This window comes from Amycolatopsis sp. NPDC021455, from assembly GCF_040640995.1.
Lineage (GTDB): Bacteria > Actinomycetota > Actinomycetes > Mycobacteriales > Pseudonocardiaceae > Amycolatopsis.
The window spans coordinates 1-108560 of record NZ_JBFACT010000001.1 but is presented as its reverse complement, the minus strand read 5'-3'; the positions used below and the strand labels follow the sequence as shown (position 1 = coordinate 108560).

Annotated in this window: 120 protein-coding genes and 4 tRNA genes (1 of these 124 running past the window's edge); 74 read left to right on the top strand and 50 right to left on the bottom strand. The window is 70.4% G+C overall.

The features are described from left to right. On the bottom strand, positions 1 to 1259 hold the beginning of the coding sequence (lanKC, locus tag AB0G28_RS00620) for a class III lanthionine synthetase LanKC (RefSeq protein ID WP_361081540.1). The gene continues 1306 nt to the left of window position 1, outside the view; the window shows 1259 of its 2565 coding nt (coding positions 1-1259); the start codon lies at positions 1257 to 1259; its stop codon lies off the left edge, out of view. A 412-nt stretch (positions 1260 to 1671) separates the two neighbouring features. On the opposite strand from lanKC, the gene AB0G28_RS00615 reads away from it, so the two are divergent. From AB0G28_RS00615 to AB0G28_RS00605, 3 genes are all read left to right on the top strand, one after another. Then, positions 1672 to 2037 carry a hypothetical protein gene (locus AB0G28_RS00615; protein WP_361081537.1) on the top strand — a complete coding sequence of 122 codons (366 nt, stop codon included), beginning with the start codon at positions 1672 to 1674 and terminating at the stop codon, positions 2035 to 2037. Between the two features lie 22 nt (positions 2038 to 2059). After that, positions 2060 to 2431, top strand: coding sequence for a hypothetical protein (locus tag AB0G28_RS00610; RefSeq protein ID WP_361082331.1), 372 nt, complete (start codon positions 2060 to 2062; stop codon positions 2429 to 2431). A gap of 181 nt (positions 2432 to 2612) precedes the next feature. Continuing rightward, positions 2613 to 3323, top strand: coding sequence for a trypsin-like serine protease (locus AB0G28_RS00605; RefSeq protein ID WP_361081534.1), 711 nt, complete (start codon positions 2613 to 2615; stop codon positions 3321 to 3323). 49 nt (positions 3324 to 3372) lie between these two features. Here the strand turns inward: AB0G28_RS00605 and AB0G28_RS00600 are convergent, their stop codons facing one another. The 3 genes from AB0G28_RS00600 to AB0G28_RS00590 form a co-directional block, all read right to left on the bottom strand. Then, positions 3373 to 4674 carry an alginate lyase family protein gene (locus AB0G28_RS00600; protein WP_361081531.1) on the bottom strand — a complete coding sequence of 434 codons (1302 nt, stop codon included), beginning with the start codon at positions 4672 to 4674 and terminating at the stop codon, positions 3373 to 3375. 109 nt (positions 4675 to 4783) lie between these two features. Further along, positions 4784 to 5287, bottom strand: coding sequence for a histidine phosphatase family protein (locus AB0G28_RS00595; protein ID WP_361081529.1), 504 nt, complete (start codon positions 5285 to 5287; stop codon positions 4784 to 4786). Between the two features lie 74 nt (positions 5288 to 5361). Continuing rightward, positions 5362 to 9018, bottom strand: a complete 3657-nt coding sequence (locus tag AB0G28_RS00590; RefSeq protein ID WP_361081526.1) for a hypothetical protein — start codon at positions 9016 to 9018, stop codon at positions 5362 to 5364. Between the two features lie 630 nt (positions 9019 to 9648). Here AB0G28_RS00590 and AB0G28_RS00585 point away from each other — a divergent pair. The 13 genes from AB0G28_RS00585 to AB0G28_RS00525 all read left to right on the top strand — a co-directional run bounded on the left by AB0G28_RS00585 (position 9649) and on the right by AB0G28_RS00525 (position 19798). After that, entirely contained in the window at positions 9649 to 11025 is a 1377-nt protein-coding gene (locus AB0G28_RS00585) for a glycosyltransferase family 2 protein (protein WP_361081523.1), read from the top strand. Between the two features lie 132 nt (positions 11026 to 11157). After that, positions 11158 to 12006, top strand: coding sequence for an AfsR/SARP family transcriptional regulator (locus AB0G28_RS00580; protein WP_361081521.1), 849 nt, complete (start codon positions 11158 to 11160; stop codon positions 12004 to 12006). 69 nt (positions 12007 to 12075) lie between these two features. Beyond that, positions 12076 to 12609, top strand: coding sequence for an RNA polymerase sigma factor (locus AB0G28_RS00575; RefSeq protein ID WP_361081518.1), 534 nt, complete (start codon positions 12076 to 12078; stop codon positions 12607 to 12609). Then, complete coding sequence (locus tag AB0G28_RS00570) at positions 12606 to 13190, top strand: hypothetical protein (protein WP_361081515.1); 585 nt, start codon at positions 12606 to 12608, stop codon at positions 13188 to 13190. The genes AB0G28_RS00575 and AB0G28_RS00570 overlap by 4 nt, the downstream gene beginning before the upstream one ends. 221 nt (positions 13191 to 13411) lie before the next feature. Next, positions 13412 to 13720 (top strand): hypothetical protein, encoded by a 309-nt coding sequence (locus AB0G28_RS00565; protein ID WP_361081512.1) that lies wholly within the window; start codon positions 13412 to 13414, stop codon positions 13718 to 13720. Between the two features lie 90 nt (positions 13721 to 13810). Then, complete coding sequence (locus AB0G28_RS00560) at positions 13811 to 14464, top strand: hypothetical protein (RefSeq protein ID WP_361081508.1); 654 nt, start codon at positions 13811 to 13813, stop codon at positions 14462 to 14464. A 5-nt stretch (positions 14465 to 14469) separates the two neighbouring features. Then, on the top strand, positions 14470 to 15495 hold the full coding sequence (locus AB0G28_RS00555) for a peptidoglycan-binding domain-containing protein (protein ID WP_361081505.1): 1026 nt from the start codon (positions 14470 to 14472) through the stop codon (positions 15493 to 15495). After that, on the top strand, positions 15492 to 16118 hold the full coding sequence (locus tag AB0G28_RS00550) for an ATP-binding cassette domain-containing protein (RefSeq protein ID WP_361081502.1): 627 nt from the start codon (positions 15492 to 15494) through the stop codon (positions 16116 to 16118). The genes AB0G28_RS00555 and AB0G28_RS00550 overlap by 4 nt, the downstream gene beginning before the upstream one ends. Further along, positions 16115 to 17182, top strand: a complete 1068-nt coding sequence (locus AB0G28_RS00545) for a hypothetical protein (protein WP_361081499.1) — start codon at positions 16115 to 16117, stop codon at positions 17180 to 17182. The genes AB0G28_RS00550 and AB0G28_RS00545 overlap by 4 nt, the downstream gene beginning before the upstream one ends. Positions 17183 to 17321: 139 nt before the next feature. Continuing rightward, positions 17322 to 17840 carry a hypothetical protein gene (locus AB0G28_RS00540; protein WP_361081496.1) on the top strand — a complete coding sequence of 173 codons (519 nt, stop codon included), beginning with the start codon at positions 17322 to 17324 and terminating at the stop codon, positions 17838 to 17840. Beyond that, entirely contained in the window at positions 17837 to 18160 is a 324-nt protein-coding gene (locus AB0G28_RS00535) for a hypothetical protein (RefSeq protein ID WP_361081493.1), read from the top strand. Before AB0G28_RS00540 ends, AB0G28_RS00535 begins: the two co-directional genes overlap by 4 nt. Beyond that, positions 18160 to 19377: a putative T7SS-secreted protein gene (locus tag AB0G28_RS00530; RefSeq protein WP_361081490.1), complete on the top strand. Its 1218-nt coding sequence runs from the start codon at positions 18160 to 18162 to the stop codon at positions 19375 to 19377. The genes AB0G28_RS00535 and AB0G28_RS00530 overlap by 1 nt, the downstream gene beginning before the upstream one ends. Positions 19378 to 19381: 4 nt before the next feature. Continuing rightward, on the top strand, positions 19382 to 19798 hold the full coding sequence (locus AB0G28_RS00525; protein WP_361081487.1) for a hypothetical protein: 417 nt from the start codon (positions 19382 to 19384) through the stop codon (positions 19796 to 19798). A gap of 1228 nt (positions 19799 to 21026) precedes the next feature. Here AB0G28_RS00525 and AB0G28_RS00520 read toward each other — a convergent pair. Both AB0G28_RS00520 and AB0G28_RS00515 read right to left on the bottom strand, forming a co-directional pair. Then, positions 21027 to 21413, bottom strand: a complete 387-nt coding sequence (locus AB0G28_RS00520; RefSeq protein ID WP_361081484.1) for an SCO5389 family protein — start codon at positions 21411 to 21413, stop codon at positions 21027 to 21029. A 116-nt stretch (positions 21414 to 21529) separates the two neighbouring features. Further along, a complete protein-coding gene (locus AB0G28_RS00515; RefSeq protein ID WP_361081481.1) occupies positions 21530 to 22312 on the bottom strand; it encodes a GntR family transcriptional regulator in 783 nt (260 codons plus the stop codon). A 115-nt stretch (positions 22313 to 22427) separates the two neighbouring features. Between AB0G28_RS00515 and AB0G28_RS00510 the strand changes: the two genes are divergently transcribed. The 15 genes from AB0G28_RS00510 to AB0G28_RS00440 all read left to right on the top strand — a co-directional run bounded on the left by AB0G28_RS00510 (position 22428) and on the right by AB0G28_RS00440 (position 31224). After that, entirely contained in the window at positions 22428 to 22766 is a 339-nt protein-coding gene (locus AB0G28_RS00510) for a hypothetical protein (protein WP_361081478.1), read from the top strand. Positions 22767 to 23239: 473 nt separating this feature from the next. Then, complete coding sequence (locus AB0G28_RS00505; RefSeq protein ID WP_361081475.1) at positions 23240 to 23380, top strand: hypothetical protein; 141 nt, start codon at positions 23240 to 23242, stop codon at positions 23378 to 23380. A 228-nt stretch (positions 23381 to 23608) separates the two neighbouring features. Next, positions 23609 to 24001 carry a hypothetical protein gene (locus AB0G28_RS00500; RefSeq protein WP_361081472.1) on the top strand — a complete coding sequence of 131 codons (393 nt, stop codon included), beginning with the start codon at positions 23609 to 23611 and terminating at the stop codon, positions 23999 to 24001. Beyond that, entirely contained in the window at positions 24001 to 24276 is a 276-nt protein-coding gene (locus tag AB0G28_RS00495; RefSeq protein WP_361081470.1) for a hypothetical protein, read from the top strand. The genes AB0G28_RS00500 and AB0G28_RS00495 overlap by 1 nt, the downstream gene beginning before the upstream one ends. 31 nt (positions 24277 to 24307) lie before the next feature. Next, positions 24308 to 24523, top strand: coding sequence for a hypothetical protein (locus AB0G28_RS00490; RefSeq protein ID WP_361081467.1), 216 nt, complete (start codon positions 24308 to 24310; stop codon positions 24521 to 24523). Between the two features lie 134 nt (positions 24524 to 24657). Continuing rightward, positions 24658 to 26100: a cell division protein FtsK gene (locus AB0G28_RS00485; protein WP_361081464.1), complete on the top strand. Its 1443-nt coding sequence runs from the start codon at positions 24658 to 24660 to the stop codon at positions 26098 to 26100. Positions 26101 to 26123: 23 nt separating this feature from the next. Continuing rightward, the gene (locus tag AB0G28_RS00480) at positions 26124 to 26543 is read left to right on the top strand and encodes a hypothetical protein (protein WP_361081461.1); all 420 of its coding nucleotides are present in this window, start codon (positions 26124 to 26126) and stop codon (positions 26541 to 26543) included. Next, on the top strand, positions 26540 to 26773 hold the full coding sequence (locus AB0G28_RS00475; RefSeq protein ID WP_361081458.1) for a hypothetical protein: 234 nt from the start codon (positions 26540 to 26542) through the stop codon (positions 26771 to 26773). The genes AB0G28_RS00480 and AB0G28_RS00475 overlap by 4 nt, the downstream gene beginning before the upstream one ends. Before the next feature lie 5 nt (positions 26774 to 26778). Beyond that, complete coding sequence (locus AB0G28_RS00470) at positions 26779 to 27090, top strand: hypothetical protein (protein ID WP_361081455.1); 312 nt, start codon at positions 26779 to 26781, stop codon at positions 27088 to 27090. Beyond that, positions 27090 to 27308, top strand: coding sequence for a hypothetical protein (locus AB0G28_RS00465; protein ID WP_361081452.1), 219 nt, complete (start codon positions 27090 to 27092; stop codon positions 27306 to 27308). The genes AB0G28_RS00470 and AB0G28_RS00465 overlap by 1 nt, the downstream gene beginning before the upstream one ends. A gap of 193 nt (positions 27309 to 27501) precedes the next feature. Next, a complete protein-coding gene (locus AB0G28_RS00460) occupies positions 27502 to 27720 on the top strand; it encodes a hypothetical protein (protein WP_361081449.1) in 219 nt (72 codons plus the stop codon). A gap of 22 nt (positions 27721 to 27742) precedes the next feature. Continuing rightward, positions 27743 to 28408 (top strand): DUF2637 domain-containing protein, encoded by a 666-nt coding sequence (locus tag AB0G28_RS00455; RefSeq protein WP_361081446.1) that lies wholly within the window; start codon positions 27743 to 27745, stop codon positions 28406 to 28408. Between the two features lie 97 nt (positions 28409 to 28505). Further along, on the top strand, positions 28506 to 29861 hold the full coding sequence (locus AB0G28_RS00450) for a replication initiator (protein ID WP_361081443.1): 1356 nt from the start codon (positions 28506 to 28508) through the stop codon (positions 29859 to 29861). Then, on the top strand, positions 29858 to 30034 hold the full coding sequence (locus AB0G28_RS00445; RefSeq protein ID WP_361081440.1) for a helix-turn-helix domain-containing protein: 177 nt from the start codon (positions 29858 to 29860) through the stop codon (positions 30032 to 30034). Before AB0G28_RS00450 ends, AB0G28_RS00445 begins: the two co-directional genes overlap by 4 nt. Beyond that, positions 30034 to 31224, top strand: coding sequence for a site-specific integrase (locus AB0G28_RS00440; RefSeq protein WP_361081437.1), 1191 nt, complete (start codon positions 30034 to 30036; stop codon positions 31222 to 31224). The genes AB0G28_RS00445 and AB0G28_RS00440 overlap by 1 nt, the downstream gene beginning before the upstream one ends. A 63-nt stretch (positions 31225 to 31287) precedes the next feature. On the opposite strand, the gene AB0G28_RS00435 is transcribed toward AB0G28_RS00440, so the two are convergent. Both AB0G28_RS00435 and AB0G28_RS00430 read right to left on the bottom strand, forming a co-directional pair. Beyond that, a tRNA-Lys gene (locus tag AB0G28_RS00435) sits at positions 31288 to 31363 on the bottom strand. Between the two features lie 387 nt (positions 31364 to 31750). Then, a complete protein-coding gene (locus tag AB0G28_RS00430) occupies positions 31751 to 32569 on the bottom strand; it encodes a DUF11 domain-containing protein (protein WP_361082329.1) in 819 nt (272 codons plus the stop codon). A gap of 231 nt (positions 32570 to 32800) precedes the next feature. On the opposite strand from AB0G28_RS00430, the gene AB0G28_RS00425 reads away from it, so the two are divergent. Further along, the gene (locus tag AB0G28_RS00425) at positions 32801 to 33343 is read left to right on the top strand and encodes a DinB family protein (protein ID WP_361081434.1); all 543 of its coding nucleotides are present in this window, start codon (positions 32801 to 32803) and stop codon (positions 33341 to 33343) included. 4 nt (positions 33344 to 33347) lie between these two features. On the opposite strand, the gene AB0G28_RS00420 is transcribed toward AB0G28_RS00425, so the two are convergent. Next, positions 33348 to 33989 carry a TMEM175 family protein gene (locus AB0G28_RS00420; protein ID WP_361081431.1) on the bottom strand — a complete coding sequence of 214 codons (642 nt, stop codon included), beginning with the start codon at positions 33987 to 33989 and terminating at the stop codon, positions 33348 to 33350. A gap of 68 nt (positions 33990 to 34057) precedes the next feature. On the opposite strand from AB0G28_RS00420, the gene pcaB reads away from it, so the two are divergent. Both pcaB and AB0G28_RS00410 read left to right on the top strand, forming a co-directional pair. Beyond that, positions 34058 to 35596, top strand: a complete 1539-nt coding sequence (pcaB, locus tag AB0G28_RS00415) for a 3-carboxy-cis,cis-muconate cycloisomerase (protein ID WP_361081428.1) — start codon at positions 34058 to 34060, stop codon at positions 35594 to 35596. 207 nt (positions 35597 to 35803) lie between these two features. After that, positions 35804 to 36811 (top strand): SCO0930 family lipoprotein, encoded by a 1008-nt coding sequence (locus tag AB0G28_RS00410; RefSeq protein WP_361081425.1) that lies wholly within the window; start codon positions 35804 to 35806, stop codon positions 36809 to 36811. 20 nt (positions 36812 to 36831) lie between these two features. Here AB0G28_RS00410 and AB0G28_RS00405 read toward each other — a convergent pair whose 3' ends face one another. Continuing rightward, positions 36832 to 37452 (bottom strand): DUF4383 domain-containing protein, encoded by a 621-nt coding sequence (locus AB0G28_RS00405; RefSeq protein WP_361081422.1) that lies wholly within the window; start codon positions 37450 to 37452, stop codon positions 36832 to 36834. 190 nt (positions 37453 to 37642) lie between these two features. Between AB0G28_RS00405 and AB0G28_RS00400 the strand changes: the two genes are divergently transcribed. Next, positions 37643 to 38524, top strand: coding sequence for a hypothetical protein (locus AB0G28_RS00400; RefSeq protein WP_361081419.1), 882 nt, complete (start codon positions 37643 to 37645; stop codon positions 38522 to 38524). 4 nt (positions 38525 to 38528) lie between these two features. Here AB0G28_RS00400 and AB0G28_RS00395 read toward each other — a convergent pair whose 3' ends face one another. Together AB0G28_RS00395 and AB0G28_RS00390 are read right to left on the bottom strand one after the other, a co-directional pair. Continuing rightward, positions 38529 to 39737 (bottom strand): alpha/beta hydrolase-fold protein, encoded by a 1209-nt coding sequence (locus AB0G28_RS00395; RefSeq protein WP_361081416.1) that lies wholly within the window; start codon positions 39735 to 39737, stop codon positions 38529 to 38531. A 144-nt stretch (positions 39738 to 39881) separates the two neighbouring features. Then, positions 39882 to 40844: an alpha/beta hydrolase gene (locus tag AB0G28_RS00390; RefSeq protein ID WP_361081413.1), complete on the bottom strand. Its 963-nt coding sequence runs from the start codon at positions 40842 to 40844 to the stop codon at positions 39882 to 39884. A 152-nt stretch (positions 40845 to 40996) separates the two neighbouring features. On the opposite strand from AB0G28_RS00390, the gene AB0G28_RS00385 reads away from it, so the two are divergent. From AB0G28_RS00385 to AB0G28_RS00375, 3 genes are all read left to right on the top strand, one after another. Then, a complete protein-coding gene (locus AB0G28_RS00385) occupies positions 40997 to 41455 on the top strand; it encodes a MarR family transcriptional regulator (protein WP_361081410.1) in 459 nt (152 codons plus the stop codon). 36 nt (positions 41456 to 41491) lie between these two features. Continuing rightward, entirely contained in the window at positions 41492 to 42334 is an 843-nt protein-coding gene (locus AB0G28_RS00380; protein WP_361081407.1) for an SAM-dependent methyltransferase, read from the top strand. Positions 42335 to 42423: 89 nt separating this feature from the next. Beyond that, positions 42424 to 42891, top strand: a complete 468-nt coding sequence (locus AB0G28_RS00375) for a hypothetical protein (protein ID WP_361081405.1) — start codon at positions 42424 to 42426, stop codon at positions 42889 to 42891. On the opposite strand, the gene AB0G28_RS00370 is transcribed toward AB0G28_RS00375, so the two are convergent. After that, a complete protein-coding gene (locus tag AB0G28_RS00370) occupies positions 42874 to 43821 on the bottom strand; it encodes a patatin family protein (protein WP_361081402.1) in 948 nt (315 codons plus the stop codon). The genes AB0G28_RS00375 and AB0G28_RS00370 overlap by 18 nt on opposite strands. A gap of 95 nt (positions 43822 to 43916) precedes the next feature. Between AB0G28_RS00370 and AB0G28_RS00365 the strand changes: the two genes are divergently transcribed. From AB0G28_RS00365 to AB0G28_RS00355, 3 genes are read left to right on the top strand one after another with little or no spacing between them, the layout of a single operon-like run. Beyond that, the gene (locus tag AB0G28_RS00365; RefSeq protein WP_361081399.1) at positions 43917 to 44459 is read left to right on the top strand and encodes a PadR family transcriptional regulator; all 543 of its coding nucleotides are present in this window, start codon (positions 43917 to 43919) and stop codon (positions 44457 to 44459) included. Further along, positions 44456 to 46468, top strand: coding sequence for an NADPH-dependent 2,4-dienoyl-CoA reductase (locus tag AB0G28_RS00360; RefSeq protein WP_361081396.1), 2013 nt, complete (start codon positions 44456 to 44458; stop codon positions 46466 to 46468). The genes AB0G28_RS00365 and AB0G28_RS00360 overlap by 4 nt, the downstream gene beginning before the upstream one ends. Before the next feature lie 26 nt (positions 46469 to 46494). Further along, a complete protein-coding gene (locus tag AB0G28_RS00355) occupies positions 46495 to 47472 on the top strand; it encodes a prephenate dehydrogenase (protein ID WP_361081393.1) in 978 nt (325 codons plus the stop codon). A 67-nt stretch (positions 47473 to 47539) separates the two neighbouring features. Here AB0G28_RS00355 and AB0G28_RS00350 read toward each other — a convergent pair whose 3' ends face one another. Then, positions 47540 to 47743 (bottom strand): antitoxin, encoded by a 204-nt coding sequence (locus tag AB0G28_RS00350; protein WP_361081390.1) that lies wholly within the window; start codon positions 47741 to 47743, stop codon positions 47540 to 47542. Positions 47744 to 47766: 23 nt separating this feature from the next. Further along, a complete protein-coding gene (locus AB0G28_RS00345; protein WP_361081388.1) occupies positions 47767 to 49734 on the bottom strand; it encodes an FUSC family protein in 1968 nt (655 codons plus the stop codon). Positions 49735 to 49803: 69 nt separating this feature from the next. On the opposite strand from AB0G28_RS00345, the gene AB0G28_RS00340 reads away from it, so the two are divergent. Together AB0G28_RS00340 and AB0G28_RS00335 are read left to right on the top strand one after the other, a co-directional pair. Further along, positions 49804 to 50253 (top strand): SRPBCC family protein, encoded by a 450-nt coding sequence (locus AB0G28_RS00340; protein ID WP_361081385.1) that lies wholly within the window; start codon positions 49804 to 49806, stop codon positions 50251 to 50253. Positions 50254 to 50365: 112 nt separating this feature from the next. Beyond that, the gene (locus AB0G28_RS00335; RefSeq protein ID WP_361081382.1) at positions 50366 to 51136 is read left to right on the top strand and encodes a polysaccharide deacetylase family protein; all 771 of its coding nucleotides are present in this window, start codon (positions 50366 to 50368) and stop codon (positions 51134 to 51136) included. On the opposite strand, the gene AB0G28_RS00330 is transcribed toward AB0G28_RS00335, so the two are convergent. The 4 genes from AB0G28_RS00330 to AB0G28_RS00315 form a co-directional block, all read right to left on the bottom strand. Then, positions 51133 to 51606, bottom strand: a complete 474-nt coding sequence (locus AB0G28_RS00330; RefSeq protein WP_361081379.1) for a carboxypeptidase regulatory-like domain-containing protein — start codon at positions 51604 to 51606, stop codon at positions 51133 to 51135. The two genes, AB0G28_RS00335 and AB0G28_RS00330, sit on opposite strands and share 4 nt — an antisense overlap. Continuing rightward, the gene (locus tag AB0G28_RS00325; protein ID WP_361081376.1) at positions 51603 to 52208 is read right to left on the bottom strand and encodes a sigma-70 family RNA polymerase sigma factor; all 606 of its coding nucleotides are present in this window, start codon (positions 52206 to 52208) and stop codon (positions 51603 to 51605) included. Before AB0G28_RS00325 ends, AB0G28_RS00330 begins: the two co-directional genes overlap by 4 nt. Before the next feature lie 422 nt (positions 52209 to 52630). Continuing rightward, positions 52631 to 53296, bottom strand: coding sequence for an SGNH/GDSL hydrolase family protein (locus AB0G28_RS00320; RefSeq protein WP_361081373.1), 666 nt, complete (start codon positions 53294 to 53296; stop codon positions 52631 to 52633). 9 nt (positions 53297 to 53305) lie between these two features. Beyond that, positions 53306 to 53914, bottom strand: coding sequence for an NAD(P)-binding oxidoreductase (locus AB0G28_RS00315; protein ID WP_361081370.1), 609 nt, complete (start codon positions 53912 to 53914; stop codon positions 53306 to 53308). An 84-nt stretch (positions 53915 to 53998) separates the two neighbouring features. Here AB0G28_RS00315 and AB0G28_RS00310 point away from each other — a divergent pair, with 84 nt between their 5' ends. Next, complete coding sequence (locus AB0G28_RS00310; RefSeq protein WP_361081367.1) at positions 53999 to 54562, top strand: helix-turn-helix domain-containing protein; 564 nt, start codon at positions 53999 to 54001, stop codon at positions 54560 to 54562. Between the two features lie 83 nt (positions 54563 to 54645). Here the strand turns inward: AB0G28_RS00310 and AB0G28_RS00305 are convergent, their stop codons facing one another. Then, positions 54646 to 55134: a MarR family transcriptional regulator gene (locus AB0G28_RS00305; protein ID WP_361081364.1), complete on the bottom strand. Its 489-nt coding sequence runs from the start codon at positions 55132 to 55134 to the stop codon at positions 54646 to 54648. Between the two features lie 93 nt (positions 55135 to 55227). Between AB0G28_RS00305 and AB0G28_RS00300 the strand changes: the two genes are divergently transcribed. After that, entirely contained in the window at positions 55228 to 56133 is a 906-nt protein-coding gene (locus AB0G28_RS00300) for an ABC transporter ATP-binding protein (protein ID WP_361081361.1), read from the top strand. Then, positions 56130 to 57767, top strand: coding sequence for an ABC transporter permease (locus AB0G28_RS00295; RefSeq protein WP_361081358.1), 1638 nt, complete (start codon positions 56130 to 56132; stop codon positions 57765 to 57767). Before AB0G28_RS00300 ends, AB0G28_RS00295 begins: the two co-directional genes overlap by 4 nt. On the opposite strand, the gene AB0G28_RS00290 is transcribed toward AB0G28_RS00295, so the two are convergent. The 3 genes from AB0G28_RS00290 to AB0G28_RS00280 all read right to left on the bottom strand — a co-directional run bounded on the left by AB0G28_RS00290 (position 57764) and on the right by AB0G28_RS00280 (position 59293). Continuing rightward, entirely contained in the window at positions 57764 to 58240 is a 477-nt protein-coding gene (locus AB0G28_RS00290) for a hypothetical protein (RefSeq protein WP_361081354.1), read from the bottom strand. The two genes, AB0G28_RS00295 and AB0G28_RS00290, sit on opposite strands and share 4 nt — an antisense overlap. Before the next feature lie 39 nt (positions 58241 to 58279). Beyond that, positions 58280 to 58618: a hypothetical protein gene (locus AB0G28_RS00285; protein ID WP_361081350.1), complete on the bottom strand. Its 339-nt coding sequence runs from the start codon at positions 58616 to 58618 to the stop codon at positions 58280 to 58282. Between the two features lie 96 nt (positions 58619 to 58714). Further along, positions 58715 to 59293 (bottom strand): TetR/AcrR family transcriptional regulator, encoded by a 579-nt coding sequence (locus tag AB0G28_RS00280; protein WP_361081347.1) that lies wholly within the window; start codon positions 59291 to 59293, stop codon positions 58715 to 58717. Between the two features lie 95 nt (positions 59294 to 59388). Between AB0G28_RS00280 and AB0G28_RS00275 the strand changes: the two genes are divergently transcribed. Continuing rightward, positions 59389 to 60162: a nuclear transport factor 2 family protein gene (locus AB0G28_RS00275; protein ID WP_361081344.1), complete on the top strand. Its 774-nt coding sequence runs from the start codon at positions 59389 to 59391 to the stop codon at positions 60160 to 60162. Here AB0G28_RS00275 and AB0G28_RS00270 read toward each other — a convergent pair. The 3 genes from AB0G28_RS00270 to AB0G28_RS00260 form a co-directional block, all read right to left on the bottom strand. Further along, the gene (locus AB0G28_RS00270; RefSeq protein ID WP_361081342.1) at positions 60125 to 60913 is read right to left on the bottom strand and encodes a metal-dependent hydrolase; all 789 of its coding nucleotides are present in this window, start codon (positions 60911 to 60913) and stop codon (positions 60125 to 60127) included. The genes AB0G28_RS00275 and AB0G28_RS00270 overlap by 38 nt on opposite strands. A gap of 58 nt (positions 60914 to 60971) precedes the next feature. Then, a complete protein-coding gene (locus AB0G28_RS00265) occupies positions 60972 to 61325 on the bottom strand; it encodes an STAS domain-containing protein (RefSeq protein WP_086862300.1) in 354 nt (117 codons plus the stop codon). Between the two features lie 218 nt (positions 61326 to 61543). Continuing rightward, positions 61544 to 61852: a WhiB family transcriptional regulator gene (locus tag AB0G28_RS00260; protein WP_091305403.1), complete on the bottom strand. Its 309-nt coding sequence runs from the start codon at positions 61850 to 61852 to the stop codon at positions 61544 to 61546. 164 nt (positions 61853 to 62016) lie between these two features. Here AB0G28_RS00260 and AB0G28_RS00255 point away from each other — a divergent pair, with 164 nt between their 5' ends. From AB0G28_RS00255 to AB0G28_RS00245, 3 genes are all read left to right on the top strand, one after another. Continuing rightward, the gene (locus tag AB0G28_RS00255; protein ID WP_013222240.1) at positions 62017 to 62433 is read left to right on the top strand and encodes an anti-sigma factor; all 417 of its coding nucleotides are present in this window, start codon (positions 62017 to 62019) and stop codon (positions 62431 to 62433) included. Next, entirely contained in the window at positions 62430 to 63209 is a 780-nt protein-coding gene (locus AB0G28_RS00250) for a SigB/SigF/SigG family RNA polymerase sigma factor (protein WP_361081337.1), read from the top strand. The genes AB0G28_RS00255 and AB0G28_RS00250 overlap by 4 nt, the downstream gene beginning before the upstream one ends. Positions 63210 to 63271: 62 nt before the next feature. Next, positions 63272 to 63691 carry an ATP-binding protein gene (locus AB0G28_RS00245; protein WP_361081334.1) on the top strand — a complete coding sequence of 140 codons (420 nt, stop codon included), beginning with the start codon at positions 63272 to 63274 and terminating at the stop codon, positions 63689 to 63691. On the opposite strand, the gene AB0G28_RS00240 is transcribed toward AB0G28_RS00245, so the two are convergent. Next, the gene (locus AB0G28_RS00240) at positions 63692 to 64177 is read right to left on the bottom strand and encodes a helix-turn-helix domain-containing protein (protein ID WP_361081332.1); all 486 of its coding nucleotides are present in this window, start codon (positions 64175 to 64177) and stop codon (positions 63692 to 63694) included. Positions 64178 to 64219: 42 nt separating this feature from the next. Here AB0G28_RS00240 and AB0G28_RS00235 point away from each other — a divergent pair, with 42 nt between their 5' ends. Together AB0G28_RS00235 and AB0G28_RS00230 are read left to right on the top strand one after the other, a co-directional pair. Beyond that, on the top strand, positions 64220 to 65197 hold the full coding sequence (locus AB0G28_RS00235; RefSeq protein WP_361081329.1) for an aldo/keto reductase: 978 nt from the start codon (positions 64220 to 64222) through the stop codon (positions 65195 to 65197). 18 nt (positions 65198 to 65215) lie between these two features. Further along, positions 65216 to 65854 (top strand): nitroreductase family protein, encoded by a 639-nt coding sequence (locus AB0G28_RS00230; RefSeq protein ID WP_361081326.1) that lies wholly within the window; start codon positions 65216 to 65218, stop codon positions 65852 to 65854. A 49-nt stretch (positions 65855 to 65903) separates the two neighbouring features. On the opposite strand, the gene AB0G28_RS00225 is transcribed toward AB0G28_RS00230, so the two are convergent. Together AB0G28_RS00225 and AB0G28_RS00220 are read right to left on the bottom strand one after the other, a co-directional pair. Beyond that, positions 65904 to 66545: an alpha/beta hydrolase family protein gene (locus AB0G28_RS00225; protein WP_361081323.1), complete on the bottom strand. Its 642-nt coding sequence runs from the start codon at positions 66543 to 66545 to the stop codon at positions 65904 to 65906. Between the two features lie 10 nt (positions 66546 to 66555). After that, entirely contained in the window at positions 66556 to 67230 is a 675-nt protein-coding gene (locus AB0G28_RS00220) for an HNH endonuclease family protein (RefSeq protein ID WP_361081320.1), read from the bottom strand. A gap of 173 nt (positions 67231 to 67403) precedes the next feature. Here AB0G28_RS00220 and AB0G28_RS00215 point away from each other — a divergent pair, with 173 nt between their 5' ends. The 3 genes from AB0G28_RS00215 to AB0G28_RS00205 are packed head-to-tail and all read left to right on the top strand — an operon-like array spanning position 67404 to position 70278. Further along, on the top strand, positions 67404 to 68447 hold the full coding sequence (locus tag AB0G28_RS00215; RefSeq protein ID WP_361081317.1) for a tetratricopeptide repeat protein: 1044 nt from the start codon (positions 67404 to 67406) through the stop codon (positions 68445 to 68447). A gap of 39 nt (positions 68448 to 68486) precedes the next feature. Next, positions 68487 to 68954, top strand: coding sequence for a hydrogenase maturation protease (locus tag AB0G28_RS00210; RefSeq protein ID WP_361081314.1), 468 nt, complete (start codon positions 68487 to 68489; stop codon positions 68952 to 68954). Positions 68955 to 68976: 22 nt separating this feature from the next. After that, positions 68977 to 70278 carry an aspartate aminotransferase family protein gene (locus tag AB0G28_RS00205; protein ID WP_361081311.1) on the top strand — a complete coding sequence of 434 codons (1302 nt, stop codon included), beginning with the start codon at positions 68977 to 68979 and terminating at the stop codon, positions 70276 to 70278. A gap of 58 nt (positions 70279 to 70336) precedes the next feature. On the opposite strand, the gene AB0G28_RS00200 is transcribed toward AB0G28_RS00205, so the two are convergent. From AB0G28_RS00200 to AB0G28_RS00165, 8 genes are all read right to left on the bottom strand, one after another. Continuing rightward, positions 70337 to 71683 carry a cellulose binding domain-containing protein gene (locus AB0G28_RS00200; protein WP_361081308.1) on the bottom strand — a complete coding sequence of 449 codons (1347 nt, stop codon included), beginning with the start codon at positions 71681 to 71683 and terminating at the stop codon, positions 70337 to 70339. Beyond that, the gene (locus AB0G28_RS00195) at positions 71680 to 73305 is read right to left on the bottom strand and encodes a glycosyl hydrolase family 18 protein (RefSeq protein ID WP_361081304.1); all 1626 of its coding nucleotides are present in this window, start codon (positions 73303 to 73305) and stop codon (positions 71680 to 71682) included. Before AB0G28_RS00195 ends, AB0G28_RS00200 begins: the two co-directional genes overlap by 4 nt. Before the next feature lie 209 nt (positions 73306 to 73514). Continuing rightward, positions 73515 to 73793, bottom strand: a complete 279-nt coding sequence (locus tag AB0G28_RS00190) for a hypothetical protein (protein WP_361081301.1) — start codon at positions 73791 to 73793, stop codon at positions 73515 to 73517. Between the two features lie 302 nt (positions 73794 to 74095). Next, positions 74096 to 74169 (bottom strand) — tRNA-Arg (locus AB0G28_RS00185). Positions 74170 to 74210: 41 nt separating this feature from the next. Next, a tRNA-Ser gene (locus AB0G28_RS00180) sits at positions 74211 to 74300 on the bottom strand. Positions 74301 to 74365: 65 nt separating this feature from the next. Then, positions 74366 to 76081 (bottom strand): phosphatidylglycerol lysyltransferase domain-containing protein, encoded by a 1716-nt coding sequence (locus AB0G28_RS00175; RefSeq protein ID WP_361081299.1) that lies wholly within the window; start codon positions 76079 to 76081, stop codon positions 74366 to 74368. Between the two features lie 37 nt (positions 76082 to 76118). Next, positions 76119 to 78098 carry an acetoacetate--CoA ligase gene (locus tag AB0G28_RS00170; RefSeq protein WP_361081296.1) on the bottom strand — a complete coding sequence of 660 codons (1980 nt, stop codon included), beginning with the start codon at positions 78096 to 78098 and terminating at the stop codon, positions 76119 to 76121. 85 nt (positions 78099 to 78183) lie between these two features. Then, complete coding sequence (locus AB0G28_RS00165) at positions 78184 to 78813, bottom strand: dienelactone hydrolase family protein (RefSeq protein ID WP_361081293.1); 630 nt, start codon at positions 78811 to 78813, stop codon at positions 78184 to 78186. Between the two features lie 146 nt (positions 78814 to 78959). Between AB0G28_RS00165 and hisC the strand changes: the two genes are divergently transcribed. Beyond that, positions 78960 to 80027: a histidinol-phosphate transaminase gene (hisC, locus tag AB0G28_RS00160; protein ID WP_361081290.1), complete on the top strand. Its 1068-nt coding sequence runs from the start codon at positions 78960 to 78962 to the stop codon at positions 80025 to 80027. On the opposite strand, the gene AB0G28_RS00155 is transcribed toward hisC, so the two are convergent. Beyond that, entirely contained in the window at positions 80008 to 80781 is a 774-nt protein-coding gene (locus AB0G28_RS00155) for a sulfite exporter TauE/SafE family protein (RefSeq protein WP_361081287.1), read from the bottom strand. The two genes, hisC and AB0G28_RS00155, sit on opposite strands and share 20 nt — an antisense overlap. Positions 80782 to 80913: 132 nt before the next feature. On the opposite strand from AB0G28_RS00155, the gene AB0G28_RS00150 reads away from it, so the two are divergent. The 5 genes from AB0G28_RS00150 to AB0G28_RS00130 are packed head-to-tail and all read left to right on the top strand — an operon-like array spanning position 80914 to position 85295. Next, complete coding sequence (locus tag AB0G28_RS00150) at positions 80914 to 81438, top strand: SigE family RNA polymerase sigma factor (protein ID WP_361081284.1); 525 nt, start codon at positions 80914 to 80916, stop codon at positions 81436 to 81438. Beyond that, positions 81438 to 82244: a hypothetical protein gene (locus AB0G28_RS00145; RefSeq protein ID WP_361081281.1), complete on the top strand. Its 807-nt coding sequence runs from the start codon at positions 81438 to 81440 to the stop codon at positions 82242 to 82244. The genes AB0G28_RS00150 and AB0G28_RS00145 overlap by 1 nt, the downstream gene beginning before the upstream one ends. Before the next feature lie 20 nt (positions 82245 to 82264). Further along, positions 82265 to 82948 carry a FadR/GntR family transcriptional regulator gene (locus AB0G28_RS00140; protein WP_361081277.1) on the top strand — a complete coding sequence of 228 codons (684 nt, stop codon included), beginning with the start codon at positions 82265 to 82267 and terminating at the stop codon, positions 82946 to 82948. Then, positions 82949 to 83761, top strand: a complete 813-nt coding sequence (locus tag AB0G28_RS00135) for a class I SAM-dependent methyltransferase (RefSeq protein ID WP_361081274.1) — start codon at positions 82949 to 82951, stop codon at positions 83759 to 83761. It begins immediately after the preceding gene. Between the two features lie 40 nt (positions 83762 to 83801). Further along, on the top strand, positions 83802 to 85295 hold the full coding sequence (locus AB0G28_RS00130; RefSeq protein ID WP_361081271.1) for an adenylate/guanylate cyclase domain-containing protein: 1494 nt from the start codon (positions 83802 to 83804) through the stop codon (positions 85293 to 85295). Here AB0G28_RS00130 and AB0G28_RS00125 read toward each other — a convergent pair. Continuing rightward, positions 85283 to 86272 carry a beta-ketoacyl-ACP synthase III gene (locus AB0G28_RS00125; RefSeq protein WP_361081268.1) on the bottom strand — a complete coding sequence of 330 codons (990 nt, stop codon included), beginning with the start codon at positions 86270 to 86272 and terminating at the stop codon, positions 85283 to 85285. The genes AB0G28_RS00130 and AB0G28_RS00125 overlap by 13 nt on opposite strands. 212 nt (positions 86273 to 86484) lie before the next feature. On the opposite strand from AB0G28_RS00125, the gene AB0G28_RS00120 reads away from it, so the two are divergent. From AB0G28_RS00120 to AB0G28_RS00110, 3 genes are all read left to right on the top strand, one after another. Further along, positions 86485 to 86958, top strand: coding sequence for an Lrp/AsnC family transcriptional regulator (locus AB0G28_RS00120; protein ID WP_361081265.1), 474 nt, complete (start codon positions 86485 to 86487; stop codon positions 86956 to 86958). 30 nt (positions 86959 to 86988) lie between these two features. Then, a complete protein-coding gene (locus tag AB0G28_RS00115; RefSeq protein WP_361081262.1) occupies positions 86989 to 88215 on the top strand; it encodes an MFS transporter in 1227 nt (408 codons plus the stop codon). A 154-nt stretch (positions 88216 to 88369) separates the two neighbouring features. Beyond that, positions 88370 to 88774 carry an SsgA family sporulation/cell division regulator gene (locus AB0G28_RS00110; RefSeq protein ID WP_361081259.1) on the top strand — a complete coding sequence of 135 codons (405 nt, stop codon included), beginning with the start codon at positions 88370 to 88372 and terminating at the stop codon, positions 88772 to 88774. Positions 88775 to 88870: 96 nt separating this feature from the next. On the opposite strand, the gene AB0G28_RS00105 is transcribed toward AB0G28_RS00110, so the two are convergent. Next, positions 88871 to 89974, bottom strand: coding sequence for a S1 family peptidase (locus AB0G28_RS00105; RefSeq protein ID WP_361081256.1), 1104 nt, complete (start codon positions 89972 to 89974; stop codon positions 88871 to 88873). A gap of 446 nt (positions 89975 to 90420) precedes the next feature. Between AB0G28_RS00105 and AB0G28_RS00100 the strand changes: the two genes are divergently transcribed. Then, the gene (locus AB0G28_RS00100) at positions 90421 to 93315 is read left to right on the top strand and encodes an AAA family ATPase (protein WP_361081254.1); all 2895 of its coding nucleotides are present in this window, start codon (positions 90421 to 90423) and stop codon (positions 93313 to 93315) included. A 374-nt stretch (positions 93316 to 93689) separates the two neighbouring features. Beyond that, a complete protein-coding gene (locus AB0G28_RS00095) occupies positions 93690 to 94298 on the top strand; it encodes a hypothetical protein (RefSeq protein WP_361082327.1) in 609 nt (202 codons plus the stop codon). Position 94299: 1 nt separating this feature from the next. On the opposite strand, the gene AB0G28_RS00090 is transcribed toward AB0G28_RS00095, so the two are convergent. The 4 genes from AB0G28_RS00090 to AB0G28_RS00075 all read right to left on the bottom strand — a co-directional run bounded on the left by AB0G28_RS00090 (position 94300) and on the right by AB0G28_RS00075 (position 97974). Continuing rightward, positions 94300 to 95010, bottom strand: a complete 711-nt coding sequence (locus tag AB0G28_RS00090; protein ID WP_361081251.1) for a G1 family glutamic endopeptidase — start codon at positions 95008 to 95010, stop codon at positions 94300 to 94302. Positions 95011 to 95230: 220 nt separating this feature from the next. Further along, complete coding sequence (locus tag AB0G28_RS00085) at positions 95231 to 96280, bottom strand: ABC transporter substrate-binding protein (RefSeq protein ID WP_361081248.1); 1050 nt, start codon at positions 96278 to 96280, stop codon at positions 95231 to 95233. Between the two features lie 13 nt (positions 96281 to 96293). Next, positions 96294 to 97178: an ABC transporter permease gene (locus AB0G28_RS00080; RefSeq protein WP_361081245.1), complete on the bottom strand. Its 885-nt coding sequence runs from the start codon at positions 97176 to 97178 to the stop codon at positions 96294 to 96296. Then, positions 97168 to 97974 (bottom strand): ABC transporter ATP-binding protein, encoded by an 807-nt coding sequence (locus tag AB0G28_RS00075; protein WP_361081242.1) that lies wholly within the window; start codon positions 97972 to 97974, stop codon positions 97168 to 97170. Before AB0G28_RS00075 ends, AB0G28_RS00080 begins: the two co-directional genes overlap by 11 nt. 193 nt (positions 97975 to 98167) lie before the next feature. On the opposite strand from AB0G28_RS00075, the gene AB0G28_RS00070 reads away from it, so the two are divergent. Further along, positions 98168 to 99751 (top strand): sensor histidine kinase, encoded by a 1584-nt coding sequence (locus AB0G28_RS00070; RefSeq protein ID WP_361082326.1) that lies wholly within the window; start codon positions 98168 to 98170, stop codon positions 99749 to 99751. Beyond that, complete coding sequence (locus tag AB0G28_RS00065; RefSeq protein ID WP_361081239.1) at positions 99748 to 100407, top strand: response regulator; 660 nt, start codon at positions 99748 to 99750, stop codon at positions 100405 to 100407. Before AB0G28_RS00070 ends, AB0G28_RS00065 begins: the two co-directional genes overlap by 4 nt. Position 100408: 1 nt before the next feature. On the opposite strand, the gene AB0G28_RS00060 is transcribed toward AB0G28_RS00065, so the two are convergent. Both AB0G28_RS00060 and AB0G28_RS00055 read right to left on the bottom strand, forming a co-directional pair. Then, on the bottom strand, positions 100409 to 101026 hold the full coding sequence (locus AB0G28_RS00060) for a hypothetical protein (protein ID WP_361081236.1): 618 nt from the start codon (positions 101024 to 101026) through the stop codon (positions 100409 to 100411). Between the two features lie 96 nt (positions 101027 to 101122). Beyond that, the gene (locus AB0G28_RS00055) at positions 101123 to 101935 is read right to left on the bottom strand and encodes an SDR family NAD(P)-dependent oxidoreductase (protein WP_361081233.1); all 813 of its coding nucleotides are present in this window, start codon (positions 101933 to 101935) and stop codon (positions 101123 to 101125) included. 148 nt (positions 101936 to 102083) lie between these two features. Here AB0G28_RS00055 and AB0G28_RS00050 point away from each other — a divergent pair, with 148 nt between their 5' ends. Continuing rightward, positions 102084 to 102878, top strand: coding sequence for a trypsin-like peptidase domain-containing protein (locus tag AB0G28_RS00050; protein WP_361081230.1), 795 nt, complete (start codon positions 102084 to 102086; stop codon positions 102876 to 102878). A 17-nt stretch (positions 102879 to 102895) separates the two neighbouring features. Further along, on the top strand, positions 102896 to 103120 hold the full coding sequence (locus AB0G28_RS00045) for an RNA-binding S4 domain-containing protein (protein ID WP_361081227.1): 225 nt from the start codon (positions 102896 to 102898) through the stop codon (positions 103118 to 103120). Positions 103121 to 103260: 140 nt separating this feature from the next. On the opposite strand, the gene AB0G28_RS00040 is transcribed toward AB0G28_RS00045, so the two are convergent. Then, positions 103261 to 104202: an Ldh family oxidoreductase gene (locus tag AB0G28_RS00040; protein WP_361081224.1), complete on the bottom strand. Its 942-nt coding sequence runs from the start codon at positions 104200 to 104202 to the stop codon at positions 103261 to 103263. A gap of 101 nt (positions 104203 to 104303) precedes the next feature. On the opposite strand from AB0G28_RS00040, the gene AB0G28_RS00035 reads away from it, so the two are divergent. After that, complete coding sequence (locus AB0G28_RS00035; RefSeq protein ID WP_361081221.1) at positions 104304 to 104585, top strand: DUF2277 domain-containing protein; 282 nt, start codon at positions 104304 to 104306, stop codon at positions 104583 to 104585. Between the two features lies 1 nt (position 104586). Here AB0G28_RS00035 and AB0G28_RS00030 read toward each other — a convergent pair whose 3' ends face one another. Beyond that, complete coding sequence (locus AB0G28_RS00030) at positions 104587 to 105021, bottom strand: VOC family protein (RefSeq protein WP_361081217.1); 435 nt, start codon at positions 105019 to 105021, stop codon at positions 104587 to 104589. A gap of 71 nt (positions 105022 to 105092) precedes the next feature. Between AB0G28_RS00030 and AB0G28_RS00025 the strand changes: the two genes are divergently transcribed. Next, positions 105093 to 105932: a patatin-like phospholipase family protein gene (locus AB0G28_RS00025; RefSeq protein WP_361081214.1), complete on the top strand. Its 840-nt coding sequence runs from the start codon at positions 105093 to 105095 to the stop codon at positions 105930 to 105932. Here the strand turns inward: AB0G28_RS00025 and AB0G28_RS00020 are convergent. Next, positions 105913 to 106389, bottom strand: a complete 477-nt coding sequence (locus AB0G28_RS00020) for a DUF3592 domain-containing protein (protein WP_361081211.1) — start codon at positions 106387 to 106389, stop codon at positions 105913 to 105915. The genes AB0G28_RS00025 and AB0G28_RS00020 overlap by 20 nt on opposite strands. Before the next feature lie 64 nt (positions 106390 to 106453). On the opposite strand from AB0G28_RS00020, the gene AB0G28_RS00015 reads away from it, so the two are divergent. Then, positions 106454 to 106540: transfer RNA gene (locus AB0G28_RS00015), tRNA-Ser, on the top strand. Here the strand turns inward: AB0G28_RS00015 and AB0G28_RS00010 are convergent. After that, on the bottom strand, positions 106535 to 107047 hold the full coding sequence (locus AB0G28_RS00010) for a MarR family transcriptional regulator (protein WP_361081208.1): 513 nt from the start codon (positions 107045 to 107047) through the stop codon (positions 106535 to 106537). The two genes, AB0G28_RS00015 and AB0G28_RS00010, sit on opposite strands and share 6 nt — an antisense overlap. Positions 107048 to 107554: 507 nt before the next feature. Here AB0G28_RS00010 and AB0G28_RS00005 point away from each other — a divergent pair. Next, a complete protein-coding gene (locus AB0G28_RS00005) occupies positions 107555 to 108484 on the top strand; it encodes a neutral zinc metallopeptidase (RefSeq protein WP_361081205.1) in 930 nt (309 codons plus the stop codon). Positions 108485 to 108560: the final 76 nt, after the last annotated feature.

The window sequence follows — 108560 nt, the reverse complement described above, 5'->3', positions numbered from 1 at the left end:
ACCGCGTGCTCGTCGATCTCGAAACCGGTGCGGTCGGCCGGGGCGCGGAAGCCCGGGGCGCCCAGTGCCGGGCGGTCGCCCGACTCCGCGTCGAACGCCATCTCGAAGTCGATCAGGGAGATCCGGCCGTCCTGGTCCTCGTCGATCAGGATGTTCAACGGGTGGAGGTCGCCGAAGACGACGCCACGGGCGTGGATCGCCTCGATCGTCCGCTCGACGCCGGCGACGATGTCCAGCGCGCGGCGGGTGTAGGCGGCGAGGTCGGCGTCCGTCATGCCACGCCGGGTCAGCGGGTAGTTGCGGGCCAGCCAGTTGCCCAGCGAGTGGCCCGGCATGTACTCCATGGCCAGGTAGTGGTGCTCCCAGACGGTGAACCGCTCGATGGCGCGCGGCACGCCGGGAACACCGGCCAGCCGCTCGAGTACCTCGTGTTCGCGGCGCAGCCGTTCGACGGCGTCGACGCCCGCCCTGTCGAGACCGGCGTACGGGCGGGCCTCCTTGAGAACGACCTGGGCACCGCCTGCCTTGGGGTCGGCCAGGTACACGCCGCCACCGTTCGAGAAGTGCAGGGAACTCGTCACCCGATAGGGGAACTGAGCCGGGTCACCACCTTTGCGCGCGGCGATGCTGCTCCGCAAACAAGCCGGAATCTTCACCCAATCGGGCACGGAGAACTTCGGTTCGCGCTTGTCGGGCACCAGCCTTCCGTCCGGCTTGCGGATCGCCAGGACGCGGTTGCCGTCGTGTTCGACCCACTGCTCGGCGAATCCGCCGTATCGGACGTAGAGTGGTCCGTCGCCGTATCGCAGGTCGCTCAGGATATACGCGCCGTGCTCGCCTTCGAGACGCGTCGACAGGTCTTCGAGAACCCGCTCGAGTTCGGCGTCGTCAGGCGGATAAATGGTGACCAGCTTGGCACTGCCGTCGCGGGGGGCGTATTTCGAATTCCGCGCGAGCAGGGTCAGCACCGAGCGGAGGTGCTTGTAGGGAATCCGGTGTTCGACGCAGTACTCGTGCACCTGCGCCAGCACCCGCCGGGCGTTGTCCAGGCTTGCGGAAACGTGGATCTTCCAGCCCTGACCAGGCAGAACGCGGCCCTCCGGGTGGAGCATCCGCCAGATCCCGCGATCGGCGGTGACCCAGCCCGCACCCGGTGGCGGCAGCTCTGCGGCGAAGTCGTCGACCGGCGCGCCGATTTCTTGTTGTTCGTCGTAGAACAACGGGTCGGCGAAGCAGAATGCTTCGTAGCGCAGGTCCATCCGGGATACCCCTCCGTGCGATCCCCCGGTGCGCCGCGGCCCCGGGACGAGGAATATTCCCCCACGCCGAACCGCCCCGGGCCAATCCGCCAACCCGGGGGTTCAACTGGGCTATCCGAGGTAGTCGAAAAGGCCGCTTACCACTCAGTAGCCGAACGCAGGGTGATTTTTCCGGAGCAGGCATCCACTCGGTCGTGGTGTAACACGAAGCTTTTTCCATCAATCCCCAGGTCCACACCGGGATCGCACAAGAATAAACCATCGAATTGGCAGAATGCCATCAAGACCGATCGTGATCGATTTTCCCGATGGACGGGGAACATGTGAAGACCGCCACGTCCCGCCCCTCGGGCGGCGGACCCACCGGTACCACGGAGTAAGTTGACGCCCGGCGGACCGGAAGGAGGAACGGGTGGTCTTCGGATTCGCCGTGACGGTCGCCGTGGCTGCCACGCTCGTCGCGCTCTGGGCCTTCATCCAGTCGGCTCGCAACCGGTTGCCGGACAACCCGCTCCTGATCGCGCTCGGCGGCGTCGAGCTGCTGCTGGTCGTCCAGCTGGTGATCGGGATCGTGCTGCTCGCCGGCGGCGACCGCCCGGGCAGCCTGGCCACCTACCTGGCCTACCTGATCGGCTGCCTGGTCGTGCTGCCCGTCGGCGCCGCCTGGGCGCTGGCCGAGCGGAGCCGGTCGAGCACGGTCGTGCTCGGCATCGCCTGCCTGGCCATCCCGGTGATGGTGCTGCGACTGAACGAGGTGTGGAGTGGAGCAACAGCGTAGGACGGCCAGCGGCCCGGGGCGCGTGCTCGTCGCCGTGTACGCGATCTTCGCGCTGGCTGCGACGTCGCGGGCGGGCGTCCAGATCAGCACGAAGTTCCACGAAGCCCCGCTCGCCTACCTGCTCTCGGCGTTCGCCGCGGTCGTCTACATCGTCGCGACGATCGCGCTGGCCCGCCGCGGTGACGGCTGGTGGCGTGTCGCCCTCACGGCCTGTTCGATCGAACTGCTGGGCGTGCTGACCATCGGCACGCTGAGCCTCGTCGACGCCGCCGCTTTCCGGCACCCGACCGTCTGGTCGGTCTACGGCGAGGGTTACCTGTTCATCCCGCTCGTCCTGCCGGTGATCGGGCTGTACTGGCTGCGGAAGACGGCCCCCGCGAAGGTCGCGGCCTGAGCGTCGCCGCCAGAGCGCCGGAACAGTACGGGAAACTGCACGTACCCCTCCTGCGGAAATAAATACGGATTCGACCGGCGACTTTCGTCGGTTCCGGACATTCGCCGAAAACTCGGACACTCTTCTCGTTCGGTCCCCACCGGTCTTTCCCGTGCGGGCTCTCCGCACCGAAGGAGCAAGCGTGAAATTCGGCAAATTCGTCCTGCTGGCCGCGAGCACCGCAGTGGCCGTCGTCGGTCTCGCCGGCCCCGCGGCCGCCGACAGCACGGCCCAGCCGTCGATCATCGGCGGCAGCACCGCCACGAGCGGCCCCTGGGCGGCCCGGCTGTTCGTGAACGGCCAGCAGAACTGCACCGCGACGATCATCGCGCCGCAGTACATCCTCACCGCCAAGCACTGCGTCAGCAGCTCCGGGACCTACACGTTCCGGATCGGCAGCCTGGACCAGACCAGCGGCGGCACAGTGGCCACCGGCTCCACCATCACGCGCTACCCGGGCTCCGCCGACCTGGCGATCGTCCGGCTCACCACCTCGGTGAGCGCCACCTACTCCCCGCTCGGCAGCGTCGGTGACGTCTCGGTCGGCCAGAACGTCTCGGTCTACGGCTGGGGCGCGACCAGCCAGTGCGGCTCCGAGATCAACTGCCAGTCGCGGTACCTCAAGGTCGCGACGGTGCGGGTGAACTCGATCGGCTGCAGCGACTACACCGGCGGCGTCGCGGTGTGCGCGAACCGCGTCAACGGCATCACCGCCGGCGGCGACTCCGGCGGCCCGATGTTCGCCTCCGGGCGCCAGGTCGGCGTCGCGTCGACCAGCGACCGGTCGAACAACACCGCCTACACGAACATCACGCGTTATCGCAGCTGGATTTCGCAGGTGGCGGGCGTCTGATTCCGCCCAAGAAAGGGCCCGGCCGCGAATGGCCGGGCCCTTTCCCCAGTCAGGACGTGGAAATGTCGTCGAGCTGTTCCGCCGCCGGCCGGACCGGATAGAGGTCTCCACCGGGCTCCACCGGCACCCGCGGCAAGGCCGCCCGCGCGACGCGATCACCCGCGTCGGCCGCCGCGTGCAGGACGTCCAGTGCCGCGTACGGCCGGAAGTCCAGCTCCGGGTACGGCCACACGGCCTGCCCCTGCGTGGCGCCCGGGATCAGGAAGTCGGCGGCGGCGAACAGCGTGGCGCCGCTGGGTGCGGTGTAGTGCCACAGGTCGACGCCGACGTGCCTGCCGATCTGGGCGAGCCGGGTCAGCGCGACCAGGTTGAAGTTGGAGTAGTGCCAGCTGCGGGTCCGGCTCGCCTCCGCCGGCTGGAAGCCGTCGGCCTGGATCTGCGGCGCGATCCGCTTCGGGCCGGCGTCCCGCGCGATGGCCGCGGCCAGGTCACGCTGCCCGGTGCCGAGGGCGAGCGCGGCGACGAGCATGTCGTAGAAGCTGCCGTGGTTGTTCTGGGCCTTGGCCTCGTCGGTGCCGTTCTTGCTGGTCCGCAGCCAGTCCAGGAACTGCGTGTACCAGCCGGTCATGCCGGCCTGGTCGGTCTTCGTCCAGCCGGGCGCGCCGGTGGCGAGGATCGCGGTCGCGTCGACGACCTGGGTGAGCGTGTACGAGAACTCGATGATGCCGATGCCGCGGCCGTCGACCTTGCACGGGATGCCCTGGGCGAAGTTCATGTTCGGGTTCATCTTCGTGGCCGCGTCGAGGAACCACGTGCGCAGGTCGAGCGCCGCGCGCCGGGCGTACCGCGCGTCGCCGGTGTAGTACCAGGCCAGCGCGAGCCGGTAGATCGCGGCGAACGCCTCGCCGCGGTAGGCGTGGTCGGTGATCTCGTCGACGATCGGGTTGCGCTGGCCGTCGCGTTGCACGAACGGGCAGCCCCACGGGTTTTCCGCGGTCGGCTGCGTGGTCGGCCACCAGTAGGGCGCGAGGCTGAGGTAGTCGTGCTTGTCGCCGCTGGGTGGGACCTGCTTCTTCGAGGTGACGCTCCACGGTCCCGCGGTGAGGTCGGTCTTCGCCGCGGTGAGCAGGTTGTTCAGCGCTGTGCGTGCCGTCTTTTCGCCGACGAGCGCGGCGAACTTCGTCCGCAGCAGCTGCTTGCCGTCGAGGACGGCGGTTTCGGGCGCGCACACCGGCCCGAGGACCGGGACGGCGCAGCCCGCGAGTCGCGGCGCGGCCTCCGCGGGCGCGGCGAACGAGGTGACAAGGCCGAGCGCGGCAAGCGCGGCCACGACGGTGTGGCGGAAAACCATGTCCGCTCCATTCACAAATATGAACATCAGACCTGTGAGTGAATGGAGAGTACGCATGTGAATCGCCTGCGGGCAAGGTCCAGACCTCTGCCGGCGAGGCCGCGGAAGGTCAGACGTCTCGCGGCCGGAAGAAGGCGACGAGCCGGGCGGTCGTCAACGCGTCCCACGGATCGGTGGTGGCGAGCACGGCCGCCGCGCCAGTGGGGAACTTGGTCTGGACCTCACGCGTGTCGTCGCCGAACCCGGCGAGGTGCAGCGTCAGATCGCTGACACCGGGCTCGTGCCCGACGAGCGCGAGCGTGGTGACGTCGGGAGCCGTCCGGCCGGCGGCGGCCAGGAACTCGCCGACGTCGGCGCCGTAGAGGTCTTCGTCGTACTCGACGGGCGGCTTCGCGGGGAGTTCGCCGCTGACGCGCTGCCAGGTTTCCCTGGTCCGGCGGGCCGTGGAACAGACGACCAGCTCGGGAACGTGCCCGGTTTCGACGAGCCACCGGCCGAGCTTGGGTGCGGCACGGATGCCGCGCGGCGCGAGGGGACGCTCGTGGTCCGGGAGGTCGTCCGACCAGTCCGACTTGGCGTGCCGGAGAACGATGAGCCATCTGGTCGCGTCCATGCCGTCACCCTAACGGCGAAGGGGCCCTGGAGCGGTTCGCTCCAGGGCCCCTTCCGTTCAGCCGAAGCCGATCACTACCGAAGCGGCAGGCCCAGCGCCGAGATGCGCGGCTCCTTCACCGGCGACAGCAGGGCGCTGCCCGCCGCGCCCGACACCAGCGGAACCACCGGCAGGTCCGCCCGCGACTCGCTGGGCACACCCGGCACGCCGACGTGCGGCGGCTTGACCTGCGGCAGCAGGCCGCCACCGGTCAGGCCCGACACCGCGGGGAGCGACGGCAGCGACGGCGTGGGCAGCGAGGGCACCGACGGGCTGTCGCTGCGCGACTCGTGCCCGGTGGCACTGGCCACGGTGGCCGGCAGCGTGCCGAGCTTGCCCGTCGCCGAACCCAGGCCCTCGGCGACCTGACCGGCAGCGCCGCCGGTCCCCTTGCCGAGCAGCTCCATCCCGCCGCCGAGGCCGTCGGAGCCGAGACCCGGCGTGTCGGCCCGGGACATGTCGTCACGCGCCAGCGGCGACACGCCACCGAGCGCGCCGGACAGGTCGAGCTCCACCGGGATCTGCGCGGCCTCGGTCCGCCCGACCATGACGTCGGTCGTGTCGGTGCCCGTGTTGAGCACCTCGGCCAGGACCGGGATCGTCACGTTCTTCACCTGCGGCACCAGGCCCACCGGGATCTGCACCGCCGGCTTCGCCGTCGGCGTGCCGCTGACGTGGCTGTCCACCGTGCTGTCGACGTGGTTGTTCACGTGCGACAGCACGCCGACGCCCCAGCGGAACACCTCGGGGTCGGCCGCGACCGGGACGTCGAGCAGCGCACCGCTGAGGGCACCGGTGCCCATCGTGGTCTCGTCGCCGCCGTCGGTCGCGGTCAGGTCGTTGTGGACGTCGTTGGTCGCGGACCCGATGGCGGAGATGCCCAGGCCGTAGACCTGCGGCATGGCCTGCGGGTCCGCCGAGACGATGTCGCCCGCGAGCGCGCCACCGGTGCCGTCGGTCGTGATCGGGCCACCGGACACGAGGTCGTCGGTGTTCTCGGTGTGGTTGACCGTGTTGGCCATCAGCGAGATCGACTGACCGGTGGCCTGGACGAACGGCTGGATCGGCGCCGCGACCGCGTCGCCCGCGATCTCGCCGCCCTTGCCGGAGGTGAACGTCGGGCCACCCGCGTGCGAGGTGACGTCGTTGTCCGCGTCGGCGACCGCGCCACCGATCCAGGACGCCGCCCAGCTGCTGACCTGGCCCGCGCCACCGATCGGCGCCTCGACGTCGTTGCCGGTGATCGCACCGAGGTCACCGTTGGCGTAGTTCGGGCCGCCGGAGTGGAACTCGGTGTCGTTGGTGCCGATCGCCTCGGCCTGGCCGCCCCACGTGGCACCGATCGTGTTGACCTGCACCGGCAGCGAGCTGGCCTGGTCGACGATGTTGCCGGCGACCGCGCCGCCCTTGCCGGTCGCGGAGTCGGCACCGCCCGCGTGGACGTGGGTGATGAAGTCGCCGTGGCTGGTCGGGTTGCCGCCCCACGCACCGGCGATGTTCATCACCTGGGCGCCGATGGCTTCCGGCGCGGTGACGATGTTGCTGGAGACCACACCGCCGTCGTCGTCGGTGTTGTTGTCCCCGCCCGAGGTGAGGCACTTGTGCTCGGTCATCGTCGAGGTCGGGATGCCGCCCCACGCGTAGGCGCCGTTGAGCACCTCGACCGGCGTCGCCAGCGGCGCGTCGACGAGGTTGCCCGCCGCGACGGCGTTGTTGCCCGAGGTGCCCTGGAAGCCACCCGCGACCACGTTCTCGGCGTTGGAGCACGACGAGGTCGGGATGCCGCCCCACGCACCGGCGTTGCAGATGACGTCGGCGTCGCCGGCCAGCGACGGGCCGACGATGTTGCCGCCGCCCACGGAGTTGTCGCCGTGGTCGTAGGTGTTGCCGCCCACCACCGAGTCGACGGTGGTGTAGCACTCGGCGGTGGAGATGCCGCCCCAGTCGCCCGCGGTGCCGCAGACCTGGGCCGGGAGCGTGGCGGGCACGTCCGCGACGGTGCCGCCGACGATCGAGGCGTCGCCGTTGGTCACGTTGCCGCCACCGGCGTGCGCGGTGTCCTCGTGCGTGCAGTGCGTGGAGGTGATGCCGCCCCAGGCGCCGGTGTTGCAGGACGCCACGACGGGCTCGGCCACCTGCGGGTGCGCGATCGTGCCGCCGGCGACCGAGCCGTTGCCGCCGGTGTAGACGTCACCGCCCGCCGTCGAGTCGATGAAGCTGGTGCCGGTCGCGTCGGCGAGACCGCCCCACGCGGCGGAGTTGTGGTTGCCGGTCGCCGGCAGCGCGACCGGGGCGTCGGCGACGGTGCCGCTGCCGACCGAGTGGTCGCCGCTGGTCTTGTCGCCGCCACCCGCCTTCGCGCTGAAGTCGTTGGCGCAGTCGGTGCCGGTGATGCCGCCCCACGGGCCGGTGGTGCAGTCGACCTCGACCGGGCCGGCCACCTGCGGGTGGACGACGCTGCCGGCGCCGAGCGCGTCGGCACCGTTGGTGACGACCTCGCCACCGGCGACCGAGCCGACGTTGTTCTCGGAGGTCGCGAAAGCCTCGCCGCCCCACGCGCCCGCGGTGCCGAGCACGGTCACCGGGAGGGCCACCGGGGCCTCGGCGGCCGTGCCGCCGGCGACGGACTTGACGCCGTCGGTGACGATGCCACCGCCGGTATTCGCGTTGAGGTTGTTCACGGAGTCGGCGTGGGTGAGGCCGCCCCAGGGACCCGAGGTGCCGTTCACCGCGACCGGGCCCGCCACCTCCGGGGTGAGCGCGGTGCCACTGGCCAGCGAGCCGTCGCCGAACGTCGTCGCGTACGGCTGCTGCTCGGGGACGCCCCGCAGGTCGGATTCGGTCGTGCCGGCCTCCGCGAGAACCGTGTTGACCGTGTTCGCGGTGGCCTTGCCACCCCAGGCGGCGGCGGTGCCGTCGACCTGCGGGGCCACCGCGACCGGAACACCGGCGACGGTGCCGGAGGCGACGCCGTCCTTGCCGCTGGTGGTCAGCTGACCGGGCGAGTGGGCGCCCTGGGTCGTGGTGGTGTTGACCGTTCCGGTGCCGCCCCAGCCGGCGGCGGTGTTGTTGACCCCGATCGGCAGCGCACCCTGGACCGCCGCGATGGTGCCGGAGACGACGCCGTTGTCGCCGTTGGTGGTGACCGGGCCGCCGACCGTGCTGTCCTGGTTGGCGAAGCCGTCCACCGTCGCGTTGGACAGCGTGCCGAACGCGAGGTTGTTGACCCCGATCGGGGCCGTCACCGGCGCGGTGACGACGTTGCCGGCGAGCGGCTTGCCCTCACCCGTGGTGGTGATCGGGCCGCCCTGCTTGTGGACCTGCTCCGAGTCGTTCACCACGTGCGAGTCGCCGCCCGCGCCGAGCGCCCAGCCCGTGATCTGGACCGGAGCCGACACGTCGGGCTTGACGACGTTGTTCAGCAGCAGGCCACCGAGCGGCTTGCTCGAGTCGTGCAGCACCGTACCGGTGCTGACCTCGTTGTCGACGTCGAGCGGCAGCGGCGACTCCCCGGCCGGGGTGCCGAGGTTGATCTTGCGGATCTGGATCGGCACGCTGGCGCCACCGTCCAACGGCGACGGAGCCAGGTCGGGGTTGACCTGCTCCTCGGCGGACGCGATGCCGGTGCCCAGCATCATCAGACCGCCGGCCAACATCGCGGACTGGAGCCCGCGCTTGGCCCAAGGGTGCATTGCCTGTTTCTCCTTTGTATTCTCCCGGCTTCTACCGGGAACGGGGGTCGGAAAGCAGCTGTGAGCGCGTCGTCCACAGTGGACTCGCGCGGGGAGTCGCGGTTCGGGCGGCGACAGGTCAGGCGTTGCCGCTCCGCCGGCGGCGCTGGGTGACCCGCACGAGAACCACGCCGACGACGAGGCTGACGACGCCGAAGACGATCCACCACGTCAAGTTCGCTCCGGTCGACGCGAGAATCCCGCTGCCCCCGACGACGCCACCGATTCCAGGCCGATACACGTTTCGTTCTCCGTTTTTGGCAAGACCGCGTGGCGCGCGTCGACATACCCGACGCACGCTGCACCGCAGAACCCGAATGAATCGATCGAGACACTATCCGCAGCGCGAGAAATAGAGCAAACGGCGCGCCAAAACAACACCTGATCGTGGGGTTTGAGTCGTCCGACAGGGTTTCCCGACCCTCGCTGATCACGGAGTTCGCGAACGGCACCCCGAACAACGGACCCCTGAACGAGTGATCAACCCCGCCCAGGGCGCCGAAGAGCGACGGCATTATTCTGCGGCGGACACACCTCATCAAAGGGCTGCTTCCCCGACGCGGCTCGGTTCCCCACCCACGGAGCGACGCAATGAGTCTGTCATTCTTGCTGAGCTGCGCTCAGGCGTTCGCGATTGTGATGAGCGCGGCGTTCGTCCTCTACGTCTGCGGGATCATCGTGCCGTACCTGCGGCACCGTCCCACCTGGCCGGGTGATCCGACGCTTTTCCAATGGCATTTCTTCGTGCCGTGCCGGGACGAAGAACTCGTCATCGGCGACACGATCCGTTACCTGCGGACCCGGTTCGCGGCCGCGCACGTGTGGGTGATCGACGACCATTCCGACGACCGCACCCTCGAAGTCGTGCGGCGGATGCAGGGCCCACCGCACCGGCGGGACCCCCGGCTGCACGTCGTGGAACGACGTCGTCCGCACGCACGCACCGGAAAAAGCGACGCGCTCAACGCCGCCTACCGCGCCCTGCGCGCGTGGGCCGGACGTCACGCCGACGCCGGAAACACGATCGTCGTCGTGGTCGACGCCGACGGCCGCCCGGCCGGGAACTGCATGTACGTGTGCACGGCCGCTCACCTCTTCGGCGACCCCTCCGTCGGCGCGGTGCAGATCGACGTCCGGATGGGCAACCGCGGCACGGCGCCCCGCAGCGACAACAAGGTCCGCCGCAAGTTCGGCCGGGCCCTGGTGCGCATGCAGGACCTCGAGTTCCGCACCGCGATCGCGGCGATCCAGATGTCCCGCGGGCACACCGGAACGATCGCCATGGGCGGCAACGGCCAGTTCACCCGGCTGTCCGCATTGGACTCGATAGCCGGGCCGCAACGCCGTCCGTGGCGCGGCTCGCTGCTCGAGGACTTCGAACTCGGCGTCCACCTGCTGACGGCGGGCTGGAAGACGGGGTTCACCATCGACACGCACGTCGACCAGGAGGGGCTGTACAGCATGCGGCGGTTCCTCGCCCAGCGCACCCGCTGGAGCCAGGGCACCATGCAGTGCGCCCGGTACGCCCGCCGGATCTGGCGGTCGCCGAACCTGTCGACCTTCGGTGCCGCCGAGATGCTCTACTACCTCGCGCAGCCGTGGATGCAGTTGCTGGGCAGCCTGGTCTACCCGATCCCGTTCGTGCTGCTGGCCCTGCAGACGGTGGAAGATCCGGCGGCGGTCTGGGCCTGGTTCACCGGCGGCGCGTGGAAGTACCTCCTGGCGTACGGCATCGCCGGGCTGCTGCCGTTCCTCATCTGGGGACCGGTGTACCGCAAGCACTGCGAACCCCGTTCCGGTCCGCTGCGCGGGATCGTCTACGGCCTCGGCTACGCGTGCTACATCTACACGTTCTACATCACGGTGTGGCGAGCGGCGTTCCGGTTGGTCCGGCGCCGCAACGGCTGGGCCAAGACCCGGCGCAACACCGAGCGGCCGAACTCGAAGGTCGTCGCCTTGGACCGCTGAGGCCGATCCGCCGGACGCAGTAACGGTGATCCGAAATTCGATAACCCGATCGGACCCGGGATCGAAACTGAGGGACATCCTCGTCTCCTCTTCCCCGAGGTGCCGCCGGTTTGCGTATCCTCGACAAGGGGGATGCGCACGATTCCGATCTTCGAGCTGCGCGATTCAAGGGGGAATGGCATGAGAAATGCCATCAAGATCCGTTTGCTGGGTCCGATCGCCGTCGAGACGCCAATGGGGTGGCGGCGCGGTCTGTCGGCTCAGTTGCGAAAAGTTCTCGCTTTGCTGGCCGTGACGCGCGAGGTTCCCCTGTCCGCCGACCAGCTCGTCAAGCGCATGTGGAGCGAAGAGCCGCCGGAGAGCGCCGGCCAGATGATCCGCAACCACATCAGGACGTTGCGCGGGGTGCTCGGCGGGCGAGCCATCGAGAACGCCCAGGGCGGCTACCGGCTCGTGGCCGACGACATCCAGATCGACACCGAACAGTTCGAGGCCCTGCTGCAGGTCGCCAGGGGCTTCCGCGTCGCGGGCCGTCCGCAGGACAGCGTGCGCACCCTGGAAACCGCGCTGGGCCTGTGGCACGGGCACGAGGCGCTGCCCGGCGTGCGGGACGTCCTCGACCTGCAGGTCGCCGCCGTCGGCCTGGAAGAGCTCCGGTTCCAGGCCGAAGAGCTGCTGGTCGACACCTACCTCACGCTGGGCCGTCCGGAGGAGGCCCTGCCGATCGTGCGCGGGCTGACCCTGCTGCACCCGACGCGGGAGCTGCCGTGGGCCCAGCTGATGGCCGCGCAGACGTTGATCGGCAGGCGGGTCGAGGCGTCCGGCGAGACCTATCGCCAGGCCCACCGTCACCTGATCGAGGAGACCGGCCTCGACGCGCCGCTGCTCGAGCAGGTCCACCGGGGCGTGCTGAGCGGCGTCAGCGCGCGCGAGCTGATCGCGCTCTTCTCGGGATCCCGGGCGAAATCTTCGCTGCCCTGAAATGCGGCGGCCCGGCCGGACATGAAGTAGGTGACGCACCGGCCGAGCACACCGGAAGGAGGCAACGGCGTGGACGAACGGACGGCGGCCTTCGAGGCCGTGTACACCGCCACGTTCGACCGCCTGCTCGGCTACGCGCTGCGCCGCAGTGACTGCCCCGAAGACGCCGCCGACGTGGTGGCGGAGACGTTCACCATCGCCTGGCGCCGGTTCGACGACATCCCTCCCGGCGACCAGGCACGGCTCTGGCTCTACCGCGTCGCGCACAACGTCCTCGCCAACCAGCGCCGCGGCGCCGTGCGGCGGCAGCACCTTTCGGACGCCCTGGCGGCCGAAGCCGTCGCGCGGTACCGGCCGGCCGCGGACGCGGCCGCCGAAAGCGACGTCAGCCGGGTGTTCCGGACCCTGCCGGACGACGAGCGGGAACTGCTCTCGCTCGTCGCCTGGGAGGGCCTGGACCACGGTGAGCTGGCCACGCTGCTGGGGTGCTCACGAAACGCCGTCCGGATCCGCCTGCACCGGGCGCGCAAGCGGCTCGCGCAGGCACTCGCGGCGGCCGGCCTGAAGACGGGGCCGCCCGCGATGTCGGGGAGGTCCGGATGAGTGACGAACGCCCGGCGGTGCCGGCCGTCGTACGGGACGAACAGCTCCGCGGCGCGGTGGGCGGCCCGGCAGCCCGCGCGCTGCTCGCGTCGATCGTGGCCGAGGACGTGGTACCGCTCAAGCGGTCCGTGGTGCCGAGGATCCTTTCGACGGCGGCCACCGTGGTCGTGCTGACCGCGGCCGGCGTGGTCGGCACGAGCCTGCTCCAGCCGGGGCCGGGGTCGACCTCGTACGCCAACTCGGCGATCTCGGTGGCCCTGCACGGCGACGTCTACGTCGCGGAGATCAAGGACCCGCTCGCCGAAAGCGCCGAGTACGCGGAAGCGTTCCAGGCCGTCGGCAAGGACGTGCGCATCGAGCTGGTGCCGGTTTCCCCGCGGTTCGTCGGCCAGCTCCTGGAGGCCGGCTTCCAGGGCAGGGGCCGCGGGTGGACCGACCTCACCGGCCCGGACTGCGACCGGAATCCCGCGGGCTGCACGACGGTGCTCAGCGTGTCCGCGGACACCACCGGGCAGGTCCGGTACCGGATCGGCCGGGCCGCATTACCCGGGGAAAAACCGCAGGATCCGGCGCACGGCTGAATTCCGGGAACAGTTCGGCATCGGTGGCTGAAACACGCCCATATCCGATTACAGATCGTGAGCGAAATGTCCACTGATGGCAGCTTATACGGCGATTACGCCGCTGGTTATCCGCATCCACGAGGCTTCTTGCGGAGCGGGGACGGCCCGAGGCGAAGTCGGGCCATCCCCCTCTTCAGGGTAACGGCGCCGCGTCAGGCGCCCTCCGAGAGGAGCAAGGGATGTCGACAACCTTCAAGCAGCGTCTCGCCACCAGGGCGGGCGTCGGGCTGGCCACGGCCGGCCTGGTGGCCGCGGGGCTCATGGTCGCCGGCGGCACCGCGTCCGCGGCCTGCAAGTCCGGTTACGTCCACGCCGGTTCCGACTACTCGTACGCCGAGGCGCACACCGAGGACTGCTCGTGGGAGAGCCGTTCCTACGCGCAGCACGGCAACGTGTACGCCGACTCGGGCTGGTGGACCGGTTACTCGTGGGCGCGTGCCGACGCCGGCACCTCGTCCAGCTTCTACGCGGCCAACTACTTCCGGTGAGCCGATGACGGTGGGCCGTGGCCGCCGGGTCACGGCCCACTCGTCTGTCCGGAATGGACAGTGCGTTGACAAGGGGAATCGGGGGCAGGGATGAAGGGTCTCAAGTTCTGGGCCGCCGCGGCGGCCGTCACGCTCGCCACCGTCGCCGGGTGTTCCGCCGGGGCGGAGCACAAGCCCGCCCAGGCGCGGCGACCCGGTGAGAAGATGCTCCCGCTGGTGGAGCAGTTCAAGGAGGCGCGCGGACGGGCGAAGTCGGACTTCGAACGGGCGGCGCTGGACAAGGCGATCGAGGCGGGCAAGATCGACCCCGCCGACTACGAAGAGGCCTTCAACCGCTACCGCCGCTGCGCACAGGACGCGGGCGTCAAGGAGGGCTACCAGAAGCAGCCCAACGGCATCTACAAGGTCCTGCCCACGGACATCCCGGCCGACCAGAAGTCCGTCGACGCCTACCTGAAGACCACCACGGACTGCGCCGACAACGCGGGACTCATCCGGATCGAAGCGCTCTTCCGCACCCAGGTGGACAACCCGGACCTGCTCGCCGACCCCCGCGAGGTCGCGGTGCGGTGCCTGGTCAAGGCCGGTCTCGTCCCGGCCGACTACACCGTCGAGAAGCTGATGACCTACCTCCGCGGCGACATGACGAAGGTGACCGACTTCGACCCGGCGAACCCCGAGGCGAAGAAGTGCCTCAACGCGGGCGGGTTGGCCGTCGAGGTCGGCAAGAACGGAGGCAGCTGATCTTGGTGAAGAGCCGATCCGTGGGCACCGCGGTGCTCGCCGCGGCGACGCTGCTCGGCGCGGGTGCGAGCGCCGGGACGCTGCTCCGGCCCGCTGGTGTGCCGTACGAGCTCCAAGCCGCGAAGGAGGTCACGTCCGTGCCGGTCGGGCACGAGGACGTCACCGACGAGCGCACGGTGAAGATCTCGCTGGTCACCTCGCCCGCCCCGCCGCTCATCCTCGGGCTGGGCGGGCGGGTGACGTCGACCGCGTGCGCACCGGGAACCCCGCTGAAGTCGGGCCAGGTGGTGGCGCGGCTCAACGAAACCCCGGTGATCGCACTCGCCACTTCCGCGCCGCTGTACCGGGATCTCGCCGAGAACACCGAAGGCGACGACGTCGAGTCGTTGCAGCGGGAGCTGGCCCGGCTCGGGCACAAGATCGAGGCGGACGGCAAGTACGGTCCGAAAACCGTGGCCGCGGTGAAGAAACTGCAGAAGGCGGCGGGAATCGCCAAGCCGGACGGCGTCCTCGTGGCCGGCCAGGTGCTGTGGCTGTCCGCGCCCTCAGTGGCGCCCGAAACGTGCGAACTGGTGCAGGGCGCGTTCGTCACGCCCGGGCAGACGTTCGCGAAGGTGCCCGCACGGCTCACCGCCGTCGCCGTGCAGGCCAAGCCGAAGAACATGACCCCGGGTGAGCGGATCATCGACGTCTTCGGCGTGCAGGGCCCGCTCGGCGCGGACGGGAACGCCACGGACGGCGAGTTCCTCCGCGAAGTCGTCGCCAAGCCGGAGTTCCGCGCACTCGGGGACGCCGAGAAACCGGCCGACCTGACCGCCACGCTGATTCTCAAGAAACCCGTGCCGGCACTGAAGGTCCCGCCGGGGGCGTTGTTCGCCGTGGACGGTGACTCGGCCTGCGTCCAGTCGGGCCGGACTGTCCACAAAGTACAGATCGTCGGTTCCCGGCTCGGCGCCACGCTGGTGAAAGCGGCCGAGCCGATCACCACGGTCGAGCTCGGCTCGGCCATCACGTCGGCGTCGTGCGGGTGAGCACCGTGAAACTGGTGCGGGGAACCGGCCTCGGGCACCGCTTCGACGGCACGGCGCAACTGTTCAGCGGGCTCGACCTCGACCTGCGGCCCGGCCGGATCACCGGCCTGTGCGGACCGTCCGGATCGGGGAAGTCGACGCTCCTGTCGATCCTCGCGGGCTGGGTGAAGCCGGCCGAGGGCACGCTCGAGATGACGGGCGTCGACCGGACCGGCTGGGTTTTCCAGAACCCGTACGGGGTGCCGGGGCGCACGGTGGTCGACCACGTGTGCCTGCCGTTGCTCGCCCGCGGCCTGCCCCGGCGGACGGCGGAGCCCAGGGCGATGGCGGTGCTCGCGAGCTTCCACCTGGCGGACTCGGCGAAGAAGCCGTTCCGCGCGCTCTCCGGCGGCGAGGCGCAACGGCTCATGCTCGCCAGAGCGGTCTGTTCCGCGCCCGACCTGCTGCTCGTCGACGAGCCGACGGCCCAGCTCGACATCACCACGGCCGCCACGGTCAACGAGACCCTGGGCGCGATCGCCCAGGACGGGACGATCGTCGTGATCGCCACCCACGATCCCCAGACGCGGGCCGCCTGTACCCACGTCGTCGACCTTTCGGCCCTGCACGAGGGGGTCCGGTGAAACTCCGCTCGATCTGCTCGGAGGCGTTCCGGAACATCGCGTGCGGCACCACCCGCGCCTTCCTGCTCGGCATCCTGCTCGCCGCGATCACCGGCGGGCTCGCCATCTCCGACGCACGGTCGGTGATCGGCATCGAGCACGACGCCGCGGACTTCGTCACCTCCGGGGCGTCGGTGCGCGTCCTGGTCGCCCAGCGGACCACCGACGGCGCGGCCTGCGAACGGCTCTCCGGAGTGTCCGGAGTCCGGGCGGCGGGAGCGCTGAAGGAGACCGACGCGGTCGTGCTCCGGGCGATGCTCGCGAACCCGATTCCGGCCTACACGGTCACTCCGGGGCTCATCGAGCTGCTCGGCGGGACCGCCGCGGCACCGGCCGGGGCGTGGATCCCGGCGGGGCTGGCCCGGACCCTCGGGGTACGACCGGGACAGCAGCTGCCGACCACCGCCGGCCCCGTCACCATCGCGGGGGTCTACGACTTCCCGGACGACGGCCGCGACAGCAGGCTGAACTACGCCGCGCTGTTCCCGCAGGCCGCGACGGGCACCTACGACGAATGCTGGGCCGACGTCTGGCCGCTGTCGGAAACCCGGGACCAGCTCCTGTATTCCGCGATCACGGTGGACAAGAGCACGGCCGACCCGGTGAGCGTCGGCCGCCTCAACGCGAGCAGGGGAACGAGGTTCGACGGCGTGGCGCTGTTCGAGCAGCGGCCGACCCGCTACGCACTGCCCGGCTGCGTGCTGGCCGGGCTGCTCCTCGGGTTCCTCGCGATCCGCCTGCGGCGCCTGGAGATAGCGGGAGCGCTCCACATCGGCGAAACGCGGCGGGCCGTGCTGGCCACGGTGCTGCTCGAGACCGCGGCCTGGGCGGCAGGCGCATTGCTGCTGGCGGCCTGCGCGCTGGTCTTCGGGGTGCTCACGGGTGCCCCGGCGGACCCGCTCGGCGTCTACTTGATCGACGTCCGCGGTCCCGCGGCGGCCGCGTGCGCGGCGCCGGCCGGAGCCGTGCTCGCGACGTTCACGATCCGCGAGAAGCACCTCTTCCGGTACTTCAAGAACCGCTGAACCTGAGTGTCCTCTCAACCCCGGCGTCTTGTAACGGTGTTACGAAGTCCATCGCCCATGGGGCTCGCCACCACCCTGCCGCCGGGATGCAGAGCTGTTCAGCAATGGCGACGGCACAAGACAGACCCGTGCAGAGGTCGTGGCGGCGCCCGACTCACCGCTCACCACGATGTCACTGTTCGCAGCAGGCAGTACACTCATAGCCACGAAAGGGGGTGGCGCGGAAGCAAAAAGTGAACCCGTTGTGGCCAGATGCGCACAGGATGTGGTGGCTGGTCGGCGGGGTCTTCACGAGTTCGATCCGGTGTTCGCTCGGGCGACGGTCTACGGGCGAAGACCTGCTCGCCCCGGTGTCGAGACAGTCGACGTCGTCGGCCGTGGCCGGTGGACGTTCGTGTTCTCCACACCGCAGCGGCTCGCCGCGCACTTCGGAGATTGCGACTTCTATGCGACCACCGGCGCCGATCTTCTCGACCAGCTACCGATCGGTATCGGTGTGATGCTCGATCCGGATGACGAGCATCGGCTCCCGATCCCGGACCGGATGGTGCCGCCGAAGACGCTCACCGCGATACGGCGCCGAGCCGAGCAGAAACGCACCGGGCACGACGTGTCCATCGACGAGGTCAGCGTCACGCGCGAGGAGGGCGCCGGGTGAGTGTGGCCGGACCAGGGTTCCACGTCGACGTCGACGTACTGGACAACGCGGGCAAAGGAATTACTCAGAGTGTCCATGACCAAGAGACGTTCGAGCTGCGCGGCCTGTGCGGCGACGCCGAACTCTACGGTCATGCTGGGGTCCACAACGCGCTGGCGGACTTCTGCGCGCGGTGGAGCGCGGGGCTGGACACGCTGACCGAGGATGCCGGCGTGATCGGCGATTGCCTCACGCATGCCGCTGACGCTTACCGGGGGATTGACGAGGCGGCCGCACGGCAGCTGCCCGCGGATCCCGGCACCGCGGCGATCGGTGACTGATGGCCGAACTCGGTGAGACCGCCGATCCGCGCGCCCTGGTCCCCGGCGACCCGGCCGCGATCGAGGAGAACGCCCGGGTCCTGCACGGCAGGTCCCGGGGGACCGGGCAGGCGGGTGACAGCCTCCGCCGGATCGACACGGGCTCATGGGCCGGTCCGGCCGCGGCCAAGTTCCATGACAAGTTCAGCTACGAACCTGCCAAATGGCTGGCCGCCTCCGACTCGTTCGACGCGGTCGCCGAAGCACTCGACGGGTACGCGCAGACACTGCGCTGGGCGCAAGGTCAGGCCGGCGACGCCATCCGGCTGTGGAACCGAGGCCAAGCCGCAACGGCGGACGCGAAGGCCCGCTATGACCGCGACGTCACCAACGCCGACGCCCAGAACCAGCAGCACACAGCCAATGGCGATCCCACGCGGGTGACGGTCGCGCCGTTCTCCGATCCCGGCAAGGCCGACCGGCAGGCGGCGCTGGACATGCTCAACCGCGCCCGCCAGCAGCTCGCCGAGGCCGGGGACCGGACTGCGGAGACCATTTCCGACGAGGCCGGCGGCGCACCCACAGCCTCAGACTGGCTCGACGACGTCGGCGGCTTCTTCGCCGACTTCGGTGAAGGCGCCTGGAACGCGTTCAAGGGGTTCGGCGAAGGCGTGTGGAACCTCGTCTACGCCATCGGAGACCCGGGCAACCCCGACCACGAGGGGCTGACCGACATCGCCTCGGCGGCGTGGAACAACGTCACTCACCCCGTGGACTTCGGCAAGAACCTCATCGCCTGGGACGACTGGGCCGACCACCCGGGCCGAGCCACCGGCCAAATCGTGGGCGGCCTGCTCATCGGCGGCGCAGCCGGCAAGCTGCTCAAAGGCACCCGCGCAGGAGAGAAACCCGACCCGGCCGCGCCGAAACTACCGCCGGTGAAGGCTGCCCTGCACGAGTACTTCGACCAGGGCACACCGCCGAAGGCATCCGATCTGGCCCGCTACGCCGAGTCCAAGGGCTGGACGAAACAGCAGACGCCGAACGGCCCGCCGAAGTACGTCGACGACAACGGCATCATCCGGATGACGCTCAAGGAAGGCAGCGGCCGCGCCCCGGGCAGCGAGAATCCCCATGTCGAGCTGCGCAATGAGGACGGGGTCCGCATCGACCCGCAAGGCAACCCGGTCACCAGGAAGAGCCTGGGAAACCACACACCGATCACCTGGGACCAGTGAGCACATGACGAACTACACCGACTTCCCCGACCTCGCCAACGTCTACCTCGAAGACAGCTTCGTCCTCGCCATCGACGAGACACCCACCGCGCTGTCGTTCAGGCTGGAAGCCGTACTGACCCCGGCCCACCCGCGCTACCACGCCCCGCGACCGGACGAAGCGCACTGCTACGCCGACGCCGTGCTGACCATCACCGACGCCACGAAGATCGAATGGATCATTAGGTCGTCCCAACCCTCCCGGGACGCCACCGGCGAAGAAGACCTCGGCAACATCGACAGCCTCCAGCACCACGCCGATCACTACGAGATCGCCGGCGACTGGGGCCACGTCCGGGTCTACTCGAGCGCGGCACCGCGCTTCACCCTTACCTCCGAAGCCACGAACCCATCGAACCCGCACGGCAACACGACCGCTTGATCGAGCTACCGGCTCTCCAGCTGGTTTCGCGTGTTCGCTTGGCAGGACGACCAGCACCGAGCGAACACGGCACGCAGCGCCGACCGTGCGGCTCCTGCGAGCCCCCCGGGAAGGCACCCGCAGGGATGAGGAGCACGCGCTCAAGCCGCGGCTGCACAGCCTCAGCGACGATCTGGCCCGCATCGACCGCCACCGCACCGAGATCGTGGTCCGGCTGCGCGGCATGGTGGAGATCGCGCTCAAGACGTTACGCGCGCCGTACCGAACCGCTCCACCACCCACGGACACACCACGCCCGACGAACACAGACGCGGAACCATACCCAGAGGGCGCCGACCGCCCATCGTCACGACGACGATTTCCCCGCAGCAGCAACAAAAACGACCGCCGCCGCCAGATCGAACCTCCGGTGCCGACGTGCACTCACAGGCCAACCCGTTCACCGGAGCCGACGGCCGCGGACACACAACGGGCCACACAGATCCACCTGACCTGCAGAAAGATCACCAAATCGGACATTTCCGCAGGTCAGAAGCATGATAGTAGTGGGCCGCCTGGGGCTCGAACCCAGAACCTACGGTTCAGTCATCGGTCAGTTTCGTCCCCTGTGGACACTGACCGTTATTGGTCTTCATCTGCAAGTTTAGCAAATGCAAACGAGTGTCGCTAGTGGACATTTGCCGTTGATGATCACTGAATTCCGGGAGTAAACCGGCCGAATGATCTTGGTCTCTACCTACAAGTGGGGGCCTCTTCGTCCATCCCATCAGCCTGGCGCCAGCCCGATCAAGCCGGTCAAGGGGGCACCGACCCCGCGCCGGCGAGCGTACCGCCAAACTGCCCCCTTGACCGGCTTGATAGCCCTTCGGGAGGTTGATGGGATGGACGACAGGCACACACGAACGCGACTTTCGCGCTCGACTCGGCCATCCCGGAGGCCCTGCCCGTCCGGCGAGGACATCTCTTGTTCGTCGTGACGTTTGCGGCCCCTCCGGCGGGTGGTCGCTGGGCTGCTTTTCCGCGGGCGACCGCCGGGGACCGGGCGCCAGCCCGCACGCCCCGGCGGGGCTTGCCCGCGGGTCAAACACCGTGCTCAGCGGCCCCGGAGGGGCCGCCTTGAACAAGTAAGGAAACTCTGAACACCAGGGCCCCGCCAGGGCAAAGGGGAACGCGCCGTCGCCGCGAGTTTGGCCCTGCTCAACGACAACGGTGCGTTCCGGTCTCGACGCTAGCAGTCGACGAGTTCCGGCCTCTGATTGAGGACCTGAGCCCGCATCGAAGTGAATTCGTCGTACGCGGCAGTGGCGTCCGGCGCGAAAGCCGCCACCTTGCAACAGTTCTGGAAGGCTAGCCTCACGCCGAACTTTCGTTCGATCGCGGCTCGGATCGAGTCGCTCGCCATCATGCGGAAGAGTTGGCCCCACTCCTTGTCGTTCTGCGGAACATCGTCGTTGATCTCGACTGTTCCACCGTTGGCGTTTAGCTTCTCCGCGGTCCCCGCGACCACCGACCAGGCATAGGGCAGCGACGTCCGGACGCACGCAAGGAAGTCCTCTTCGCTGATCGCCCCCTGCTGTGCCTGTTCGAGTAGTGCCGGTGGAACCGTCAACGACATGGCGACCTCCCGTAGTGAAGCTGATTGTCATCTCCATTCATCCACAGCCCGCCACACGAGGGAAGGCCCCCATCTAGCTGACGAGGGCCTTCACGTTGGGTGACATGTCGGACTGGCTATACCTCGTTCCCCGCTTCCCCAGCGAGCGGAGCCACCTTGGTGACGTATTCCAGCTTGTACTGGTGTGCAGCCAGCAAGAGGTCCGCGGTCTCGATCGGCGTTTCGCCGGCGTACGAAGTCCGAACAATCACGATCACAGGGATGCCCGGCTTGAGCCTGAGGGCTTCGACCTCAGATGGCCGCGGCATACGCGAGTGAAGACGTTCAACTACGGCAGTCGGCCGCAGGCCGATCGAAGTGAACCGATCGACTATGCCGGCCCCCATCAGGGGACCTTCCTCCGGCTTCTCGATCGGCGTTCCACGAGTGATCGCCAGAGGCTCGTAAGAGGTCACCAACATCATCGGTTCGTCGTTCGCATACGACACATAGTCAGTTCGCATGACGTCGTCGCCAACGCCGATCTTGAGCCGGTGGGCCGTTTCGAGGCCAGCGCGGTCAGGGCGCGTCTCGTGGCTGTAGCGAGGCACTCGCTCAGTGGCGATTGCTTCGTCGGCGAACGGCGCGCCGGGGTCGGACTTGTAGTGCTGCTCCGCCCGCCGAATCAGGGGGTCGTACAGGCGCACGGAGGGGGCAGCACCGCGCCCTCGGTTGATCAGCCCCTCCGACTCCAAGAGGTCAAGAGCCTGGCGCACGGTGGTTTCGGAGGTCTCGAAGGTGGCAGCCAACTCTTCACGAGTAGGCAGACGGGCACCCGGCGCCAGAGTTCGAGCCAAGATCTGGTCCCGCAAGGCCGCGGCAATCCGCTCGTACATGTGCCCGGAGGCCTGGTCAGCCATGGTTTGCACCCTCTCTTCCGGAAGTTGGTGCGCCAACCACTTGCGTCCCTTGCCGCCTCGTGTCATAGTTGGTGCACCAACTCAGTTGGTACACCAACTCTAGCAGGAGGTCGACATGAAGAACATCCCGGTGAACCTGTCGGGCTACCGGCTCACCGTCTCGGAAAACCCGGAGATGAAGACGCGCAAGGAGAACGGCGTCGACACTGTGGTGACCGACCGGGACGGCGTCACCAAGTACACGGTGGCGCTGATGGTGAAGGCCAAGGGCCAGAAGGGCGAGGAGATCCGCGTGACGCTGGACTCCGACCCGGGCGAGGGCTTCTCCGAGGACGAGATGACCCGGGTGGAGCTGATCGACCCGCGGGTGACGCCGTACTCGTTCAAGAACGAGCGGGGCGAGACCGTCTCGGGTGTCGCCTGGGGCGCGGCCGGCATGAAGCCGCTCCTCTGATCACCACCCGCTAGCACCACCGCTTCCGCCCGTTCGGGCACGCAATTCCCTGTTGATTGACAAATACATAGTGAGCCCAACCATGCCCAAATCACACCTGCCACGGCTACGCGACGGTGATTTCCGGCCTCATTTCGCCGGAAGTCGCCGGGCATATCCGTCGCAGACGAATCGGAGCACACCCATGGACGAGGACGAGTTCTACGCGGCCCAGCTCAGCGCCTGGCCGTGGCTGCACCTGTCCGAGTGACCTGCACGAACACCCTCTCCAGCGGGCGCGACCCGCCCTGTTCGAAGGAGTAACGAGCATGAACGCTTTCCGGATCGACGGTCTTTCCTCGTACGACCCGCATGGCCCGAAGCGGAGGAAGTAATGGGCAACCACGTTTGCTCCGCGGATTTCTGGCTGTCCCCCACTCGCATCGCGACCTGCCGGGTCTGCGGCGCTCAGTGGCAAATGTGAGGAGACTCGAATGTCGAATGTTGCGAACCTGACGTTTTACCCGCTGTGGCTGGCCCTGGTCGGTTGTCTCGCCGTGGCCGCGCCCGCCGCCGCGGTTGTGGCGCTGTTGATCGGCCTGGTCGCCGTTCTCCGGACCCGGGCTGCGCGATGAGTAGCCGGGAGTCGTTGAGCGGAATCGAGCATGAGCGGCTTCTGATGGACTACTTCGACGCCGGGGAGTACATGAGTTGCGTGATCAAATGCCTCGATCGCGCTGCTGTCACGGTGCCGCGAGCTGGGGATGACGTCAGCGGGCGAGCACGTCGAATAGCTGCAGATGCTCAGGCACTCCGTAAGGAGCTGAGCACGATCTACGACCTGGTGTGGGACGTGAGTCCCAATGAGTGAGCCCCTGGACCTGTTCGGCAACGAGCTGACCGCCACCGTTCCGGTGGAGACGGGTCGGCCGCCGGTGAACGACATGGACTTGATCGAAAAGGTGCTCGCCGTTGCCGAAAACACCGGATACGTGCTGGTCGGCTCGGCGGAGCGGGTCTACCGGCTGGTCGCCAACAAGACGATCGAGACCGCCCCCATGGTCGAGGCGGACGCGGTCCACCAACTGCTCGACTCGAAGTGGCTGACGAAGGGAGGCACCCACATCTACACCTGCCACGGGCACTCCGGCCCCGGCAACTCGGTCCTCGTGCCGAAGGCCACCAGGCTGAAGGCCCGGAAGTGGCGGTCCCTCGCGGCCCGTCCGACCACCCCGAACCAGCGAAAGGTGAGCTGATGCCGAACCAGGCGATCAACAACCACAACCAGGCGAAGTACACCGAGTTCGAGTTCGCGCTCGACCAGGTCCGCGTGATCTTCGACGAGGTCGGCAGGCTCGTGCGTGCCCTGAACGAGGGCAAGGTGACCGGCGAGCGGTTCGAGGGCTGGCAGGTCCCGAGCAGGGCCGAAGTCAAGTCGGCCACCACCGCGGCGTCCACGGCGCTGGACGTGTTGCGCACCGCCGCGACCAAGCGCAAGACCGAGCTGATCGCCCGTAGCTGGCGCCCCTGACCCCGTACGCGATCGTCCGAAGGAGACACACGTGAGCACCCACCAGATCGACGCCAAGCTCACCGAGCTGGGCAAGGCCATGCGGAAGATGCGCGAGGCCATGACGGCCCTGCCCAACCGGCTCGGCGGGTTCAGCAAGGAGCACACCGAAGCGGCCCGCAAGGTCGCCGCCATGGTCACCACGGTGGAGGCGGCCCGCCCGCTGTTCGACACCGACCGCCGCAAGCCGAAGGCCCGCCGCCGCTAACCCCGGCAGGACCACCACCACTACCTGAACACCAAGTGACACCGCACATGGACGTCGTTGGGCCGTGGCCCCACCGTCCAGACGCGTGCTGAGGGCCACGGCCCCGGGCGTCCCCGAACCACGGAGACCACCCCATGGCACGCACCAAGACCACCACCCGCCCGGGTGCCCACAAGACCCGACCCGAAGCCAAGATCGCGCTGTGGCTGGCCCGCCACCCCGGCGCCCTGGCCACCCCCGCCGCCATCAGCACCAGCCTGATCGAGCTGGGACCGCTCACCACCGGCACCATCGCCGGCGGACTGCTCGCCACCGGGGCCGGCTGGTACCGCGCCCACCCCGACAGCTTCACCCGAATCGCCTCGCCGCGGATCCGAGCGTTCCGCCGCCGCTGGACCCGCTACATCGGTCACTCCTGGCGTGATGCACTGGACCACTGCGGACTGACCGTCCAGCACCGCCGCACCGGCGAACTGCTCGTCCCGCGGCTAGCCAAGGTCGAATCCCCCACCCCGTCGATCGACATCCTGCGCGTGGTGATCCGCAAAGGCCAGTCCCTGACCACCTTCCGCAACGCCCAGGAAGAACTCGCGTCCGCGCTCGGGGCCGACGTGATCGCGATCGAGAAGACCAAGCCCCGCGTCCTGACGATCACGCTGGTGCACGGCAACCCGTTCGACGACGTCGTGGCGCCCGCGGAGATCCCCGGCGATGCCGACGAGGTCGACCTCACCGCGATCGAACTGGGGGACACCGAGTACGGGCAGGTCTGGACCGAACCCCTGCTCGGGCAGCACTGGCTCATCGCCGGCGGCACCGGCTCGGGCAAGGGATCACTGCTGTGGAACCCGCTGCGGGCCATGGGACCGGCCATCCGGGACGGGATCGTGCGGGTGTCGGCGATCGACCCCAAGGGCGGGATGGAGACCGAACGCGGCCGCCCGCTGTTCTACCGCTACGCCACGTCCGCCGACGAGGACGTCGAATACGACCCGGACGGCGACGGCCCCGAGGACATCGACGCCACCCTCGGGCTGCTCTACGCGTTCCGCGACGCGATGAAGGAACGGCAGGAACTGCTGCGCAGCGAAGGCAAGCGCAAGTTCACCCCGTCGACCGAAACCCCGTTCGAAGTCCTCATGATCGACGAACTCGCCATGCTCACCGCCCTCGGCGGCCGCCGCGCCACCATCATGGCCGTCAACAAGGTCCTCGCCGAAATCCTCACCCAAGGCCGGGCCTGCGGCTTCGCCGTCATCGCCTACGTCCAGGAACCCACCAAGGACATCGTCCCCGTCCGGGACCTGTTCACCCGCCGAATCTGCCTGCGCATCGGCTCCAGTAACTACGTCGACGCGGTGCTCGGAGAAGGGGCCCGCGAACGCGGCGGGCTGGCCGACGAGATCCCCGAAACCGGGTGCGAGGGCATCGGCTATCGCACGTCGGAGAAGTCCCGCCAGCCGATCCGGGTCCGCGCCGGCTACAGCGACGACGAGGACATCGACGAACTCGTGGCCCTGTGCACCCCGCACCACCCCGACGAGGACGGCCCCGCCCTCTACGCCGTCCCTGCCTGACCTAGTCCGGAAAGGACCTGATCATGACTGCTGCGCTCGTTCCCCTGACCGGGATCGCCAAGCTCGCCACGGTCGCCGTCACTTACGTCGGCGACACCCCCGCCCCCGAACCCTGCTACCTCTCCCTCAACCCGAGCTCTCACACGGTCGAGATCCAGCCGGACGTCCGTCGCGCCGCACCGGTCGCCGTCCTCGGGGCACTGCTGGTGTGGACCCACCGGCTGACCGGTGTCACCGGTGACTGGTGGCACACCCCCGGCGGAGACCTGCGCATCACCCTCACCGGCCGCGGCCCGTGCGGAGTCCGCTTCCTCGTCTACAGCTCCATCACCTACGGCACCGCCCGCCGGCACGTCGCACTGGCCAAGAACGCCCGCGAATCCGTCACCCCGGACGAGCTGTACCGGCTCGCCCTCGAACTCCGCAAAGGACAGACCAAATGATCACGCTCAAGTTTCTCGGCACCTGGCTCAAGATCACCGGCCTGGCCGTGCTCGCTGTCATCGCGCAAGCGGTGTTCCTGACCGGTCCGCTGTGGCACACCATCGCCACCGTCATCATCGCCGTGGCCTACTTCGGGCTCTCCAGCGCGCTGTGGCGGGAGTGGGCGGCCATCCGCCGCGGTGACGGGGCCTACTCCTACCAGTACATCCACTTCACCCGCGACGAGTGACCACCATGGACACTCCCACACCGATCCCGCCGCCGGATGCCGACGTCTGGCACTCCGCAGTGTCCACACTCGAAGACGGTCTCGGGATCTACCCCCTCGGCTCGCTGGACGGCGTCCGGTTCTGCCGGGCCACCGTGGACAACACCGCGGTATCCGGCACCGCCACCGACGTCCTGCTGCGCGTCACCCGCGCCATCCCCGGCCGCGGCCTCCAGTCCTGGGAGATCTCCATGCCGCCGGCCTTCGCCCGCTACCTGGCGGCCGCCCTGGACGCCCACGCCCGCTACATCCAAACCGCCCCCGAAGGAACACACTGATGAAGGTTGCCACTGTCAACCTGACCAGGCTCGCTCGACTTCAGGAAGAGGTTGACGCGCTAGCCGCGAAAGTGTTCAACCCGGACGGCACACGCAATCGTCAAGTCCTGCTCCAGCTCTCCGACGTGGCCTACCAGATGGTCCACATCTACGAAGAGGCGTCAGCGGAAATGTGCCGGATGGCCAACGCGGCTCACGACCTGGCCATGACGAAGTAGCCCCCTTCCGGCATGCGTGGAGTCCTCGTGACGCTCCGCCGGCCGAGATCTCCGCCGTGCCACACGCGCCCGCGTGTCCCAACCCCGCTCGATCCGGAAAGGAGGTACCGCCACATCGGCACCGTCCTGCTCGCCCACCTCGCCACCGCCATGGCCATCCCGGCCGCGGCCTGACCATCCGGAAAGGACCGTCATGAAGGATCACGACTTCGAGGCAGCCACCAAGAACGTCCGCCCGCTGATGAACGAGTTCTTCGACCTCCACAAGCGCGAACGCGCCAAGCGCGACGGCGAATGGTGGTTCGTCCACCCCGAACTCGCCCACCTCGCCGACGAGATCGCCAAGTGGTTCGAGGCCTACATGTGGACCTACCGCCGCACCGCCGAACGCTTCCGCACCGGCCACAACTGACCACCAGAAAGGACGCCCCGTCATGTCCATCGACAAGCTGACCGCGGCCCTGCGCGTGCTGATCACCGTGGCACTCGGTGGCATCGGCGGGGCCGCCGGCTTCACCCACACCCACGACTGGGCCATCCACCACGGACAACACGGCTGGCTCGCCTGGGCCGACGCCGTGGTCATCGAATGCCTCGCCATCGTCGCCGGCTTCGAAGTCGCCCGCGACCACCACCGCGGCACCACCCGCCGCATCACCTTCCCCCTCGTCGTCCTCGTCGCGGCCCTCGGAGTCCAGATGGCCGCCCAGGTCGCCCTCGCCGAACCAAGCCCCGCCGGCTGGCTCGTGGCCGCCATGCCCGCCCTCGGGTTCCTCGTGGTCGTCAAGCTCCTCATGCGCCGCACCCTCGAACCTGCCACCACACCCGCGCCCGCGCCCGCCACGGTGCCGGAACCGGCGCCCGCCGCCCTTGAACCGGCCGCTCAGGCTCGAACGAGTCCAGTCCGGGGGAAGGTGCTCGGGAAGCTCCCCGCCGGCATCCGCGACACCGTCACCGCCACCACCGCCGACGTCCACGCGACCGGTCGCCAGGTCACCGCGGACGACCTGTCCGCCCGGGTCGCCCTGCCGGAGGCGATGCTCACCGCCCTCGTGGACGAGCTGAACGCCACCGTCAACCACCACCCGGTCACCGCCTGACCGAACCCCGCACGACACCGCACCTTCACCGGGCCACCCCTACCGAGCTACACCGGGGTGGCCCGGTCTCGTGGTGCCGGCACGAATAGAGGCCAGCATGATCACCGAGCACGACGGGTCCTCACTGGCTACCCGCATCACCACCCACCTCGCCCGCCCCGACATCCGCGCCATCCGCGCCCGCGCCGAAGCCACCGGCGGATGCCTCCAACCGGTCCACCTGACCGGACATCGCACCATCACCGACCGGGCCACCGGCCGGATCGTCGACCGCACCGCCGGCGTCGTCTACGCCCCGTGCGGCAACCGCCGCGAAACCGTCTGCCCCGCCTGCTCCGACCGCTACGCCGCCGACGCCTTCCACCTCATCCGAGCCGGCACGACCGGCGGCAAGTCGATCCCCGAGACCGTCGCCGACAAGCCCCGGCTGTTCGTCACGTTGACCGCCCCGAGCTTCGGCCCCGTCCACTCCCGCCGCACCACCCGCACCGGCCGCCGCGTCCCCTGCGCCTGCGGGGAATACCACCACGATGCCGACCCCCGCGTCGGGACCGCCTTGAATCCGGAGAGCTACGACTACCGCGGGGCGGTGCTGTGGCAGGGCCACGCCGGGGACCTCTGGCACGCCTTCACCGTCCGCCTGCGCCGCGAGATCGCCACCGCCGCCGGCTACCGCGCCAAGGACTTCCCAGACCTGGCCCGCCTGTCGTATGCGAAGGTCGCCGAATACCAGCGCCGCGGCCTCATCCACTTCCACGCCGTCATCCGCCTCGACGGCCCCGAAGGCCCCCACGACCCCGCCCCCGCCTGGGCCGACAACCGGCTCTTGGAGCGCGCCGTCCGGGCCGCCGCCACGCACACCCGCCTCACCCGCCACTACCTGATCAACAAAGTGATCGGGCAGCACACCTTCACCTGGGGCGAACAGGTCGACGTCCGACCGATCCGCCCCGCCCACACTGCCGCCTTCGAAGACGACGGCGAGATCTCCGACCGGGCCCTCGCCGGCTACATCGCCAAGTACGCCACCAAAGGCACGTCCACCAGCGAAGTCCCGGACCGGCCCGTTCGCTCCGAACGCGCCATCGCCGCACTCGACGTCCACCCCCACCACCGCCGAATGATCACCACCGCGTGGGACCTCGGGGGCAACGGTGACCTCGCGTTCCTGCGGAAATGGGCGCACATGCTCGGGTTCCGCGGCCACTTCCTCACCAAATCCCAGCGCTACTCCATCACCTTCACCACCCTGCGCGACCACCGCCGCACCCACCAGCACCTCGCCACCCTCGAAGCCGCCGGCACCCACCCCGACGCCGTCGTGGTGGTCAACCACTGGACCTACACCGGCAACGGCTACCGCCACCACGAAGAACGCGAGATCGCCGAAGCCATCTACGAAGGAAAACGCCAGCAACGCAAAGAAAAACTCACCACGGAGGTACAGCAATGAACAACCGCCTGATGTCCATAGAGGACCTGTCCGACCACCTCGGAGTCCCCGTCAACACCCTGTACAAGTGGCGCACCAAAGGCTACGGCCCCACCGGCCGCCGCGTCGGCAAGTACGTCCGCTACCGCCCCGAGGACGTCGACGCCTGGATCGAAGCCCAAGGCACGGCCTGATGGGCCGCCCGCCATTGCCGATCGGCACGCACGGGAAGATCCGGACGACCGAGGAATCGCCCGGGAAGTTCCGTGCGCGATGCCTGTACCGCGACTTCGACGGCAAGACGTACGAGGTTGCGCGATTCGGCTCGACCGCCACAAAAGCAGAGAACCGGCTGAAGGAAGCCATTCGTGACTGGGTCGCCCCCGTCGATGCCAAGCAGGAAGTCACCTCGGAGACGAGGCTGACCGAAGTCGGGCGAAAATGGCTGCTGGAACTCGAAAAGGATGCTGAGAAGAACTACAAGAGCTGGGGCACGATCGACACCTATCGCAATCGGTTCGAGACCATCGTTGTCCCGGCCGTTGGCGAGCTGCGGATGCGGGAGGTCGACAATCCGAAGGTGGGCGTGCCTGCGTTCGACCGCCTGTGCCGGCGCGTCCGCGACGAGTCCAGCATCAGCTCAGCGAAGACGGTTCGCGCCATCCTGTCCGGGCTCTGCGCGTTCGCCGTCCGCCACGGCGCCCTCGATGCGAACCCGGTACGGGAGATCGGCCGCCTGGAAAGCAAGAAGGCCAAGCACCAACGGGCGAAGCCGCGCGCACTGACCGCCGACGAGGCGATCGACTTGCTGAACAAGCTCGACACTGACGAGTCAGCAATTGCCGACGACTTGCCGGACCTGGCGCGCTTGTTCCTCGCCACAGGCGAACGGACCGGTGAAGGGCTGGCGGCGCACTGGCCGGATTTCGACGAGGAACGCCGACTGCTGGTCATGGCCGGGAATGTCATCCGCGCGAAGGGGCGTGGCAAAGTCCTGAATCGTGGCAAGACGATGAACGCGGATCGCGACATTCCTTTGCCGGACTGGTGCGTCGCCATGCTCGTTCAGCGCCGGGCGACCGCGAAAAACCTCGACGGGCCAATCTTCCCCAGCAGCACGGGTACGGTCCGCGAGGCATCGAACGTGCGCAACCGCGCATGGCGGCCGTTCGTGGCTCGCGCCGGCTACGAGTGGGTGACCTTCCGGACCTTCCGCAAGACGGTGGCCACCCTGCTCGACGATGCCGGCCTGACCGCTCGCCAGATCGCGGACATCCTGGGGCACGCGCACCCGTCGATGACCCAGGACGTGTACATGGGGCGCGGCACAGTCAGCCGTCGCGGCGCGGACGCGCTGGGATCGACCTTGCGGCCGGGCCAGTAAACCGGGCGTATTCCGGCCGGGTGATCTTGATCCGATCGGTCGTAAGCCGCTGACCTGGGCGTTTGGTGGGCCGCCTGGGGCTCGAACCCAGAACCTACGGATTAAAAGTCCGCAGCTCTACCAATTGAGCTAACGGCCCGTGCCTCCAGTTTAGCCAGGCCCCCGTCACCCCGTCGCACACCGGGTCCCGCCGAGGGGCCACCGGAGGTCGAGACCGGTGGGCTGGCCATGATGCCTTCGCCTCGCGGCCGGCCGTGCGGGTGGCGGGTACGGCGCGGCGCTCGACGGTGTTGTCAGGCCCTACGCCTGGATCGGGGAACCGGCCGGGACGCCCCGAACTCACCGAGATCGGGCCGCTCAAGGGGGATGCACGCCGCGTTGGCCGGGCTGGGTGAGCTCGAACCGCACACCGTCGAAGAGACCGCTGACGTGGTGCGTCGGCCGGCGCTTACGGCCGCGTTCGCGTTGTGAAGCTCCTGAATGGACGAACGCGCGGGGCCCGGGCGGGGCCCCGCGCGTCAGGCCGTCAGCACTGCACGTAGAGACCGGTGTAGGCGATGCACTTCTTCGACGCGTTGTCGTTGGTCGCGTTCGGGTCGGCCGGGGCGCTCGCCGCGCGCTGGGCCGTGGCCGTGAACGGGCCCCACGCGAAGAAGCCACCCTCCGAGGTGAACTTCGCCGTCGCCGACGCGCCCGGGGCCAGGGTGCCGATCGCGCAGGTCAGGGCCGCTCCCGAGCGGGTGCAGCCGGTCATCGAGACGACCGTGCGGTTCGCACCCGGGTTGGCCGTCACGCGGACGCCGGTCGCCGTGGCCGGGCCCGTGTTCGACACCTTGATCGCGTACTCGACGCGGCCGACCAGGCCGATGCGCGGGGTGGCGGTCAGCGCGACCTTGACGTCGGCCTCGTCCGGCGGGGCGACCGTGACGGCCGGGCCGTCTTCGACGGCGAACGCGTAGTTGTCGCCGGCGAACTGGTGCTGCAGCGTGAACTGGCCGGGCTGGACGTCGTCCTTGACGCGGAAGGTGAACTTCACCGTCCGGCTCTCGCCCGCCGCCAGGTCGCCGACGCCGCCGCGGAAGCTGCTGAGGTACGGCGAGCACGGCGCGATCGAACCGGTGCAGGAGACGAGGTCGACCAGGTCGACGATCGGCTTTTCCTTGACGTAGAGCGCCGCCTTCGCGCCGGTGACCGTGAAGTCCGTCGGGTTGTACAGCTGCTCGGTGACCGAGAACGTGTCGCCGGCGTGCACGGTGGTCGCGCTGACGTCGATCGTGCTCGCTGGTGGCGCCGCCGCTGCCACGGCCGGCGCTGCGAGCAGCGCCGCCATGGTCAGCGCGGCCATTACTCCGGTTCGCTGCATAGTTCGTGATCTCCTGGTTCCGAACCGAGGGGTGCCGCTCCGACCGGTGGGACTGGCGTGCGCAGCAGGGTGACGATCATCAGATCGGCGCACCCGAAAATTCGTTACCGGGTTCTCGAAAGCGTGTCTGAACTGGGCTTACCGGCCGGTTGCCCGGTCACCGGCCACCACGGCGGCCCGAAAATTGTCGGACCCCCGTGGCACGCTCCGCACATGACCGAACACACCATCCCGACCACCTACGGCCTCCGCCTGAGCGGCGAACGCACCGACCCGGCTCCCCTGGGAGACGAGCGGCAGGCCCTGACCGAGAGCCTCGAGTACTACCGGCGCACCTTCGAGCTGAAGTGCGCCGGCCTGGACCCCGGGCAGCTGTCCGAACGCTCGGTACCACCGTCGACGCTGACCCTGCACGGCCTGCTGCGGCACCTCACCGGCTGCGAACGGTGGTGGTTCCGGATCCAGTTCGCGGGCGAGGCCGTCCCGAACCTCTACTACTCCGACGACGACCCGGACCAGGACTTCACCGCGCTGGACGGTGACGTCGGCGAAGCCTTTTCGTTGTGGCACAACGAATGTGAGCGGTCCAGGGAGATCGTCGCGGCGAGCCCGCTGGAGCGGACCGGCACCCGCCTCAGCACCGGCGAACCGTTCACCCTGCGCTGGCTGATACTGCGCATGATCGGCGAGTACGCACGGCACATCGGCCAGGCCGACCTGATCCGCGAGCGGATCGACGGCGCGACCGGCGAATGACGGCTCAGGCGGCCACCGGCCGGCGGCGGAAACGGAAGAGGAGGTTGCCGACGAGCGGAACCACGATCCAGCACGCGTAGGCCCAGTGCGTGAAGAACGCGACCGGGATGGAGAGGGCGAAGGCGGCGATCATCGTGCCGATCCCGTGGAAGACCGCGCCGAAGAGCTCCGGCGGGGTGTCCTCGCGGTAGAGGTGGTTGCGCTTGATCTGCCAGGCCATGAGGAGGAACAACGTCAACGCGATGACCTGCACGAGCGCGTAGAAGACGAAGCGGAATTCGAACGCGCCGTCTTCGGCGATCACCTTCGTGGCGAAGGGCATGATCACCTGCATGAGGAGCCAGCCGAAGGTGAGCCGGACGAGCCCGCCGCCGAGCGTGGTGACGTAGTGGAACAGGCGGTGGTGGGCGCGCCAGTGGCCGCCGATCACGATGAAACTGATCAGGAAGGAGATGTATTCGGACTGGTGATGGCCGAGTGATCGCAGCAGTTCGGCGCTGGTGGCGCCCTCCGGCAGCGGCAGCTCGAGCGCGAGCAGGGTGATCGCGATGGCGACGACGGCGTCCGAGAAGAACACGAGCCGCTCGGCGGCGATCCCCCAAGGCCCGGAGCCGGCGTTGTCCTCACTGGACGTGGCGCTACTCATGGCCGATGAGCGTGCCAGACCCGGCTGTGTGACAGCCGCCGAGGTCGGGCGCGTGCGATGCTGGCGCCATGACCGTCGACCCCGATTCGGGACTGCTGTCCCCGGTGCGGGCCGGTACGCCGGCCGAAGCGTCGACCGGCGACGAGGCGTGGCTGCGCGCCATGCTCGACGCCGAGGCCGCGCTCGCGAGAGCGCAGGCGCGGCTCGGAACGGTGCCGGCGGAGGCCGCTGACGCGATCACGGAGGCCGCGGGCAGCGCGCGGATCGACGTCGTCGAGCTGGCGCGGGGGTCGCGGGCGACCGCGAACCCGGTCGTCGGCCTGGTCAAGGCGCTGACGTCGGCGGTCGGCGCGATCGCGCCGGAGGCCGCCGAGTACGTGCACCGCGGCTCGACCAGCCAGGACATCTTCGACACCGCGATGATGCTGGTCGCCGACCGGACGCTGCGGCCGCTCGCCGCCGACCTCGACACGACCGCCGAGGCGCTGGCCGGGCTGGCCCGCGCGTACCGGGACACGACCATGGCCGGGCGGACCCTGACCGCCCACGCCGTGCCGACGACGTTCGGGCTCAAGGCGGCGGGCTGGCGGCAGCTGGTGCTGGACGCGGCCGTCCGGATCCGGCGTGTGCTCGACGGCGGGCTGCCAGTCTCGCTGGGCGGCGCGGCCGGAACGCTGGCGGCGTACGTCGAGTACGCGCGCCTCGCCGGCGACCCGGCCCTCGGCCAGGCGGGCGGAGGCGACTACGCGGAACGGCTGACCGCGGCGTTCGCCGAGGAGACCGGGCTGGCCGCGCCGGTGCTGCCGTGGCACTCGCTGCGGACGCCGGTCGTGGACCTCGCCGGTGCGCTCGCGTTCGCCGCCGGTGCGCTGGGGAAGCTGGCCGTCGACGTCGAGACGCTCAGCCGGACCGAGCTGGGCGAGGTCGCCGAGCCGGCCGCCGGCGGGCGGGGTGGCTCCTCCGCCATGCCGCACAAGCGGAACCCGGTACTCGCGACCTTGATCCGCTCGGCCGCGCTGCAGGTGCCGGTGCTGGCCGCGGGCGTCACGCAGTCGATGCCGGCCGAGGACGAGCGGTCGGCCGGGGTGTGGCACGCCGAGTGGCAGCTGATCCGGGAATGCCTCCGGTTGACCGGGGGTGCCGCGCACACCGCCGCCGAGCTGGCGCGCGGGCTCACCGCGCAGCCCGGCCGGATGCGGGAGAACCTGGCGTCGACGCACGGGCTGATCGTGTCCGAACGGCTCGCCGCCGTGCTCGCGCCGCTGCTCGGCAAGGCGGCCGCCAAGGAGCTGCTGGGCGAGGCGTCCCAGCGAGCGGTACGCGAGGACCGGCCGCTCCGGGAGGTGCTCGACGAGCTGCCCGCGGTCACCGAGGTGCTGACGCCGGCTGCGCTCGACGAGCTGCTCGACCCGGCCGGCTACACCGGTGCGGCGGGGGCCCTGGTCGACCGCGCCCTCGCCGAACGAGGCGAGCGAGGCGAGCGAGGCGAGCGAGGCGAGCAGGGCAGCCGAGGCCAGCAAGACGGCCAAGGCGAGCAAGACGGCCGAGGCGGCCGAGGCGAGCAAGACCAGCAAGGCGAGCCGGAGGCGGGCAGCACTCCGCAGTAGCGGCCGCGCACGCGGAGCCGGACGCAGCGTCCGGGCGCGCGCCCGGGGCGGCTTGCGGGGACGAGGTCCAGCTCAGCCCCCTCCGGCAGACCGGCCGTCGAACGCGGCGAAAATTCTTTGAACCGCCTCCGCCGGGGGTCCGTGTAGTGGGTATCAGGCAGCCGCACCGAGCGGCGGGAAACCCCAACGGACACAAGGAGAACTTCCATGCTTCGCACGCGCATCGCCGTCTCCGTCGCCGCGGCGGCAGCCGGGCTGGCAGTGCTCACCGCTTGCTCGGGTGCAGAGACGGCCCAGCCGGTTGTCGCTCCCGCGGCGGCCGGGGGCAACGGCGGCGGCCAGGTCGGCACCAACCAGGGGCAGGTCGGCAACGCCGCCCCGGCGTCGAACGAATCCAAACTGATCGTCGCGGATGTCGCGGACATCGGTCAGGTGCTCACCGACCAGAACGGCATGACCCTCTACCGGTTCGACAAGGACACCGCGAAGCCGCCGAAGTCCAACTGCGACGGTGACTGCGCGAAGGCCTGGCCGCCGATGCTGGCCACCGGGGACGTGCAGGTACAAGGCGTCGACAAGAGCCTCGTCGGGAAGGTGACGCGGTCCGACGGCACCGAGCAGATCACCGTCGGCGGGTGGGCGCTCTACCGCTACGCCAAGGACACCAAGGCCGGTGACGCGACCGGTCAGGGCGTCGGCGGTGCGTGGTACGCGGCGAACGCCAAGGGCGGCAAGGCCGGGCAGGCCGCGGCGGCCGGCTCCGAAGCCGGTGCCGTCAAGCTCAGCGCCAGCAACATCGACGGCCTCGGCGAAGCGATCGTCGACCAGAACGGCATGACGCTCTACCTGTTCACGAAGGACACCAAGAAGAAGGCCTCCGCCTGCAACGGTGACTGCGCCAAGACCTGGCCGCCGGTCCTGTCCAAGGGCAAGGTCGAGCTGCAGGGCATCGACTCGAAGCTGCTCGGCAGCATCAAGCGCCAGGACGGCACCGAGCAGGTCACCGTCGGCGGCTGGCCGGTCTACACCTTCTCGAAGGACCTGAAGCCGGGCGACGCGAACGGCATGGGCGTCAACGGCACCTGGTTCGTCATCGAGCCCAACGGCTGCAAGGTCGGTACCACTCCCAGCTCCACCGCCAACCAGGCCCCGGCGGCCAACAGCGGCACTGGGAGCAGCAACGACACCTCCGGTGGCACCGGCACCACCTACTGAAAACCTCCTACTGAACCCTCCTAGTGGGCGAGGCCCGGCGGACGCTCTTCACGAGTGACCTCCGGGCCTCGCCCTTTGTGGTCACGACGCAGGAACGACCGGCGGCGCGGTTCGTCGTCGACGCGGTCGCGGTCGATGACGTCGGTGCGCTGCTCGGCGACCGTCGGCTCGCCGGCCGTCTCGTCCTCGGGCAGCAGGATCGCGCGACGGGCCGGCAGCACCGCGATCAGCAGGCCGAGCGCGGCGACGCCGAGGTGCAGCCAGGTGTCGGCGGGCCCGAGGTCCATCGGGTTGCCGGCGTTGGCGAAGGGGTTGGTCGAGATGAGGCCGTCGATCATCAGGCCCCACACGAACAGCAGGCCGTAACCGATGAACAGCAGCCAGCCGAACGTCCGCGCGCGGCCGGAGCCGAACGCGAGCAGCAGGCCGACCACGCCGGTCACGACGCGGACCAGGCTCATCAGCGGGTTGCCGGAGAACCTCCAGAACCCGGCGTCGTGGTGCCCGGCGAAGTTGCCGAAGCCGGTCCTTGAGAATCCGATGATGCCGACGACGAGGAACGCGATCCCGGCCAGTCCGGCCAGCACCTGCGCCGGCTGCAGGCCTCGGACCCGGATGCGTGCGCCTTTCGCGTGAACCATGACTCCAGTCCTTCCCAGCGGGTGGTGACGACCGTCACCGCGCTGGGGTACCCCGCGAACACGGTGAGCGAAACGATGCCGCTTGCCCGCACCCCGCCTGCGCGTTCCCGGATCCGGCGGCCCGTGAGACCTATCCCACACGTTCACCCGTTTCGGGGAACGACAGACCGGTCTCCCGGCAATCCGGATCATGCGCGAGCTGAGCGGCATCTTCCTGGTGGGCCTGTGCCTGGGCGCCATCGGCGCGGTGGTGGTGACGGCGAGTCACGGCACGTCCGCGGCACCTCGGCCGGTCGCGGTCGCCGAAGCCGTGACGACCACGCCCGACGCCCCGGAGCAGCCGAGCGAGACGCCGGATCCGCCGCCCGGGCCGCCGGGGAAGCCGGGCGAGACGCCAGGGCCCCCGTCCGCGGCGGACCCCGAGGAACTGGACCGGCTGGTGGCCGGCGGCCGGCTCGGCGCCATGGTGTTCGACCGGCAGCGCGGCGCCGCGACCGTCTCCGTGCACGCCGACCGCGGGTACACCTCGGCGTCACTGGTGAAGCTGCTCATCGCGCTCTCGGCACTCGAACAGCACGGGCCCGCCGACGAGGTGCAGCGGATGCTGTCGCGCAGCGACGACGCTCTCGCGAGCCAGTTCTGGATGCGCTACGGCGGCCCGTCGATCGTCACGCGCTGGGCGGCGAAGCTGAAGCTGACCGGGACCCGGCCGCCCGCGGACCCCGGCATGTGGGGCGACACGCGGATCACGGCGAAGGACGTCGTGCGGATCTACCAGTACGTCCTGGCGAAGGCGCCGGGCGCGATCCTGACCGCGCTGCGCGGCGCGACCGAGCGGGGCTCCGACGGGTTCCGGCAGTACTTCGGGATCCCGGACGCCGCCGGCGGGCGGCCATGGGCGGTGAAGCAGGGCTGGTCGTGCTGCAACCCGCAGCGGTCGCTGCACACCTCGGGGGTGGTCGGCGAGGGCGACCGCTACATCGTGGTGGTGCTCACCGAGTTCCCCACCGACGTCAGCTACGCGACCGGTGCGAAGCGGGTGACTGATGTCGTCGCGAAGCTGCTCGGCTGACGCGCTACTGGTCGGTGTCCGCCAGCGCCCCGTGCGCGCCGGAGCGGGGCAGCGGCCACGGCAGCACGCCGCCGGTCGTCTCCAGCTGGCGCCCGGTGGGGGCCGGGCTCGCCGTGTGCGCGCCGATCCACGCGAGGACGTCGGGAATCTGGGACTTGAAGGTGTTCATGTTGTGCCCGGCGTCGTGGATGCGCCACGACGAGAACTGGATCGGCGGCCGGGCCGCGAGCCGGATCTGGTCGATCGCGTAGCTCTCGTAGTTCTCCTTGTCGCCGGAGATGGCGAGGATCTCCACCGGCGACGGGTGCAGCCGCACGTTGAGCCGGACGTTGTTGGCGTCGTTGATGTCCTGACGGCCGTGGAAGAGGTCTTCGGTTTCGGCGTCGACCTGGGCCTTGTCGTACCCGCTGACGCTGACCGCCTGCCCGTACCACTGCGGGTGCCGGGTCACGAGGTTCATCGCGCAGTACCCGCCGGAGGACCAGCCGGCGATCGTCCAGGCCCGCCGGTTGGGCGAGACGCCCAGCTTCTGCAACGCCCAGTCACGCAGGTCCGCCGTCAGGAAGGTGTCGTTCGCGGTGCCGTTGACCTCGTCGACGCACTCGGTGTCGTGGCCGACCTTGGGCACGCCGGTGGGGTCCGGCACGATCACGACCGTCGGCGGCAGCACGTGCTTCGAGATGGCCGCGTCCAGCTGCTCCGGCATGTGGTAGCCGTTGGTGAAGACCTCGGGGCCGGACGGGTAGTTCGGGATCCACTCGATCACCGGCAGCCGCAGCTCCTTGAACGAGGCGTCGAAGTACTGCGGCGGCAGGTAGATGGTGACGTCGCGGGTGACCTTGGTGCGCCGCCCGTTCACCTTCATGTGGACGACGGTTCCCTTGCCGTCACGAGCGTGCGCGACGCCGGTGTCCCGCAGTTTTTCCAGGTCCTCGCCGTTCTGCGCGGCTTCGGCGTCGGTGCCCTGCGCGGTGTAGACGCCGGTCCCCAGCAGCGACCCGACCGTCGGGAAGAACCCGCCGATCATGTTGCCCGCCATGCCGGTGGTGAGCACGAGGAGCACGACGCCGAGCAGGATCGTGACGCTGCGCCACAGGCGTTTGCGCTTCCACCGGTCCCAGAACCACGGGACCGCGATGATCGCGAGCAGCGTCAGCACGACCATGACGATCATGTTGACCGGCGAATCGAGCCGGATGCTGCTCAGGTGCATGGCAACGGTCCTTCCAGGCGGGCAGAAATGCGCGCCCGGATCACGGGACTCGCGTATATATCACGTTCGAGCCGCCTGGCACGTTGCGGACCTGTGAGTTCTGTCATAGGGCCGCAACGTGTCCGGGACTCAGCGTTCTCTCAGTTACTTCGCCAGGGCGCGCGACAACACCGTGACGGCCTGGGTGATCGCGGCCTCGGCGGCGTGGGTTTCGCGCAGCGCGTTGACCATCACGAAGTCGTGGATGATGCCTTGGTACCGGACGGCGGTGACGGGCACACCGGCCTGACGCAGTTTCGCCGCGTACGCCTCGCCTTCGTCGCGGAGCACGTCGGCTTCGCCGGTGATCACCAGGGCCGGCGGCAGCCCGGCCAGTTCGTCGAGCGACGCGCGCAGCGGCGACGCCGTGATTTCCGCGCGCTGGGCGGGATCCGTCGTGTACTGGTCCCAGAACCACTTCATGCCTTCACGGCCGAGGAAGTAGCCCTCGGCGAACTTCAGGTACGACTCGGTGTCGAAGTTCGCGTCGGTGACCGGGTAGAAGAGCACCTGCTGCTTGAAGGTGACGTCGCCGCGCTGCTTGGCCAGCAAGGTCAGCGCCGCGGTCATGTTGCCGCCGACGGAGTCGCCGGCGATCGCGATGCGCGAGGTGTCGAGGTCCTTCTCCGCGCCGTGCTCGGCAACCCACTTCGCCACGGCGTAGTTCTCTTCGATGGCGATCGGGTAGCGCGCCTCGGGCGAGCGGCTGTACTCGGGGAAGACGACGGCCGCGCCGACGCCGGCGGCCAGTTCGCGGACCAGCCGCTCGTGGGTGTGGAAGTCGCCGAACACCCAGCCGGCGCCGTGGATGTAGACGATCACCGGCAGCGGACCGGAAACACCCGCGGGGCGGACTATCCGAGTTTCGACGTCGCCGTTCGGGCCGCCCGGGACGTTCAGGACCTCGATCGAGGCGTCGGCCATGGCGACGTCGCCGTCCTGGACGCCGTCGACGGCCTTGCGCCCCTCCTCCGGCGGCAGCTGGAACAGGTACGGCGGCTGGTCGGTGGCCTCGGCGAACGCCTGCGCGGCCGGCTCGAGGGCCAGGTTGTGCGGGTTGGCGGTCATGTCGTCCTCCTCGGGATGCGAGCTGATACGACGAAGCTAGCGCGCAACTGAGTTGTGCACAACTAAATTTAGCTCGATGAGATTAAGCGCACTTAAGTTGCCGTCCAGCCGGACGTCCGGGATCATGGAGAGTCACGAGAGAGGAGGACGCCATGACCGACACCGGCTCGCTGCGGCTGGACGACCAGCTCTGCTTCGGCCTGTACTCGGCGTCGCGGGCGGTGACGTCGCTGTACCGGGCCGTCCTGGCGGACCTCGACCTGACCTACCCCCAGTACCTCGTACTGCTGGCGCTCTGGGAGCGGGACGACCGCTTGGTCAAGGAGCTCGGCACCGAGCTGAACCTCGACTCCGGCACGTTGTCGCCACTGCTCAAGCGGCTCGAAGCCGCGGGCGTGGTCAAGCGCACCCGGCAGGCGGACGACGAACGTTCGGTCCGGATCAGCCTCACCGAAACCGGGACGGCGTTGCGCGAGAAGGCCGCCGGCATACCGGACGTGATCGGCGAGGCAATGGGTCTGGACCAAGCCGGGCTCGCCCGGATGCGCGGCGAGCTGGACCGGTTGACCGAGTCGGTGAACGCCTATCGGGACGCCTTGTCCCCGGCATGATCGTTCCCGTGGCAGCATGGCTGTGAAGGGATGGTCATGATCAACCACGACGACGCGCTCAAGGCCGTCGAAAGCAGCCTGGACCGGCCGTCGGCGGCCCGGATCTACGACTACTTCATCGGCGGCGACACGCACTACGCGATCGACCGCGACTTCGCCGAGAAGGTCCGCGAACGGCTGCCGCTCATCGGCGAATACTGCCTGACGAGCCGGCAGTTCCTCGGCCGCGCGATCCGCCAGTGCGTGCGCGAGGGCCTGCGGCAGTTCGTCGACATCGGCTCCGGCCTGCCGACCGCGGGCAACGTGCACGAGGTCGCCGACGAGGCGAGGCCCGAACTCGACACGCGGGTGCTCTACATCGACAACGAGCCCATCGCGCTCGCGCACTCGACGCTGCTGCTCGCCGACACCGCCGATCCCGAGCGCCACCACGCCATCGCCGCGGACTTCCTGCGCCCGGAGGACCTCTGGGACCGGGTGGCCGCGTCGGCCGTCATCGACGTGCGCGAGCCGATCGCGCTGGTGATCAACGCGGTCATGCACTTCGTGAAGGACGAGCAGAACCCGGACCACCTGCTCGACTACTACCGCGCCCGGCTGGCCCCCGGCTCGCTGCTCGTGTTGTCGCAGATGACGAACGAGAACCCGGTGGACGAAGACGAGCGGCAGGCGCTGCTCGACCTCCTCGAGTACTACGAGACGACGACGAACCCGGCGTGCATGCGGTCGATGGCGGAGTTCGAGCGGTTCTTCGGCGGCTGGCCGCTGCTGGAACCGGGCCTGGTCTACGCGCCGGCGTGGCACCCGGACGAGCACACCGTGTTCGCCGGCGCGCCGTCCCAGTCGCGGGTGATCGGCGGCGTCGCGCGCAAGCCTTGATCCACCCGGCTTCCACCCATGGGTTGACGTCGTGACGCCGTGACGCGGGCACCGTGGTGATCGGGAGATCACCACGGGAGGGAACGTTCGTGAACAGCTCGGTCAACATCGTCGTCGGCCTCGCCGTCCTGGCGCTACTGGTGTGGCGGCAGACGCGGAAGCGCACGGTCCGGGAGGACAGCAGGCCGGTCGTGCTGGTGATCCTGCTCGTGCTCGGCATCCTGCAGCTGACCACGTACCTCAAGGGCGTTTCCGCGACGGCCTCGGTGATCACGCTCCTCGTGGTCACGCTCCTGCTCGGCGCGGGCTTCGGCGCCGTCCGGGCGTGGAGCGTCCGGCTCTGGCGGGAGGACGGGCAGCTGTGGCGCCAGGGCAATTGGCTCACCGTGGCGCTGTGGCTGGTCGGCTTCGCTGTCCACATCGGACTGGACGCGCTGTTCGACGGCGTCGCCCACGGCCTCGGCGCCGGGTCGATCCTGTTGTACCTGGCGGTTTCCCTCGGCGTGCAACGGCTGTTCGTGCAGTCGCGGGCCGGCCGGCTAGGAAGCTTCGCGTAGTCCTTCGAGGAGATCGAGAACCGCGCTCTTGCCGAGTTCGACGGCCTTGCGCAGCACCTCGGGGTCGCGCTCCAGCACCATGACGTCCGGCGCCCCGGCGGGCGGGCGGATGGTCAGGACGCGGGAATCCGACGCCAGGAACTCCTCGTCCTCGATGTCGCGCCGGTAGGTGTCGCGCCACGCCGGGATCGCGCCGGGGGCCTGGCGGAGGAGGAACCGCGGCACGACGACGTCGTGCACGCGGGGCGGCGGCAACGGCGGCTCGTCGGCGCGGCGGGTGCGCAGCACCAGGACGTCGGTCGCGTCCTGGGCGAGCGCGGTGCGGTACGGGATCGGCTCGGCCACTCCGGCGTCGACGAACCGGCGGCCGGCCATCGGGATCGGCGGGCCGGCCAGCACCGGCATGCAGGAGGACGCCGCCAGCGCGACCTTGATCGCGTCGACGTCGGTCAGGAACGGGTGCAGGTCGGTGGATTCGCCGGTGTCCGCGTCGGTGGCCAGCGGGTGGAAGGTGACCGGGTTGGCCAGGATCGCCGGGAAGTCCATCGGCTCCAGCACCGAATAGACCTGGTGGACGAGGTATTCGAGGTCGATCACCGCGCGACCGCGCAGGGTGTGCAGCGGGTTGATGATCCGCCGCATGACGACCGGGTTCCACCAGGTCCGGACACCGGTCGACGAGCGGCCGCAGAGCAGCCAGGCGCCGTTCAGCGCGCCGGCCGAGGAGCCGTAGACGGCGTCGAACGCCGGCGTGACGCCGAGTTCGTCGAGCGCGAGGACCATGCCGCTGGAGTACGTGCCGCGGCTGCTGCCGCCCTCGATGGCCAGCGCGAGGCGCCTGCCGTCGGTGCGTTGTCCCGGGACACTGCCCGCCGCCATCCGTCCGGAGATCAGTTCGAGTACCGGGTGCACTCTTTCCATCCTGGTCATTTCCCGCATGAAGTCGACCCGATTTATCCCACCCGCGGGGGTGAAGTGATGCGCGCCTCGTTGCACTGCAACTCGTTGCATAGGACGCTCGAGCGATGGCACTGGAGCACGCGATCCTCGTCTCGCTGTCCGAGCGCGCCGGCTCGGGCTACGAGCTCACGCGCCGGTTCGAGAAGTCGATCGGGCTCTTCTGGAGCGCCACCCACCAGCAGATCTACCGCGTGCTGAAGCGGATGGAAGAGGCCGGCTGGGTCGCCGTCGACGTCGTCGCGCAGTCGGGGCGGCCGGACAAGAAGGTCTACACCGTCAGCGACGCCGGACGCGCCGAGCTGGTCCGCTGGCTGGCCGAGCCGGATCCGGGCGCCGGGCCGGTCGAACTCGCGGTGAAGATCCGCGGCGCCACCTTCGGCGATCCCGGAGCCGTCGCCGAGGAGATCGTCCGGCACCGCGCGAAGCACGCCGAACGCCTCGACGTCTACCGCCAGATCGAGAAACGCGACTTCCCCGCCCCGGCGAACCTCCACGGCCAGAACCTGCACCAGTACCTCGTCCTGCGCGGCGGCATCCGCGTCGAAGAGGGCCAGGTCGAGTGGTTCGACGAGGTACTCGCTGCCCTCCACCCGAAGGACGCCCGATGAGCCCGTACCCGAACCTGCTGGCCCCGCTCGACCTCGGCTTCACGACGTTGCGCAACCGCGTCCTGATGGGCTCGATGCACACCGGCCTCGAAGACAAGGCGTCGCACTTCCCGGAATTGGCCGAGTACTACGCCGAACGCGCCCGCGGTGGTGTCGGCCTGATCGTCACCGGCGGGTTCGCCCCCAACCGCACCGGCTGGCTGCTGCCGCTCGCGTCGAAGCTGACGACGTCCGCGGAAGCGCGGCAGCACCGGCAGCTCACCGCGCCGGTGCACGACGCCGGCGGCAAGATCGCGCTGCAGGTCCTGCACGCCGGCCGGTACGCCTACCACCCGCTGAGCGTGTCCGCGTCGAGCATCAAGGCGCCGATCAACCCGTTCCGGCCGCGCGCGCTCACCGGCTACGGCGTGCGTCAGCAGATCCGCGCCTTCGCCGACTGCGCCGCTCTCGCGCGCGAAGCGGGCTACGACGGCGTCGAGATCATGGGCTCCGAGGGGTACCTGATCAACCAGTTCCTCGCCGAGCGCACCAACAAGCGCACCGACGCCTGGGGCGGCACACCGGAGAAGCGCCGCCGGTTCGCCGTCGAGATCGTCAAGCGCACCCGGGAAAAGGTGGGCGACGACTTCGTCATCATCTACCGGCTCTCCATGCTCGACCTCGTCCCGGGCGGCCAGCGCTGGGAAGACGTCGTCGCGCTGGCCAAGGACGTCGAGACGGCCGGAGCCACGATCATCAACACCGGCATCGGCTGGCACGAGGCCCGCGTGCCGACGATCGTGACGTCGGTGCCGCGCGCCGCCTTCACCTGGGTGACCGGGAAGCTCAAGCCGCACGTGAGCATCCCGGTCGTCACGTCGAACCGGATCAACATGCCGCAGGTCGCCGAAGAGGCGTTGAGCAGCGGGAACGCCGATCTCGTGTCGATGGCACGGCCGTTCCTCGCCGATCCCGAGTGGATCCGGAAGGCCGAGAGCGGGCGCGAGGACGAGATCAACACCTGCATCGCGTGCAACCAGGCCTGCCTCGACCACGCCTTCCAGCGGAAACTCGTGTCCTGCATGGTGAACCCGCGTGCCGGCCACGAAACGACGTTGACGCTCGCGCCCGCGCGGCGGTCGAAACACGTCGCCGTCGTCGGCGCCGGACCCGCGGGGCTCTCGGCCGCGACCGCGCTGGCCGAACGCGGGCACAGCGTCGAACTGTTCGAAGCCGACGACGAGATCGGCGGCCAGTTCGGCATCGCGCGGAAGATCCCCGGCAAGGAGGAGTTCGCCGAGACCATCCGCTACTACCAGCGGCGCATCGAGGTGACCGGGGTGAAGCTGCACCTCGGAACCCGGGTTCGGGCGGACGACCTGACCGGCTTCGACGAGGTCGTGCTCGCCACCGGCGTCGCGCCGCGGGTGCCGTCGCTGCCCGGGATCGACCACCCGAAGGTGCTGTCCTACGTCGACGTCGTCCGGCACGGCAAGCCGGTCGGCGAGCGGGTCGCGGTGATCGGGGCCGGTGGTATCGGGGTCGACGTCAGCGAGTTCCTCACGCACCCGGACTCACCGGCGCTCGACGTCGGCGCGTGGATGGCCGAGTGGGGTGTCACGGACCCGGAACAGGCGGCGGGCGGGCTGGCGACGCCGAAACCCGAGCCCTCGCCGCGGCGGGTGTACCTGCTGCAGCGCAAGAAGTCCGGGATCGGTTCCGGGCTCGGCAAGACCTCGGGCTGGGTGCACCGGGCCGCGCTCAAGGCCAAGCGCGTCGAGCAGATTCCCGGCGTCACCTACGAGCGGATCGACGACGACGGCCTGCACATCACCGTCGACGGCGTGCCGCGGCTGCTGGAAGTCGACACGGTCGTCGTCTGCGCCGGTCAGGAACCCGTGCGGGACCTCGCCGACGGCCTGCGGGCCGCGGGGCTGCCGGTGCACCTGATCGGCGGCGCCGACGTCGCCGCGGAACTCGACGCGAAACGCGCCATCGACCAGGGAACGAGGCTCGCGGCGGCGCTTTAGCCGCCAGATGCGCGAGGACTGGCAGGATGGGGCGCGTGCGAGACGTATGCGTGATCGGGCTCGGGCTGATCGGCGGTTCGCTGCTGCGCGCGGCGGCCGCGAGCGGCCGCACGGCGTTCGGCGCCGCGGTATCCGAAGTGGACGCCGACGCGGCGAGCAGAGCGGGCTACGACGTCACGACCGACGTCGAAGCGGCCCTGCACCGGGCGGCGGCCGAGGACGCCATGGTCGTGCTCGCCGTGCCGCTGCCCGCCGTCGAAGACCTGCTGCGCCTGGTCTCCCAGCACGCGTCGCACGGCCTGCTCACCGACGTGACCAGCGTGAAAGCGCCGGTCCTGGACGCCGTCCGCCGTCGCGTGCCGTACACGCGGTACGTCGGCGGGCACCCGATGGCGGGGACGTCGAACTCCGGCTGGCTGGCCGGGGACGCCTCGCTGTTCCAGGGTGCCGCCTGGGTGGTCGGCGTCGAAGAGGACACCGACCTCGAGGCGTGGGCCGAGGTGGCTCGCCTGGTCCTGGACATCGGGGCACACGTCGTGCCGCTGCCCGCGGAGTCGCACGACGAGGCCGTGGCCCGGATTTCGCACCTGCCGCACCTGTTCGCGGCGATCCTGGCGACGATCGGCGCGGAGGGCGGGCCGCTGGCCATGTCGCTGGCGGCCGGGTCCTATCGCGACGGCACGCGCGTCGCGGGGTCGAACCCGCACCTCGTGCGCGCGATGACCGAAGGCAACCGGGACGCGCTGCTGCCGATCGTCGACGAGGCACTCGGCCGGCTCGGCGCGGCGCGCGGTTCGCTCGCCTCGACCGGCGGCCTCGCGGCCACGATCAACGCGGGATACGAAGGCGCGCAAGCGCTTGCGGCCAGTCTGGACGTCGAACGCGCGGGCGTGCGGATCAGCCTGGCCGCGCCCGACGCCCGCCAGGGCCTGATCGCCCTGGGCGAGCGCGGCGGCCGGATCACCGGCCTCGCCGACGGCATCGCCACCGGCGAGGTCCAGTAGGAAAAGCCGTGAAGGCCCCCTTCCCGGCCTTAAGAGCCGGGAAGGAGGCCTTCACGGACCTTGGCGGCTACCGCGGCGTGTCCGGGGTGTCGTCGAACTTGTTGAGGAAGTCCTTCGCCTTCTCGATGCCGGTGTCGATCTGCTCGTCGTGACCGGCGAACTTCGACTTCGCGAAGTCGGCGGCCTTGTCGAGGCCTTCCTCGATCTTGTCGTTGTGCTCGCGCAGGGCCTCTTCGGCCTTGCCCTTCAACGCTTCGAAGTCGATTCCCATGGGTGCATTGAACCGCAGGAACCTCAGCTGCGCCTGGGGTAGGGCAGGAACCGCCGGACGAGCCGCGGTGGACGGCGTTCCTCCAGGTCAGGCCCGCGGACGGCGTCGAACGCCGACTCCAGCTGGTCGACCACGCCGGCCAGCCGCGGGCTGTCCGGCAGCGGCATCGACCGCGGCTCGCGCTGCTCGCGGATCGCCCCGGCCAGTTCGTCCAGGGCGGCGGTCAGCAGCTCGATGTCGGCCGGGTCCGGTGGCGGCACGCCCCGCCCGATCGTCACGCCGACCTCGGTGACGGCGTCCGCCACCCGTTCCTGCGCCGCGATCACCGGCCACCACGCCACGGCTTGGCGGCCGTTGGCCGACGGCTCGACGACGACCTGCTGGAACGCCGTCCGCAGGTCGGCCAGGGCCCGGTAGGCGCCACGGCGGGCTCGCGACCGCGCCAGCCGCGCCTCCCCCGACGACGCCTCGACCAGCGCGTGCGAGACGTACTTCGCGACGGCGTCCAGCCCGTCGGCCAGCCGACCGCCGACCTGGGGGCGCCTGCTGCCCGGCCACAGCAGGTAGCCGAAGACCAGGACGATCACGCAGCCCAGCGCGGTGTCGACCAGCCGCGCGAGCACCACGGACCAGTTGCCGGTGTGGGCCAGGCCCATCTGCAGGATGATCAACGGCGTCACGAAGGCGCTCTGGACGCCGTAGTTGCGCACCTTCCCGACCGCGATGCCGCCGGCGAAGACCGCGCTCAGCACCACCAGCACCCAGCCCTGCGCGCCCAGGGCGAGCACGACGGCGCCGATCCCGACGCCGATGACCGTGCCGATCCCGCGCAGCACCGCGCGGCCGAAGACCGAGCCGAAGTCGGGCTTGAGCACGATGCCGACGGTCAGGGTGATCCAGTACGACCGCTCGAACGGCACGAGCAGGCCGACGACCTCGGCGATCGCCACGCACAGCGTCAGCCGCAGCGCGGCGATCCACGTCAGCGGGCCGGACGCGAGCGAACCGGCCCACTCCCGCAGCCGCCGGTGCCAGGGCGTCGGGACGCGGCGCTTGCGGTCGTCGCCCTTGCCGATCCGGACCAGCCCCGCGTAGAGGGCGGTGAGCACCGGGTCGGGGTCGCCGGGCGGCGCGGGCGGCGGTTCCGGCAGCGGCTGGCCGGCCAGCACCGACGCCGACAGCGCGACGAAGTGGTCGATGACCGGCTGGGGCGCGCGGCGGCCGGCGTTGACCATCGCCACCGACGCCTCGACCGCGGGGGTCGTCGCCGAGAGCAGGTTGAGCAGGTGCCGGTAGGCGGCGTCGCGGCCGGACAGCCACGACCGCGCGGTGAGCAGCTGGTCGTAGGCGGTGTTCATCGCCGTGGTCAGCCGGTGGCGGGCCACGCGGGAGACGGCTTCGTCCGTCGCCGAGAGCATCGCGGCCAGCTCGACGTAGACGTGCGCGACGGCGGTGCGTTCGGGGCTGGTCGCCCGGAAGGTCCAGCTGGCGAGCGCGACCAGGAAGCTCCAGGCCGCGCCGAGGCAGAAGTAGCCGAACAGGACTTCGACGCGCACGCCGGTCGCGTGCTGCCCGGTGGCGAGCACGCAGAAGACCAGCATCTGCAGGCCGGCGACGGAGGCGTTGCTGCCGGCCGCGCTGACCAGCGCGGAGATCGCGGCGACCAGGATCACCGCGGGCACGGACAGCGCCGGGGTGCCGCCGGTGAGCAGCCCGACGAGGTAGCCGGCGGTCGCGGCCAGCGTCGCGCCACCCAGCCGGCGGGCGCGGTAGCGGTAGGGGCCGGCCGATTCGGACAGCACGGCGGGGAGCGCGCCGGTCGAGATGAGCGCGCCGACGGCGATGTCCCCCGCCGCGTAGGCCACTGCGAGCGGCACGGTCAGCGCGACGACCGCGCGGGCGACCATGTTCCACGGCACCGGCACCGGCTTGCTGCGGAGCAGCTGGACGAGCCAGTGCGGCGCGGCGAGGTCGGGACGCGGCGTGCTCACCCCCTCATCTTGACCTACGCTGCCCGGAGACGATTAATTATCAGTCTGTCAACAAAGCGGGAGGTTCCGGTGGGCCGCAAGTACTCCTACGAGGTCAACCGCACGAGCACCGCGCCGCCGGAGGTGCTGTTCGCGCTCGAAGCGGAGGGCCCGCGCTGGGCGGAGTGGGGAAAGCCACTGATCGTGCAGGCCCGCTGGGCACGCCGGGGCGACGCCGAACCGGACGGCGTCGGCGCGATCCGCGAAGTCGGCCTGTGGCCGGTGCTCGTCCGCGAGGAGACGGTGGAGTACGAACCCGGCCGGAAGCACGTCTACGCGTTCGCCGGGCCCAAGCCGCTCAAGGACTACCGCGCCGAGGTGCTCTTCACACCCGCCGACGGCGGCGGGACACACCTGCGGTGGACCGGGTCGTTCACCGAGCCGGTCCGGGGCAGCGGGCCCGCGCTCGCGGCCGGCCTCAAGGCCGTGATCAGCCTGCTTTCCGCCAAGCTGGTCAAGGCGGCCGAAACCGGGCGCTGACCTTGGGTGCGCCGGGCCACAGCAAGATCCCCGGCGCAACTTTCCCCGCCTCCGCAACGTCACTCTTTCGGGTGGTCTTTTGCAGCCACCGGCGAGAGAGGGGACCGCGGGGATGAAGCGAGTGGTGGCCGGGTTGGCCGCGGCTGTGTTAGCGCTCACGGCGTGTTCGACGCACGGGCCGGACGAGCGGCCGGTCGAAAGCAGCCAGCCCAACCCCGCGCCCGGCAGCGGTCCCGGCCCCGCCGTGGCGGCCGCGGGACCGTACCCCTTCGGCACGGTGCAGCAGAAGGCCCCCGCGATCGCGAACGGCGAGGTCCCGCTCGTCCGGCGGATCACCACCGACAAGCCGTACGTCTTCCTGACCATGGACGACGGCGCCGTGCAGGACCCCGACGCGCTGAAGCTGATGCAGCAGAACGCGACCCACCCGGTGCTGTTCCTGAACCAGAAGTACGTGAAGGGCCACGAGGCCTACTTCAAGCAGATCCTCGACGCCACCGGCGCGACGCTCGGCGACCACACCGTCAACCACCCCAACCTCAAGGGCAAGCCGCTGGAATTCCAGCGCAAGGAAATCTGCGACGACGCCGACGACTTCCAGCGCGACCTCGGCGTGCGGCCGTCGATCTTCCGGCCGCCGTTCGGCAACTACGACCAGAACACCCTGCGCGCGGCGGCCGCCTGCGGGATGCGGGTCGCCGTGCTGTGGACGGCCGCGGTCAACGACGGGGTCGTCCAGTTCCAGGCCGGCGACAAGCTCAAGCCGGGCGACATCGTGCTGATGCACTTCCGCAAGACGTTCAAAGAGGACTACACGGCGTTCGTCGAGCGGGCCAAGAAGGACGGGCTCACGCCCGTCCCCCTGGCCGACTTCCTCGGTTAGAGCACGACCGTCGGCGTCACGACGGTCCGGCGGCACGACACGTCACCCAGGTGCACGAGGATCTGCGTCGTCCCGCGCGGCACGTTGTCGAGCACGAACCGGCCGCCTTCGTCGGCGGTCGTCGACGTCGTGCCGTGCTCGGCGACGCGCACCTCGACGCCGTACTGACCGGCCGGCACGAGCCAGCCGTCGATGCGGTGCAGCTTGCCCATCTTGGTCAGGTTGATCATCACCGTCAGGTCGCTGACGGTGAACGTGATCGTGCCGGTGCCGCCACCGCGGACACCGGCGAGGTTGTCCAGCCGCTCCCACCGCGCGACCTCGACGTCGAGGTCTTCGAGGGCGAGCGCGAACTGGACCCGCTGCACCAGGTCACCCGGCGGCGGGTCCAGTTCGTCGAGGAAGCGGCCGATGTCGGCCAGGATCACTTCGTCGGAGAAGGCCTCTCCAGGCGCCCCGAGCTCGTTCATCGGCTTCCCCCTTCACTGGCGAGCAGATCGCGCATCTGGTCGAGGCAGCGCCCCCTGGTCGGCCCGACACTGCCGCGCGGCATGCGCAGCGCCTCGGCGACGAGCTGGTACTCCGCGCGGCCCGCGAGCACGGTCAGCCGGAGCAGTTCCTGGCAGCGGTGGGGCAGCCGGACGAAAGCGCGCCAGACCCGGCGGTCACGGTCGGCGCGGATGGCCTCGTCTTCGGGTGCCGGTTGGGTGCTCGGCATGGCTTCGGCGACTTCGTCGCTCAGCGGCACGGGCTGCATGCGGCGGCCGAACGGGTGGGTGGCCTCGCGCCGGGTGGTGGTGATCAGCCACGCGGCGAGGGCCTTGGGGTCGCGGAGCTTCTCGAGCTGGCTGAACAAGGCGAGCCAGACGGTCTGGACCACGTCCTCGGCCACCGAGCGGTCGAGCCCGTTGCCCCGGGCGACGTGCCAGACGAGCGGGGTCAGCTCTTCGACGAGGCGGGCCATCGCCCGGCGATCACCCTCCCGGGCGGCCTGCATGCACGCGGCGTGCAGCTCGGCGCCGGTCAGGCCCTCCCACGGCGGGTCTACCTCTGTGGTTTGCACGTCGGTCACCGTATCTGCCCCTCTTCGGAAGGTTCTTCGAGTCGGCAATGGCAGTATCGCGGGTCCTTCGGGGGGAAGGAGCGTGCAGGTGGATCTCGGATACATCAAGGTCACTTACTTCGTCGGTCGTGCACTACCGGTCAAATGGCAAAGCGGGAGGTACCGGCCGGCGCCGGTTCGTGGTCCCGCGCCGGCCGGTACTCCCCTCCCTCAAGGGCCCGCTCCCCAACGGGCCCGCCGGGCGTCCCCTCCCCCGAAGGGCACCCGGCCGACGGTGTCCGGCAGCCCCCTCGGCTCCCGGTCACCGCGTTTCTCTCCGAACTCGACACCCCCTGTCGTGTCCTTCGTGCCTTGGCTGCTCCACAGGACGCAATGGGGGCACCGCCAGATACACGAATCCCCGACTTTTTTCGAAGATCCACGGAGAGCGGCTAACTGATCACGGCGAGTGCGAGCGTGCGTGCCCAACGGGCGTAACCGGCCGGCCCCGGGTGGAAGCGGTCCGGCGCGAAAGCCGCGGGGTCGAGCAGCCCGGGATCCATCGGCACGTGGGTGACGCCGGGCAGCCGGCCGACGGCGGCGGCCGCCCGGTCGAGCGCGGTCGACCGGGCGGACAGGACGTCTCGCAGCGGCCTGGGCAGGGCCGGGAAACGGGACATCGGCGGCACCCCGGCCAGCAGGACGTCCACCGGCCCGAGCCGCCGCCGCAGGTCGAGCACCAGGCGCAGCAGGTCACGGCGGTAGGCGGCGGCCGTCCGGAGCTCGATGGTGTCGTTGACGCCGAGGGCGATCACGACCAGGTCGGCCGGGCGGACGAGCGGGACCAGCTCGGCACGCGTCACCCTGGCATTGGCGCCGGTCCGGCCGACCGCCTGCCAGCGCACGGCCCGGCCGTCGCGGGCCAGCTCGCGGGCGAGGCAGCCGGTGAGTGCTTCCTCGTGATCCGCCGCGCCGACACCGTCCACCGTGGACTCGCCGAGGACGGCCAGCCGGAAGGGCTCGCCGTCGCCCGGAACGAGTCCTTCGGCCGGCCCGGCGGCGCCGGGCAACCGAGGGGTCTTGCGCTTGAGGTACAGAGCTTGAGCCAGGAGCACCATCCCCTGAAGCTAGCCGTGGGCGATCGAAACCTTGGCCCTGATGAGCGTGGGGTCCGCCACGGCGTCGAGCAGGTACGCGGCGACGTCGGCGCGCCGGATGGTGAACGTGCGGACGTTCCCGTCGAGCCGGCTCGCGATCTTGCCGGTGCGCGGCCCGTTCAGCAGCATCGGCGGGCGGACGATCGTCCAGTCCAGGTCGGTGGCCGCGACCACGGCCTCCATGGCGAGCATGTCCGCCCAGCCGTGCTTCAGGAAGGTGTTGAGCAACGGCTTGACCAGCGTGCGCGTGAAGAAGCCGTCCCCCTCGGTGTGCATGCCGCTCGCGCTGACGACCAGCAGGCGCTTCGCCCCGGCCGCGATCGCCGCGCGGGCGCCGTCCGCGCAGACCGTGGTCGGCCCGCGGTCGCGGGAGCCGACCGCCGAAATCACCGCGTCGCGGCCTTCGACGGCGGCCGCCAGCTTCTCGTGTTCGTGCAGGCCCGCCACGACGACCTCGGCCGGCAACCGCAGCCGGGCGGGGTCGCGGACGACGGCCGTCACGTGCCAGCCGCGGTCCAGTGCCTGCTTGACGACCTCGCCGCCGACGCCACCGGTGGCTCCCAGAACAGTGATCCTCACGGTGTCTCCTCCTCGGTTAGTGAACACTCACCAGGTAGGGTGAGTGTTCACTAACCACGCTGAGAACGCACTCAGGGAGCCGCCATGGGAAGCCGCGAAGAGATCGTCGCCGCGGCCGCGAAAGTGATGCGCGAGCAGGGCTACGCCCACGCCACGACCAAGGTCATCGCGCAGACCGCCGGCTACTCGGAAGCGATGCTCTACAAGCACTTCCGCGACAAGACCGACCTGTTCCTCAGCGTCATGGGCGAGGAGCTGCCGGCGCTCGGCGCCGTCCTCGGCGAGCTCACCGCCACCCCCGGCCGCGCGCCGCTGCGGGACAACCTGGCCCGCGTCGCCCGGCTCGGCCTCGCCTTCTACGCCGAAGGGTTTCCGATCGCGGTGTCGGTCTTCTCTTCGCGGGACCTGCTGCGGTCCCACCGCGAACGGCTGGGCGAGCACGGCCCGCACGTGCTGCTCGGCGCTGTCGCGGAGTACCTGCGGGCCGAGCAGGCACTGGGCCGGATCAAGGCGGAGACGGACGTCGAGGCGGCCGCGGCTCTGCTCCTCGGGGCGTGTTTCCAGCAGGCGTTCCTGGCGACGTTCGAAGAACGCGAGCCGGCCGACCTCGCCGACCGGCTCGCGGAGACGTTGCTCGCGGCGTTGTAGCGGCTGCACCATGTGCCGCACCAGGTATGGCGCTCGCACCTGAGAGAGTCTCCGTGCCCCCGCTGCCTCGCGACCCGGCGCGGCTAGGCGTTCTTCTCCTCGCGGAGCTTGTGCCAGCGCTCGTACATGCCGTTGAGCTCCACCAGCATGAAGGACAGGAAGTCCCGCATCTCGGCGAGCCGCTTCCCGGCCGGGGTGTCCTCGCCGAGCGCGTCGACGCCGTTCTCGGCCGCGTCGCGCCACATGATGATCATGCGGTCGCGCTTCATGAACGTCGCGTACCAGAGGTCGTCGTAGAGGCGGTAGTGGTCGCGGCGCTCGCCGGGCTCGCGCTCCTTCGCGACCAAGCCGATCTGTTCGAGGTAGCGCACGGCACCGGAGACGGCGGCCGGGCTGACCGACAGCTGGGAGGCCAGGTCGGCGGCGGTCAGCCGGCCCTCGTCGGTGGTCATCAGCGCGGCGAACACGCGCGCGGACATGCGCTGCATCCCGATCTGCGAAAGCACGAGCCCGAGGCTCTCGACGTACCGGCGGACGGCGTCTTCATCTCGCTTCGTGTCAGGCGTCGTCATCGGCCCATCCTTCCGTACCCGGCCCCCATGATCACTCGATCTAGACATTTTCTTAACTTCACAACTTCATGAAGCAAGTGTAGCTTCCGAAGCATGGAAAACGCCATTTCGGTCATCGACCTGCACAAGTCGTTCGGCCGGACGAAGGCCCTCGACGGCCTCGACCTGCAGGTACCCGCTGGGGAGGTGCACGGCTTCCTCGGGCCCAACGGCGCCGGGAAGTCGACCACCGTCCGGGTGCTGCTCGGCCTGCTCCGCAAGGATCCTGGTGCCTCGGGGGAAGTTCGTGTGCTCGGCGGCGACCCCTGGAAGGACGCCGCGAGCCTGCACCGCCGCCTGGCCTACGTGCCCGGCGACGTCAACCTCTGGCCCAACCTCTCCGGCGGCGAGGTCATCGACCTGCTCGGCCGCCTGCGCGGCGGGCTGGACGAGAAGCGCCGCAACGACCTGATCGAGCGCTTCGACCTCGACCCGAAGAAGAAGGGGCGGACGTACTCGAAGGGCAACCGGCAGAAGGTCGCCATCGTGGCGGCTCTCGCTTCGCGCGTCGACCTGCTGATCCTCGACGAGCCGACGTCCGGGCTCGACCCGCTGATGGAGGCGACGTTCCAGTACGCCATCCAGGAGGAACGCGAGCAGGGCCGGACCGTGCTGCTCTCCAGCCACATCCTGGCCGAGGTCGAGGCGCTGTGCGACAAGGTCAGCATCATCCGCAACGGCCGCACGGTCGAGTCGGGCACGCTCGCCGAGCTGCGCCACCTGACCCGGACGTCGATCACCGCCGAGCTGGCCGGGCCGCCGAACGGGCTGACGAAGCTGGCGAACATCCACGACCTCAAGGTCGAGGGCAACCGCGTCCGCTTCGACGTCGAGACGCGCTCGCTCGACGAAGCTCTGCGGCAGCTGACCGAGGTCGGCGTGCGGAGCCTGGTCAGCCAGCCGCCGACGCTGGAGGAGCTGTTCCTGCGGCACTACACGACCGAAGCGAGCGCGAAATGACCGCGACCCTCTCGCGCGCCGAAGCCGAGGTCGCGCCGGCCCACGAACTCGCCGGCACCTGGCACCTCACCCGGCTCGCGCTGCGCCGCGACCGCGTGGTCCTGCCGATCTGGATCGTGCTGCTCAGCGTCGTCCCGGCGAGCACGGTCAACACGTTCACGCAGTTCTACCCGACCGTCGCCGACCGCCTGGCGCTGCAGGCGGGTGCGAACGCCAACCCGTCGTACGCGCTGCTCTACGGGCCGCCGTTCGACCTCACCACCGCCGGCGGGTTCATCGCCTGGCGCATGGCCGGGTTCCTCGCGCTGCTCACCGGGCTGATGGTCGTCTTCACCGTCACCCGGCACACGCGCGCGGAAGAGGACACCGGCCGCGCGGAGCTGCTCGCGTCGGCGGTGGTCGGCCGGTACGCGGCATTGACGGCGTCGCTGCTGGTGGCCGGGGGTGCCAGTGTGCTCATCGGGCTGATCCAGGCGGGCACGATGGTCGGCGCCGGCCTGCCCGCGGCGGGGTCGTTCGCCTTCGGCGCGGCGGAAGCCCTGGCGGGACTGGTCTTCACCGCCGTCGCGGCGGTCGCCGTCCAGCTCGCGGAGTACTCCCGCACCGCCAACGGGATCGGGGCCGCCGTCGTCGGCGCGGCCTTCCTGCTGCGCGGCGCCGGAGATTCCACTGTGGACGCTCGCTGGCTGTCGTGGCTGTCGCCGATCGGCTGGGTGCAGCAGGTCCGGGCGTTCGCCGGCGAACGCTGGTGGGTGCTGCTGCTGCCGGTGGCCTTCGCGCTGGCCGCCGGCGCGGCCGGGTACTGGCTGCTCCCCCGCCGGGACGTCGGCGTCGGCATCCTGCCGCCGCGCCCGGGCCCGGCGAGGGCGGCGCCGGGGCTGCGCTCGCCGCTCGCGCTCGCCTGGCGGCTGCACCGCGGCCCGCTGCTCGGCTGGGCGATCGGGACGGCCGTCGTCGGCGCGGTGTTCGGTTCGATCGCCAGCGGCATCGGCGACCTCGTCGGCTCGAGCCCGCAGGCGCAGCAGATCTTCGAGCGGCTCGGCGGCAGCCACGCGCTGACGCAGGCGTTCCTCGCCGCGATGGCCGGGATGTTCGCCATGGTCGCGTCGCTGTACGGGATCCAGGCCGCGCTGCGGATGCGCGGCGAGGAGACCGCGATCCGGCTCGAACCGGTGCTGGCCACTAGCGTCGGCAGGCTGCGCTGGGCGGGCAGCCACCTCGTGTTCGCCTTCTTCGGCACGGCGGCGCTGCTGCTGACCGGCGGGCTGTTCATGGGCCTGGCCAACGGGTTGCGCACCGGCGACGTCGGCGGCTCGATCGGCGACACGCTCGCCGGGATGGCCGTCCAGCTGCCCGCGGCCTGGGTGGTGGTCGCGCTGGCGGTGACGATCTTCGGGCTGCTGCCGGGCTTTTCGGCCGCGGCGTGGGCGGTCGGCTCGCTCGCGCTGCTGCTCAGCCTGTTCGGCCCGGTCCTGGACCTGCCGCAGGCGGTGCTGGACGTCTCGCCGTTCCAGCACCCGCCGAAGCTGCCCGGCCAGGAGTTCGCCGCCACCCCGCTCGGGTGGCTGACGGCGATCGCGGCCGTCTCCCTGGCCGCCGGCCTGCTCGGCTGGCGGCGCCGGGACGTCGGTTAACCCACCCGCAGCTCGTGGTCGGGACCGGCCACGAGCTGCGCCTGCGGCCCCACCTTCCCGCAGGCCGAGCCGTGCGGCTCGCTGTAAGCGGGGGTGACGTCGGCGGTGTGCGGCTTGCCGTCGTCGAACCGGACGGTGACCCGGACCGGTTCGGCGGGCAGGCCGGGCACCTCGGCGAACCCGCGCAGGCCACCGGTCGGCACCGCCGAGGCGGCGCAGGCACTGTCCGGGCTTCCGGTGCAGGGCGACGCGACCGAGGTGGTGTCGGGCGTGAGGACGACGTCGCGCGTCACGCACTGGCCACGCCAGCACGCTTCGAGCGTCGCGCGGGAAATGCCCGCGGGCGCGGGGATCTTCAGGCTGATGCCGGTGACGTAGCCGATCGCCGGGCAGGCGACCTCCGGGCCGGCCCCGGCACCGGCACAGCCCGCCGTGACGGCCGCGGCGAGGGCGATCCATGGAATGCAGCGCATACCGGCCAGACGGGACCCGCGCCCGGTTGGTTGCACCGCTCAGTCACGCCATCCACTGGTCAACGGCAACGGGATCGTCGTCGAGGTCGGCGTGGCCGAGGTCGACGTCGTCGACGGCACCACCGTGACCTCGACGAAGCTGGTGGTGGTCGTCGGCGGCGACGTCTCGACCGAGGTGACGGTGGACGGCGGCGCGGAGGTGGTCATCGTGACGGGCACGGCGGAAACGGTCTTGGTCGGCGGCTCGGCCGGGGTGGTCGTGTCGGCGGGGTGCGGGGTGGTGCGCCCGGCGACGAGCAGGGCGGCGACCAGCAGCCCGGTGGCGAACCCCGCCAGCCCGGTGACCGCGGCGGAACCCCAGGTAGGTCGGCCACTCATCCGGGCACCCCCTCGCCACGCCCAGCGCAGGTACGAGGAATAACTCGGCCTGATCTTACTTCTTGTTACCGGATGTGCAGAGTGAGTCTGCTCGACTCAATTTTCTTGCTCCGCTTGCACGCCACCGGACTCGGCTTCCGGCGGCCTGAGCCCGTCGACGACCACGCGGACCAGGTGCCGGCTTCCCGGCGAGTACCGCTCGACGGCGAGGCAGCCGACGATGAGCGCCCGCAGGTCGTCACCGTCGATGTCCGCCCGGACGGCGCCGGCGGCCTGGGCGCGGGTGAGCAGTTCGGCCAGCGCGGCGCGGAACTCGTCGCCCGCGCCGGCCTTGAAGGCGTGCCCGCCGGACTCGGCGAGCGCGTCGCAGATGGCCCGGTTGAGGGACGCCTGCTTGATGACGCGGACGAAGTAGCCGAAGAACACTTCGCCGGGGTCCTCGGCGGTGGCGAGCTCGCGGGCCTCCGCGGCGAACTGCTGGATGCGTTCGAGGACGACGGCCTGGAAGAGCGCTTCCTTGCTGGGAAAGTGCCGGTAAACGGTCCCTGCCCCGACGCCGGCGAGCCGCGCGATGTCGTCGAGCGGCACGGCCAGCCCGTCGACGGCGAACGCCTCCTCGGCCGCGGCCAGCACCTTGGCCCGGTTGCGCCGCGCGTCGGCGCGCATCTTCTCCATCACGTCTCCTCGTTGACAACCGGAACGCGTGCTCCGTATCGTCGTAAGCGGGTCCACCGTTCCGATTCAACGCCCAGTCTCGCAGGAGAATTCCGATGACGCGCACCATGCCCGAAATCGCCGAACTCGTCCGCCGCGGAATGTCGTCGCTGGACGCCGCCCCGTTCGCGGATCTCTTCGCCGCCGAAGCGGTGTTCGAGATGCCGTTCACCGGCGTGCGGATCGAAGGACGGGAGGCCGTCCAGCGGGCCCTCGAGGCGGGGGGAGTCAGGGCAAGAGCCGTAGGCCTGACGAAAGCCCAGGTCACGACCACCCTGACGGACTCCGGGTTCGTGGTGGAGCTGGTGGTGTCGGGCCCGGGGTTCGAGATCCCGTCCTCGGTGGGGATCTTGACGGTCTCGGACGGCGAGATCACGTCCTACCGCGACTACCCGAACGCGTCGGCGGCCTCGTGGTTCACGCGTTCGGTGTTCGACCGGTTCCTCGCGGCCTCGGTGGAGAACCGCTGGGACGACCTCGCCGACCTCTACGCCGAGGACGTGACCATCGAGATGCCGTTCCCGCTCCCCGGCGTGCCGCGGGTGACGAAAGGCCGCGAAGAACTGCGTCGCCGGTTCCGCGCGGCCGGGCAGGTGCGGCGCCTGGTCAAGGCCGAGAACGTCGTCGTCCACGAGACCACCGACCCGACAGTGCTGGTGGCCGAGTTCGATCTCCACGGCGAAGCCGCCGGCTCGGCGTTCGTGTCTTCGTACGTCATGGTCATGACGATCCGGGACGGCCTGATCATCCACTCGCGGGACTACACCGACACCGCCGCCGCGGCGGAACGGGTCAAGGCGTTGTCGCCCGCTGGCTCGTCGGCGGGATGAACAAGCGGTGGAACGTGTCCACCGTGTACGTCCACACCCCCGGCACCAGCAGCACTCCGAGCAGCGCGAACACCGGGAAGATCAGCCGCTTCTCGACCTTCTTGCCGGTCCGGAACCGCAGCACGCGAGGCGGCCGGATCTCGTACCACGTCTCGCCCGCGATCGGGATCGGGAACAGGAACGGGCAGCCGGCTTCGGTCAGCGCGTCACCCAGGCAGTGAGTCAGGCAGCCCGCCGCGACCGCGACGCCGAGCCAGCCCGAGATCTGGGCCAGCTCGCCGGCGCGGTCCGGTGGGGCTGTGAAGAACCACCACGCCACCGCCGCGCCGCTCACCGGCAGCAGCCAGTCGCCCAGGGCGCCTTCCGCCAGCATCAGGCCGAAGACCACCACGCCGACGACCGCCCACGGGCCGCCTTCGGTGGTGCCCCAGGACGTCAGGAGCCCCAGGCCGACCGCGAACAGGACCGTGTGGGACAGGTGGCGGTGCTTGCCCGTGACGTTCTCGTCGCGCGGGCCCTTCGTCAGCGCGTACAACCCCGCCGAGACCCGGCGCAGCACCCAGGACAACGCCCCGGTCAGCCAGCCGAGGAGGCGGGACGCGCTCGCGCCGGGGTGGTCGAGGTCGGGCAGCAGGGCGAACCCCGCCGTCGTCGCCGCGAAGACCACCGCCTGGTGCACCGAACCAGCCCCGACCGCGGGCGCCAGCGCCAGGCCCGCGCACCAGCCGGTCAGGGCATGCGTCCGCCCCATCATCGTGCCGCCCCCAGTGGTCCGCGAACCGGTCAGTCCGCGGAACCGTAGCGGGCGGTCAGGCCTGGGGGTCCTCCGACACGCTCAGGTGTTCGGCCACGCCGGTGAGTTCGATCACCCGGCTCACGGCGGGGCTCGGGACGACCTCGAGTTCGACGTCCTGCTCGCCGGCCTGGCGTTGTGCGCGGAGCACCACGTTCAGCGCGGAGGAATCGAAGAAGGTCACCCCGGTCAGATCGGCCACGACCCGCTGCGCGCGCTTGTCCGCGATCAGCCCGGCCAGGGCCTCCTGCAGCTGCGGGCTGGTCAGCAGATCGAGCTCGCCGGTGACCACCACCCGGGGCTCCGTCGCGTCGGTGTCCAGCGTGATGCCGAACCCGGGCGGGGTGGCGTTCTGGTCGGCTGCGGGCATGCAGTTTCTCCTCGTCAGGCGCTGCTCCTGCGCCGGGTACGCGCCTGCTGTCTCAAGCGGCAACCGTGTCACCGTGCCCTTCCGAAGCTCGCGCCTGGCACGGTCAAGGCAACTCCGGGGCCAACCCTAACCCAGGAAGCGACCGAGCCCGCCACGACCGCCGCCCTTTCGCGTGTACTGCTCACGAGGGATCAAATCCTGCCTGCTCAGGGCTCTGCTCAGTGCGCACTCATCGCCTTCCGCGCCGCCCTGCGCTGGCGCAGGAAGAGCTGCCGCCGCTCGATCTCGCCGAGGCCGCCCCAGATGCCGTACGGCTCCTGTACGGTCATCGCGTGCTGACGGCACTGAGCCAGGACCGGGCAGGTCTGGCAGATCGCCTTGGCCCGCGACTCGCGCCGCTCCCGTGCCGAGCCCCGCTCGTTGTCCGTGTGGAAGAAAAGGCTGCTGTCCGCACCCCGGCAAGAGCCGCGCAGTTGCCATTCCCACTCTTCAGCAACCACGTTGGGCAGCCGGCTCACGTCAGCCATGTCGTCCCTGCCTTTCCCAGGATGAGCATGTCGACCGCTACATGCCCGCCGGTGCAGCGGATCAAACCCGGGTTTGGTTTGCTCACACCACGGGCATCTCGCCGACGGGCGTGAACAGGACACCGCCGCACACCTGGAGCGCGAGTGCGGAGAAAGGAACAAACGTGGAGGACAACGCCCCGCTCGTCCCGGAAGGCGCGCAGGTCATCGAGGTGCGGACGGCAGCGATCCCGCACGTCGTGCCCACCCTGCGGACCATCGTGGCCGACATCGCGATGCGCCAGGACTTCGACCTCGACGCCGTCGAAGACCTCCGGATGGCGGTGGACGAAGCCTGCTCACTGCTGCTCCCCGCCAGCTCGGACGGCCGGCTGACCTGTGTCTTCTCCTGGAACGGGCCGCGCATCGAGGTCTCGGTGTCGGTGCTGGCCGACAGCGCCGACCACGAGGACGACGCCGGCCTGTCCTGGCAGCTGCTGACCGCCCTCGCGACGACCGCCGAGCGCACGATCACCCCGGAGAACGGCCGTTACCTCTCCCGGGTCGACCTCGTGCGGGAGAGCCAGGCGGCGGACTCGTGACCGAACCCGCCGGGAGCAGCGGGGACGACCTCGACGTCGGCGCGCTGTTCACCCAACTCGCCGCCCTGCCGGCGGACGCGCCCGAGCGCGACCGCATCCGCGACACCCTGGTGCGTGCCCACCTGGAGCTGGCGCGAAACCTGGCCCGGAAGTTCCGCAACCGCGACGAGGCGATGGAGGACCTGGTCCAGATCGCCACGGTCGGGCTGATCCACGCCGTCGACCGGTTCGACCCCGCACAGGGGACGGACTTCCTCGCGTTCGCCGTGCCGACCATCTCCGGCGAGCTGCGCCACCACTTCCGGGACAACAGCTGGTCGGTGCGGGTGCCGCGGCGGCTCAAGGAGCTGAACGCGAACATCTCCGCCGCGCGCGAAGAGCTCACCGTGCAGCTTTCCCGCGCGCCGAAGCCGAGTGAGATCGCCGCTCGGCTCGGTGTGCCCATCGAGGACGTCTACGAGGGCCTTCGCGCTGGTCAGGGCCGCTACGGCGCGTCGCTGGACCACCTGCTCGAGAACGCGGCGCACACCCGGTTCGGGGCACCGGACGCCGAGCTCGGCCAGGCCGAGCTGCGCGAGGCGCTGCGCCCGATGCTCGAGAGCCTGCCGGAGCGGGAGCGCAAGATCGTCGCACTGCGGTTCGGGTCGGGAATGAGCCAGTCGGACATCGCGCGCCGCGTCGGGGTGTCCCAGATGCAGGTATCGCGGTTGCTGGCTGCGACGCTGAAGAAGCTGCGTTCGGGCCTGGACGAATCCGAGCTGGCCGAGGGCACCTGATTAGCCGCACCCCCGCTTGGGTACTTCGCGGGCGGACCGAACTCGACTGGGAGGGGGACCGGATGACGACGTCGAGAATGCCGCAGCGCACTGCTGCGACCACCGCCCAGGTGAGAGTGCTCCTCCCGGCCGACGTCACGGCCCCCGCACTGGCCCGGCACGAGGTCCGGGCGGCGATGCTGAAGTTCGGCGTGCGCGAGAACCGGCTGGACGACGTCCTGCTGGCGACGTCGGAGCTGGTCACGAACGCCTTCGAGCACGGCGAACGGCCCCAGCGGCTGGAGCTGGAGTACGACGGCGGCCGGCTGACGCTGCGCGTGCACGACACCGGCCGGATGCTGCCCGAGCTGCGGGCGCCGTCGCCGGCCGAGGCCCGCAGCCGCGGGCTCGTCCTGGTCCAGGCGCTGTCGCTGGACTGGGGTTTCGAACGCTGCCCCGGCGGCAAGTACGTCTGGGCCGTCTTCCAGCTGCCGGACGCCTGATCAGCGCAGCTCGCGGGCGGCGTCGGTCTCCTCGATGCGCTGCCGGAACGGCTTGCGCTCCAGCGCTTCCACGATCGCGTCCAGCAAGGCGCGCAGCGAGTACGGCAGCTCGGCCTCCAGTGCCTCCGCCGCTTCCGTGGTCGCCGTCCACTCCGCCTCGATCAGCGGCAGCAGCTCACGCGTCCGCGCGGTGAGGGACACGATCCGCTGCCGGGCGTCGGCGCCCGGCTCGAGGCTGACGAACCCGGCCCGGTTCATCTGCGCGACGGTCTGGCTGGCCGCCGAGTGCGTCACGCGCATCTCTTCGGCGAGGTCGCGGATGGCCAGCGGGCCGCGTGCGAGCAGCGCGCGCACCACCGGCGAGTACCGCGGCCGGTAGCCGTCGAGGCCGATGTCGGCGAGGAACTTCGCGACGTCGCCGTCGAGGGTCTCGAGGACGTGCCGCATCCGGGTCCCCAGCCCCTCCGGACCCGAAGTCATGGCCATGACGGCCGATCATAGGCGCCGGTGGTGTGCTTGGATCGCGACATGGAGAACCGGAAGATCGCCCGCCTGGGCCGCGAGGTGTCCGTCGTCGGGCTCGGCTGCTGGCAGCTCGGGGCGGACTGGGGCGAGGTCGACGAGAACGACGCGCTGGCCGTGCTGCACGCGGCGGCCGACAACGGTGTCACCTTCTTCGACACCGCCGACGTCTACGGCGACGGCCGCAGCGAGCGGCTGGTCGGCCGGTTCCTCGCCGAGCGCGGGGACGTCTTCGTGGCGACCAAGATGGGCCGCCGGGTCGAGCAGGTGCCGGAGAACTACGTCGCCGCGAACTTCCGCGAGTGGAACGACCGGTCGCGCCGCAACCTCGGCGTCGACACGCTCGACCTGGTCCAGCTGCACTGCCCGCCGACGCCGGTGTACTCCTCCGACGCGGTGTACGACGCCCTCGACGCGATGGTCGACGAAGGCCGGATCAAGGCGTACGGCGTGAGCGTCGAGACGTGCGAGGAGGCGCTGACCGCGCTGGCGCGGCCGAACGTCGCCTCGGTGCAGATCATCCTGAACTGCCTCCGGCTCAAGCCGCTGGAGCGCGTGCTGCCCGCCGCGGCGGAAGCGGGCGCCGGGATCATCGCGCGCGTGCCGCTGGCCTCGGGTCTGCTGTCCGGGCGCTACACGAAGGACACGACGTTCGCCGAGAACGACCACCGCAACTACAACCGTCACGGCGAGGCGTTCGACGTCGGCGAGACGTTCTCAGGCGTGCCCTACGAGGCTGGGCTCGAGGCCGTCGAGCGGCTGCGCGGGCTCGTGCCGGCCGGCCAGACGCTCGCTCAGTTCGCACTTCGGTGGATCATCGATCAGCCGGGCGTCAGCACGGTCATCCCGGGCGCGCGGAACGCGTCGCAGGCTTCGGCGAACACGGCGGCGGCGTCGCTTCCGCCGTTGTCCCAGGAGGCGCTCGCGGGCGTTCGCGAGACCTACGACGAGCTGATCCGGCCGCTGGTGCACGATCGCTGGTAGGCCCGGCATGATGGGCCGATGATGACGCCCGAAGAGCTGCTGACCACCACCAGGACCGTGCGCAAGCGGCTCGACCTGGACCGGCACGTGCCCCTCGAACTGGTGAAACACTGCGTGCAGGTGGCGCTGCAGGCGCCGAGCGGGTCGAACACGCAGCGGTGGCAGTGGCTCGTCGTCACGGACGCGGACCGGCGCGCCGCACTCGGGCGGATCTACCGCAAGGCGTGCCACGAGTACCTGTCGTCCGACCGGGCGGCGGGCAAGCTCTTCGCCGACGACCCGTCGCGGGCGCCGGTGCAGCAGCGGGTCGGCGACAGCGTGGCGTACCTGGCGGACCGCATGGGTGACGTGCCGGTGCTGGTCGTCCCCTGCCTGGAGACGGACTCGGCGGAACTGCCGGCGGGCAACCAGGCGGGGCTCTGGGCATCGCTGCTGCCGGCGGTGTGGAGCTACATGCTGGCGGCCCGCTCGGTGACGCTGGGCACGGCGTGGACGACGCTGCACCTGAAGTACGAGCAGGAGGCGGCGGAGGTGCTGGAGCTGCCGAAGAACGTCCACCAGGCGGCCCTGATCCCGACGGCGTTCTACACGGGCGAGACGTTCAAGCCGGCGGCCCGGCAGCCCCTGGACGAGGTGCTGCACCTCGACCGCTGGTGAAAGTCCGTGAAGGCCCCCTTACCGGCTTTTAGAGCCGGTAAGGGGGCCTTCACGGCAGGTAGCCGGCCAGGCGGTCCGCCACCTGGGCCGGGTGGCTCAGCGGCGCGCAGTGCGGGCCGTCGACCTCGTCCGGTTCGAGACCCAGCCTGTCCCGGGCGACCCGGCGCTGGAAGTCCGGGACGAAGAACCGGTCATCGCGGCAGAGCAGGACACGGGTCGGGACGTCCGGGTGGGCCGGCAGCGGCCACGGCTCGTCCCATTCCTTGCTGACCTGGTCGCGCCCGCGTGCCTGGCATTCCCCGGCGAGTTCCGGGGAGACGCCGTTGAAGAACTGCTCGGTTTCGCTCAGGCCGGTGGGCGCCGCGAAACCCGTGTTGCCCCACCACTGCCCCGGCGGCTCCCCCGGCGCCGGGATCATCCCGGCCAGGTACACCAGCAGCCGCGCCCGGACCTTCGCCGCGACCAGCGGCGCGGTGAACCCGCCGTAGGAGTGGCCGACGACGGCGACGTCCGCGCGGTCGCCGAGCGCGGCCAGCACCGTCTCGGTGAACTCCGCCAGCCCCGCCGCGGGGTCGGTGATCGGCAGGTCCGGCGCGACCGCGTCGTGCCCGCGGGCCTCGAGTTCGGGCACGAGCCGGTGGAAGTCCCACCCGCTGCCGCCACCGCCGTGGATCAGCGCGAAAGTCGTCACACGCGCCAGCTCAGCAGCGGCGCAGCATGTCGGTCAAGGCGGTCTTCTCGGCCTGCGTGATGGTGAGCCCGTAGTAGTGCTTCACGACGATCCAGTCGGTCGCGTAGGTGCACCAGAAGGCCACGAGCGGCGGCTTCCACTGGTCGGGGGCCTTGTCGCTCTTCTGCTGGTTGACGTTGTCGGTGACGGCGAACAGCTGCGGCCGGGTCAGGTCGTTGGCGAACTGCTCGCGCTTCTCGGTCGTCCACGACTTCGCGCCGCTCGCCCACGCCTGCCCGAGCGGGACCATGTGGTCGATGTCGAGGTCGGTCGGCTTGGTCCAGGTCTCGTTGTCGTAGACGCTGGTCCAGGTCCCGGACGTCGGCTTGCAGTCCTTGTCGGTCTTGACGTCCTTGCCGTCGCGCTTGAGGACGACCTCGCGGGTGTCGCAGCCGGAGCCCTGGCTGTCCCAGTGCGGGAACTTCTCGCGCGAGTAGCCGTCCATCGACGTCCGCGCGGCGATGGTCAGCTCGTCGAGCTGCTTCTTCGCGTCGGCCGCGCTGACCGGGACCGGCGCCCCGGACGTCGGCGGCGTCGCGCCCGCGCCTCTGCTCGTCACCCAGTAGCCGAAGAGGGCGACCGCCAGGACGGCGACTACCAGCAGGATCCGGTGCGTCACGCTCAGCCGAAAGCTTCGGGCCGCCACGATTTTCTCCTCTCACCTGCGCGTGCGCGCGGCGTAGTGTCACCTCTGCCGGCGTGGGATAACCGCGCCGACACGACGACCTGGCGCGAATGTGACCTGGCCCACCCACGCCTGTCACACCGAGCCGATCCCCTGCGACTACCGGGGCAGGACCCATCCGGAGGGAGCAGCCGATGCCCGGTCGGCTCAAGAAGGTCGACGAGTTCTTCCAGCGCAAGGCCGCCGAGGGCGGCAACGTCGTCGCCATGGCCCGGATGGGCGCGGCGATGCGCGAGCGCGGGGACCTCGCCGAAGCCGAAGCGTGGTACCGGAAGGCCGCCATGGGCGGCGACCGCGTCTCGATGACGGCGCTGGCACACCTCCTCGCCGACCGCGGCGCCCGGGACGAGGCCGAACGCTGGTACCACGAGGCGGCACTGGCCGGCGAGCCCCACGGGATGCTGAACCTGGCCCGGGCGTACGAGCGGCAGGGGAAGCGCGAGGAGGCCCAGCACTGGTACGGCGAGGCGGCCGACGCCGGCGACCTGCCCTCGATGGCCGCGCTGGGGCACCTGCTGCGGGAACAGGGCAAGCCCGACGAGGCCGAGTCGTGGCTGCGCCAGGCCGCCGAAGCGGGCATCACCGGCGCGATGATCGACCTGGGCCTCCTGCTGCGCGACCACGGCCAGGCCGCGGAGGCGGCCCGCTGGTGGCGGTCGGCGGTGCAGGCGGGCGACTACGCGGCCACCTGCCCGCTCGGCAGGCAGGCCGAACGGCTGGGCAGGCCGGGTGACGCGGAGGCGTGGTACCGCCAGGGCGCGAGCGGCGGCCACGTCGAGGCGATCGTCCGGCTCGGGCTCCTCCTGCACCGCCGCGGCGACCTGGAGGAGGCCGAGCGCTGGTACCTCGACGCGGCCGAGCACGGCGACCCGGCGGCGATGACCAACCTCGGCGTGCTGGCCCGCAACCGCGGCGACGAGGGCGAAGCGTCCGCCTGGTACCGCAAGGCCGCCGAGCACGGCAGCGTCCCGGCGCTCACCAACCTCGGCCACCTCGCCGAGCACCGGGAGGACCTGGCCCAGGCCGAGCAGTGGTTCCGCCGGGCCGCCGAGACGGGCGACGTCCAGGGGATGCTCAGCCTGGCGCGCATGCTGCGGGCGCGTGGTGCCGCTCACGAGGCCGAGCAGTGGCTGGCCCGCGCGGAAACCATGCAGGAAGACCGCGAGCACCAGCACTAAATGATTGTGTGATCCAACTCACAGTTCTAACCTGGACGGATGCGGCCACGAGTCCTGGTAGCGGGCATTGGCAACGTCTTCCTGAGTGATGACGGCTTCGGCGTCGAAGTGCTCAGGGAACTCGACCGGACCGGCCTGCCCCCGTGGGTGCAGATAGCCGACTACGACATCGCGACGGTCCACCTGGCCTACGACCTGACCGGCGGCTACGACACGACGATCCTCCTGGACGCCACTCCGCACGGCGTCGCGCCGGGCACGCTGTCGCTGACCTCGGCCACCGATACGCACGACCTGCACGGCGACGCGGTGTTCCGCCTGCTCCGCCTCTTGGGCGGCGACGCGGGCCGTGTGCTGGTGCTGAGCTGCGAGCCGGCGTGCGTCGACGGCGGGATCGGGCTGTCACCGCGGGTCCGGGCCGCCGTCCCGGCCGCGGTGCGCGTGGTGACCGAACTGGCGTGGGGCGCCAGCCCGGAACTGCCCGTGCGGGAGCCGACCGAAGTGTGATCCCGGCGCCTACCGTCGACGCATGGCTGCGGAATTCTGGGCGGACGTCGACCGGCACCTGGTGCGCTACGGCGGCGTGTTCACCCGCGAGATCATCGACCACGCCGAGGGCAGTTTCGTCTTCACCGAGGACGGCCGCCGGATCCTCGACTTCACCTCCGGGCAGATGAGCGCGATCCTCGGGCACTCGCACCCGGAGATCGTCGCCACCGTCCGGCGGCAGGTGGGGAAGCTGGACCACCTGTTCAGCGGCATGCTGAGCCGCCCGGTCGCCGACCTCGCGCGGCGGCTCGCCGAGACGCTGCCGGCGCCACTGGAGAAGGCGTTGCTGCTGACCACCGGGGCCGAATCGAACGAGGCCGCCGTCCGGATGGCCAAGCTCGTCACCGGCAAGCACGAGATCGTCTCCTTCGCCCGCTCGTGGCACGGCATGACGCAGGCGGCGGCGAGCGCTACCTACAGCGCCGGCCGTCGCGGGTACGGGCCGGCCGCGCCCGGCAACTTCGCCATCCCGGCGCCGAACGCCTACCGGCCGGACTTCACCGACGCTTCCGGCTCGCTGGATTGGCGCCGCCAACTCGACTTCGGGTTCGAGATGATCGACGCGCAGTCGGTCGGCAGCCTGGCCGCGTGCCTGGTCGAGCCGATCCTCAGCTCCGGCGGAGTCATCGAACCGCCGCCCGGCTACTTCGCCGCCCTGGCGGCGAAATGCCGCGAACGCGGGATGCTGCTGATCCTCGACGAGGCCCAGACGGGGTTGTGCCGCACGGGGAACTGGTACGCGTTCGAGCGCGACGGCGTCGTCCCCGACATCCTGACGCTGTCGAAGACCCTCGGTGCCGGGTTGCCGCTGGCGGCCGTGCTGACCAGCGCCGAAATCGAACAAGAGGCCCACGAGCGCGGGTTCCTGTTCTTCACGACGCACGTATCGGACCCGCTCCCGGCGGCGGTCGGCAACACGGTCCTCGACGTGCTGACCCGAGATCGTCTCGACGAGCGGGCACGGACGCTGGGTGGCCTGCTGCGGAAGGGTTTGGAGGAGATCGCTTCGCGGCACGAGGTGGTCGGCGACATCCGCGGCTGCGGGCTGCTGGCCGGGCTGGAACTGGTGGTGGACCGCGAAACCAAGCGCAGTTCGGACGCGCTCGGCGCACGCGTGACGCAGCGCTGCCTCGAGCTCGGGCTGCACATGAACATCGTGCAGCTGCCCGGGATGGGCGGGGTGTTCCGGATCGCGCCGCCGCTGACGGCGTCCGAAGAGGAAATTGCGCTCGGCCTGGAGATCCTGGACCAGGCGATCGGCGACGTCGTCAAGACCCTCTGACGGCGAAGGCCTCCTTGCCGGCCCGGGGAGCCGGCAAGGAGGCCTTCATTGGACAGCGTCAGAAGCCCGCTGTCACCTTCGTGAAGTCCCAATCGTTCTGCGCGATGCCACTGCAGGTCGACTGCACGCCGCCGCCGGGGCAGCCGCGGTCGCGGTTGACCGACCAGAACGCCAGGCGCGCGATCTTGTTCGCCTTGGCCCAGTTGGTGATCTGGGTCCAGGTCGACACGCTCGTCAGCTCCTGCTGGTCGGACAGGCCGTTCATGCCCGAGATGCCGAGGTGGGCGTACGCCGTGGCGTCACTCCACCCGAACGTCGACTTCAGCTTGTCGCGCAAGCCGTTCGCCGCGCTCACCGTGCTCGCGTACATGTCCGCGCCGCCACCGAAGTCGAACGGCATGATCGTGTACACGTCCACGTTCGCGCCCAGGGCCTTCGACTGGTCGATGAGCCGGTTGCCGTAGTAGTTCGGGCCGGTCGTCGACGTGCCGAACGTCAGGATCGTCTGGATGCCCGGGTTGTTCTGCTTGACGATCTTCAGCGCGCCCAGGATCCGGTCCTGCACGGCCTCGTTCTCGAACTCGTCGGAGTTCTCGATGTCGATGTCGATCGCCTTGAGCCCGTACGCGTTGATCACCTGCTGGTAGGCGCCGGCCAGCGCGGCCGACGTCGAGCAGTTCGGGCCGAGCTTGTTGCCGCTCCAGCCGCCGAACGACGGGACGACCTGGCCGCCCGCCGCCTTGATCTGCGCGATCGCGTCCGCGTCCGCGCTGCCCTGCAGCGGACGGCTGCTGTCCCACGCCGGGTTGCACCCACCGGAGGCGTTGACGAACGCCATGGTGAACCACTTGATCCCGGTCGCGCTCATCACCGTCTGCGGGCTGGGCGGGTTGCCCCAGCCCAGGTACAGGTAGGGCGCGCCGCGGCCACCCGCCGGAGGCGGCGTCGTCGTGGTCGGCGGCGTCGTCGTAGGCGGCGTAGTGGTCGTGGGGGGTGTGCCCCCGGCGGAGCACGAACCCCCGTTCAGCTTGCAGTTCGACGGCGCGACGTACGAACCGGAGTACGCCACGTTGAACCCGAAGCTCGCGCTACCGCCGTTGGCGACGTTGCCGTTCCACGTGTTCTTCACCGTGACGTGCTGGCCGGACGCGGTGTAGCTGCCGTCCCACAGCGACGAGATCTTCGCGCCGCTGGGCAGGTCGAACTCGACTGTCCACGACGGGAGCGTCGAGCCCGAGCCGTTGGCGATCGTGTACTTGCCCTCGTAGCCGGTGCCCCAGTCGGAGCCCTTGCTGAAGGTCGCCGAGACCCCGCCGGCCGCGTTGGCCGGGGCGATCACGAGCATCGCGCCGACCGTGGCGGCCGCGGCCGCCAGCCCGAGTGCGGGCAACCACCCGCGCCTCACGACAGACCGCCCTTCATCGCCGAGATCAGCTCGCCGTTGCTCGTGTCGCCGGTCAGCTCCCAGAAGAAGGCACCGCCGAGACCCTGCTGCTTGGCGTAGGACATCTTGCCGCCGATGGTCGCCGGGGTGTCGTAGCTCCACCAGTTGCTGCCGCACTTCGCGTACGCCGTGCCGGCGATCGTGCCGGTCGAGGGGCAGCTGTTCTTCAGGACCTTGTAGTCCTCGATGCCCTGCTCGTACGTGCCCGGCGCCGGCCCGGTGGCCGTGCCACCGGGGGTGCTCTGCGTGACGCCGGTCCAGCCGCGGCCGTAGAACCCGATGCCCAGCAACAGCTTGCTCGACGGGACACCCTTGCTCTTCAGCTTCTGGATCGCCGCGTCGGAGTAGAAGCCGGCGGTCGGGATGCCGGAGTAGGACGTGAGCGGCGAGTGCGGAGCCGTCGGGCCCTGGGCGGCCCAGGCGCCGAAGTAGTCGTAGGACATGACGTTGTACCAGTCGACGTACTGCGCGGCACCGCCGTAGTCGGCGACGTCGAGCTTGCCGCCACTGCTGCCGTCCGCCGTGATGGCCGACGTGATCAGGAACGACGAGCCGAACTTCGCCCGCAACGCGGCCATCAGGTTCTTGTAGGCCGCCGAGCCGCTGGTGTCACAGGACAGGCCGCAGGCGTTGGGGTACTCCCAGTCGATGTCGATGCCGTCCCAGATGTCCGCCCACCGCGGGTCCTTGAGCAGGTTGTAGCAGGACTGCGCGAAGGCGGCGGCGTTCTGCGACGCCTGGCCGAAGCCGCCGGAGTAGGTCCAGCCGCCGAACGACCAGATCACCTTGAGGCCCGGGTGCAGCTTCTTCAGCTTCCGCAGCTGGTTGAAGTTGCCGGCGACGGGCTGGTCCCAGGTGTCGGCGACGCCGTCGACACTGCCCGCGGCGTCGTAGGTCTTCTGGTAGTCGGCGTACGGGTCGTCGTTCGCCGAGCACTGGCCGTTGGTGACGTTGCCGAAGGCGTAGTTGATGTGGGTCAGCTTGCTCGCCGAGCCGGACGTCTCGATGTTCTTGACGTGGTAGTTGCGCCCGTAGACGCCCCACTGCACGAAGTAGCCGACGTTCTTCAGGCCGCCCGGCGGGGGCGGCGGTGTGGTCGTGGTCGGCGGGGTGGTGGGCGTCGTCGGAGTGGTCGTCGGCTGCGTCGGCGTCGTCGGCGTGGTGGTCGGCGTGCCGCCGCCGGCGTCGCAGGAGCCGCCGTTCAGCTTGCAGTTCGCCGGCGCGGAGTACGTGCCGGAGTACGCGACGTTGAAGCCGAAGCTGGCGCTGCTGCCGTTGGCGACGTTGCCGTTCCAGGTGTTCTTGACGGTGACGTGCTGCCCGGACGCGGTGTAGCTGCCGTCCCACAGCGACGAGATCTTCGCACCGGACGGGAGGTCGAACTCGACCGTCCAGCTGGGCAGCGTCGAGCCGGAGCCGTTGTTGATCGTGTACTTGCCTTCATAGCCGGTGCCCCAGTCGGAGCCCTTGCCGAAGGCGGCGCTGACGCCACCGGCGGCACTCGCCGGAACGGTGACGACCCCGACCGCGAGCGCGCCGGCCGCGGTGAACAGACCGAGGAGGTGCCATCTCTTTCTGGACATCGCTCTCCTTTGAGCCAGGTACCGGACGGCGGCAAGCAACACCACCGGCGGGAACCATGGCGGTGTTTTGCGCCGTTTGCGCAAACGGTACGTGGTCCAGACCAATGAGGGAAGTCTCACCACGAAGAGTGATCATTGGTCAAGACCACTGCTCGGTACGGGGTGCGCACTGGTCCAGTCCAGTTACGCAAAGCAGCGGCGAGCCGGAGCTACTCCCGCGGCCGCAAGGCCTTCTGGTTCCGGACCACGGTCAGGTCCTGCCCGTCCCGCCGGTACCGGACCTTGGCCCACCACAAACCATCCTCGCGGGGAGCTGCCTCCCACGAAAGATGCCCCGGATACCACTCGTCGCCGTCGCGAACGAGGCACGGCTTGGGTGCCGAGGCCGGAGTCACGGCCTGCGTCCGGCGCGCCAGCCAAGCCGGGGTGCAGCAGTACTCGCAGGGTTCGAGCGTGCCCGGGCGCACACTCGCCCAGGCGACAGGCACCACCTCATGGGTTTCCTGGCCACGGGAGGCGGCATGGCGCTGGCCTCGCCGCAGCCAATCGCACGTGGGGTCGTTGTGGTACGCCGCGCCACCGCTGGTGCGGTAGCCGTGGGGCCGTACGCCGGGCGGTGGCGGCAGGCAATCAGCGCACTGGCCTTGTGGCAGGTCGTGTTTGCAGCGCGCGTCCACGACCGCACCTTAGATCAACCGCACATCCGTGGCGTAGGTCTCCGACAGGCTCGACAGCACGAAACCCCGCTGTTGCCAGCGGGGTTTCGCGATACTGCTGTCTCAACCAGACGTGCGCCCGAAGGGATTCGAACCCCTGACCTTCTGATCCGTAGTCAGATGCTCTATCCAGCTGAGCTACGGGCGCGTGTTCAGTTGTAACCTAGCACCCGGCGAACCGGGTACCAGCGGAGGCTCCGGGATTTGAACCCGGGAGGGGGGGTTACCCCCAACCGCATTAGCAGTGCGGCGCCATAGACCAGACTAGGCGAAGCCTCCTGGGCCCAACGACCACTGCTCAGATAGGTTACACACCCCCCGATCACCCCGGAACGGCACCCCCCTCACGCGCGTCGCAGCAGCCTGAGCAGGCGTGGAGACCTTCCGCCGAGGCCCTCTGCTTCGAACGTCGCGATGCCGACTCGCGGGAGCTCGCGGACCGCCGGGTACACCAGGTAGCGGGGTACCCAGCGCGGCTGGAACTTCGCGTTGAAGCGGTAGAGCGTCTCGATCTGGATCCAGCGCGAGAAGAAGTGGAGGACCTTCGCCGACATGCGGGCGACCGGGCCCGCGCCGATGCGCTGGCCCTGTTCCATCAACGCCCTGAACGCCGCGAAGTTCAGCGACACCTGCGAAATCCCGTGGCGGGGAGCGGCCAGCAACAGCTCTGAGATCATCAGCTCGTTGACGCCGTTGTCCGCCGTGCGGTCGCGGCGCATCACGTCCAGTGACAGGCCCGTCTCTCCCCATGGGACGAACTGGAGCATTCCGCGGACCCGCCCGCCCTGCTCGGCCGTCACCAGCACCGATCCCCGGTCGCCCAGGCGGCCCAGTGCCATCGAGAAGCCGCGCTCGGTGTCCGTGCCTCGCCAGTTCGCCGCCAGGACCTCCAGCTCGGCCAGCTCGCCGGGGCGCAGGTCCTCGGCCCGGCGCACCAGCACCTTGTAGCCCGCGCGCTTGGTGCGGGCCGCGGCCTGGCGGACGCCGCGCATCACGCGGCCGTCCAGGGTGAAGCCGTCGACGTCGACGACCGCTTCGTCGCCGATCTCCAGGACCTCCAGGCCGAAGCGGGACCAGACCGTCGCGCCCAGCTCGGACACGCCCATCGCCGCCGGGGTCCAGCCGTTGCGCCGGCAGACCTCCAGGTACTCCTCGATCGCGCCCGGCCACGCCTCGTGGTCGCCGAGCGGGTCGGCCGAGCACAGCGCCACGCCGGCGATCACGCGGTAGGTGACCGCCGCCTTGCCCGTCTTCGAGAACACCGCGAACTTGTCCCGGCGCAGCGCGAAGTAGCCGAGCGAGTCCCGCTCGCCGTGCTCGTCCAGCAGCTTGCGCAGGCGGGCGACCTCGTCGTCGGTCAGGCGGGGGGCCGGCTCGGCCGACCGCAGCAGGAAATACGCCGCGACCAGGACCGCGGCGAGGCCGAAGAGCAGGCCGACGGCCGCCGTCATGTCCTCCAGCCACATCTGCCGGAACACCGCGGGCCCGCTGGCGCCGACCAGCGCGAGCGCGGACTCCGCGATCCGGTCGGGGAAGCTCAGCGGCTCCAGCACCGCCCGCGACGCCACCGACAGCAGGATGACGTTGATCACGAACCCGGCCAGCAGCAGCTGCAGGAACACCCGCACCGCGCGCCAGCGCCCGACGACCGGGTCCGGCTTCGCGACGAAGTACCGCCGGTTCGCGATCAGGCCCACCAGCAGCACCACCGACACCACCCCGGCGGCGAAGACGTGCTTCAGCCCCAGGTGCGACATCGTGAGCAGCACCGTCGCGCCGACCGCCAGCTGCCAGGCCCGGCGCTTGCGGCGCCGGAGGCCCGCGGCCAGCATCACCAGCAGCACGCCCATGGCCAGCGCCACGGTCGCCGCCGCGACGGTCGCCTCCTGCGGCAGCTCCAGCCATTCGGCCAGGTGCCCGCGCAGGCTGCGGCGGCCGGCCGGGATCAGGATCGAGCCCAGGGTCATCAGGCCCGCCAGCCGGGTCACCCAGGTGATCACCCCCACGGTGGTGGCTCCCGCCACCTTCCAGGTGATCTGCGCCCGTGTCCCCGTCACCACCCGTACAACCCGCCGTGGATGATCATGCTTCCCCCATCTACCCCCCGGCGAGCTCCACGAACGGCGCCAGCGCCGCCGGGTTGGCCAGCGCGTCGCGGCTGACGGCCCGGTCGGGAGCCACACCGGCGAGGATCTTCTTCACCGGTACCTCACACTTCTTACCGTTCAAGGTACGAGGAATCTCGGAAACCACGACGAACCGATCGGGTACATGCCGCGGTGACAGCGCGCTACGAAGCTCCTTGCGCAGGCGCGGCTCGACGTCTTCGAGCGCGACGCCGCCGGTCAGGACCACGAAACAGATGAGCTGACCGTCCTCGTTCCCGGCCGCCGAGGTGTCGACGACCAGGGAATCCGCGATCTCGTCGTAGCCCTCGACGACCCGGTAGAACTCCGCCGTGCCCATCCGGACGCCGCCGCGGTTGAGCGTCGAGTCGCTGCGGCCGTAGATCACCGCCGAGCCGCGGTTCGTGATCCGGATCCAGTCGCCGTGGCGCCACAGCCCCGGGTACATCTCGAAGTACGCCTCACGCAGGCGCGAGCCGTCCGGGTCGTTCCAGAAGAACACCGGCATCGACGGCATCGGCTTCGTGATGACCAGCTCGCCGACCTCCTCCACGACGGCGTTCCCGGCCTCGTCGAACGCGTTGACCGCGGCACCGAGCGCCGGGCAGGACAGCTCCCCCAGCCAGACCGGCACGTCGGGCGCCGACGCGACGAACGCAGCGCACAGGTCGGTCCCGCCGGAGACCGAGCAGATCTGGACGTTCTTCCCGACCTCGTTCACGATCCACCGGAAGCCCTCGACGCTCAGCGGCGCGCCGGTCGAGCCGAGCGCGCGCAACGCCGTCAGGTCGTAGCGCTCGGCCGGCTTGATCCCCGCCTTGAGGCAGCTCTGGATGAACGGCGCCGACGTGCCGAAGTACGTGACGCGGTGCTGCTCGGCCAGGTGCCAGAGCGCGTTGAGGTCCGGGAACCCCGGGCTGCCGTCGTAGAGCACGATCGTCGTGCCGACCAGCAGGCCGGAGATGAGGAAGTTCCACATCATCCAGCCGGTGGTGCTGAACCAGAAGAACCGGTCGCCGGGCCCGAGGTCGGTCTGCAGGGCCAGGGCCTTGAGGTGCTCCAGCGTGATGCCGCCGTGGCCGTGCACGATGCCCTTCGGCAGGCCGGTGGTGCCGGACGAGTAGAGCACCCACAGCGGGTGCGCGAACTCGACCGGCTCGAACAGCAGCGGCGCGCCCTCGTGCTTCGCGAGCAGCTCATCCCAGTCCAGGGCACCGTCCATGCGGCCTTCGCCGACGTACTCGACGAGCACGGTCGCGGCCAGCGACGGCAGCTTGGCCTGCAGGTCGGCGATCGTCGTCCGGATGTCGAACTGGCGGCCGTTGTACGCGTAGGCGTTGACCGCGAAGAGCACCTTCGGCTCGATCTGCACGAACCGGTCCGCGACCGCGCGGACGCCGAAGTCCGGCGAGCACGACGACCAGATCGCCCCGATGCTCGCCGCGGCGAGGAACGCGACCAGCGTCTGCGGGCAGTTCGGCGCCAGCGCGACGACCCGGTCGCCCTTGCCGACGCCGAGTTCCAAGAACGCCGCCCGGGCCGCGGCGACCTGCGCGCGAAGCTCGCCGTACGTCAGGTGGCTCGCGAAGCCGTCTTCGCGGTGGAAGATGACCGCCGTCTCGTCGTCGCCCTTCGCGGCGCCGGCGACGCCCGGGGTGAGCGCGTGCTCGGCGTAGTTCAGCGTGCCGCCGTCGAACCAGACGGCGTCCGGCATCTCGCCCGAGAGCACTTCGCCGGGCTGGTCGTGCCAGCGGACGCCGAGGAAGTCCGCGACCGCCGCCCAGAAGTCCGGGCCGCGCTCGACCGAGAACTCGTGCAGCGTGCGGTAGTCGTCCACCTCGACGCCGCGCTCGGCGCGCAGCCACCGGCGGAAGGCTTCGATCTTGGTGTCGGCAACGTGGCCCGGCTCGGGGCGCCAGAGCACTTCGGGGGCGTCGGCGGTGTGCGTCACGCTCCGAGCCTAATCCTTCGGATCAGGAAGTCACCGTAGTCGGAACCGACACGGAACCCCGGTGAGGAGTGTGCGCCGCCCACACCTATCGCAGGTGGGCGTCGAACCAGTTGAGCGTGCGCTGCCAGGCCTCCGCGGCCGCGCCGGGGTCGGCGTCGAAGCGGTGGTTCGCGCCCGGGTAGTGGACGACGTTCGTGGCGACCTTCGCCGACGCGGCGGCGTCCCGCAGGCGCTCGACGTCGGCGCCGCCCGCCTCGTCACCGGCGTCGCCGTACATGCCGAGCCACGGGCTGGTGAGCTTCCCCGCGATCTCGACCAGCGCGGGCAGTTCGGCGGCCTGCTGCCCGCCGACGCTGACCGCGGCGCCGAGCTTCCGGTGCGACGCGACGACCAGGGCCGCGGTGCCGCCCAGGTCGAACCCCATCACGCCGAGCAGGTCGGCCTGGACACCCCGCTCGACCAGCCAGGCGAGGGTGAGGTCGGTGGCGTCGAGCAGGTCCTGCTGCGTGAGCTCGTCGTTCTCCAGGTGCGGGGTGACGGTCAGCCAGCCCTCGGTGGCGAGACCGGCGAGCAGCATCTTCACGCCGTCGGTGACGCCGTCCGCTTCGTGCAGCACCACCAAGCCGCCGCGTAGCGCGCCCTCGGGTTCCGAGAAGGTCAGGCGCAGGGTGCGGCCGTCGGTGCGCTGGTAGTCCACGGTGCTGGTCGACGTCATTGCGTCACCCAATCACTTCGAGGTGAACGGAAGGAACTCAGTGTCGCAGGTCACTGCGCCGGTTACCGGCTGAAGGCAGTCGCGGGGCGGCGGGCGGAAAAGATACGGTGAGCGGGTCGTCCCGCCGATTTCCAGGAGCGCCGAAGATGCCGTCCGTGTCCCCGCGTGCCGATCTCGAATCGTTGCCGAAATACGTCCCCGGCCGGACGATCGAAGGCGCGATCAAGCTGGCGAGCAACGAGGTGCCCGGCGGCGCGCTGCCGAGCGTCGCGGCGGCGATCGCCGAGGCCGCGGCGGGGATCAACCGCTACCCGGACACCGGCTCGCAGGCGCTGCGCGAGCGGCTGGCGCGCGAGCTGGACGTGCCGGTGGAGCGCGTCGCGATCGGCTGCGGCTCGGTGTCGCTGTGCCAGCAGACGATCCAGGCGGTGTGCGCCCCCGGCGACGAAGTCATCTTCGGCTGGCGCTCCTTCGAGGCGTACCCGATCGTCACGCAGGTCGCGAACGCCGTCGCGGTGAAGGTCCCGATCACCGAGGGCCAGGAGCTCGACCTCGACGCGATGCTCGCGGCGATCACCGACCGGACGCGCGTGGTCTTCGTCTGCAACCCGAACAACCCCACCGGGACGGCCGTGCGCCGCGCCGAGCTGGAGCGGTTCCTGGCCGCCGTGCCCGAGCACGTCCTGGTCGTGCTGGACGAGGCGTACAAGGAGTTCGTCACCGACCCCGAGGTGCCCGACGGCGTCGAGTACACCCGCAGCCGGTCGAACGTCATGGTGCTTCGCACGTTCTCGAAGGCGTACGGCCTGGCGGGCCTTCGCGTCGGCTACGCGGTCGCGCCCGAGCCGATCGCGGACGCGCTTCGCCAGGTGTACGTGGCCTTCTCGGTGAACATGCTGGCCCAGGTGGCCGCGCTGGCGTCCCTCGACGCGGCCGACGAGCTGCTGGCCCGCTGTCAGGAGATCGTCGTCGAGCGCGGCCGGGTGCGGGAGGCGCTGCTCGAAGTGGGCTACCAGGTGCCGGAGACGCAGGCGAACTTCGTCTGGCTGCCGCTCGGTGACCAGGCCGTCCCGTTCGCCGAGCACGCGCTGGACCGCAAGCTGGTGGTGCGCCCGTTCGCCGGCGACGGCGTCCGCGTGACCATCGGGACCCGCGAGGAGAACGACCTGTTCCTGGCCGCGGCGCGCGAGTTCACTACTTCGCGATCTGCTTGACCACCAGCTGGACGACGGCGGCGACGCCGATCACCACGATCACGCCGCGCAACACCGCCGGCGGCAGCTTCCGGCCGATCTTCGCGCCGAGGAAGCCGCCGGCGGTGGAGCCGACGGCCAGCCACAGCACGACGGCCCAGCTGATCGGCGCCACGAACGCGTAGATCACCCCGGCGACGACGTTGACGACGGCGGCGAGGACGTTCTTCACGCCGTTGAGCTTCTGCAGCGGCTCGGACAGCAGCATCCCCATCACGGCCATGAGCATCACGCCCTGCGCGGCGGTGAAGTACCCGCCGTAGACGCCGATGAGGAAGATGAAGAACATCAGCAGCGGGCCCGGCTTGTGCTCCTTGCCGTTCTGCTCGCGCCGCTCGGCCACCCACTTCGACACCTTCGGCTGGACGATCACGAGGATCACGGCCAGCCCGACGAGCACCGGGACGACGGCTTCGAAGGCGTCCTTCGGCAGGGACAGCAGCAGGATGGTGCCGCCGATGGCGCCGAGGAACGAAGCGACGGCGAACTGGACGACCCGCGGCCAGTAGCCCTTGAGCTCGTGCCGGTAACCCCAGGCGCCGCTGAGGGTGCCGGGTGCGAGGCCGATCGCGTTGGACGTCGTCGCCGTCACCGGCGGATAGCCCAGCGCGACGAGCACGGGGAACGTCACCAGCGTTCCCGACCCGACGACGGCGTTGATGGTGCCCGCCCAGATGCCGGCGACCACGATGATCACCGCGTGCCACCAAGTCATGAAGCATTCACGTGCGGAGCCTAAGCATCGTGGCGCGCTCCCGCCGTACGGATGTGTCCGGTCGGACACTCACGATGCAGCGCATCGGGCGGCCGGTGCGTAAGCAGCCGTACCTGACGTGAAGGAGGCCCGATGCGGGCAGCCGACGAGGATCGGTTTCGCGAGTTCGCCCGGGACAACGCCGTCCCGCTGCGCCGCTACGGCTACCTGCTGTGCGGCGACTGGCACCTGGCCGAAGACCTCGTCCAGACCACGCTGCACAAGCTGTACGGAGCGTGGCCCCGGATCCGCGGCACCGACCGGCCGGTGAGCTACGCGCGGCAGACGCTGACCCGCTGCTGGCTCGACGAACGGCGGCGCCCGTGGCGGCGGTCCGAGCGCCACACCGACGCACTGCCCGAGGTCGGGGACGCCGCGGCCGACCCGGCCGTGCACCAGGAGCACGCGGGCCTGCGCGCCGAACTGGCCACGGCGCTGGCGGCGCTCGCGCCCCGGCAGCGCGCGGTGCTCGTGCTGCGGTACTTCTGCGACCTGCCGGTCGCCGAAGTGGCCCGGGAACTGCGGTGTTCGGAAGGCACGGTCCGGAGTCAGGCCACCAGGGCGTTGCGGACCCTCCGCGGCGCCGTCCCGGGTTCCTTGGCAGAGAGCGAGCTGTGATGGACGAGCAGACGCTGGCCCGCGAGTTCACCGCGGCCGTGCGCACCGAACCGCCGCTCGGGTTCGACCCCGACGAAGTCGTCACCCGGGTCGCCCGCCGGCGGCACCGGCGGCGGGCCATCCTGCTGGCGTGCGCGGGTGTCGTCGTGGCCGCGGCGGCCGCCGCCGTCGCCATTCCCGGGCCCGAGGTCCAGGCCCCACCGGCGTCACCCGCGGTTTCGCCCCGGATCAAGCCGTCCGCGGGGGAACGGCTGTGGCCGCCGGGCAACGGCGACGTCCCCCAGCCGACCGACGCGCGGATCAGCGCCCGGGCCCCCCAGCTCGCGGACCACCTCGAAGCGGTCCTGCGGAAGACGATGCCCCCTGCCGACCGGATCCGGCGCGATACCGTCAATTCCGGCCACTACGGCGGCATCATGCCGACCAGCCAGCGCGGGGTGAGCATCACCGAACACGGCGGGCCGGAAGAAAGCGGCTATTACCTCACGGTGGACGTGTACGTGCCGACCAACCCGGTGAAGCGGTTCCGGCCCCTGGAGCTGTGCGCCGAGATGAAGATCCAGATCAGCCCGTCGACGACGTGCCGCTACGCCGACGTCGACACCGGCGGAATCCTGATGACGACGGAAGAGGACACCACCGACCGGGAGGGCACGCTCCAGCACGGCATCTCGGCGACCTACTTCCGGGCGGACGGCACGTACGTCCTGGTCAGCTTGGGGGGCACGGTCGGCGTCATCCGTCCGCTGCCGTTGACCGCCGAGGAGCTCGCGACCTTGGCCCGGGATCCGGGGCTGACGTTGTAGCGAGCTGCGAAGATGAGCCCGTGGACACCGAGCAGGTCTGGAGCGCGACCGTCGACCGGCTGCGGGCGCGGATCGACTCCGGCGACCTGCCGCCCGGCTCGCGGCTGCCCGCCGAACGCGTGCTCTGCGAGGAGCTCGGGATCAGCCGTGGCTCGCTGCGGCAGGCGCTGCGCGTGCTCGACTCCATCGGGTACGTGCAGATCCGCGCCGGGTCCGGCACCTACGTCCGCGAGCAGCAGGACCAGCCGCTGCGGTCCTGGTTCACCGAGCACGAGCAGCTCGTCGAGAAGCTCTTCGACCTGCGGGCGACCGTCGAGCCCACGCTCGCCGAACGGCTGGCCCGGCACGCCACCGCGAAGACCGTGAGCCGGCTCGAGGACAACGTCGCCGAGATGGCGCGGGCCGCCGAGGACGGGGACATGCTGCGGGTCATCGCCACCGATGCCGAGTTCCACCGGGTGATCGCGCAGAACGCCGGCAACGACGACGTCGCCGGGCTGCTGCGGTCCGTGCTCGCCCTCGTCGGCGAGGAGCGGCGGGCCGCGCTGCGGCTGCCCGGGCAGATCCGGAAGGCCGTCGACGACCACCGCGCCATCCTCGACGCCGTGCGCCGGTCCGATCCGGCCGCCGCTCGGGCGCTGACCCTGAAGCACCTGGTCGACGCCAAAACCTACGCGCACGACTTCGCCTCGGAGGAGCGCTGAATGGAAAAGGTCCACTTCACGAAAGAGAAGGCCACCAACCTGGCGACGCTGTACGGCCGCGCGCTCGACTACCGCAGCGCCCACCCGATCCTCGGCGACAAGGCGGCGGACGACGCCGTCCGGCGGATCGACTACGACTTCACCAAGATCGGCATCTCCCCCGACCGCGCGGTGTCGGTCGTCCTGCGGGCGAAGCCGATCGACGACTGGACCACCGAGTACCTGCGCGCCCACCCGGACGCGATCGTGCTGCACCTGGGCTGCGGCATGGACACGCGGTTCCAGCGCCTCGCGCCACCGGAGACCGTCCACTGGTACGACGTCGACTACCCCGAGGTCATCGAGCTGCGGGAGAAGCTCTACGACCGGGCGCCGAACCAGACGCACATCGGCTCGTCGGTGACCGACTTCGGGTGGCTCGACCAGGTGCCCGCGGACCGGCCGGCGCTGATCGTCGCCGAAGGCCTCACGATGTACCTGAAGCCCGAAACCGGCACCGAGCTGATCCGGCGGCTGGTCGCGAAGTTCCCGTCCGGCGGGCTGATCTGCGACCTGTTCAACCGGACCGCCATCAAGATCCAGAAGATCAACGCGCCGGTGCGCAAGGCGGGCGCGACGCTGTACTGGGGCGTCGACGACCCGCGCGAGCTCGAACGCTACGGCCTGACATTGGAGTCCTCATTGGACGCTGCCCACTGGGCGACGCCGGAGGTGCTGGCCAAGATGGGCCCGATCACCCGGTTCCAGCTGCGCCTGCTGAAGGTCTTCCCGCCGCTGGCCAAGACGGCGCACATCGTGCGGTACCGCTTCTAGCGCCCGCGCCACTGCGCGTTTCCGGCCGTACGATCACCACGTGCGCAAGATCGCCGTGAAGAACTTCCGGGTGGTGTTGCGCACCAGCCTGGGCTTCGCCGGCCTGGGCGTCGGCTCGAGCGTCGCCGGGTCCGGGGTCGTCGCGCTGCTGCTGGTGCTGCAGGGCCTGCCGAAGGACGTCGGTGGCCGCGGCTGGATGCTCGGGCTGACCGCGGCCGGCATCGTCGCCGCCGCGCTGCTCGTCGGGACGCTGTGGACGGCGTGGCTGCAGCGGCGCACCGCGATCTGGTTCGTGCTCGGCCGCCCGCCGTCGGAGAGCGAGGCGCGGCGCGCGCTGCGGCTGCCGGTCGACATGGCCGTCGTCAGCGGCACGCTCTGGCTGATCGGCACCGTGGTCCTCAGCGTGCTCGCCGGCGCGCTGGGCTCGGCCGACGACGCCCTCGGCATGGCGACGGTGATCGGGCTGGGCGGCCTCACCACCGCCGGGCTCACCTACCTCGCCGCCGAGTGGGTGGCGCGGCCGGTGATGACGATCGCGCTCGACGTCCTGCCGCCGCGCCGCTCGCTGCCGGTCACCGTGCTCACCCGGCTGATCGTCACCTGGGCGCTGGCCAGCGGTGTCCCGTTCGTGGGCGTGCTGCTCATCGCCACGCCGCCGGACCTCGGCTCGGGCGACCACACCGCGACCCTGATCACGCTGTCGGTGACCGGCCTCGGCGTGGGCGCGATCGGGACGGCGCTGCTGGCCAGGGCGGTCGCGGCGCCCCTGCACCGGCTGCGCGTCGCGCTCGACGAGATCGCGCGCGGCAACACCGAGGTCGCGGTCGACGTCGACGACTCCAGCGAGATCGGCCTGCTCCAGACGTCGGTGAACCAGCTCGCCGCCGGCCTGCGCGAGCAGGCGCGGATGCGGGACCTGTTCGGCAGGCACGTCGGCGCCGACGTCGCCCGGCACGCCCTGGAGTACGGCGCGTCGCTCTCGGGCGACGTCCGCGAGGTCACGGCGTTGTTCGTCGACGTCGTCGACTCGACCGCGCTGGCCTACCGGACTCCGCCCGAAGAGCTGGTCAGGAAGCTGAACCGGCTGTTCGCCGCGGTCGTCTCCGCGGTGAACGCCCGCGGCGGCCTCGTCAACAAGTTCCAGGGCGACGCCGCGTTGTGCATCTTCGGCGCGCCGACCCGGCTGGCCGACGCGCCGACCGCCGCCCTGGCCGCGGCCCGCGCGATCCGGGACGCCGTCCGCGAGGACGGCGAGCTCGACCTCGGCATCGGCGTCTCGAGCGGCCCGGTGTTCGCCGGGCAGCTCGGCGCCAGCAGCCGGCTCGAGTACACCGTGATCGGCGACGCGGTCAACGAGGCCGCGCGGCTGACCGAACTCGCCAAGGCGGTCCCGTCACGGCTCCTCGCCAGCGACGCCGTCGTCTCCGCGGCCCTGCCCAGTGAAGCCGCGTACTGGGAGAAGCACGGCGAGCTGGAGCTGCGCGGCCGCGAGGAAGCGACGCCGACCTGGACGACCGTAGTTCAGGACGGCTGACCCAGGTCCGGCCAGTTCAACACCGTCGATCCCCAGGTCAGGCCCGCGCCGAACGCGCTGAGCAGGACGCGGTGGCCGGGCACGAGCGTGCCGTCGGCGCGCGCGTCGGCCAGGGCGAGCGGGATGGACGCGGCGCTGGTGTTGCCGACCCGGTCGATGTTGGCGACGACGGCGTCGGCCGGCATGCCGAGCTGCTTCGCCGTCGCCTGGAGGATCCGGATGTTCGCCTGGTGCCCGACGAAGCGGTCGACGTCGCCGACCATCCAGCCCGCACGCTCCAGGACCGTCCGCGACGACTCCGCCATCCGCGCGCAGGCGTGCCGGAAGACCGCGGTGCCCTGCATGGCGAGGAACCGGTCGGCCGGGTGCTCCGAAAGCCGCTTTCGGGCCCCACCGGCCTCGACCCACAGCAGCTCGGCGTGCTCGCCCTCGCTGTGCAGGTCGAACGGCCCGAACGCGCCGGGCTCGCCCGGGTCACCGGCGCGCAGCACGACCGCGCCCGCGCCGTCGCCGAAGATCGGCACGGTGGTGCGGTCGCCGGGGTCGATGAGCGTGGTGAAGGTGTCGGCGCCGATCACGAGCACGCGCTCGGCCAGCCCGCCCGCGATGAAGCCGGCGGCCGTGGCGAGGGCGTAGACGAACCCGCTGCAGACGGCGTTGACGTCGAACGCGGCGGCCGTGCCGAGCCCGAGCCGGGCGGCGACCTGCGGGGCGCTGGCCGGGCAGGGCTGGTCGGGGGTGGAGGTGGCGAGGACGACGGCGTCCGCGGAACCACCCGCGAGCGCTTCGCGGCCCGCCCCGACCGCGAGGTCCACAGTGGACTCGCCGGGCCCGGCGACGCGGCGCTCACGGATCCCGGTCCGGGTCCGGATCCACTCGTCCGAGGTGTCGAGCCGGGCGGCGATTTCGTGGTTGTCCAGGACTTTCGTCGGCAACCACGAACCGAGGCCGGTCAGCACGGCGGCAGGTGCGGGCACGGGACAGCCTCCCCACGCCGGCGGGTTGGCGGGCGACCGGCTGGTCTTCCACTTGTATGGGCTACCCCCTGGTAGACCGGTCAGTTGTGTTCCACCTCACTCAAAAAGTTGTTTCATCTTCGCCCCGGACGGAGTAGTGAGCACCGTCACGCCCGGGGTGTGCCGCGAGTGATCATCAGCGGATTGTCGGGGGTGGCCGTTAGCCTGCTGAGGTGCAGACACCCGACCTCGACCGGCTGGACATCGCCATCCTCGCCTGCCTCCAGGCGGACGCCCGCACCATCGCCGAAACCATCGGCGCGAAGGTCGGGCTCTCGGCCGCGGCGGTGCAGCGGCGGATCAAGCGGCTGCGCGAAGCGGGCGTCATCGAGCGCGAGGTGGCGGTGCTGTCGCCGGACGCGCTCGGGCTGAGCATGACGTTCGTGGTCATGGTCGAGATGGAGCGGGAGAACCTCGAGGTCATCGACGGGTTCCGCCGCCAGGTCCTGGCCGACGACTGCGTGCAGCAGTGCTACTACGTCACCGGCAACGCGGACTTCGTGCTGATCGTGACGTGCCCGGACATGGCGGCCTTCGAGGCGTTCACCCGGCGGATGTTCTTCGACAACCCGAACGTCCGGCACTTCACCACGAGCGTGGCGATGGACCGCGTGAAAGTGGGGCTGGCCCTGCCGCTCGACCCGTAAGCTGGAGCGCTGCCCGACTTGGGGGAAGGCATGCTTCGGATCTTTCTGGCCGCGACGCTGATCGACGCGCTGGGCAGCGGGCTGTGGGTCCCGTTCGCCCTGTTGTTCCTCGTGCACGGGCAGGGCATGGGTCTGGTCGACGCGGGCGCGTCGCTGACCACCGGTGCCCTGCTGGCGCTGGTCACGGGCCCGGCTACCGGGGTGGCGATGGACCGCTTCGGCCCGCGCGCCCTGCTCGTCGCGGGCAACCTGGTGCGGCTCGCCGCCTTCGCGGCCTATCCGCTGGCGCACACGAGCTGGCAGGTGATCGCGATGTCGGCGGTGGCCGGCCTCGGCGACCGGCTGTTCTGGACGTGCAACGCGCCGATGGTCGCCCGGCTGACCACCGGCGCCGACACGGACCGCGTCCTGGCGACGCAGACCGTGGGCCGGTTCGCGGGCGCGGGCCTCGGTGCGGCGGCGACGGCGGTGCTGCCGACGATCACAAGCCCGTGGGCGTTCCACCTGCTGGCGTACGCGAACGCGGCGAGCTTCGCGGTGGCGGCCCTCCTCATCCGCCTCCTCCCGGCACTTTCACGTGAAAGTGCCCCCACTCCGGGTCAAGGACGGAGCTTTCACGTGAAAGCTCCGTCCGGGAGCTGGCGGGCCGTGCTCGGGGACCGGCCCTTCACCGGGTTTTGCGTCACCCACATGGCCTTCACCCTCGCCAGCGCGAGCAAGTTCTCCGTGCTGCCGATCGTCGTGCGGGACCTGCTGCATGGTCCACAGTGGATCGCCGGGACCGCCATCACGCTCGGCACCGTGGTCGTCGTCACCGCGCAACGGCCGATCGTCGCGTTGCTGGCCCGCCGCAGCAGGACGGCAGGGCTGATCGGCGCCGCGGCGCTGTTCGCGGTCTGCTTCACCCTGCTGATCCCGTTGGAAAAGGCCTCGCTGCCGGTGGCCACCGTGGTGATCCTCGTGACCAGTCTCGGCTTCTCGGTCGCGGAGGCGATGTTCGGCCCGACGGCCACCGCGGCGGCGGCCGCGGCCGCCCCGCCCGGCGCCGAAGGCCGCGCCAGCTCGATCTTCCAGCTGTCCTGGGGCCTGCCCATCGCGCTCGCGCCGGGCCTGCTGGCCGGCCTGCTCAGCGTCAGCAACGCGCTGACGTGGTCGATCCTGGCGCTGACCTGCGCGTCCGCCGTCCCGGCACTGCTCGTGCTGCGGAAGAAACTGCCGGGAGCACTCCGCGAACCGTCACCACCCGTGGCCGCCTGAGCGCAAGGGGTATGTGCCCGGTGTTACACCACAATGGACGGATGCAACCGATCAAGTGAACGTGAGACTTTCTCCGTCATGACCGTAGGCCCTGGTCATCTCCTTGCCGAACAGTTCGCGCCGCGCGAACCACCGCGAGACTCCAGGAGGGGCCGTGCACACCGACGCCGTACACCAGAGCCAGTTCGTGCTGCTGAACGAAAGCACCACGCCCGTCCTTTCGCGCCTGTCCTACCACGCCGACGAGCCGTTCGCGGTGACCGTGGCCTTCCGGACCGAGCGCGGCCGGTGGATCGAGTGGACCTTCGCGCGTGACCTCCTCGTGTCCGGCCTCGACGAGCCGGCCGGGCTCGGCGACGTCCGGATCCGCCCGGACCTGTCCGACGACGAAGACTTCCTCACCCTGGAAATCGAGTCACCGGACGGCTATGCGTCGTTCGAGCTGGAGATCGAAGACATCCGGACGTTCCTCGACGCGTCCTACGAACTCGTGCCGCTCGGCGAGGAGAGCGCGCACTTCGACGTCGACGGGCTGATCGAGGAGATCAGCAACGTCTGACCGGAGAACCTCCCATTCCCGCGGCGAGGAACGAAGGGCGGGTTTCGGACGCGCTGGAGGCGCCCGAAACCCGCCCTTCCGCCGTGTTCAAGGGGTTCAGCTGGTCTTCAACGTGGTCCCGGTGCCCGAAAGCGCGGCGCCGATCGGGAAGAAGTACGTCACGGACGTGTTGCCGCCGGACAGGATGCCCTGCGCCGAGTTGCCGGCGATGAAGCCGCCACCCGAGTCACCGGCCGCCGAGCGGACGTTGGTGGCCGTCATCCCGTAGACCGTGCCCTCGGAGTAGCGGACGGTCTGGTTCTTGGCCCCGATGGTGCCGCAGGTCCAGCCGGTGGTCGAACCGGCCTTGCAGACCGAGGTACCGGTCGCGGCGTTGGACGACCCGCGCACGGCGGTGCCGTTGTTCATCTGCGCGAGCGGAGTCCAGTTGCTGTTGGTCCGGACCGCGGCGTAGTCGTTCGTCGGGAAGCTGTAGCGGCCCCACGAACCGAGCGACGCGCCGTTCGCACCGGTCAGCGCGCCGGCGCCGGTGAGCGCCGCGCAGTGCCCGGCGGTCAGGAAGCCCGTGGTCGTGGAGAACCCGACCGAGCAACGGGCCGAACCGCCGATGTAGTAGGCGTCGCCGCCGCGGATGTTGGCGTAGAGGGACGGCTGGGTGGCCGTCTCGACGACCGTCACCGACGCTTTGTCCACACCGGACTTGGCGAGGAAGGCGTCCGCGGCGCCGCGCTGGCCCTGCAGCACGGAAAGCGTGACGCGGTTGGTGGCGGAGTCGACGCCCCAGCCGGTGACCGCGGCGGGCGCGGCCTTCTCGCCCGCGTTCAGGGCGCTCACGGCGGAGTCGAGCTGGCGGGCGCTGAACTTCACGACCTCCGCTTCCGCGCCGGCTTCACGGATCTTGCCGACGAGCGCGGCGTTCGTCGTCTCGACGTGCGCCTTGCCCGTGGCGGCGTTGTAGGTAGCGCCGCCGAACGCGTCGCCGAGCGCCGCGCTGAGGCCTTCGGTGACCTTGTTCGCGACGTCCTCGCTCGCCAGCCGCGCGAGCGCCTGGTCGTGGGTCAGGCCCAGGTCCCGCTGCATCGCGGGCACCATGTCGGGGTTCAGCAGGTCCTGGCCCGACGCGGGAACGGCGGTCGCGGCGAGCGCGCCCGTCGCCATGACCGCGGTGGCAGCGGCACCGAGAAGTCTCGCGATCTTCATGCTTCTCCCTAGGTGGTTACGCGCGGCTCCAGACCGGCCACGCAGTGGTACTCCCCCGAGTGAGCGTCCCCGCAGTGGGCGTTACGGTGCAATCCGGGCGCACGGCGAATGGGTATACGCATTCACCGCGGACGAATCCCCTGCTCCAGCCGGGCTCAGGCGCCGCCGTCACCCGGTCGGACAGGTCCGTAAGTAGGGTTTCTGTGAATTACTTTCAGTAGTCACGCAGAGCACACGGACGCGTGAAGCGACGTTGGAACGTGCGATTCACCGAGGTTTCGCACGCGCAGTGACCCGTGACCGCCGGTTCCCGCAGCAAACCGGTGACGGCGGGTAGGCGGACGTGTGAGCACGGCATCGGCCGCGTATTCGGTGAAAGGTTTACGGACGGATCGCCGCTGCTTAGGCTCCCGCGCACAGGTCCCCCGGCGCGTCGAGGAGGTCATATGTGGCTGACCACCCCCCGCCCGACCTCGGTTTCCATCCGCTCCGGACCGGCGAAGCTCACCGGCCGCGACGCCGAGCTCGACGCCATCGTCGACGTGCTCCGGCGACGGCCCGCCGTGGTGCTCATCGAGGGCGAGCCGGGCATGGGCCGCACCCGGCTGCTCGCCGAGATCGGGCGGCGCAAGGAGTTCGACGGCGGCCGCGTCCTCACCGGGGCCTGTCAGCCACTGCGGGAACCCTTCCCGTACGGGCCCATCCTGGAAGCGCTTCGCTCGGTCGGCGACGCGCCGCTCGGCCCGCTCAGCCCGGTCGCCGGTGTGCTGCTCCCGTTGCTGCCGGAGCTCGCGGAAGCGCTTCCTCCGCGCCCGGATCCCCTGGCCGACCCGGTCGCCGAACGCCACCGCGTGTTCCGCGCGGTACGGGAGTTGCTGCAGGCCTGCGGGCCGGCCCTCGTGCTGATCGACGACCTCCAGTGGGCCGACGAAGACACCCGCGACCTCCTGCGGTTCCTCGCCGGCGCGATGCCGCCGGAACTGGCCGTGGTCGCCACCTACCGGTCCACGGCCGGGTGCGCGACGCCGTTCCGGGCCGCGCCGGCCGTCCACTCGGCGCGTGTCGCACTGGGCGCGCTCGACGTCTCCGCGGTGCGCGAGCTGGCGGTCGAAATCCTCGAACTCCCGCGCGTCACCGACGAATTCGCGGCGAAGCTGCACGAGTGCACGGCCGGGATCCCGTTCGTGGCCGAAGAAACCCTGCGCGCGCTGAAGGAAGCGGCCGACCGGCTCCCGGTCGGCGAAGTCCTCTCCGACCGGCTGCTGGAGAACCTCGAAGTCCCCGCGCTGCTGCGGGACGCCGTCACCGAACGGCTTTCCGCGCTGCCGGCGCCGGCTGTGCGGCTGGCCGGGGCGGCCGCGGTCCTCGGGGTCGGCGCCGAGGCCGCCGTCCTCGGCGAACTGGCCGGGCTGACCGGTGACGACCTCCGCACGGCGCTGCTCGCGACCTTGTCGGCCCGCGTGCTCGGCGAAGCAGGCGACGGCAAGTACGGCTTCCGGCACCCGCTGGCGCGCAAGGCGGTCTACGACACGGTGAGCGGGCCGGAACGCGCGTCGCTGCACGCGCAGGCGATCCGCGTGCTCGCCGCGCAGCCGTCGCCGCCGCTCACCCTGCTGGCCCGGCACTCCCGCGCGGCCGGCCGCGTCGACCAGTGGCGGCACTACGCCGAAGCGGCCGCCGACGAGGCGATCACCCGCGGCGAGACGTCCCGCGCGATCGACCTCCTGCAGTCGGTGCTCGCCGAACCCGGCCCGTCGCAACCGGACATCGGGCGCGTGGCGGGCAAGCTGAGCCAGGTCGCGCTGCGCGGCTTCCGCCCGGACGTGATCGGCACGCTGGAGCGCGTCCTCGAAGAGGTGACGCTCCCGCCGTCGGTCCGCGGCTCGATCCGGTTGTGCCTCGGCATGCTGCTGGTCCGGACCATCGGCGGTCTCGGCCGCGGCCGGCTCGAGGTCGAGCGCGCGGTCGGCGAGCTGACCGACCGGCCCGACCTCGCCGCCCGCGGGATCACGCTGCTCGCCCAGCCGATCGACGGGCTGACGCCGTTGTCGTGGCACGAATCCTGGCGTGCCCGCGCGGGCGAGGTGTACGAGCGGCTCGACGACCCCGAGCTGCGGCTCGCCCTGACCGCCGACCGCATCGCCGCCGCGTCGCACGTCGGCGACGGCTCGGCGTGGACGGAGTTCGAAGCGCTGTCGGACACTGTCGGCACGGTCGCCGAGCGCGTCCAGCTGGCCCGGCTGTGGTGCAACCTCGCGGACGGCCAATCGTGGGCGGGCCACCTCGACCGCGCCGAACGGCTGGTGACCGAGGGCGTCCGGCGCGCGACCGACGCCGGCGCGTTGTACGCGATCGGCCTGATCCAGGGCACCCGCGTCCGGCTGGACTGGGTGCGCGGGCGCTGGACCGGGCTCGCCGAAGCCGCCGAGCAGCTGCGGGACAGCTACCCGGAGCTCGGCCCGATCGTCATGGAGTCGTCGCTGGTGCTCGGCGGGCTCGCGGCCGTGCGCGGCGAATTCGCCGCCGCGCGACGGCACCTGACCGCGGCGAGCGTGCACGCGCCGGACCGCGGTCCCATCCCGGTGGTGCTGTCGGCCGCCGGGGTCCTGATCGGTGTGCTGCTGGCGACCGACGACGTCGAAGCCGCGTGCGCGGCGGCCGACACCGCGGTGGCCGCGGCCAGACGCAAGGGCGTCTGGATCTGGGCGGCCGCGCTGGTCCCGGCGGCGGCCCAAGCGTACGCGCGCGCCGGGCGCTGGCCGGAGGCCGACAGCGTGGTCGAGGCCTTCGCGCGCGGAATCGAAGGCCGTGACGCGCCGGTGGCCGCGGCCGCGCTGGTGGCCGGGCGGGCGGTGCTGCTGGAGGCCCGCGCGAAGCACCTGGCCGCGGCGGCGCTGTTCGACGAAGCCGCGTCGGGGTACGCGGGGCTGCCGATGCCCTACCCGGCGACGGCGATGCGCGAGCGGGCCGCGATGTGCCGCCTCGCCGCGGGCAACCGGTCAGCTGTCGAGGAACTGACGGCGGCGGCCGAGGCGTACGAACGGCTCGGCGCCACCCGGGACGCCGGCCGGTGCCGTCACCAGCTGCGCGAGCACGGCGCGTGGGCACCTTCACAACGCGGGCGGCGCGGGTACGGGAGTGAGCTGTCACCCAGGGAACGCGAAGTGGCGCGGATGCTCGCCGAAGGACGGACGAACCGGGAGATCGCGGACGGCCTGTTCCTCTCGCCGCGGACGGTCGAGCAGCACGTCGCGAAGGTGCTGCGGAAGCTGGGCGCGCGCTCGCGGACGGACGTGGCCCGCAAGCTCCCCGGCACGGTCACCACGGCCCCGGCCGGCTGACCCAAGCGCCCCAATGTGGCGTTGGGTGCGTTGAATCAGCACCGCGGCGCGCAGCGCCTCCGTTGAGGGCGGCGGTGGGGGCATCGGTGGAGCACCCAATGTGGCATTGGGTGCGTCCAACGCACCCAATGTGGCGTTCGGTGCGTCCAACGCACCCAATGTGGCGTTCGGTGCGTCCAACGCACCCAATGTGGCGTTGGGTGCGTTCGACGCACCCAATGTGGCGTTCGGTGCGCCCAACGCACCCAATGTGGCATTGGGGCGTTTGGGGCCGGGTGGCCAGGCGAGCCGGGGCGACCTAACGTGAGCCGGTGACCGAAGAGGCTCTTCCCGCCTGGCGCCGGCGGACCACCGGCGAGACGCGCTGGCCCGCGATGGGTGTCGTGGTCGCCACCCTCGTGCTGCAGGTCGTCCTGCCCGACGACATGGCGCTGCACCCGTGGTGGCTGCTGCCCGCCGTCTCGGTGCTGCTCGTCGTCGCGCTGCTGCTCGCCAACCCGGGCCGGATGACGCACTTCAGCGCCGTCGAACGCACCATCTCGCTGCTGCTCGTCGCGGCCGTGACGGCGGTGAACGCGTTCTCCGCCGTGTCGCTCGTCTACGACATCGCCGCCGGCACCATCGGCGACCGTGCCGGTGCCGTGCTCGTCACCGGCGGGATCGTCTACTGGACGAACATCGTCGCCTTCTCGCTCTGGTACTGGGAGTTCGACCGCGGCGGCCCGGGCCGGCGGGCGGCGGGCCGGGTGCAGTACCCCGACCTGCAGTTCCCGCAGATGGCCGACCCGGGCCTGGCGGACCAGGACTGGGAACCGTCCTATTTGGACTACCTGTACTTCTCCTTCACCAACGCGGCCGCCTTCAGCCCCACCGACGTCATGCCCCTGCGGATCTGGGCGAAGATGACGATGATGCTGCAGGCCGTCGTCTCGCTGGTGCTGGCGGTGATGGTGGTCGCCTGGGCGATCAACAACCTGAAGTAGCTCAGTGCCGCGAGATCGTGAAGCTCTGGCCGTCCGAGCCGATGGCGCCCGGGATCCACGTGTAGGTGCCGCGGTCGTCGGCGTCGAGACCGGAGGGGTTCGTCGAGGCCAGGTTCGTCCCGTTGAACTTGACGCCGGTGAACTTCACGCCGCCCGAAATGCTCGGGTAGGAGTCCGTCGGCGACTCGATGATCGCCTCCGCCGACGCGTGCTTCGACGTCAGCGACTTCGTGGTCGACTTCGACCAGCCCTTGGTCGTGTCGGACAGGTCCAGCCGGTAGGTGTTGGTCGCGGTGCGCGTCACCGTCGCGGTGATGTGGTCGCCCGCGCTGACCGAGACGTTGTAGTACACCGGCGCGGCCGGGTACATCTCGTACCAGGCCGAGTAGACCGGGTGCCCGCTGGAGCAGTCGGTCTCGACGCCGGTCTGTTCCACTGTGGACGATCCGTCGCCGTCGATGCCGACCCACGGCGCGAACAGGTCGTTCGTGGAGTTGCAGGTCACCGAGGGTTCGGTCCAGCTCGCCGTGGCCGTCGTGAAGCTGCCGAAGCTGACGTAACCACCCCAGTTGCCGCCCGCGAACTGGTGCCCGTGGAAGTGCGTTCCGTACTGGACCGCGGCGTGCGCGGTGCCCGAGACGGCCAGCCCGGCGGCGGCCGCGGCGACCGCCGTCAGCACGCGGACAGTGCGCGACGACAGGAATTTGGACATTCGGGGACTCCGTTCACCGAGGGGGACCGGGAAAACCGTGTCCCCAGTGTTGGAGCCGCACCGAAAAGAAGGTAGCTACTTTCGAAGGGTCTTCACATTCCGGGAAATACTCACCATTTGCCGGAATTGGACCGAAAAGACCCGTGAAGGCCTCCGCGGGGGAAAAGAGGCCTTCACGGGTCATGGCGCTCACCTACCGCCCGGTCAGGTGAGCGGGGCTTCAGCCTTGTTTCGCGGCCGCGTCGACGAACTCCGTCGTGTACGTCTTCGACAGGTCGATCTTGTCCTTCTTCGGCTGCACGTTCTTCGAGAAGCTCGAAAGCACCTCGAGCACGTTCTTCGCGCCGTCGGCGTCCATCTTGCCGTCGCCGTTGAACATCCCGATGCTGTCCTTGACGGACTTGACGTACAGCGCCTTGTCACCACCGCTGTAGGACGGCGGCATCTTCGCCGCGATCTCCTCGGGGCTGTGCTCCTTGATCCACTTCAGCGTGGCCACGAACGCGTTGGCCAGCTTCTGCACGGCGTCCTTGTTCCGGTCGACGAAGTCGCAGCTCATGTACAGCGACGACGCCGGGTACAGCCCGCCGAGCGCGGCCTTCGTGCCCTCGGGGGTCCGGAGGTCGTACAGCACCTTCGCCTTGCCCGTGTTGGTCAGCTGCGCGATCGTCGGGTCGGTCGTCATGCCGCCGTCAATGCCGCCGTTGTCCAGGCTGGCGATGAACGTCTGCCCGGCGCCGACCTTGACCGGCGTGTACTGGTCGGCGCCCACACCCGCCTTGGCCGCCAGCGCCTTCGTGAGGAAGTCGGTGGACGACCCGAGCGACGTCACGCCCAGCTTCTTGCCCTTGAAGTCGGCCGAGCTCTTGATCTCCTCGGCGTGCTTGGTGCCGACGACCTCGGCCTCACCCGGGATGTTGGCCAGCTGCACCACGCTCTTGATGCACTGGTCCTTGGCCTGCAGGTCGATCGTGTGGTCGTAGAACCCGACCACGCCCTGCACCTGGCCGGCGACGAGCGCGGTCTCGGCGTTGGCGCCGGACTGCTCGCTCTGCAGCTCGACGTCGATGCCCTGGGCGGCGAAGTTCCCCAGCTGCTGGGTGAGCATGGCGGGCAGGTAGATGACCTTCTCCAGGCCACCGACCATGATCGTGACCTTGGGCTTGCCGCCCTCCCCCGTCGCGGCGACGCGGGAGTCCTGGCAGGCGGTGGTCAGGCCGGCCACCGCGGTCAGCGCGGTGACCGCGACGGCGATCCGGCGAATCCTCATCGATTCGGTCCTTTCAGATGACGGTCTGGCTGGAGGTGGACATCGACGGCCGCCACCGCAGCAGCCGGTTCTCGAGATTTCCGATGCCCCACTCGGCGACGAGGGCGACGACGGTGATGATGATCATCGCGGCGTAGATGCCCGCGGAGTCGAACGTGCCCTGCGCGTTCGAGATCAGGAAGCCGATGCCCGCCTTGGACCCGGCGTACTCGCCGACGACCGCGCCGATCAGCGCGAAGCCGAACGCGGTGTGCAGCGAGGACAGGATCCACGACGTCGCGCTCGGCAGCACGATCGCCTTGATCACCTGCATCCGGCCGGCGCCGAGGATGCGCGCGTTGTCGATCAGGTTGCGGTCCACTTCGCGGGCGCCGGTGAAGGCGTTGAAGAACACGACGAAGAACACCAGCACGACGACGGTGGCGACCTTGGACGCCAACCCCAGCCCGAACCAGATGACGAACAGCGAGGCGAGCACGATGCGCGGCACCGCGTTGGCGGCCTTGATGAACGGCGCGAGCACGTCGGCCAGGTACTGGCTGCGGCCCAGGATGACGCCGAAGATGACGCCGGCCACCGCGCCGATGGCGAAGCCGACCAGGGCTTCCTCGACGGTGACCCACAGCTGGTACCAGAGCGAGCCGAAGTCGGTGCCGCTGGTGACCCACTCGACCAGCCGCTGCCAGATGCGGGACGGCTTCGAGTAGAAGAACGGGTCGATCCAGTAGGTCGCGGTCAGCTCCCAGCTGCCGAGCCAGGCGACGACGAGCGCCAGCCGCAGCAGCCAGGTGTTGCGCTTGCGCCGGGACGACGCCCGCCGCGCCTTGGTGAGGATGTCCTGCTCGGTTTCCAGCACCGGCAGCGTGCTGGCCGGAGCCGCGGGGGTCTCAAGCGACATTGGTCGCTCCCTTCTGGCGGGCCTTGTCGACCTCACTGCGCAGCGATTCCCAGATGTCGGCGTAGAGCTTGCGGAAGTCCTCGGTGAGCCGCAGGTCCTCCACCTTCCGCGGCCGCTCCAGCGGGATCTCGAAGACGTCCTTCACGGTGGCCGGCGACGTCGTCAGCACGACGACCTTGTCCGCCAGCGCGATCGCCTCGTCGAGGTCGTGGGTCACGAAGATGACCGCGGCCCCCGAACCGGACCACAGCCGCAGCAGCTCGTCCTGCATCAGCGCCCGCGTCTGGACGTCCAGCGCCGAGAACGGCTCGTCCATCAGCATGATCTTCGGCCGCGTGACCAGCGTCTGGGCCAGCGCGACACGCTTGCGCATGCCGCCGGAGAGCTGGTGCGGGTAGTACTTCTCGAACCCGGCGAGCCCGACCCGGGCGATCCAGTCGACGGCCTGCGCGCGGGCCTCGGCCTTCGGCACGCCGCGGAAGCGCGGCCCGGAAGCGACGTTGTCGAGCACCGAACGCCACGGCATCACGGCGTCGGTCTGGAACATGTAGCCGACACCGTCCGGAATGGACTTCACGTCCTCGCCGTTCACCCGCACCCGGCCGGCGGACGGCGGCTGCAGCCCGGAGACCAGCGAGAGCGTCGTCGACTTGCCGCAGCCGGTCGGGCCGACGACCGCGACGAACTCGCCGGGCTGGACGGTCATGGTCAGGTCGCGGACGGCCGTGTGCACGGAACCGGACCCGCTCGGGAACCTTTTGGTGGCTCCGGTGAGTTCGATCAGTGGGGGAACCATGGTGGAGGTGACTCCTTCGTCACGTGGTGGGGCTCACGTTGGGAAGGGACGTTAAGTACGTGTGGCGCCCGCGTGAAGCTTGTCGACGTTCTCCGCGCGAGCTGCGCGTTCTGAATGTTTTGCTCATTTAGCGCAACCCGCTGACCAGGGGGTATGGTTCCGAGCCATGCCAAAGTGGGCGCTCTTCCCGCGCATGCGGTTCAGCAGGCAGGTGCTGCTGCTGCAGATCGGCGTGGTCCTCCTCGTCGTCGGGATCGGCGTCGCCCTGGTCAGCGCGCTCCTGTCAAGGACCCTCACCAACCAGTACGGGGAGCGGGCCCTGGCCATCGCGAAGTCGGTGGCGGTGGACCCGGTGGTCGTCGCGAACGCCGCCGCGAAGATCCCGGGCGGCGCACTCGAGGAACGAGCGCTGGCCGTCAACGACGTCAACAACACCTTGTTCGTGGTGATCACCGACGACAAGGGCATCCGGCTGGCCCACCCGACGCCGAGCGAGATCGGCAAGCCGGTCAGCACGCCCCCGGACGTGGCGCTCGCCGGCGGTGACGAGGTCAGCGCCGTGCAGAGCGGCACGCTCGGGCTGTCCGTCCGCAGCAAGACACCGATCTGGACAGCGGGCCACAAACGGGTCGTCGGTGAGGTGAGCGTCGGCTTCGACGTGGCCGACCCCACCGGCGCGTTCAACCAGCTTCTGACGATCACGCTGTTGTTCGCCGGTGGCGCTCTCCTGCTCGGCGCGGGCGCGTCCGCGCTGCTGAACCGGCGGCTGCGGCGCGTCACCCACGGCCTGGAACCGCACGAACTCACCGAGCTGCTCTACGAACGCGAAGCCGTGCTGCACGGCATCGGCGAAGGCGTGCTGGCCGTCGACGAGACGAACCGCGTCTCGGTGCGCAACGACGAAGCCGAACGCCTGCTCGGCACCGAGCTGCCGATCGGCGCCTCGATGGCCGAACTCGAACTCAGCCCGCGGCTGCACAAGGCCGTCGCCGAAGGACGGCCGGTCGACAACCTCCTCGCCGTGGCCGGAAACCGCGTGCTGGTGATCAATTCCCGTGCGGTGCGGCTCGACGACCGCCCGATCGGCACCGTGCTCACCTTCCGCGACCGCACCGACCTCGACACGCTCACCCGCGAACTCGACGGCATCCGCGCGCTGTCCGACGGCCTGCGCGCCCAGCGGCACGAGTTCGCCAACCGCCTGCACACGCTCTACGGGCTGCTCCAGCTCGGCCACCACACCGAGGCCGTCGAGTACCTGCAGACGTTGACGGACTCGTCTTCGGCGCGGCCGAGCGAGCTGGGCGACGCCGTCGCCGACCCGTACCTGCAGGCGCTGCTCGTCGCGAAAACCGAGCAGGCGCAGGAAAAAGGCCTCAGCCTGAAGCTCGCCGAAGACAGCTGGGTGCCGACGACGGTGACCGACCCGATCGCCGCCAACACCGTGATCGGCAACCTCGTCGACAACGCCCTGCACGCCGCGCGGATGGGCCCGCGGCGGCCGGCGACCGTCGAGATCGGCCTGTTCGCCGACGGGAGCACCCTGCACGCGTCCGTTGTGGACAGTGGGCCGGGGGTTCCCGCGGACCTGCGGCGGACGTTGTTCGACGAAGGCGTCTCGACGAAGATCGCGCCCGGCCACGGCCTCGGCCTCGCGCTGGCCCGGCAGGCCGCCCGCGCCCGCGGCGGCGACGTCTGGCTGGCCGACCCCGGCGAAGGCGAGACGGGCGCCCTGTTCGTCGCCAAACTGCCCGGAATGCTGACGGAGGACGGATGATCCGCACGCTGATCGTCGACGACGACTTCCGGGTCGCCGGGGTGCACGCCGGGTTCGTCGAGGAGGTCGAGGGCTTCGCGGTGGTCGGCACCGCGCACACCGCCGCCGAGGCGCGCGCCCGCGTCCGGGAGCTCTCGCCGGACCTGATCCTGCTCGACGTCTACCTGCCCGACGAGTCCGGTCTCGCGGTGCTCCCGGAGCTGCAGACCGACACCATCGTGCTGTCCGCGGCGACCGACAGCGCCTCGGTGGCGGCGGCGATCCGGGCGGGCGCGCTGAACTACCTGATCAAGCCGTTCACCACCCGCCAGCTCGCGGAACGGCTGACGTCCTACGCGCGCTTCCGCGGCCTGCTCGCCGAAGACCGGGCCCTGGCCCAGGACGACGTCGACCGGGCCTACCGCGTGCTGCACGACCAGGACCGTACGTCCGCGCCGAAGGGCCAGTCGACGGCGACGTCCCGGCTGGTTTCGGAGCAGCTGCGCAAAGCCGGCCGCCCGTTGTCGGCCGCGGAGGTCGCCGGGGAACTCGGCATGGCGCGGGCGACGGCGCAGCGGTACCTCACCGCGCTCGCGGAGTCGGGGACGGTCCAGATGCGGCTGCGCTACGGCGCGACCGGCCGCCCCGAGCACGAATACCGCTGGAGCGGCGCCTGACTCAGCGACCGCCGTAGCGCTGCACGAAGCTCTCGGGGATGTCGAACCAGATCTGGACGGGGATGGTGGTCGGCGGCGGTGTGGCCGACGGCTTCGGCAGGTCGACGCGGGCCTCCTCCTCGGGCGGCGGCGTCTTCTTCGGCTGCGGTTTCGCCTGTGCCTGAACCTGTTTCGGTGCCGGCTTCGCGGGCACCGGCACGTACACGGTCTTCGGCGGCGGCGTGACGACGACCGGCGCCTGCGGGGGCGCCGGCTCCGGGACGGCCGCCGTGGCGACGACGGGCCGCGGGTCCACCTGGGCCACGTCGTCGGACTGCGCCGGGGCGAAGAGCCCGCCGGTGAACAGCCCGCCACCCAGCCAGCCGGCCGCGACGAGCAGCACCGCGGCACCGCCACCGAGCCAGATCCGGGCCCGGCGCCGGATCACCACCGACTTCGGCCGCAGGTCCTGGTCGCACACCGGTGGCCGGGTGAAGATCGGCTCGGCCGCCGTGACCTCGTCTTCGGTGCGGCGGCGCCGGGGCAGGCTCGCCGCGACGATGCCGGTGCGATCCAGCAACTCCACCGCGGTGCGGTCGCTGGACGGACGGGTCGCACTGCGCTGTGCGGTGCGAAGCATCGGGGACCTCCGGTACGGGCTCGGGGACCCCACGCATTCTGGACCATTTCGGACGGCCCTGTCAGAAACGCAACTCCATTGAGTGACAGCCCGCTTTCACGACTGCTTGAGCCCGAGCCGCGCGAGCGCCGCCAGCGGCCGCTGGTAGGCCGAGCCGAGCACGCGCGGGATGGCGTCGATCACGTAGGCGTCCGGTCCGATGAGGATCCGCGCCGACTTGCGCTCGATGCCGCGCAGGATCGTCTGCGCCGCCTTTTCCGGTGTCGTGCGGGCGATCCGCTCGAAGCCCTGCGCGGCCTTCTCCTGGTCGTCGGCGGCGCTGCGCGAGTTGCGCACGATGTTGGTCTTGATCCCGCCGGGGTGCACGCAGCTCACCGCGACCGGGCGTCGCGCGAGCAGCATCTCCTCGCGCAGCGCTTCGGTGAACCCGCGCACCGCGAACTTCGCCGCGTTGTACGCGCTCTGCGTCGGCACGCCGACGAAACCGAACACGCTGGAGATGTTGACGACGTGCCCGTCGCCGGAAGCGATCAGGTGCGGCAGGAACGCCTTCGTGCCGTTCACGACCCCGCCGAGGTTGATGCCCATCAGCCAGTCGTAGTCCTCGAACGTCATTTCCTCGACGGTCGCGCCGAGCGCCACGCCGGCGTTGTTCACGATGACGTTGACGCCGCCGAACTCATCGGCGACGTCTTCGGCGTGCGCGAGCACGGCACTACGGTCGGAGACGTCCAGCGTGTACGCGCGGGCGTCGCCGCCGGCCAGCTTCGCCGTTTCCTCCGCGTTCGCGGTGTCGACGTCGGAAAGCGCGACCCGCGCGCCGCGCCGGGCGAACTCGCACGCCAGCGCCCGGCCGATGCCCGAACCCGCCCCGGTGACCACCACGACCTTGTCCGTGAACTCCTTCATCGGCCCTCCCGCCCGTCGGGTGTTACTCACGAGTTACGGATAGTAGCGCCTGTGAGCTTGCTGTGGGTGTGCTGATTGTGTCGGTCCGTCGCCCTAAAGTGGTGTCGTCGACTGGTGAGGGACCGAACGGACGAGGAGGCGATGCGCTGTGCGGCGGCCTGCCGTCCTGTTCACCCTTGCCGCGGTCGCCTTGCTCGGCGCGGCCCTCGTGGTGATCGTCCACGGACCGCTGCTCGCGGACGCGAACACACCGGACGTCGGCACGATCGAGGCGACCCCGGCGCCCGCCCCGGCCCTGCCCGCGGTGTCGAGTCCCGCGGTCGGCGCGCTGTTCCAGGAGGGGATGCACTACTGCACGGCCAGCGTCGTGCACAGCGAGCAGGGGAACGTGCTGCTGACCGCGGCCCACTGCCTCCACGAAGGCGAGGGCGGCGGCTACCTCGCCAACGTCACCTTCGCGCCCGCCTACCACGATGGAATCGCGCCGTTCGGCTACTGGACGGTGTCCGACGAGCTCGTCGCGCCGGGCTGGATCGCGGCGTCGGACCCGGACCTCGACGTCGGCTTCGCGACCGCGCACCAGGTGGGCACGACGAAGTCGCTGGAGAGCCTGGTCGGGGCGAACACCCTGGCCACCGGCACCCCGTTCGAGCAGCCCATCACCCTCACCGGCTACCCGGACGACTCCGAGGTCGCCGCCGTCTGCCAGAACACCACCAGCCAGCAGGACACCTTCCAGCTGAAGGTCGACTGCGCGGGCTTCCCGACCGGTACCAGCGGCGGGCCGTGGGTCACCGGGCAGAACCCGCAAACCCGCCTCGGCACGGTCATCGGCGTCATCGGCGGCTTCGAGTACGGGGGCGACACCCCCGACACGTCGTACTCGAGCTACTTCGACAAGGACGTCCTGGCGCTGTACCGGCAGACGACCGCCCGCACCTGAGGCGGCATGATGCGGGCATGAGCGACCCCGTCGACGTACCCATCACCGGCGAGCCGATCCGGCTCGGCCAGTTCCTCAAGCTGGCCGGCCTCGCCGAAGACGGCTCCCACGCCAAGGACCTGATCGACGCGGAGGAGGTCACGGTCAACGGCGAGGTCGAGACCCGCCGCGGCCGCCAGCTCACCGACGGCGACATCGTGGCGGTCGGCCCCGACCGCGGCAAGGTCGTCCTGGTCCGCTGACCGACGGGCCGGCCCCAAGCGCCCCAATGTGGCGTTGGGTGCGTCCAACGCACCCAATGTGGCGTTCGGTGCGTCCAACGCACCCAATGTGGCGTTCGGTGCGTCCAACGCACCCAATGTGGCATTGGGGCGTTTGGGTCTCAGCCCACGCTGGTCAGCGGCGGGAGGCCGAGCGAGGCGGCGAGCGCGTCCAGCTCGCGGCGCACCGGTCCGGCCAGCGGCACGCCGAGGGCCCGGCACTGCTCCAGGTGCTGGGCCTCGCGCCAGCCCGGGTAGCGGATCGGCGTACTGCCGTCCCAGCCGAGCATGCTGCCGAACAGCGCGCTCGCGGCGCGGTAGAAGCCGTCGGCGCTGCGCAGCGTCGTCGGCGCGATCGCCAGTACCAGCAGGCCCGTGTCGTGGTCGTGGTCGGCGACGCCGGACAGCACCCCGGCGAGGACTTCGACCAGCAGCGTCAGCCCGGCGGCTTCCGAGCCCGGCTGGTCCAGGTCGAAGACGAACTCGGGGTACGCGCCGCCCGGGGCGGCCATGCCCAGCGGGTTCAGCGGCTGGCCGGGTTCGCCGCCCGCGGCGAGCACCAGCCCGATCATCGCGTGCGGCAGGGCGCGCGCGGCGTGGTGCCCGGCCCGGCCGAACGGCCCGGCACCGCGCATCGACACGAGCCCGACGCCGAAGCGGCCGGCCCGGGTCACCGCCCGGTCCATCGCGTCGCCCACGGCCCAGAGCCCGGGGCCGCGGCGGTAGTCGATCAGCGCGGCGGCACCGCGGTCGGCGATCATCAGCGGCTCGGCGTGCGGCACGACGAGCCCCTCGGCCAGCAGCGGCAGGTGGACGCGGGTCAGGTCGGCGACGCCCGTCTCCGGCGAGCCGGTCAGGTCGCCGTGGCAAAGCGCCTCGGCCGCCATGCGGGCCCGGACTTCGGGGAGGCCGTGGGCGGCGAAGACGTGTGCCACGAGGGTGACCAGCTCGTCGGCCCGCACGCGGGGCCAGGCCTGTTCCGGGATCGGGGTGTCCGGCGTTTCTTCCTCGGCGATCACGGGTTCGGGGCGGGCGGAGCGGAAGGGACGCGGTCTGAGAGGCACTTCCCCGACATTGCCCAGCGCCGGTTCGAGCGTCAACGAGGTTGGCCCGGGCCTACCCGACCGTGTGATCGAAACGTCCGGAGAGTCGTACCCTGGGCGGCATGTGCCGAAACATCACCACCCTCCGGGGGCTCCAGCCGGCCGCGACGGGCGAGGAGATCGAGGCCGCGGCCCGCCAGTACGTCCGCAAGGTGACCGGCGTCCAGTCGCTTTCGGACGCCACGCGCGAGCCGTTCGAGGCCGCGGTGGCCGAAATCGCGGAGATCACCGCCCGGCTGCTGGAACAGCTGCCCGAACGCCGTCAGCCCCCGGCGACCGTGCCGCCGCTGCGCCGCCCCGAGGTGCGGGCCCGGATCGCCGCGAAAGCCTTGCGGCAGCCCTGAGTCAGCGCACGCGCTGCGCGTAGCCCGGCTGGTCGGTGTGGTCGACGCCGTCGTCCTTCGCCAGGCTGTAGAGCCGGATTTCGGTGCCGTCCGGGTCGTGCACGCGCACCATCCAGCCGGTGGTGGCCTCGAACAGCGGCGGGTGCTCGACGCCGAGTTCGTCCAGCCGCGCGATCCACGCCTCGGCGGCCGCGCGGTCGGCGATCGAGAAGCAGACGGGGTCGAACCCGGCCAATCCCGCAGCAGCCTTTTCCTGCACGCGCAACGCCACCGGCACACCGTCGATCGACCCGGCGACCCCGCGCACGACGCCGTCGTCGTCCGGGAACTCGTGCGTGACTTCGAGCCCCAGCACGCGCTCGTACCACTCGCGGCTGCGCGCCAGGTCGCGCACGGGGAACTTGACGTGGTGGAAACCTTCGATCTTCGCGGTCATCGCCGCCCCTCTCGCCGACCAGGAGAGTAAATCCCGGGAGGCGGTTTTCCCAGTCCCGCTAGGGTGATCACATGGGTGGACAGGCTTTGGTGCTGGGTGGCGGCGGGGTCGCCGGAATCGCGTGGACGACGGGACTGCTCGTGGGACTGGCCGGCCACGGCCAGGACCTCACCGGCGCGGACCTGGTGGTCGGCACGTCGGCGGGTGCGGCGGTCGCGGCGCAGGTGACCAGCGGCGTCGCGCTGGACGAGCTGTTCGCGCGCCAGGCCGACCCGGCACGCCAGGCCCCGGAGATCCCGGCCGACATCGACTTCGAAAAGTTCGCCGCCGACTTCGGCGGCGCGCTCACCGGCGCCACGACTCCGGCCGACGTCCGGCGGGCGGTCGGGCAGCTGGCCGTGAAGGCCGAGACGGTGCCCGAAGCGGATCGCCGCGCGGTCATCGCCGCCCGCCTGCCGGTGCACGACTGGCCGGAGCAGCGCCTGGTCATCGTGGCGGTGGACGCGGAGACCGGCGAGCCCCGCCGGTTCGACCGCGCGTCGGGGGTGTCCCTGGTCGACGCGGTGGCGGCAAGCTGCGCGGTCCCGGGCGTCTGGCCCCCGGTGACGATCGACGGCCGCCGCTACGTCGACGGCGGCGTCCGCTCCGGCGAAAACGCCGACTACGCCGCCGGCTCGTCCCGGATCACGGTCGTCGCACCGCTGGGCCTGGAATCACCGTTGCCGGCGGAGAAGCCACTGCTCGACGTGCTGGCCGACCTGCGCGCGGCGGGCGCGGAGGTCGCCCTGATCACCCCGGACGAAGCCTCGGTCGCGGCGATCGGCGACAACCCGCTGGACCCGTCGAGCCGCACGCCGGCCGCCGAAGCGGGTCGCGCCCAGGGTGCCGCGCTCACGCTGACTTGGGCCTGAGCGGGTAGGCCGGCACCAGCAGGCCGGCGATCCCGATCAGCAGCCCCGCCGCCGGGATCGCGAAGATCCAGTTTCCCGGCAGCCGCACTTCGCCGGCGGTGTCGGTCGGCTTGTCGGGCTTCCCGGGCCAGTAGCGCACTTCGATGCGGGTGCCGGGGACGTAACCAGGGCCGAACGACTTGTGGGTGCCGCGGTCGCGCTTGGCTTCGGTCCGCACGTCCATCCGCCGCGCGCCGCCCGGATCTTCGACGCGCGCGACGACCAGGTCCGGGGCCTGCACACGCTCCACCGTCGCCGGGGCCACGACCGAGCCGGCCCGCTCCTTGAGCGTGGCCCCGAGGAAGATCAGGCCGCCGAGGGACACCAGCGCGATCGCCAAGGAGACCAGCGAGAACGGGGTCACGGGTGCGCCCACCGTGTCGTCTCGCCAGTCCGGATCGTCCCATCGCGTCCTCATGCGGTGAGCACGTCCGAGGCGTGGGCCGGGTTGCCCCGGGCCGTCGGCTACCCTCGTGGAGCGAGGTAGCGTGTCCGAGCGGCCGAAGGAACATGTCTTGAAAACATGCGAGGGGGCAACCTCTCCGTGGGTTCGAATCCCACCGCTACCGCTCCGATGACCCGGGCGCGGCCGCGCCCGGGTTCAGCTTTTCGGCCTCCGACAGGTGGTCCAGCACGCGCTCGAAGGCCGAAGCGATCGTTGCCTGCTCCTCGGGGGTCAACAGGTCGATGAGGTGCTCACGCACGCCTTCCACGTGGGTCGGCGCCGCCGTCGTGAGCACGGCCTGGCCCTCGCCGGTCAGCTCCGTGATCACCCCGCGCTTGTCTTCGGGATCGCGGGCCCGGCGGACCAGGCCCGCCTCCTCCAGCCGGCCGACCTGGTGCGAAAGCTTGCTCTTCGTCGACCCCATGTAGACCGCCAGCTCCGACATCCGCATCCGGTGCCCGGGCTGGCTCTCCAGGCAGACGAGCACTTCGTAGTCGGTGAGGGACACCTCGTGCCGGTCGGACAGCTCGCGGTGCAGCCGCTGCCGCAGCAGGAGGGTCGCCACGATGTAGGAGCGCCACGCCGCCATCTCGGCTTCGTTCAACCACCGCACAGGTCGCTCCTCGGTCATAAGGCAGCGTAGAACGTTGATCAAGGGATCGCGCGGACCGACGCCGATCCGTCGGCCGGTGAAATCCCGCCGCAACATCGCCCGAAGGTGGGGTTACGAAAAGGTTGAGACTCGGCCGGAAAAGGCGCATTCTGCTTGTCGGCGGACGGTCGGCCAGGGTATGCGGCGCGGCGACGGCGACGTGCCGGCCCGGCTCCCCGCCAGGAGAGGTCAGGTGGTTGCGTGACGGGTGATTATCGCGGTTGACCGCCAGCTGCATCCCCGCGACCGGAGCGGACATCTACCGGTTCGGCCGCGACTGCGAGCAGCTTGAGCGGGCTTCCATGCGTTCACGCATACGGCGTCGGTCGGGCCTGGATCCCGTCACGGCCTCGGAAGCCGTGACGACAGCGCCTGAACGCCGGTCCGGAAGCGGCCAACCGTTCGACCAAGACATACCTCGGTACAAAGAGCCTGGGTGCGCCCGTCAGCGCGACGGTCGTGCCCAGGCTCGTTAACATTCCTGGGGTGAGATTCGACGACGACGCCGGCCTGGACACCTCCGAAGTCCAGGACCTGCGCGGAAGCGGCGGTGGTGGCGGCGGGATCGGCGGCCGCGTGGCGCTCGGCGGTGGTGGGCTCGGCGTCGTCGGCCTGATCATCTACTTCGTGCTGTCCCAGCTCGGCGGGGTCAGCGTGCCGAGCGGGAGCGGCCTGAGCGGCGGACTCGGCGGCGTCGGGGCCGGCCAGCAAGTCGACAACTCCAAACTCGACAGCGAGTGCAAGAAGGGCGCGGACGCCAACAAGAACCACGACTGCGCGATCGTCGCGATCGTCAACTCCGTCCAGGACTACTGGGCGCAGCAGTTCGCGCGCTCCGGCTCGACCTACCGGAAGGCGCCGACGAAGTTCTTCAACGGCGGCGTGCGCACCGGCTGCGGCAGTGCCACCTCGGACACCGGCCCGTTCTACTGCCCGGCCGACTCCGAGGTCTACATCGACCTCTCGTTCTTCGACGAGCTGAAGACCCGCTTCGGCGCGCAGGGCGGCCTCTTCACCGAGTCGTACGTGCTCGCCCACGAGTACGGCCACCACGTCCAGAACCTGCTCGGCACGTCGAAGAAGGGCACCGGCACCGGCCCGACGTCCGGCTCGGTGCGCCTGGAGCTGCAGGCCGACTGCTACGCCGGCGTCTGGGCCAACCACGCCTCGACGACACCGACCGAGAGCGGCAAGCCGCTGATCACCGACATCACGCAGGACGACGTGGCGGCCGCGCTGGACACCGCGTCCCGCATCGGTGACGACTACATCCAGGAGAAGCTCGGCGGCGGCCAGGTCGACCGCTCGAAGTTCACCCACGGCACGTCCGCGCAGCGCAAGAAGTGGTTCACCACCGGCTTCCAAACCGGCGAACCCGCCCGCTGCGACACCTTCGGCACCAGCAACCTGGGCTAGCAAACGCCCCAATGTGGCGTTGGGTGCGTCTGACGCACCCAAAGTGGATCTGGCCGTGCTGGTGCTGGGCGTCGTG

Excerpts from the sequence above, each read along its gene's own strand:
- AB0G28_RS00600 (WP_361081531.1), bottom strand. The coding sequence starts at position 4,674 with ATGGTTTTCCGCCACACCGTCGTGGCCGCGCTTGCCGCGCTCGGCCTT.
- AB0G28_RS00595 (WP_361081529.1), bottom strand. The coding sequence starts at position 5,287 with ATGGACGCGACCAGATGGCTCATCGTTCTCCGGCACGCCAAGTCGGAC.
- AB0G28_RS00590 (WP_361081526.1), bottom strand. The coding sequence starts at position 9,018 with ATGCACCCTTGGGCCAAGCGCGGGCTCCAGTCCGCGATGTTGGCCGGC.
- AB0G28_RS00585 (WP_361081523.1), top strand. The coding sequence starts at position 9,649 with ATGAGTCTGTCATTCTTGCTGAGCTGCGCTCAGGCGTTCGCGATTGTG.
- AB0G28_RS00580 (WP_361081521.1), top strand. The coding sequence starts at position 11,158 with ATGCGCACGATTCCGATCTTCGAGCTGCGCGATTCAAGGGGGAATGGC.
- AB0G28_RS00570 (WP_361081515.1), top strand. The coding sequence starts at position 12,606 with ATGAGTGACGAACGCCCGGCGGTGCCGGCCGTCGTACGGGACGAACAG.
- AB0G28_RS00565 (WP_361081512.1), top strand. The coding sequence starts at position 13,412 with ATGTCGACAACCTTCAAGCAGCGTCTCGCCACCAGGGCGGGCGTCGGG.
- AB0G28_RS00560 (WP_361081508.1), top strand. The coding sequence starts at position 13,811 with ATGAAGGGTCTCAAGTTCTGGGCCGCCGCGGCGGCCGTCACGCTCGCC.
- AB0G28_RS00530 (WP_361081490.1), top strand. The coding sequence starts at position 18,160 with ATGGCCGAACTCGGTGAGACCGCCGATCCGCGCGCCCTGGTCCCCGGC.
- AB0G28_RS00525 (WP_361081487.1), top strand. The coding sequence starts at position 19,382 with ATGACGAACTACACCGACTTCCCCGACCTCGCCAACGTCTACCTCGAA.
- AB0G28_RS00520 (WP_361081484.1), bottom strand. The coding sequence starts at position 21,413 with ATGTCGTTGACGGTTCCACCGGCACTACTCGAACAGGCACAGCAGGGG.
- AB0G28_RS00515 (WP_361081481.1), bottom strand. The coding sequence starts at position 22,312 with ATGGCTGACCAGGCCTCCGGGCACATGTACGAGCGGATTGCCGCGGCC.
- AB0G28_RS00510 (WP_361081478.1), top strand. The coding sequence starts at position 22,428 with ATGAAGAACATCCCGGTGAACCTGTCGGGCTACCGGCTCACCGTCTCG.
- AB0G28_RS00505 (WP_361081475.1), top strand. The coding sequence starts at position 23,240 with ATGTCGAATGTTGCGAACCTGACGTTTTACCCGCTGTGGCTGGCCCTG.
- AB0G28_RS00500 (WP_361081472.1), top strand. The coding sequence starts at position 23,609 with ATGAGTGAGCCCCTGGACCTGTTCGGCAACGAGCTGACCGCCACCGTT.
- AB0G28_RS00495 (WP_361081470.1), top strand. The coding sequence starts at position 24,001 with ATGCCGAACCAGGCGATCAACAACCACAACCAGGCGAAGTACACCGAG.
- AB0G28_RS00485 (WP_361081464.1), top strand. The coding sequence starts at position 24,658 with ATGGCACGCACCAAGACCACCACCCGCCCGGGTGCCCACAAGACCCGA.
- AB0G28_RS00480 (WP_361081461.1), top strand. The coding sequence starts at position 26,124 with ATGACTGCTGCGCTCGTTCCCCTGACCGGGATCGCCAAGCTCGCCACG.
- AB0G28_RS00475 (WP_361081458.1), top strand. The coding sequence starts at position 26,540 with ATGATCACGCTCAAGTTTCTCGGCACCTGGCTCAAGATCACCGGCCTG.
- AB0G28_RS00470 (WP_361081455.1), top strand. The coding sequence starts at position 26,779 with ATGGACACTCCCACACCGATCCCGCCGCCGGATGCCGACGTCTGGCAC.
- AB0G28_RS00465 (WP_361081452.1), top strand. The coding sequence starts at position 27,090 with ATGAAGGTTGCCACTGTCAACCTGACCAGGCTCGCTCGACTTCAGGAA.
- AB0G28_RS00460 (WP_361081449.1), top strand. The coding sequence starts at position 27,502 with ATGAAGGATCACGACTTCGAGGCAGCCACCAAGAACGTCCGCCCGCTG.
- AB0G28_RS00455 (WP_361081446.1), top strand. The coding sequence starts at position 27,743 with ATGTCCATCGACAAGCTGACCGCGGCCCTGCGCGTGCTGATCACCGTG.
- AB0G28_RS00450 (WP_361081443.1), top strand. The coding sequence starts at position 28,506 with ATGATCACCGAGCACGACGGGTCCTCACTGGCTACCCGCATCACCACC.
- AB0G28_RS00445 (WP_361081440.1), top strand. The coding sequence starts at position 29,858 with ATGAACAACCGCCTGATGTCCATAGAGGACCTGTCCGACCACCTCGGA.
- AB0G28_RS00440 (WP_361081437.1), top strand. The coding sequence starts at position 30,034 with ATGGGCCGCCCGCCATTGCCGATCGGCACGCACGGGAAGATCCGGACG.
- AB0G28_RS00430 (WP_361082329.1), bottom strand. The coding sequence starts at position 32,569 with ATGGCCGCGCTGACCATGGCGGCGCTGCTCGCAGCGCCGGCCGTGGCA.
- AB0G28_RS00425 (WP_361081434.1), top strand. The coding sequence starts at position 32,801 with ATGACCGAACACACCATCCCGACCACCTACGGCCTCCGCCTGAGCGGC.
- AB0G28_RS00420 (WP_361081431.1), bottom strand. The coding sequence starts at position 33,989 with ATGAGTAGCGCCACGTCCAGTGAGGACAACGCCGGCTCCGGGCCTTGG.
- pcaB (WP_361081428.1), top strand. The coding sequence starts at position 34,058 with ATGACCGTCGACCCCGATTCGGGACTGCTGTCCCCGGTGCGGGCCGGT.
- AB0G28_RS00410 (WP_361081425.1), top strand. The coding sequence starts at position 35,804 with ATGCTTCGCACGCGCATCGCCGTCTCCGTCGCCGCGGCGGCAGCCGGG.
- AB0G28_RS00405 (WP_361081422.1), bottom strand. The coding sequence starts at position 37,452 with ATGGTTCACGCGAAAGGCGCACGCATCCGGGTCCGAGGCCTGCAGCCG.
- AB0G28_RS00400 (WP_361081419.1), top strand. The coding sequence starts at position 37,643 with ATGCGCGAGCTGAGCGGCATCTTCCTGGTGGGCCTGTGCCTGGGCGCC.
- AB0G28_RS00395 (WP_361081416.1), bottom strand. The coding sequence starts at position 39,737 with ATGCACCTGAGCAGCATCCGGCTCGATTCGCCGGTCAACATGATCGTC.
- AB0G28_RS00390 (WP_361081413.1), bottom strand. The coding sequence starts at position 40,844 with ATGACCGCCAACCCGCACAACCTGGCCCTCGAGCCGGCCGCGCAGGCG.
- AB0G28_RS00385 (WP_361081410.1), top strand. The coding sequence starts at position 40,997 with ATGACCGACACCGGCTCGCTGCGGCTGGACGACCAGCTCTGCTTCGGC.
- AB0G28_RS00380 (WP_361081407.1), top strand. The coding sequence starts at position 41,492 with ATGATCAACCACGACGACGCGCTCAAGGCCGTCGAAAGCAGCCTGGAC.
- AB0G28_RS00370 (WP_361081402.1), bottom strand. The coding sequence starts at position 43,821 with ATGACCAGGATGGAAAGAGTGCACCCGGTACTCGAACTGATCTCCGGA.
- AB0G28_RS00365 (WP_361081399.1), top strand. The coding sequence starts at position 43,917 with ATGGCACTGGAGCACGCGATCCTCGTCTCGCTGTCCGAGCGCGCCGGC.
- AB0G28_RS00360 (WP_361081396.1), top strand. The coding sequence starts at position 44,456 with ATGAGCCCGTACCCGAACCTGCTGGCCCCGCTCGACCTCGGCTTCACG.
- AB0G28_RS00355 (WP_361081393.1), top strand. The coding sequence starts at position 46,495 with ATGGGGCGCGTGCGAGACGTATGCGTGATCGGGCTCGGGCTGATCGGC.
- AB0G28_RS00350 (WP_361081390.1), bottom strand. The coding sequence starts at position 47,743 with ATGGGAATCGACTTCGAAGCGTTGAAGGGCAAGGCCGAAGAGGCCCTG.
- AB0G28_RS00335 (WP_361081382.1), top strand. The coding sequence starts at position 50,366 with ATGAAGCGAGTGGTGGCCGGGTTGGCCGCGGCTGTGTTAGCGCTCACG.
- AB0G28_RS00330 (WP_361081379.1), bottom strand. The coding sequence starts at position 51,606 with ATGAACGAGCTCGGGGCGCCTGGAGAGGCCTTCTCCGACGAAGTGATC.
- AB0G28_RS00320 (WP_361081373.1), bottom strand. The coding sequence starts at position 53,296 with ATGGTGCTCCTGGCTCAAGCTCTGTACCTCAAGCGCAAGACCCCTCGG.
- AB0G28_RS00310 (WP_361081367.1), top strand. The coding sequence starts at position 53,999 with ATGGGAAGCCGCGAAGAGATCGTCGCCGCGGCCGCGAAAGTGATGCGC.
- AB0G28_RS00305 (WP_361081364.1), bottom strand. The coding sequence starts at position 55,134 with ATGACGACGCCTGACACGAAGCGAGATGAAGACGCCGTCCGCCGGTAC.
- AB0G28_RS00300 (WP_361081361.1), top strand. The coding sequence starts at position 55,228 with ATGGAAAACGCCATTTCGGTCATCGACCTGCACAAGTCGTTCGGCCGG.
- AB0G28_RS00295 (WP_361081358.1), top strand. The coding sequence starts at position 56,130 with ATGACCGCGACCCTCTCGCGCGCCGAAGCCGAGGTCGCGCCGGCCCAC.
- AB0G28_RS00290 (WP_361081354.1), bottom strand. The coding sequence starts at position 58,240 with ATGCGCTGCATTCCATGGATCGCCCTCGCCGCGGCCGTCACGGCGGGC.
- AB0G28_RS00285 (WP_361081350.1), bottom strand. The coding sequence starts at position 58,618 with ATGAGTGGCCGACCTACCTGGGGTTCCGCCGCGGTCACCGGGCTGGCG.
- AB0G28_RS00280 (WP_361081347.1), bottom strand. The coding sequence starts at position 59,293 with ATGGAGAAGATGCGCGCCGACGCGCGGCGCAACCGGGCCAAGGTGCTG.
- AB0G28_RS00275 (WP_361081344.1), top strand. The coding sequence starts at position 59,389 with ATGACGCGCACCATGCCCGAAATCGCCGAACTCGTCCGCCGCGGAATG.
- AB0G28_RS00270 (WP_361081342.1), bottom strand. The coding sequence starts at position 60,913 with ATGGGGCGGACGCATGCCCTGACCGGCTGGTGCGCGGGCCTGGCGCTG.
- AB0G28_RS00265 (WP_086862300.1), bottom strand. The coding sequence starts at position 61,325 with ATGCCCGCAGCCGACCAGAACGCCACCCCGCCCGGGTTCGGCATCACG.
- AB0G28_RS00260 (WP_091305403.1), bottom strand. The coding sequence starts at position 61,852 with ATGGCTGACGTGAGCCGGCTGCCCAACGTGGTTGCTGAAGAGTGGGAA.
- AB0G28_RS00245 (WP_361081334.1), top strand. The coding sequence starts at position 63,272 with ATGACGACGTCGAGAATGCCGCAGCGCACTGCTGCGACCACCGCCCAG.
- AB0G28_RS00240 (WP_361081332.1), bottom strand. The coding sequence starts at position 64,177 with ATGGCCATGACTTCGGGTCCGGAGGGGCTGGGGACCCGGATGCGGCAC.
- AB0G28_RS00235 (WP_361081329.1), top strand. The coding sequence starts at position 64,220 with ATGGAGAACCGGAAGATCGCCCGCCTGGGCCGCGAGGTGTCCGTCGTC.
- AB0G28_RS00230 (WP_361081326.1), top strand. The coding sequence starts at position 65,216 with ATGATGACGCCCGAAGAGCTGCTGACCACCACCAGGACCGTGCGCAAG.
- AB0G28_RS00215 (WP_361081317.1), top strand. The coding sequence starts at position 67,404 with ATGCCCGGTCGGCTCAAGAAGGTCGACGAGTTCTTCCAGCGCAAGGCC.
- AB0G28_RS00210 (WP_361081314.1), top strand. The coding sequence starts at position 68,487 with ATGCGGCCACGAGTCCTGGTAGCGGGCATTGGCAACGTCTTCCTGAGT.
- AB0G28_RS00205 (WP_361081311.1), top strand. The coding sequence starts at position 68,977 with ATGGCTGCGGAATTCTGGGCGGACGTCGACCGGCACCTGGTGCGCTAC.
- AB0G28_RS00195 (WP_361081304.1), bottom strand. The coding sequence starts at position 73,305 with ATGTCCAGAAAGAGATGGCACCTCCTCGGTCTGTTCACCGCGGCCGGC.
- AB0G28_RS00165 (WP_361081293.1), bottom strand. The coding sequence starts at position 78,813 with ATGACGTCGACCAGCACCGTGGACTACCAGCGCACCGACGGCCGCACC.
- hisC (WP_361081290.1), top strand. The coding sequence starts at position 78,960 with ATGCCGTCCGTGTCCCCGCGTGCCGATCTCGAATCGTTGCCGAAATAC.
- AB0G28_RS00155 (WP_361081287.1), bottom strand. The coding sequence starts at position 80,781 with ATGACTTGGTGGCACGCGGTGATCATCGTGGTCGCCGGCATCTGGGCG.
- AB0G28_RS00150 (WP_361081284.1), top strand. The coding sequence starts at position 80,914 with ATGCGGGCAGCCGACGAGGATCGGTTTCGCGAGTTCGCCCGGGACAAC.
- AB0G28_RS00145 (WP_361081281.1), top strand. The coding sequence starts at position 81,438 with ATGGACGAGCAGACGCTGGCCCGCGAGTTCACCGCGGCCGTGCGCACC.
- AB0G28_RS00135 (WP_361081274.1), top strand. The coding sequence starts at position 82,949 with ATGGAAAAGGTCCACTTCACGAAAGAGAAGGCCACCAACCTGGCGACG.
- AB0G28_RS00115 (WP_361081262.1), top strand. The coding sequence starts at position 86,989 with ATGCTTCGGATCTTTCTGGCCGCGACGCTGATCGACGCGCTGGGCAGC.
- AB0G28_RS00105 (WP_361081256.1), bottom strand. The coding sequence starts at position 89,974 with ATGAAGATCGCGAGACTTCTCGGTGCCGCTGCCACCGCGGTCATGGCG.
- AB0G28_RS00100 (WP_361081254.1), top strand. The coding sequence starts at position 90,421 with ATGTGGCTGACCACCCCCCGCCCGACCTCGGTTTCCATCCGCTCCGGA.
- AB0G28_RS00095 (WP_361082327.1), top strand. The coding sequence starts at position 93,690 with ATGGGTGTCGTGGTCGCCACCCTCGTGCTGCAGGTCGTCCTGCCCGAC.
- AB0G28_RS00090 (WP_361081251.1), bottom strand. The coding sequence starts at position 95,010 with ATGTCCAAATTCCTGTCGTCGCGCACTGTCCGCGTGCTGACGGCGGTC.
- AB0G28_RS00085 (WP_361081248.1), bottom strand. The coding sequence starts at position 96,280 with ATGAGGATTCGCCGGATCGCCGTCGCGGTCACCGCGCTGACCGCGGTG.
- AB0G28_RS00080 (WP_361081245.1), bottom strand. The coding sequence starts at position 97,178 with ATGTCGCTTGAGACCCCCGCGGCTCCGGCCAGCACGCTGCCGGTGCTG.
- AB0G28_RS00075 (WP_361081242.1), bottom strand. The coding sequence starts at position 97,974 with ATGGTTCCCCCACTGATCGAACTCACCGGAGCCACCAAAAGGTTCCCG.
- AB0G28_RS00070 (WP_361082326.1), top strand. The coding sequence starts at position 98,168 with ATGCGGTTCAGCAGGCAGGTGCTGCTGCTGCAGATCGGCGTGGTCCTC.
- AB0G28_RS00065 (WP_361081239.1), top strand. The coding sequence starts at position 99,748 with ATGATCCGCACGCTGATCGTCGACGACGACTTCCGGGTCGCCGGGGTG.
- AB0G28_RS00060 (WP_361081236.1), bottom strand. The coding sequence starts at position 101,026 with ATGCTTCGCACCGCACAGCGCAGTGCGACCCGTCCGTCCAGCGACCGC.
- AB0G28_RS00055 (WP_361081233.1), bottom strand. The coding sequence starts at position 101,935 with ATGAAGGAGTTCACGGACAAGGTCGTGGTGGTCACCGGGGCGGGTTCG.
- AB0G28_RS00045 (WP_361081227.1), top strand. The coding sequence starts at position 102,896 with ATGAGCGACCCCGTCGACGTACCCATCACCGGCGAGCCGATCCGGCTC.
- AB0G28_RS00035 (WP_361081221.1), top strand. The coding sequence starts at position 104,304 with ATGTGCCGAAACATCACCACCCTCCGGGGGCTCCAGCCGGCCGCGACG.
- AB0G28_RS00030 (WP_361081217.1), bottom strand. The coding sequence starts at position 105,021 with ATGACCGCGAAGATCGAAGGTTTCCACCACGTCAAGTTCCCCGTGCGC.
- AB0G28_RS00025 (WP_361081214.1), top strand. The coding sequence starts at position 105,093 with ATGGGTGGACAGGCTTTGGTGCTGGGTGGCGGCGGGGTCGCCGGAATC.
- AB0G28_RS00020 (WP_361081211.1), bottom strand. The coding sequence starts at position 106,389 with ATGAGGACGCGATGGGACGATCCGGACTGGCGAGACGACACGGTGGGC.
- AB0G28_RS00010 (WP_361081208.1), bottom strand. The coding sequence starts at position 107,047 with ATGACCGAGGAGCGACCTGTGCGGTGGTTGAACGAAGCCGAGATGGCG.